The sequence below is a fragment of the Streptomyces sp. 4F14 genome, from assembly GCF_048159485.1.
In the GTDB taxonomy this organism is placed as follows: Bacteria; Actinomycetota; Actinomycetes; order Streptomycetales; family Streptomycetaceae; genus Streptomyces.
This window is the reverse complement of the sequence record NZ_JBLRVY010000007.1, coordinates 54,805-170,147: the sequence shown is the minus strand read 5'-3', so window position 1 is coordinate 170,147 and position 115,343 is coordinate 54,805. Positions and strand designations below refer to the sequence as shown.

Here is a 115,343-nt window from a genome sequence, read left to right as displayed (position 1 = left end):
GCGGGGCGCACGCTGACCGCCCAGGAGAAGGCGTACGCCGCCCTCATGATCGAGAACAGCGACAACGACTCGGCGACCGCCCTGTGGAACACGATCGGCCAGGCGGAGGGGCTGGACGCGGCCAACGAACGGTTCGGGATGACCTCGACCGAGGGCGGCGAGGGCGCGCTGTGGGGGCTCACCCAGACCACCGCCGCCGATCAACTCGCCCTGCTCCAGCAGGTGTTCGGCGAGGACTCGAAGCTGAGCGAGGCGTCCCGGGAGTATGTGCGGAAGCTGATGTCCCAGATCGAGGCCGACCAGCGGTGGGGGGTGTCCGCCGCCGCGCAGGGTACTCAGTGGGCGCTGAAGAACGGCTGGCTGCCGCGCAGCACGACCGGGCTGTGGGACGTCAACAGCATCGGTCGGGTGACGGCCGGGGACGGCTCGTACCTGATCGCCGTCCTGTCCGACGGGAACGCGAGCATGGCGGCGGGGGTGACGCTGGTGGAGGACACGGCGCGGGCGGCGGTGGGGGTGTTCACGGACGGGTCGTAGCGGGGTGGGGTCGTAGCCGGGGGTAGTCTGCGCCGCCGACCGCGCCGGTGGCCCGGCGGAAAGGCCGGTTCCTCACGCCCCGCGTCCGCCCGCGCCTAGAACTCCGTACGGCGGCGGCCCCGCCACAGCACCACCGACGTCACCAGCAGCACTCCCCCGGCGCCGCCCGCCAGGGGGCCCGCCCAGTCCGACGTGTCGTGGTCGTCGTTCTCCTTGTCGGGGCCCGCGCCGAAGTACTCCTTGCCGTACGAGCGTGAGGACAGGCCCTCCGGCTTGAGCTTCGCGGCGGCGTCGAGCGCGGCGGCCGGGTCGATGAAGCCGTAGCCGCGGGAGTCGTCCCGGCCGCCCGTGGGGGCGTCGCGGGCGGTGGACTCCAGGAGCTTCTTGATCTGCGCCGGGGTCAGACCGGGGTGCGCGGCCTTGATGAGGGCGACCGCGCCGGAGACGAAGGCCGCCGCCGCGCTCGTGCCCCAGCCCTCGTAGTACTTGTGGTCCGGGTCGGCGATCACGACGTCCACGCCGGGGGCGCTGACCGTCGCGTACCAGTGGCGGGTGGAGAAGTAGGCGCGTACGCCGTTCTTGTCGACGGCCGTCGCGGCGATGACCCCCGGGTAGGCCGCCGGGTACGAGATGTGGTCGCCCTTGTCGCCGCCGTTGCCCGCGGAGGCGACGACGACGGAGCCCTTCTTCAGCGCGTACTGCACGGCCTCGTCCTCGGCGGGCTCGGGGTGCGCGGACGCCGAGTCGTCGCCGAGGGAGAGGTTGATGACGTCCGCGCCCTGGTCGGCGGCCCAGCGGATGCCCTCCGCGAGGGCGTTGCCGCGGGTGTTGCGGGCGCGGGTGCGGGCCGGGTCGCCGTCCTCCAGGATCACCCGGACGGGCAGGATCTTCGCCTCCGGGGCGATGCCGAGGACGCCGTCGCCGTTGTCGTACCCGTGTCCGTGGCCCGCGATGATGCCGGCCATCGCGGTGCCGTGCCGGGCCCAGGCCCGCTGCCCGCGTACCGCGCCGAAGCCGACGAGGTCCTTCTCGGGCAGGACGTTGCCGGTGAGGTCGGGGTGGTCGGCCTCCACGCCGGTGTCGAGGACGGCGACGGTGACCCCGGCGCCCTTCGTGGTCTCCCACGCCTCCCGTGTGTGCATCGCCTCCAGCGCCCACTGCTGGTCGCGTATGCCGTCGGCGTAGGCGGCGGTGGGGGGGACGAGGGCGACGGCGGCGGCGACGAGGCAGCCGAGGAGGGCGGCGCGGCGGCGGGTGGTGAAGGGGGGTCGTGACGTGTTTCCGGGGTGGCTCATGACGGTTGCTCCGTCGGGCCGGCCGCGGCCTTGCGCAGGCTTCGTTCGATGCGGTCCGCGAGGCCCTTGGCCTCGTTGCCCAGGCCCGCCTGGGCGACGGCCGAGGTGGCGCCGGTCGCGGTCGCCTCGGGGGCGGACTGGGGCGTGTCCACGGTGCGGTTGTCCGCCCAGCCGGAGACGGAGTACACGACCACGGGCGCGTCCGTCAGCACGGACACCGTCCACGAGGCGCGCTGCGCGTTCCCGAAGCGGGCGGCGACGGTGTCCGGGACGGCGTACGGGCGGGGCATGAGGTCCGTACGGCGGGCCAGGCCCTCCTTGTCGAACCGCGCGTCCAGCTCGCGCATGCCGGCCGCGTCGGCGGTCGTGAACAGGAGGCCCACGGTCGTCACGTAGCTCTGGGTCGCGTCCACGTACGTCGCCCGCAGCAGGCGGTCGCAGCCGGCCGGGGCGAGGACCCTCGTCAGCAGGGGGTCGAACGCGTTCTCGCAGCCCGCGTCCGGGGCGACGCCGACCCGTGTCCACGTCCGGTCCGCGCCGCCCGGGCCCGCGCCCTGGCCGTCCACCGTCACCGGGAACAGCTGGTCCACGGGCACGCTGTGCCAGATCGCCGCGGCCGCCGCGTAGCTCCCGCTCGCCGCCGCCGCGTCGTCCCCGATCAGCCAGCTGCCGGTGACCGCGCCGCCGATGAGACCCAGCCCGAGGACCACACAGGCGGCCGCGGCGACGACCCGCCCGCGGGCCCAGGGGTGGTGGGGCTCCGGGGTGCCGAGGGGGGTCACGACCGGCGGGGTGGGAGTGGGGGTGGCGGTCCAGGACAGGGAGGGGTCGGGGGTGAAGTGGGGTGGGGCGGAGTGGTGCTCCGCGGGGGTGCCGAGGGGGGTGGCCGTCGAGGGCCGCGGGGGTGCGGGGCGGGGGGTCCGGCCGGGCACGTCGTGGTCGGGCGCGGGGGCCGGGGGTTCGGTGGTCCGCCCGGGGCGGTGAGAGGCCGGGGCGGTGGTGGAGGGGGGCGACGGCATCGGGGGGTTCTGTCCGGGGGTGACGCGGGTGGTACCGGGGCGTGCGGATCTGGGCGGGGCGGAGGGGCGTGGGGGGAGGGGGGTGTCTTGGGGGGCGGGGGGTTCGGACGCGGGGGGCGGGGTGGTGGGGTGGGGGGTCGATGCGGGTGCGGGGGTCGGGCGGGGTGCGGTGGGGTGGGGGGGCGATGCGGGTGCGGGGGCCGGACGGGGTGCGGTGGGGTGGGGGGGCGATGCGGACGCGGGGGCCGGACGGGGTGCGGTGGGGTGGGGGGGCGATGCGGACGCGGGGGCAGGGCGGGGGGTGGCTCGGGGGCCTTCCGGCGCCGGGGTGGCTGACGGGTGTGGGGGTGTGCGGGGGGCTTCGGGCGCGGGTGCGGTGGCGGGGCGCGGGGTGGCGCGGTGGCCCTCCGACGCCGGGCGCGGGGGCGTGCGAGGGACTTCCGGCGCGGGTGCGGTGGCCGGGCGCGGGGTGGCGCGGTGGCCCTCCGACGCCGGGGTGGTGGGGCGGGGTGGAGCGGGGTGGCTTTCCGACGGGGGCGCCGGGCGCGGCGCAGGTCGGTGGTCCTCCGGGGCCGGGGTGGCCGGCGGGGCGGGTGGCGTGCGGTCGTCCTTCGTTGCCGAGAGGTCGGACCTGTGCTCGGCGCCGGGCGCGGTGGGGCGGCGAGGTGGTGTGCCGGGGGTGCTCTTCCGGGCCGGGCCGGGAGGGGTCGGAGTCGTCGTGGGGTCGGGGCGGGCCGGTGCCCCCGGGGGGCGCCCGGACACAGAGCCGTCCCGCTCCGGCGCATCGGCGTGCGACAGCCTCGGCGGGGCCTGGGGCGGCACCTTGGGGCGGGGCGGGGTGGAGCTGTCCTGCGCGGACGCGTCGTACGGCAGGCGGGCCTGCGTCGAGTCGTCCTCCGCGGCCGTGGCGAACGGGACGTCGAACTCCGGGGGGTGTGCCGAGGACGTGGGAGTCCAGGCCGGGGTGTCCGTCGGGGCCGGGCGGGACGGCGTCTCGCCCACGGGGCGGGCCATGCGGCTGCGGGAGAACGGCGTCCAGGCGCTGCCGGTGGCAGGCGGACGCGGAATGTCGGACCCCGGCGCCCGGCCGACGCCGACCCGGGACACGTACGGCCGGACTCCGTCGGCCCCGGCGTCGGAGGGCGTGCCGCCGGGACGGGGTACGGAGGTGCCGCCGGGACGGGATACGGGGGTGCCGCCGGACTCCGTGCCACCGGCACCGGCAGCCGTCCCTACGCCGGACTGCGAAGCCTTCCCCGCACCGGACTCCGGAGTCATCCCTACGCCAGGCCCCGAGGGCACCCCTGCGCCGGACCCCGAAGTCATCCCCACGCCAGGCCCCGAAGTCATCCCCACGCCGGACCCCGAGGGCACCCCTGCGCCGGACCCCGAAGTCATCCCCACGCCAGGCCCCGAAGTCATCCCCACGCCGGACCTCGAAGTCATCCCCGCGCCGAGCCCTGAAGCCACATCCGTGCCGGACCCCGAAGCCACATCCCCGCCGGCCCTGGGACCCGCGTCCGCGCCGACCACCGGCGTCACGTCCACGCCGGACCCAGACGTCACGCCCGTACCGGGCGCCGGACCCGCGCCGGCCGCAGAAGCCGCGCCTTCGCCCACCGCGAAAGCCCCGTCCGTGCCGGAACCCCCTACACCCCTGCCACCCGCCCCAGTTCTCCGGGCCCCGTTCCCCTGCGCGCCCCCCGCCCGCTCACCGTTCCGCAACGCTCCCCCCGGCCGGGCAGCCGCAGGCGGCGTGTCCGGGAACCGAGCCGAAGCGGGCGGCGGTGGAAAAACGTCTCCGCCGACAGACACCCCACCACTACGCGCATCACGCCACACACGCTCCTCACCAACCTCACGCACCCCACCAGAAGCAGCCCACTCACCGGCACCGGCCCCTGCACCCGCCGCAAGCTCCCCGCTCCCCCACCCCGCACCAAACCGCACCTCACCCGACCGTCCCTGCCCCGAGCGCGTCTCGCCCGCCCGCACCTGTTCCGACCGCCCGTCACCCGGCACCGCCTGACCAGCCCCGCCCCGCCCGGCGCCCTCGTCCCAAGCCTCGCCCCCCACCACACGCCCTTCCCCCCGGAGGGACCCGTTCCCGTCCTCGTTGTCGCTCGCCGACCCCGTGAAGCCCGCCCCCGCGGCAGAGCCCTCCTTCAAGGACGCCCCTTCCGAAACCGTGTGATCCGCCGGAGGGCGCCGTGCTTCCGTGCTCACGATGCAACCCCCCGTTTTCCTCGTGCCGAGCCGCCCCGTCGTGGTGGACGGACGAGCGGCGGCGCCCCGGCGGACGGCCGACCCTGGGGCACGCATACCCGCACAGGCCGACCGGCATCCCGGCACGGACTTGCGGCCGGAGCCGTTCCTCCGTGCGTGCGCGTCACTCTACGGCTTGTCATGGGGGGAGGGAGAACCAGTACCGCCGCCGCGGGGCTTCTGCCCGGATCGTCCCCCTACCCTGCGGTAATCGGGTCTGGCAGGCTGCGTACATGACTGTGCGCGCCGCCGACCGGGCCCGTTACGACCGGGCCACCGCCCACCTGGACGCCCCCCTCGCGATCGTCGATCTGGACGCTTTCGACGCGAACGCCGACGACCTGCGCCGCCGGGCCGCGGGGAAGCCGATCCGGGTGGCGAGCAAGTCCGTCCGCTGCCGGGCGCTGCTGGAGCGGGTGCTCGCGCGGGACGGCTTCGCGGGGCTGATGTCGTTCACGCTGGCGGAGTCCCTGTGGCTGGCCCGCTCGGGCTTCGAGGACGTCCTGCTGGCGTACCCCTCGGCGGACCGCGCCGGGTACGCGGAGCTGGCGTCGGACCCGAAGCTCGCCGCGGCCGTGACGGTGATGGTCGACGACGTCGCCCAGCTCGACCTGATCGACGCGGCGCGCGGCGACGGCCGTGAAGTGGTCCGCGTCTGCCTGGAGTTGGACACGTCCCTCCAGATGCTCGGCGGCCGGATCAGGATCGGCGCGCTCAGGTCCCCCCTCCGCTCCCCCGCCCAACTCGCCGACTTCGCCCGCACGGTGACCCGGCGTCAGGGCTTCAAGCTGGTCGGCATCATGGCGTACGAGGGTCATATCGCCGGCGTCGGCGACTCGGTGGCCGGCCGCCCTCTCCGCTCCCGTGCGATCAGGCTGATGCAGACGACGGCCCGCCGCGAACTCGCGGAGCGCCGCGCCGAGGTGGTCCGCGCGGTCCGGGCGGTCGCCCCCGACCTGGAGTTCGTGAACGGCGGCGGCACGGGCAGCGTGGAGAGCACGGTCGCCGAGCACGCGGTCACCGAGGTCGCGGCGGGTTCGGGCCTGTACGTGCCGCGCCTGTTCGACAACTACACGTCGTTCACGGGCCGTCCGGCGGCCCTGTTCGCCCAGCCGGTCGTCCGCCGCCCCGGCGTCGGCGTGGTGACGGTCCTCGGCGGCGGCTACCCCGCCTCGGGCGCCCCCGGCGTGGACCGGCTGCCGGTGCCGTACCTCCCGGAGGGCCTCAGGTACGACCCTCAGGAAGGTCCCGGCGAGGTCCAGACGCCGCTGATCGGTGCGCCCGCCGACGATCTGCTGATCGGCGACAAGGTGTGGTTCCGGCACGCGAAGGCCGGTGAACTCTGCGAGCGTTTCGACCAGTTGCACCTGATCGAGGGGGACACCGTCACGGAGACGGTGCCCACCTACCGCGGCGAGGGCCACACGTTCCTGTGACGGTCTAGAGCGGGGTCACGTACGCGCCCGAGATACCGCCGTCCACCAGGAAGTCGGTCGCGTTGACGAACGAGGAGTCGTCGCTCGCCAGGAAGGCGACGGCGGCGGCGATCTCCTCGGCCTCGGCGAACCGGCCCACGGGGATGTGCACGAGGCGGCGGGCGGCGCGCTCGGGGTCCTTCGCGAACAGCTCTCGCAGCAGAGGTGTGTTGACCGGCCCCGGGCACAGCGCGTTGACGCGGATGCCCTCGCGCGCGAACTGCACGCCGAGTTCCCGGGACATGGCGAGGACGCCGCCCTTGGACGCGGTGTACGAGATCTGCGAGGTCGCCGCGCCCATCCGGGCCACGAAGGACGCCGTGTTGATGATCGAACCGCGCTGCTGCCGCCGCATGTAGGGGATCGCGGCCTTGCAGCACAGGTACACGGACGTCAGGTTGACCTCCTGGACGCGCTTCCAGGCGTCGAGCCCGGTCTCCAGGATGGAGTCGTCGTCGGGGGGTGAGATCCCGGCGTTGTTGAAGGCGATGTCGACGCTGCCGTACGTGTCGTAGGCGGTCTTGAAGAGCGCCTCGACCTGTTCGGCGTCGGTGACGTCGACCTTCACGAAGAGGCCGCCGACCTCGTCGGCGACGGCCTTTCCGCCGGTCTCGTCGATGTCGGCGCAGACGACGTGGGCGCCCTCGGCGGCGAGGCGGCGGGCGGTGGCGAGGCCGATGCCGCTGCCGGCTCCGGTGATGACGGCGGTACGGCCGACGAGGCGGCGGCAGACAGGAGTCTCGGTCACTGTGCGGGGTCCTCCGTGCTGATGAAGACGTTCTTGGTCTCGGTGAAGGCGGTGAGCGCGTCGGGGCCGAGCTCTCGGCCGACCCCGGACTGCTTGTAGCCCCCGAAGGGGGTCCAGTAGCGCACGCTGGAATGGGAGTTGACGGACAGGTTGCCCGCCTTGACGGCCCGCGAGAGGCGCAGGGCGCGGCCGATGTCCCGGGTCCACAGGGAGCCGGAGAGGCCGTAGGGGGTGTCGTTGGCGAGGCGGATCGCGTCGGCCTCGTCGGTGAAGGGGAGCAGGACGGCAACGGGGCCGAAGATCTCCTCGCGGGCGGCGGGCGAGTCGGGGGCCTCGGCGGTCAGGACGGTCGGCGGGTACCAGAAGCCGCGCCCGTCGGGGGCGTCGCCGCGCAGCGCGCCGGAGGCGTCGTCGGGGACCAACGACCGTACGCGGTCGAGCTGTTGACGGGAGATGAGCGGGCCCATCTGGGTCTTCTCGTCGGCCGGGTCGCCGACGACGACCGCCGCGAGCGCCTCGGTGAGGAACGCGCGTGCCTCGTCGTAGACGCTCTCCTGGACGAGGATCCGGGTGCGGGCGCAGCAGTCCTGGCCGGCGTTGTCGAGGAACGAGAAGGGGTCGAGGGCTTTGGCCAGGTCGGCGTCCGCGAACACCACGTTGGGGCTCTTGCCGCCGAGTTCGAGGGTGACCGGCTTCACCGACCTCGCGCAGCGTTCCATGACCTCGCGGCCGGTGCGGGTGGAGCCGGTGAACACGATCTTCGCGACGTCGGGGTGGTCGACGAGGGCGCGTCCGGCGATGCCGCCGTAGCCGGGGACGACCTGGAGGACGTGCTCGGGGAGCCCCGCGTCCAGGGCGAGTTCGGCCAGGCGCAGAGCGGTGAGCGGGGTGGTCTCGGCGGGCTTGAGGACGACCGCGTTGCCCGCCGCGAGCGCGGGGAAGGAGCCCCAGGCGGCGATGGGCATGGGGAAGTTCCAGGGGGCGATCACGCCGACGACGCCGAGGGGTTCGAGGATCGTGACGTCGAGGCCGCCGGGGACCGGGATCTGACGGCCCGTCAGCCTCTCGATGCCGCCCGCCGCGTAGAGGAGCAGGTCGCGCGCGTTGCCCGCCTCCCAGCGGGCGTTGCCGATCGTGTGCCCGGCCTCGCGGACCTCCAGCGCGGCCAACTCCTCGATATGGGCGTCGACTTGGTCGGCGAACCGGCGCAGGAGGCGGGCGCGGTCGGCGGGGGCGAGGGCGGCCCACACCTCCTGGGCCTTCGTCGCGCGGGCGACGGCCGCGTCCACCTCGGCGGCGTCGGCGGCGGGGACCCTCGCGACGACCTCCTCGGTGGCCGGGTTGAGGACGATCAGCTCGGACAATTCGTGACCCTTCACAGTCGCTCTACAGTCGTTCGAAGGAGCGGCGCAGCTCCCAGTCCGTGACGGCCGCGTCGAACGCTTCGAGTTCCACGCGGGCCATGTTGAGGTAGTGCGCGACGACCTCCTCGCCGAAGGCGGCCTCGGCGATGGGGCTGCGTTCCCAGACCTCGGCGGCTTCGCGCAGGGTGGTGGGGACGTGTTCGTAGTCGCCGGTGTAGGCGTTGCCCGCGCAGGCGGCGGGGAGTTCGAGCTTGTGCTCGACGCCGTACAGACCGGCCGCGACCAGGCCCGCGACCGCGAGGTGCGGGTTGACGTCGCCGCCGGGGAGGCGGTTCTCGAAGCGCAGGGAGCGGCCGTGGCCGACGACGCGCAGGGCGCAGGTGCGGTTGTCGCGGCCCCAGGCGGCGGCGGTCGGGGCGAAGGAGCCCGGCTGGAACCGCTTGTAGCTGTTGATGTTGGGCGCGTACAGCAGCGAGAAGTCCCGCAGGGCGGCGAGCTGTCCGGCGAGGAAGTGCCGCATGGTGTCGGTCATGCCGTCGGGCCCGGCGAAGACGTTCGCGCCGTCGGCGTCCGTCAACGACAGGTGGATGTGGCAGGAGTTGCCCTCGCGCTCGTCGAACTTGGCCATGAACGTGAGGGACACGCCCTCCTGCGCGGCGATCTCCTTCGCGCCGGTCTTGTAGACGGCGTGCTGGTCGCAGGTGGTCAGGGCCTCGTCGTAGCGGAAGGCGATCTCGTGCTGGCCGAGGTTGCACTCGCCCTTGGCGGACTCGACGGTCAGGCCCGCGCCGGCCATCTCGTTGCGGATGCGGCGCAGGAGGGGTTCGATGCGGCCGGTGCCGAGGATCGAGTAGTCGACGTTGTACTGGTTGGCGGGGGTGAGGCCCTTGTAGCCCGCGTCCCACGCCTGTTCGTAGGAGTCGCGGAAGACGATGAACTCCAGTTCCGTGCCGACCTGGGCCGTCCAGCCGCGCTCGGCGAGGCGGTCCAGCTGGCGGCGCAGGATCTGGCGGGGGGCCGCGCCGACCGGGGAGCCGTCCTCCCAGGCGAGGTCCGCGATCAGGAGGGCGGTGCCGGGGTGCCAGGGGATGCGGCGCAGGGTGGAGAGGTCGGGGCGCATCGCGAAGTCGCCGTAGCCGCTCTCCCAGGACGACATGGCGTAGCCGCGGACCGTGTTCATGTCCGTGTCGACGGCGAGGAGGTAGTTGCAGCCCTCCGTGCCGTGCTGGAGTACCTCGTCGAGGAAGAAGCGGGCCGCGAACCGCTTGCCCTGGAGGCGTCCTTGCATGTCGGGGAAGGCCAGGACGACCGTGTCGATGTCGCCGGCCGCGACCAGGGCGTGCAGGTCCTCGACGGGCAGCGGGGCTGTGCGGTCTGGCACGAGGGCCTCCTCAATGGCGTCCAAGAGCCATAAGGTATTGCTGAATACCATTGCTTGGGAAGGGGGCACGGCCGGATGACGGTGGAGAAGGACACGGGCACGGGCGACCGGCTGACGGCGGTCCTGCGGCCGGTGCGGGCGGGCAACGGCTTCGAGGAGGCGCTGGAACAGATCCTCCAGGTGGTCCGCCTGGGCCTGGTCCCCGGCGGCGAACGACTCCCCGCCGAACGGGAGTTGGCCGAGCGGCTCGGCATCAGCCGCGTCACCCTGCGCGAGGTCCTCAAGGTCCTCCAGGACCAGGGTCTCCTGGAGTCGAGACGGGGGCGGTACGGCGGTACGTTCGTGCTGCCCCGGTCCGCCGTGCCCGGCACCGGCGAGGAGGAGCTCCGGCGCCGGATCGCCGAGGTCGACGTCGAGGACGTGCTGCGGTTCCGCGAGGTCCTGGAGGTCGGCGCGGCCGGCCTGTGCGCGGGCCACGGCCTCACCGACGCCCAGGCGTCCCGCCTGCGCGAGGCCCTCGCCGGGACCCAGGACGCGGCCCTCGCCGACTACCGCCGCCGCGACACCCTCCTGCACCTCACCCTCGCCGAACTCTGCGGCTCCCCCTCCCTCACCGCCCAGTACGCCGCCGTCCGCGCCCAGGTCAACGACCTCCTCGACTGCATCCCGCTGCTCGTGCGCAACCTCGAACACTCCCAGCGGCAGCACGAGGCCCTCGTCGAGGCCGTCCTCGACGCGGACGCCGACGCCGCCCGCGAGATCATGCGCGAGCACTGCGGGGGCACGGCGGCCCTCCTGCGGGGCTTCCTCACGTAAGACCTGTTCTGCAAAGGTATCCCTGGAGTCCATTACCTGGAGGGGTCATGTCCGGTACGCCGCTCATCGGGATCAGCACCTACCTGGAGCCCGTCGCACGCTGGCGCGTCTGGGAGATGCCGGCCGCGCTGCTGCCCGCCGGCTACCCCCGCCTCGTCCAGCGGGCCGGGGGCCTCGCCGCGATGCTTCCCCCCGACGCGCCGTCCCGTGCCGCCGCGACCGTCGCCCGCCTCGACGGGCTCGTCGTCTCCGGCGGGCCCGACGTCGATCCCGCGCTGTACGGGGCCGGGCGCGAGCCCCGTACGGATCCCCCAGCGCGTGAACGCGACGCGTGGGAAACGGCGTTGATCGAGGCGGCGCTGTCCTGCGGCGTCCCCCTGCTCGGCATCTGCCGGGGCATGCAGCTCCTCAACGTCACCGTCGGCGGGACCCTCGTCCAGCACATGGAAGGGCACGTGAAGTCCCCGGGCGTCTTCGGGCAGCACACCGTCACCCCGGTCGCGGGGACCCTGTACGCCGGGCTGGTGCCCGAGACCGTCAGCGTCCCGACGTACCACCATCAGGCCGTCGACCGGGTGGGGACGGGGCTCGTCGCGTCCGCCCACGCGGAGGACGGGACGGTCGAGGCGGTCGAGGTCGCCGAGCGGGGTGGGGGGTGGGTGCTGGGGGTTCAGTGGCATCCCGAGATGGGGGAGGATCTGCGGGTCATGCGGGGGTTGGTGGAGGCGGCGGCGGGGTGAGGCCGTCAGCGCAGGCGGGACCGTAGCCACTCCAACGCCGCTTCTCCCTGGGCCTGTTGGAAGGGGCGCAGGGTGGGGAGGCCCGGTGGGGCTGGTTTCGTCGCGTTGTGGAGGAAGTAGCCGGTCAGGGCCGCCAGGGCGGTGGTCACCGCGTCCCGGTCCGCGGTGCGGCCCAGGGGGTGTGCCGTGAACACCTCCTCCGGGTCCGGGCCGCCCTGTGCTCGTACGCTCGGCAGCAACAGCAGGAGGTCGAACCACGGGGTCGCTCTCATCGCGTGCGGCCAGTCGACGAACCACACGCGGTCGTCCGCCAGCAGGATGTTGTCGGCCCGCAGGTCCCCGTGCGCGAGCGTGTCCCCCCGGATCGCGTCCGGCCATCCCTCGGCGACCCCGAGAATCCTGGGCCCCTGATCCGCCAGTTTCCGCCATCCGTCGAACGTGCCGACCAGTTCCTCCGAGGCGGAGGGGGCGTCGAAGGGAGCGGGTGTCAGTACCCGCCCCAGCTCCCCGACCGCGTCCACCACCGTCTTCAACTCGGCTTGCTCCCAAGGAACTTGCGGCTGCCGCCCCTCCACGTCCTCGAACACCAGGGCAACCCAGTCGCCGTCGTCGTGCACGCCCAGCAGGCGGGGTGCCGGTACAGCCGCCGGCAGCGCCGCCGCGTTCCTCGCCTCCTTGCGGTGGAGTCCCGGGCTGGACGAATTGACGGCTCCACTGACCGCCTTCACGAACCCTCGCCGCCCGGCCTCCGTCACCACCCGCGCCGCGACGCCCGGCGAGAAGCCGCCCCGCTGCGTCGTGGCCCGTACGACCGGTGCGCCCAGGGTCCCGGCCGCGGATTCCTTCACGGAGGCGGGGAGCGCGTCCCAGTCGAGGCGGACGCCGGCGGCGGGTGGGGCTAGGGGTTTCATGGGGACATCGTGCGGGGAGGGTGGGGTGCGCGCCCAACGCTTTTCGCTGGGCGCAGGCTCAGACATCACGCGAGGCGGAACACCTCTATGCCTCGCACCTCAACAAGCCCCCGGCACGCCGGTTCCAGAGCATCATGCGGCTACGCCGCAGCGGCACCACTGTCCCCGCCCGCCCCAGACCCCACCCCGCCTGACACCCAGCCGCCCAGGGCAACCGGGCGAGCCGCCAAGCCGCAAAGGGGGGCAAACTCGGTAAGCCAATGTTGCCGAGGCGACGCGAGTCCCGTCCCGGCAGGATCACCACCCCACCCTGGCGCTGCCCACGAACACAAGCCACGCCCTCCAGACGCACGGGGCTGCATCACCATGCGACTCCGTCACACAGGCACAACCACCGCAAGCCCGCACCCAACCCGCAACACAAGCCCCCGTCTTCCAGGGGCGCGGGGCTGCATCGACATACGGCTCCGCCGCGCGGGCACGACCAGCCACAACGCACCCGCAGCCGAATCTCAAGCCCCCCCCACGACCCGCAGCCCCCACCCCACAGAACCCCCCACTTCAGAGCCCGCCCTTCCAAGTAACCGAGTCGGGTGGGTGGGTGGGCGGAGGTTGTTCAGCCTCGCGTCAGCGACAACAGCTCCCGCGCAGGTCCCACCGGCCGGTGCCCTGCCCTCCACACCGCCCTCAACTCCCGCCCCAACGCCACCCCTTCCACCGGCACGGACACCAGCCTCCGCATGGCCAGCTCCTCCCCCACGACCAGCTCACTCAGCACCGCGGGCCCGGCCCCACTGACCGCCGCCGCCTTCACCGCGGTCGTGGACGACAACTCGATCAACGGCCGAGCGGACACCCCGCCCAGCGCAGCGTCCAGCACCTGCCGAGTCCCCGACCCTTTCTCCCGCAGAATCAGGGGAGTAGAGGCCAACTCCTCCCCCCGAAGGGCTCTCCGCCGACGCCCCCACGGATGCCCGGGCGCCACGACGACGATCAACCGGTCATGCCCGATGACGGCGGAATCGAGCCCGGCCGGCACGGTCAGCCCCTCCACGAACCCGAGATCGACCTCGTCCCCGAGCAGCTGTTCGGCCACGGCAGCGGAGTTCCCGGCGAGCAACGACACGGCCGTATCGGGCCGTTGCGCACGCAGCGCGAGCAGCCACCCCGGCAACAAGTACTCCGCGATGGTCATGCTCGCGGCCACCCGCAACCGGGAGTCCCGCCGGTCCCGCAACGCCTGCGCCCCCACATCGAACGCCTCGGCCGCCTCGACGACCCGCCGAGCCCAGTCCGTGACAAGCGCACCCGCATCGGTGAGCCGGGACCCCCGCGGCGACCGGTCGACCAGCGCGACCCCGAGCTGCCGTTCCATGGACCGGATCCGACTGCTGGCGGCGGGCTGGGTGATCCCGAGTTCCCGCGCGGCGGCCCCGAGACTCCCCACCCGGGCAACCGCGAGCAACAGCTCAAGCGCCCCGAGATCAGGCACCCGATGCGAGAGGGGAACCACCACGCCGTCATCGCTCATAAGACAAGCTTATGCCCAGAAAACCCGAGAAGACCTCATCACCCCAGGTCAGCCCCACACCCCCGCCCCACCTACCGCTGCTTCCCACCCCGGACAGCCTCGATATGCTCAGCCACGGCCACCACCAGGATCCGCGTGTCCGGCACGGTAGCCCGCCACCGATGCCGGACCCCTCCGGTCAGGTACAGCGTGTCCCCCCGCCCGAGCCGATACGCCCGCCCCTCCGCCTCGACCTCGACGGCCCCGTCGGCGACGTACATCAACTGGTCGTTGCGGTACTGGAATTCACGCCCGGCGTCGTGATCGCCGGTGAACTCGGTCGCGTGCATCTGGTGATGCCCCCGAACGAGGGACCGCGCCTGCGGCACCCCCGGTTCGTCACCCTCGTCCGCCCGGACGACGTCGACGCTGCACGCGGGATCAGCGGCGGCGAGCAGCTCGACGGCGGTCGTCCGCAGCGCGTCCGCGACCTTCTCCAGGGACGCTGTGCTGGGCCGGGCCCGGTCGTTCTCGATCTGGCTGAGGAAGGGTACGGACAGCCCGCTGCGCTCGGCGACAGCCGCCAGCGTCAGTTCGAGCGCGTGCCGCCGACGCCGTACGGCCGCCCCCACGCGCAGGGGCCGTTCCTTGTGGTCGCCCATAGCCCGGCTCCCTCCTCCAGCTCGTCGGTCCGCGTCGCCGTACCCATGCCGTGCACCCATGCCGTCTGATGAGTTCTCTGCACCCTACGCATGTTCCGCAAACCGTTTCATGTGCCCGTCACATCGACGACACACCCCGTCACGCCCGACGCACGGGTTCGCGCCAGTGGATCACATCCCCTAAGCGCGCGGAAACGGCCCCCGAGCCCCCGGCGGGTCGCGAGCGTACGCCCCGTACGCCACGAAGTCACCCGTCCGGCTCCCGCCAGGGGAGCCGAAGGGTGACCTCGGGGCACGACATCGCTCTGCGTGGTTGGCCGAATCCCTACGGTGCGGAAAGGGCCCCGCTCTCCACCGGCGCCCACTTCTCCACGAGCCCGGGGTTCGCCTTCAGCCAGGTGCGTACGGCGTCCTGCTCCTTGCCCTTCCCGGACTTCTGGAGCTGCGCCTCCAGCGAGGTCAGCTGGGCCTCGCTCATCCTGAACTCCTTGAGCCAGCGCGCCACTTCGGGCTGGTCGGAGGCGAATCCGGACCGGGCGACGGTGTGCACGTGGTCGCCCTCGCCCCAGGCCCCGCGCGGGTCGGCGAGCTTCTTGAGCCCGTACTCGCTGTACGCCCAGTGCGGGGACCACAGGGTGACGACGATGGGCTGCTTGCGCGCGTACGCCCGCTTGAGTTCGGCCAGCATCGCCGGCGTCGACCCGTCGACGACGTCGTACCCGTCGAGCCCGTACTCCTCGACGACCTTGTCCTTCAGCAGGCCCATCATCCCGGCGCTCGGCTCGATCCCCACGATGCGGCCGCCGAACTCCGGGGCCCGGTTCTTGAGGTCCGCAAGGGAGTTGACGTCCTTCATGTACGAGGGGACGGTCAGCTCCAGGGACGTCGGGCCGTACCAGGAGCCGAGGTCGTCGAGATTGTCGCCGTACTTCTTCCAGTACTCGGCGTGGGTGGTCGGCAGCCAGGAGTCCGTCTGGAAGTCGAGCTGGCCGGTGGCGAGGCCGGTGTAGAGGGGGCCCGCCGCGTACTGCGTGGTCGTCACCTTGAAGCCGCGTTCCTGGAGGATCTCCTTCCACAGATAGGTGGAGGCGATCCCCTCGTCCCAGGGGATGTAGCCGATCCGGATCTCCTGGCCGCGTCCGACGTCCGTGCCCGACGCGTGCGCCGGTGACCCGTTCCCGCCGAACACCCCGAGCCCGCCCGCGACGACCGCGAGCACGGTCACGCAGGACATCGCGACGGCCGGGCGCGGCCGGTACGTCCATGCCGTCCCCCGGGACTTCGCCGCCGCCCGGCGGCCGAGCGGCGAGAGCCGGGTGCCGAGCGCGCCGGTCATGCGGTCGAGGTAGATCGCGAGGACGACGATCCCGAGCCCGGCCTCGAAGCCGAGCCCGATGTCGAGCTGGCCGATGGCCTCGTTGACGGCGCCGCCGAGCCCGCCCGTGCCGACCATGCCCGCGATGACGACCATGGACAGACCCAGCATGATCACCTGGTTGACGCCCGCCATGATCGTCGGCAGGGCGAGCGGCAGCTGCACCCGGAAGAGGGTGTCGCGGGGCTTCGTACCGAACGCCTCGGCGGCCTCGACGAGTTCGGCGTCGACCTGCCGGATGCCCAGCTCGGTCATCCGGACGCCCGGCGCGACCGCGAAGACCAGCGTGGCGACCACCCCGGCGGGCACGCCCATGCCGAAGAAGAGGATCGCCGGGATCAGCAGGACCATCGACGGCATCGTCTGGAGCAGGTCGAGGACCGGCCGCACCGCGGCGCTGACCGTCCTGGAGCGCGCCGCCCACACGCCGAGCGGGATCGCGGCCACCAGCGCGATGAAGGTCGCGACCAGCACCAGGGAGAGCGTCGACATCGCCTTCTCCCACAGGTCCAGCGAGTCGATCAGCGCGAACCCCGCGAACGACAGCGCGCCCGCCGCCAGCCCGCGCAGCCACCAGGCGAGGACGGCGAGGATCCCCGCGAGCAGCAGCGGCTCGGGCGCGTTCAGCACGCCGTCGAGGACGTCGTACAGCCCCTCCACCACCGCCTTCACCGCGTCGAACAGCCAGGCGAGATGGTTGACGAGCCAGTCGACACCGGAGTCGACCCAGTCACCGAGGTGCAGCCTAGGCATGGGCCACCGCCTCCTCCGCCATGACCCCGACCAGCAGATCCGACGTGACGACCCCGACGACGTCCCCCGCGTCGTCGAGCACGGCCACCGGATGATCGACGCGCGCGCAGATCGCGCACAGCTCCGTGAACGACGTCTGTGGCGTCACGGTCTCGCAGGCGCAGTCCGTCTCATGCGCGTCCGTGTCCATGACCGCCGACGCCGTCAACACCCGCGAGCGGTCGACGTCCTGGATGAACGAGGCGACGTAGTCGTCGGCCGGGCGCAGCAGGATGTCCTCGGCGGTGCCGTTCTGGACGATGCGGCCGTCGCGCATGACGGCGATCCGGTCGCCCAGGCGCATCGCCTCGTTGAGGTCGTGGGTGATGAACACGATGGTTTTCTTCAGGGTCTTCTGGAGGGTGAGGAGCTGGTCCTGCATGTCGCGGCGGATCAGCGGGTCGAGCGCGCTGAACGACTCGTCCATCAGGAGGAGGTCGGCGTCGGTGGCCAACGCGCGTGCCAGGCCCACGCGTTGCTGCATGCCGCCGGACAACTCGTCGGGCCAGGAGGACTCCCAGCCCTCCAGGCCGCACAACTTCAGCGCCTCGGCGGCGCGTTGCTCGCGCTCGGGGCGGGGGACGCCCTGGACGGCGAGGCCGTACGCCGCGTTGTCGAGGACCGTGCGGTGGGGGAAGAGCGCGAAGTGCTGGAAGACCATGGAGACCTTCCGCGCACGCACCTCCCGCAGCTCGCGGTCGTCGAGCGCGGTCAGGTCCTGGCCGTCGAAGCGGACGTGCCCGGCGGTGGGTTCGAGGAGGCCGTTGAGCATCCGCAGCAGCGTCGACTTGCCGGAGCCGGACAGGCCCATGACGACGAAGATCGAGCCGGGTTCGACGGTGAAGGAGGCGTCGATGACGGCGGGCATGGCGCCGTCCGCGCGCAGGTCGTCTCGGGTCTCGCCTCTTCTGAGCCGCTCGACGGCGTCGTCCGTTTTCCTGCCGAACACTTTGTAGATCCGGTCTGCCTCTAGCCGTGCGGACACGCGCACCTCTCCGGTCGGGGACAAGGAAAAGGAGCCGCCGGCTGAACAGGCAACCGGCGCCGCTCCGAGACCGCGCCTGCCCGGACCTTTTCCGGCCAAACCCACAGGTGTCCCAGGTCACAGGGGTGCACGCGTTTTCCACGCGGCCACCGGGGTGAACGGGGGCGGGTCGCTGTCAGTGCCGTGCGGCATGATGCGGGGGTGACCGGACGACTGATGCTTCTCGACACCGCCTCCCTCTACTTCCGCGCCTATTTCGGGGTCCCGGAGTCCGTGAAGGCACCGGACGGGACGCCCGTGAACGCGGTGCGCGGCCTCCTGGAGTTCATCGACCGGCTGGTCAAGGACCACCACCCCGACGAGCTGGTGGCCTGCATGGACGCCGACTGGCGGCCCCGGTGGCGGGTCGACCTCATCCCGTCGTACAAGGCGCACCGCGTCGCCGAGGAGCGCGCGGCCGGTCCGGACGCGGAGGAGATCCCGGACACGCTGTCCCCGCAGGTGCCGGTCATCGAGGCGGTGCTCGACGCGGTGGGGATCGCCCGGGTGGGGGTCGCGGGGTACGAGGCGGACGACGTGATCGGGACGTTCACCGCGCGCGCGAAGGGGCCGGTGGACATCGTCACCGGGGACCGTGACCTGTACCAACTCGTGGACGACGCACGGGGAGTTCGTGTCCTGTACCCGATCAAGGGCGTCGGCACGCTCCAGATCACCGACGAGGCCGTGCTGCGCGAGAAGTACGGCGTCGACGGGCGGGGGTACGCGGATCTGGCGCTGCTGCGCGGCGACCCGAGCGACGGGCTGCCCGGGGTGCCGGGGATCGGGGAGAAGACGGCGGCGAAACTGCTCGCCGAGTTCGGCGACCTGGCCGGGATCATGGCGGCCGTGGACGATCCGAAGGCCAAGCTGACGCCCTCGCAGCGCAAGCGGCTCGACGAGTCGCGGCCGTACGTCGCCGTCGCGCCGACGGTCGTGCGGGTCGCCGGCGACGTGCCGCTGCCCGAGGTGGAGACGGCGTTGCCGCGTGCGGCGCGGGACGCGGAGCTGGTGGCGGCGCTGGGGGCGCGGTGGGGGCTGGGCGGGTCGCTGGGGAGGTTGCTGGCGACGCTGGAGGGGACCCGGTGAACTTGACGGACATTCCATCCCGGGAGTCACGTTCTCGCAAAAAGGATTGACGTTACCGCAGGTGAGCGGGTCCCGCTGCGGAAACACGCAAACTCACCCCCTGGGGAAGGGGGCGGGAGTGGGGGGAGTGATGCTAACTTAGGTAAACCTAACCATAACAGCATGGGAGGCCGTCATGTCAGAACGTCCGGCACGGAAACCGCGCAAGCCCCATTCCGCGCGGGTCGTCCGCACTGAACGGCTCACCCCCCATATGCAGCGGGTCGTACTGGGCGGCGAGGGGCTGGCCGAGTTCGCGGCGGGCACCTGCACCGACCACTACGTGAAGATGCTGTTCGCTCCCGAGGGGGTCTCCTACCCGGAACCCTTCGACCTGGAACGCATCCGCGAGGAACTGCCCCGCGAGCAGTGGCCGGTGACCCGCACCTACACGGTCCGCCACTGGGACGCGGAACACCGCGAACTGACCCTGGACTTCGTCCTGCACGGCGACGAGGGGCTCGCCGGCCCCTGGGCGATGCGCGTCCAGCCGGGCGAGACCGTCCGCTTCATGGGACCCGGCGGCGCCTACACCCCCTCCCCCGACGCCGACTGGCACCTCCTCGTCGGCGACGAGAGCGCGTTGCCCGCCATCGCCGCCGCGCTGGAGTCGCTGCCCGCCGGGGCCGTCGCTCACGCCTTCGTGGAGATCGCCGGGCCCGAGGAGGAGCAGAAGGTCGACTCCGACATCGAGGTGACGTGGCTGCACCGCGGCGACCGGCCGGTCGGCGAGCTGCTCACCGAGGCGGTACGCGCGCTGGAGTGGCCCGAGGGGCAGGTGCACGCCTTCGTCCACGGCGAGGCGCACTTCGTGAAGGAGCTGCGGCAACTGCTGCGCGTCGAGCGCGGGTTGGCCCGGGAGGACCTGTCCATCTCCGGGTACTGGCGGCTCGGGCACGACGAGGACGGCTGGCAGGCGTCCAAGCGCGAGTGGAACGCACGCATCGAGGCGGAGCAGGAGAAGCCGGCCGCGTAAAGGCCCCGCACCGGCCCCGTGAGGAGTTGGGTCCGCCGCGGACATGCCCGCGTGACGTGCACGCAACAGCACATCCCTAATTTCTGTCACCCGACAGGAATACGTGCTGGAGCACGCGCCGAAGGCAGGTGCCGCCGTGACGACCACGCCCCTCACCGACGTACAGGACCCCACCGACTCCCTGGCGGAGTTCGGCTACCGCCAGGAACTGCACCGCAGCCTCGGCCGGTACGCCTCCTTCGCCGCCGGCTTCTCCTTCATCTCCGTCCTCACCACCGTCTTCCAGTTCTTCGCCTTCGGGTACGCGTTCGGCGGCCCCGTCTTCTTCTGGGCCTGGCCGGTGGTGCTGCTCGGCCAGCTCGCGGTGGCCGCCTGCTTCGCCGAACTCGCCGCCCGCTACCCGATCTCCGGGGCGATCTACCAGTGGTCGTCCCGGCTCTCCACGCCCGCGTTCGGCTGGTTCGCGGGCTGGATCATGGTGATCGGGCAGATCGTGGTCGTCGCCGCGGCGGCCCTCGCCCTCCAGATGGTCCTGCCCGCGCTGTGGACCGGCTTCCAGCTCATCGGCACCGACCCCGCGCCCACCTCGCCCGACGGCGCGGCCAACGCGGCGCTCCTCGGTGTGGTCCTGCTGGTGCTGACGACCCTGGTGAACGTCCTCGACAACCGCGTCCTGTCCGCCGTCAACCGCGTCGGCGTCACCGCCGAGATCATCGGCGCGATCCTCATCGTCGTCCTCCTCCTGACCCACTCGGAGCGCACACCGACGATCACGTTCGAGGGCCCGGCCGAGGGCGGGCTCCTGGGCGCCCTGCTCGTCGGCTCCTTCACGGCCGCGTACGTCATGATCGGTTTCGACAGCGCGGGCGAGATGAGCGAGGAGACCCGCCACCCCCGCCGCACCGCCCCGCGCACGATCCTCACCGCCCTGACCGCGGCCGGCCTCCTCGGCGGCCTGATCGTCCTCGCCGGCCTCCTCGCCGCGCCCAGCCTCACGGACGGCCGGCTCGCCACGGACGGCCTGAGCTACGTCCTGACGAGCAGCCTCGGCGACGGTGTGGGCAAGGCGCTGCTGGCGGACGTGGTCGTGGCGATCACGGTGGCCACCCTCGCGATCCAGACCTCCGCGTCCCGCATGCTCTTCTCGATGGCCCGCGACGGCCGCCTGCCGCTGTCCCGCACGCTCGCCCGGGTGAACCCCCGCACCGGCATGCCGACCGCCCCCGCCCTGACCGTTGGCACTCTCGCCGCCGCCCTGCTCCTGCTCAACTTCGCCTCCCCCGAAGCGTTCCTGGCGATCGGCACGACCTGCATCGTCATGCTGTACCTGGCCTACGCGATGGTCACGGGCCCCCTCCTCGTCCGACGCCTGCGCGGCGGCTGGGGTCACTCACGGGGCACGGACGAGATGGGCGCCCCCCTCTTCTCCCTGGGCCGCTGGGGCCTGCCGGTCAACGCGCTGGCCGTGGTCTACGGCGTCCTGATGACCGTCAACCTCGCCTGGCCCCGAGCGGCCGTGTACGACCCGGAGGGCGGCCACTGGTACTTCCAGTGGTTCACCGTGCTGTTCCTGGGGGCGACGGTGGCACTGGGCGTGGCGTACCGGGCGACGCGACGTACGCCGTAGCGGGTGTCGGGCGTCTGTAGGCGAGATGTCGGTGGCGGCTGCGATCTTGGGTGCACGCCGTTCGAGCGAGCCAGGAGCCTGTCACCGTGTCTGCCGTATCCCCGGGCCGTCCGTGGGACGTCCACCGTCTGCCGTCCGCCCGGAACCGGACCTTCCTGATCACCGGCGGCAACGCCGGGATCGGCTACTTCACCGCGGAGCAGCTCGCCGCCACGGGCGCGGTCGTCGTCCTCGGCTGCCGGGACGCCGGGAAGGCCGGGGCCGCCACGGCCTCGATCCGCTCGCGCGTCCCGGGGGCGCGGGTGCGGCACCTTCCGCTGGACCTCGCCGACCTGTCGTCCCTGGAGGCGGCCGTGGACCGGCTGGACGTCGGCCGGCTCGACGCGGTGGTCCACAACGCGGGCGTCGCGCTCGACGACCCGCCGCGCCGGGAGACCGCGGACGGCCACGAGCTGATGTTCGCCACCAACCACCTCGGCCACTTCGCGCTCACCCGGTGGCTGGCCCCCCTGCTGTGCGCGGCGCCGGCGGGCCGCGTCGTGACGGTGGGAAGCTTCGCGGCCCGCTCCGAGCGGCTGGACCCGGACGACCTCCAGTCGGCCCGCGACTACCGCCCCCAGCGCGCCTACGGCCGCTCCAAGCTGGCGCAGACGTCCTTCGCCCTCGAACTCGACCGGCGTCTGCGGGCCACCGGCAGCCCGGTCCTCAGTGTGGTGGCCCATCCCGGTGGCGCGCTGGACTCCCTCACCCCGTCCCGCCCGCCGCTGCACACGGCCACGGCAGGCTCGCGGCTGCGGGCCCTGCCTGCCGGGCTCCTGCTCCAGGGCAAGGACGCCGGAGCGTGGCCGATCGTGCGTGCCGTCCTCGACGAGGAGGTGCGCGGCGGGGACCTGTGGGGTCCGAGGGCCTTCGGGCTGCGGGGCGCACCGCGCCGCGAGCCCGTCCCGGCCCACATGGCCGACCCGGCGGTCGCCGCCCGGCTCTGGTCCGCCAGTGCGGAACTCACCGGCACCGACCCGCACCTCGGCTTCGCCCGGCCACGGCTACTGTGACCTGCCATGAGACGTCGCCGTACGCCCGCCCCGCCCTCCCCCCTCCCCCAGCGGGACGGGGTGGACCCGGTACGGGTGCGGCTGCCCGGTGAGGGGACGTGGGGGACGGTGCGGGAGTATCTCGCCGGGCGGCTCAGCGGGGCCGGGGAGGGCGTGGTCGACGGGCTGTTCCGCAGGGGGGAGGTCGTCGGCGTCGACGGGCGGGCCCTGGCCGAGGACACGCCCTTCGCGCCGGGGGCGTACGTGTGGTTCCACCGCGAGCTCGCCCCGGAGACCCCCGTACCGTTCGAGGTCGGCGTCGTCCACCGCGACGACCACATCGTCGTCGCCGACAAGCCGCACTTCCTCGCGACCACGCCCCGGGGCAGCCACATCACGCAGACGCTGCTGGCCCGGCTGCGCAGGGACCTCGCGATCCCCGCGCTCGGCGCGGCCCACCGGCTGGACCGGCTGACCGCGGGGCTGGTCCTGTTCACGGTCCGCCCGGAGGAACGCGGCGCGTACCAGAGCCTGTTCAGGGACCGCAGGATCCACAAGGTGTACGAGGCGGTGGCCCCGCACGCGCCGGACCTCGCCTTCCCCGTGACGTTGTCCTCGCGCATGGAGAAGCCCCGGGGTTCCCTGACCGCGCTCGAAGTCCCGGGCCCGCCGAACGCGGTCACCCACGTCACGGAGACCGCGCACCGCTCGGGCCTGGCCCGCTACCGGCTCACTCCGCAGACCGGCCAGACGCACCAACTCCGGGTCCACATGGCCTCGTTGGGCCTCCCGATCCTGGGCGACCCCTTGTACCCGGAGGTCCAACCCCCCATTCCCGCCACGGACTTCCACCGCCCGCTCCAACTCCTGGCCCGGGAGCTGCACTTCACGGACCCGGTGACAGGCCGGGAGCACCACCTGTCGAGCGGCCGGACATTGGAGGCGTGGGAGGCGTACGAGGACTGGGCCGGGGGAAAAACCGCAGGTGCGGGCCGGTATGGGAAGATCGCCTCATGGCAACCCCTGGTGGACGACGCGTAGGCCGCCCCCGCGCGGTCGAGCGCGCGGGGCGCGGCGCCGATCCCCGGGGCGAGCTGCTGGCCGCGGCCGCCGAGCTGTTCACCGTGCAGGGGTACGCGGCGACGAGCACCCGGGCCGTGGCGGAGCGGGCGGGGATGCGCCAGGCGACGATGTACCACTACGTGTCCGGCAAGGAGGAGTTGCTCGCCGAGCTGCTGGAGTCGACGGTGGCCCCCTCGCTGACGTACGCGCGCTCGCTGCTCGCCGAGGAGGGCCGGGAGGCCCGGGAGCGGCTGTGGGAGCTGTGCCGGGCCGACGTGGAGGTGCTGTGCGGCGGCGCGTACAACCTGGGCGGCCTGTATCTGCTGCCCGAGGTGCGGGGGGAGCGGTTCGCGGAGTTCCGGGCCGCTCGGGAGGAACTGAAGGGCGCGTACCGGGAGTTGGTGGCGGGCGCGACGACTCTCGATGGCCGGGAGCTGGCGCTCCGCACCGACCTGGTCTTCGGTCTGATCGAGGGTGTGATCCTGGTGCACCGCTCGGATCCCGACCGCCCGGTCTCGGAGTTCGCGCGGGCGACCGCGGACGCGGCGTTGAGGATCGCGGGCGTCTGAAGTCTCGTACGCCCGTGCGTAGTTACCGGGCGTGTTCGAACTAATCCGTAGCGTGGAAAACGAACGACCATACCTCTGCCGGGGGATCCCTTTCAGGCGGTTGCCGAACATGACGCGGCGTTGATCCGGTCGGACTAAGCTCGCCCGCAGCGCACCCAGTTGAGGTGGATTCGTGCGCTTGTTCCCGAATGTTCCGAAGATGCGGACAATTCCCGACAGAGGGTCCCCATGGTGAGTGCTCAGTCCTCGGCGCAGTCCCCGTCCGGGCGTGAACGCCCTTTCGCGCGGGTGCTGTTGCCCCCGGCGATACTGATGACCGCGGTCAGCTCAGCGGCGCTCGCGCTGGTCCCGCGGTCGGCCCGGGTCGCGGTCGGCGTGTGCGGGGCCGTCGCCACGGTGCTGGTGGTGATGACGGCGGTCGAGGTGGTCCGGCGCGGACGCAGGCTGCGGGAGCTGCGCGCCGACACCGAGCGCCGTACGGCCGCGCTGGAGCAGCGCATCGAGGCGTACGCGGACCTCAACCTGAGAGTCGTCGAGGACCACATCCCGACCGCGGTGAAGGTCCTCAGGGCGGGCAACTCCCCACGTGAAGTGGTCCAGTTGATGCCGGACATCGACCCCACCTTCCGCGACCTGGACCGCGCCCAGGCGGGCGTCGTCACCAGCGTCCTGGACATCGTCGAGCACCAGGAGAACCTGCGGGACTCGGCGCTGCGCTCGTACACCTCGGTCGCCCGCCGCATCCAGGCGATCGTCCACCAGCAGAACGACGAACTGCTGGAGATGGAGTACGACCACGGCAACAACCCGCACGTCTTCGACGACCTGCTGCGCATCGACCACGGCACGGCGATGATCGGCCGCCTCGCGGACTCCGTCGGCGTCATCGGCGGCGGCCGCCCGAGCCGCCAGTGGCCCGCGCCGGTCCCGCTGTACAGCGTGCTGCGCGGCGGCATGTCCAGGATCCTGGAGTACCCGCGGATCAAGCTGGAGTCGATCGCGAAGGTCAACATCCGCGGCATCTCCGTCGAGCCGGTCATCCACGCCTGCGCCGAACTCATGGACAACGCCACCCGCTTCTCGCCCCCGGCGAGCACGGTCCACGTCAACGCCATCGAGGTCCAGACCGGCATCGCCATCGAGATCGAGGACGCCGGAGTCAGCCTCAGCGAGGAGGGCCGCGCCAAGGTCGAACGGATCCTGGAGGAGGCCAAGCGCGGCGAGGACATCCACGACGACGGCGGCGCCCCCCAACTCGGGCTCGCGGTGGTGGGCCGGCTGTGCACGACGTTCAACATGCAGTGCTCGCTGCGCGTCTCGGCGTACGGCGGGGTCCGCGCCGTCCTGATCGTGCCCGCCGAGATGCTCACCGAGGGCCCGGAGACGATCTACGCGCACGGCATCGGCGCGGGCGCCACCCCCACCCTCGACCTCGGCGGCATCAAGGGCCCCCAGCGCAAGCCGAAGAAGCGCCGGCCCACCAGTCCCCGCCTCCCGGAGGGCGTGTCCATGGAGGAGGAGACCCCCGAGGTCACCGAATGGACGGCCGAGGGGCTGCCGCAGCGGCGCAGCAAGGCCGTCGTGTCCATCCTCGACTCCTACCCCGAGGCGTACCGGCGCCAGCTCGCCGAGGAGGCCGCCGAGAAGGCCGCCGCCGAACGCGGCGAGAGCGTGCCGGTCGACCCGGAGGAGGAGATGTGGGCCGAGGCCGCCGCACGCGTCCTGGCCAAGCCCGCCCCGAGCGGGCCCGCGCCGGGACTGGGCTTCGAGGCGTTCTGGGCGGGCCTCAAGGACAACACGCCCGAAGGCGTACACCCCACCGACTTCACCCGCAATCCCACCGCATACCTGCACCTGATCGACGACAAGGCCATGGCCCCCGCCGAGGCCGACGACGAAGGGGACCCCACGTGATCAAGCCGCGCGCCAACTTCGACTGGATGCTCAAGGAGCTGTACAGCGGCGTTCCGGGCATCGAGATGATCGTGGTCCTGTCCGCCGACGGACTGCGCATCGCCCGCTACGGCGGCGACCCGGACGCCGCCGACCGCGTCGCCGCCGCCTGCGCGGGCCTCCAGAGCCTCGCCGGGGCCGTCGCCGAGGAGATCCCCACCGTCCGGGGCGACATGAAGCTCGTCGTCATCGAGATGGACGGCGGCTACTTCTACCTGATGGCCGCGGGCGCCGGCGCCTTCCTCGCCGTCCTGTCCGACGTGCGCTGCGAACCCGGCGCGATGAGCCTGCACATGCGCGACCTCGTCGTACGCATCGGATCGCACCTCACGAGTCCGCCCCGGCGGAAAGGGCAGACCGTATGACTCCTCCGCAACGCCGGCGACGCGCCGCCCTGCGCCCGCTGCCGAAGCCGCCCGGTGAGGCCACGGGCGGCGACGGCGACGGGAAGGAGAAGAAGGCTCCCGAACGGCTCTACACCATCTCCGACGCCGACGGCGAACGGGCGCCCCTCGACCTGGTGACCCTGGTCGTGGCCCGCACCGAACCGAACTCCTCGACCGGCCCCGAGCGGACGGTGGTCCTGCGGATGTGCGCGACACCGCTGTCCCTGGCCGAGGTGTCCGCGTACCTGTCGCTGCCGTTCACCGTCGTGTCCGTACTGATCACCGACATGCTCGCGGCGGGCCTCCTCGACTCGCGCGCGCCCGTCGTCCGGCAGAAGATCCCCGACCGGTCCCTCCTCGAAGCGGTGATGCATGGACTTCAACGCCTCTGACGCGATCCCCGGCCCCCGCGCCGAGGACCGGCTCCCGCACACCACCGCCGCCGCCGCGAAGATCGTCATCGTGGGCGGGTTCGGCGTCGGCAAGACCACCATGGTCGGCTCCGTCAGCGAGATCAGGCCGCTGACCACCGAGGAGACCATGACGCAGGCCGGGATCGGCGTCGACGACGACTGCGGCTCCGACACCAAGACCGCGACCACCGTCGCCATGGACTTCGGGCGCATCCGCATCAGCGACGAGTTCGTCCTCTACCTCTTCGGCACGCCCGGCCAGGAACGGTTCTGGTTCCTGTGGAACGGGCTGTTCGAAGGGGCGCTCGGGGCGGTCGTCCTCGTCGACACCCGGCGCATGGACGTGAGTTACGAGGTGATGGGGCGGCTCGAAGAGCGCGGGGTGCCGTTCATCGTCGGCGTCAACACCTTCCCCGACGGCCCCCGTTACCCGATTCCCGTGCTGCGCGGGGCACTTGACCTGCACCCCCGGATCCCGATCATCGAGTGCGACGTCCGCCGCCGCGCCTCCAGCCGGGACCTCCTCACCACCCTCATGGACTTCCTCAACACCCTCCTGGACAACGGCGCCCTCGTCTGACGCCGCCGTCCACGTCATGAAAGCGACCCCTTCCCGTGACGTCTGACCACACCACCACCCAGCCCCCCGTCGGCTGCCCCGCCCACGGCCGCGGCGCGGGCGGACTGACCCGGCTGTTCGGCCCCGGCTCCGAAGACCTCAACGCGCTGTACGAGCAGTTGCGCGAGGAACACGGCCCCGTCGCGCCCGTCCTCCTCCACGACGACGTCCCCATCTGGATCGTCCTCGGACACGCCGAGAACCTCCACATGGTGCGCTCCCCCACCCACTTCACCCGCGACAGCCGCATCTGGACGCCGCTCGTCGAGGGGCAGGTCAAACCCGACCACCCGCTCATGCCGCACATCGCCTGGCAGCCCATCGCCTCGCACGCCGAGGGCGACGAGCACAAACGCCTGCGCGGCGCGGTCAAAGCCTCCATGGAAGGGCTCGACGACCGCACCCTGCGCCGCTACATCAACCGCTCCTCCCAGCGGCTCGTCAACGAGTTCTGCGAGAGCGGAAAGGCCGAACTGGTCACCCAGTTCGCCGAACACCTCCCCATGGCCGTCATGTGCCACGTCCTCGGCATGCCCGAGGAGTACAACGACCGGCTCGTCCACGCGGCCCGCGACGCCCTCAAGGGCACCGAGACCGCCATCGCCAGCCACGGGTACGTCATGGACGCGCTCAGCCGCCTCACCGCGCGCCGCCGCGCCGAACCCACCGACGACGCGGCGAGCAAGCTCGTCACCCACCCCGCGAAGCTCACCGACGACGAAGTCCGCGAACACCTACGCCTGTTGCTGTTCGCCGCCTACGAGGCCAGCGTCAACCTGCTGTCCAGCGTGCTCCTCCAGGTCATCATCGACCCCCGCTTCTACGCGAAGCTGAACGGCGGCCAGATGACGGTCCCCGAGGCGGTCGAACAATCCCTCTGGGACCACCCCCCGTTCAGCACGATCTTCGCCTACTTCGCGAAGGTGGACACCGAACTGGGCGGCCAGCGCATCCGCAAGGGCGACGGCCTCCTCTTCGCCCCCGCCCCAGCGAACGTCGACCCTTTGATGCGCCCCGACCTCTCCGCCAACATGCGAGGCAACCGCTCCCACCTCGCCTTCGGCAGCGGCGCCCACGAATGCCCCGGCCAGGACGTGGGCCGCGCGATCGCCGACGTAGGCGTCGACGCGCTCCTCTTCCGCCTCCCCGACGTCCAACTCGACTGCCCCGAATCGGAGTTGCGCTACACCCAGTCCATCTCGTCCCGCCACCTGGTGTCCCTCCCGGTCCACTTCGACCCCAAACCCCAACAAGACATCACCCACAAACCAAGCCACGCGAACCTCCCCCAACCCAGGAGCAGCTGGCCCCTACCGACCCGCCGAAAGGTGACGGTCCCGGAGGAAAAAGCCCCGGAACCGGAGAAGACACCCCCACCGGCAGCGACGACGGAGGAACGGAGGCCGAGTGTCTGGCGTCGGGTGCTGAGGTGGTGGAGGGGGTACTGAGGTAGGCACGGGTTCGAGGGGGGCTCTCTATGAGCGATGCCCCCCAAACCCGCACACAACCAAACGCCGCAACCAACTCCCTTCAGGGGCGCGGGGAACTGCGCGACAAGCCACGACGCACCCGCACCCGACGAACTCCCCTGGGGGTCTGGGGGCTACGCCCCCAGGGATGTGGGGGTCCCCCCTGCTCGAAGAGCTTGGGGGAGGGTAGGGGCGGCGGGGGCGAGAAAAGTGAGCGGGCAGCAACCCCCCTGAAACCTCCGGGCAATCCCCCCGAATCCCCCCGCCTCTAATTTCTGTCGAACGACAGAAACCACCCGCCCGGAGGCCCCCATGGCAACAGCCACCCCAGACGGAGCCCGAGCCCACGCCCGAGCCCAGGAGGGCACGAAGGCGGAGGCGATGCCGGTGATCCCGGCAAGAACCTGGCCCAACCCCCCAGCCGAGGCAGCCCACTTGACCTGGGCAGAAACGGTGGCAGGCGGCAACTACACCCACCGCACCCTGTCCAGAGGAACGGCCCTACGCCTCACGGACGTCCAGGGAGACGCCTGCGCGCACATCGCCCTGTACGCCGACACCCGCCCCTGGGAACGTCTGAACGTGGCGGACACGGTAAAGGTCCAGTGGAACGCGTACCTCACACAAGGCACCCTCCTCCTCTCGGACCAGGGCAGAGCCCTGGCAACGATCACCGAGGACACATCGGGCCACCACGACGCCCTGTGCGGCACGTCAACGCTCGCACGGAACAGCACCCGTTACGGCGACGGCACCCCCCAGTCCCCAACCCCCGCAGGCAGAGAACTCCTCAAACTGGCAGCGGCGAAGAACGGCCTGACCCCGAGAGACCTCCCCCCGACCCTCTCGTTCTTCCAGGGCGTACGCGTAACACCCGACGGCACCCTGGAGTTCACCGGCTCAGCGGGCCCCGGCACAAGCGTCACCCTCCGCACGGAACAGGACGTCACGATCCTGATCGCGAACGTCCCCCACCCGTCGGACCCCCGCGAGGACTACACGTGTACCCCCCTGGAGGTACTGGCCTGGCGAGCGACCCCCACGACGGACCAGGACCCCCTGTGGACGTCGACCCCGGAGGCCCACAGGGCGTACCTGAACACCGCGGAACTCCTCACGGCAAGGGGCCGGGCATGACGGTGATACCCCCCCGATCCGCATGGTCGGCGACGCTCCGACAGGGCGAGTCCCTCACGATCACGGACCTCCACGGCAACCAGGCGGTCGACTTCCTCGTGTACGACGCCCACGACACGTCGATCCGCTACAGCGCCCCGGACACGATCCACGCCCAGGGCGGCATCTTCCTGACGACGGGAAGCGTCCTCCTGTCGAACGAACACACCCCGCTGATGACGGTGACGAGGGACGACGTGGGCCGCCACGACACGGTCGGCGGCGCCTGCTCGAAGGAGTCCAACACCCTCCGCTACGGCCACCACACCTGGTCCCAGCACGCGTGCGTGGACAACTTCCTCGCGGAGGGCGCCAAGTACGGCCTCGGCAAACGGGACCTGGTGTCGAACATCAACTGGTACATGAACGTCCCCGTGGACGAGGACGGCACCCTCGGCATCGTCGACGGCATCTCCTCCCCGGGCCTCGCGGTGACCCTGCGGGCGGACCGCGACGTCCTGGTCCTGGTCTCCAACTGCCCCCAGATCAACAACCCGTGCAACGGCTTCGACCCGACGGCGGTGGAGATGACGATCGAAAGGGCGCCCGGCACCGGGGAGTCGACCAAGACGGAGGGGCACCCGGCATGACCTTCGACACCCTCCTCATAGCCAACAGGGGCGAGATAGCCGCCCGCATCATCCGCACGGCACGCCAACTCGGCCTGCGCACGGTCGCCGTGTACTCCGACCCCGACCGCGCCTCCCCCCACGTACGCCTCGCCGACGAGGCGGTCCGCCTGGGCCCGGCCCCGGCGAAGGACTCGTACCTGAACCCCGACCTCGTCCTGAGGGCGGCACGGGACACCGGCGCGGGAGCGATCCACCCCGGCTACGGCTTCCTCTCGGAGAACGCCGGCTTCGCCCGCCGCTGCGAGGACGCGGGCCTCGTCTTCGTCGGCCCCACCCCCGCCCACCTGGACCTCTTCGGCGAGAAACACACGGCAAGGGCGGCAGCGCAGGCGGCGGGCGTCCCCCTGGCCCCGGGCACGGACCTCCTCCCGTCCCTCGAAGAGGCCCTGAACCAGGCCGAGTCGATCGGCTACCCGGTGATGCTGAAGGCGACCGGCGGAGGCGGCGGCATCGGCATGTCCGCCTGCCGCACACCCCAGGACCTCACCGCGGCCTGGGAGTCGGTGCACCGCGTCGCCGCCGCCTCCTTCTCCTCCGCCGGCGTCTTCCTGGAACGCCTGGTGGAACACGCCCGCCACATCGAGGTCCAGGTCTTCGGCGACGGCACCGGCAAGGTCGTCACCTTCGGCGACCGCGACTGCACCCTCCAGCGCCGCAACCAGAAGGTGATCGAGGAGGCCCCGGCCCCGGCACTCCCCGACCACATCAGACACCAACTGGCGGCCAACGCCCACGCCTTGTGCACCTCGGTCGCCTACCGCTCAGCGGGCACCGTCGAGTTCGTGTACGACGCGACCCGCGAGGAGGCGTACTTCCTGGAGGTCAACACCCGCCTCCAGGTCGAACACCCGGTCACCGAGCAGATCTACGGCGTCGACCTGGTCGCCTGGATGCTCCGCCTCGCCCAGGGCGACACCGGAGTCGTCCGCACCCCGCCCACCCCGAACGGCCACGCCGTCGAGGCCCGCCTCTACGCCGAGGACCCCACCCGCGAACACCGCCCCAGCGCGGGCCTGTTGACCCGGGTCGCCTACCCGGACGACGTACGGATCGACGGCTGGGCGGAGACCGGCACCGAGGTCACGACGGCGTACGACCCGATGCTCGCGAAGGTCGTCGCGCACGGCACCGACCGCGCCGACGCCCTGCGCCGCCTGTCCGAGGCGCTGGCCCGCACCCGCGTGGACGGTATCGAGACGAACCTCGGCCTGCTCCGATCGGCCCTGGAACAGGGCGACTTCAGGTCGGCGACCCACTCCACGGCGACCCTGGCGACGGTCACCGACCCCACGCCCCGCATCGAGGTCATGTCCGCCGGGACGCTCACCACGGTCCAGGACTGGCCCGGCCGCACCGGGCACTGGCAGGTCGGCGTCCCCCCGTCCGGCCCGATGGACGACCGGTCGTTCCGGTCCGGCAACCGCGCACTGGGCAACCCGGAGGGCACACCCGGCCTCGAATGCACGCTCCAGGGACCGGAGTTGAGGTTCACGCACCCGGCGCGGGTGTGCGTGACGGGTGCGCCGGCGCCGGTGACGGTGGACGGTTCTCCAGTGCCACAGGGGGAGCCGGTGACCGTCCCGGCCGGAGCCGTACTGAAGGTCGGCCCCCCGACAGAACACGGGCTGCGGACGTACGTCCTGTTCGCGGGCGGCCTCGACGTCCCCGAATTCCTGGGCAGCGCGAGCACGTTCACGCTGGGGCGGTTCGGCGGGCACGGAGGCCGGGCGCTGCGGCCGGGCGACGTCCTGCGCAGGGGAACGGCCAGCGGGACAGCCGTCGGCGAACTCCCGCCCACTCCCCCGCGCTTCACCTCGACCTGGCACATCGGCGTGACCGAAGGCCCGCACGCCGCCCCGGAGTTCTTCACCGAGGCCGACATCCACGACTTCTACGCCGCCGACTGGAAAGTCCACTTCAACTCCGCCCGCACCGGCGTCCGGCTCGTCGGCCCCAAGCCCCGCTGGTCCCGCGCCGACGGCGGCGAAGCCGGCCTGCACCCCTCCAACATCCACGACACCCCGTACTCGGTGGGCGCCGTCGACTACACCGGCGACATGCCGGTCCTCCTCGGCCCCGACGGCCCCTCCCTCGGCGGCTTCGTCTGCCCGGCGACCGTCCACTCCACGGAACGCTGGAAACTGGGCCAGCTCCGCCCCGGCGACACGGTCCGCTTCACGCCGGTCGACACAACCGGCGCGGACCGCGCGGACATCGTGGACGGCGGCATCCTGGCCCGCGACGGCGACATCACCTACCGCCGCAGCGGCGACGACAACCTCCTGGTCGAATTCGGCCCCATGCAGCTCGACCTGGCGCTGCGCATGCGCGTCCACGCCCTCATGGAGGCGGTGACGGAGGAGGCGATCGAGGGCGTCACGGACCTCACCCCGGGCATCCGCTCCCTCCAGATCAAGACGGACCCGGACCGCCTCCCGCTCTCCGAACTCCTCGGGAAGACCCACGAGTTGGTGAAGGCCCTCCCGCCCACGGCCCAGCTCACCGTCCCCTCCCGCACGATCCACCTCCCTCTCTCCTGGGACGACCCCGCCACCCGCGAGGCCATCGCCCGCTACATGGCCGGCGTCCGCGACGACGCCCCCTGGTGCCCCTGGAACATCGAGTTCATCCGCCGCGTCAACGGCCTCGACACCGTCGACGACGTCCACCGCACGGTCTTCGACGCGGAGTACCTCGTACTCGGCCTCGGCGACGTCTACTTGGGCGCCCCCGTCGCCACCCCCCTCGACCCCCGCCACCGCCTCGTCACGACCAAGTACAACCCGGCCCGCACCTGGACCGCCGAGAACTCCGTCGGCATCGGCGGCGCCTACCTGTGCGTCTACGGCATGGAGGGCCCCGGCGGCTACCAGTTCGTCGGCCGCACCACCCAGGTCTGGTCCCCCTGGCAGCAGCGCGGCGCCTTCGAACCCGGCAAGCCGTGGCTGCTGCGCTTCTTCGACCGTGTCAGGTGGTACCCGGTCGGCGCGGACGAACTCCTCGCCCTGCGCGCCGACATCACCTCCGGCCGTTTCGTCCCCCGCATCGAGGAGGGCACGTTCTCCCTCGCGGAGTACGAGACCTTCCTCGCCGAACACGCCGACTCCATCGCGGAGTTCAGACGTACCCAGCAGCACGCCTTCACCGCCGAACGCCAAGCCTGGGAAGAGGCGGGCGAGTTCGCCCGAGCCGAAGCAGCCGACGCGCCCCCGCCCCCGCCGGCCCCCGTCGACATCCCGCCCGGCGGACGCCTGATCGAGGCCGAATTCGCGGCGTCGGTCTGGCAGGTGAACGTCCAGCAGGGCGACGAGGTGACCGCCGGCCAACCGCTCCTGGCGCTGGAGGCGATGAAGATGGAGTCACGCGTCGACGCGCCCGCCTCCGGCGTCGTCCACGAGATCCTGGTCAAGCCCGGCGACCAGGTCGAAGCGGGCACGGCACTCCTGATCCTCGCCCTTCAGGCAGAACCGGGCCCGGCTGCGAACGTCGTCACCCCGACCGCCCTCACCCCCGCCACCGGCTGAAGCGCGAACTCCCTTACCGACAAAGGAGCACCACCCCATGCTCACCCCCCGAGTCCGCGCCGCCTACGCCCGCATCGACGCCGTCGACCGCCCCGAGATCTGGATCACCCTGCGCCCCCAGGCGGAGGTGGAGGCCGAGGCCCAGGCCCTGGAAACCCGCCTCGCGTCCGGCGAGCACCTCCCCCTCGCCGGCCGACTCCTCGCCGTCAAGGGCAACATCGACGTCGCCGGCCTCCCCACGACCGCCGCCTGCCCCTCGTACGCGTACACCCCCGAGGCCGACGCCCCCGTCGTCGCCCGCCTGCGCGCGGCCGGTGCCCTCGTCCTCGGCACCACGAACCTCGACCAGTTCGCCACGGGCCTGGTCGGCACCCGCTCCCCGCACGGCGCCGTACGCAACGCCCACGACCCGTCCCGCATCAGCGGCGGCTCCAGCTCGGGGTCGGCCGTAGCGGTGGCCCTGGGCATCGCGGACCTGGCCCTCGGCACGGACACGGCGGGCTCGGGCCGGGTCCCGGCGGCCTTCAACGGCATCGTCGGCCTCAAACCGACGAAGGGCCTGGTCCCCACGGACGGCGTGGTCCCGGCCTGCGCCTCCCTGGACTGCGTGACGGTCTTCGCCCGCACCCTGCGAGAAGCCGAACAGGCCCTCGCCCACATGACGACCACCCCGAGCCCCACCCCACCCCGCACCCCGGGCCCGTGGCGCATAGCGATCGCCACCCCCGACGACCTGGGCCCCCTGGACGAGGGCTGGCAGCAGGCGTACGACGCGGCGGTCGCCCAACTCCGGTCCGCCGGCGCCGAGATCCGCACCCTCGACCTCACCCCGTTCACGGAGGCGGCGGCGATGCTCTACGAGGGCGCCTTCGTCGCCGAACGCTACACAGCGGTGGGCGAGTTCGTGGAGAAGGCCACCCCCGACCTGGACCCCACAGTGGCCACGATCATCACCAACGCCCGGACCGTCCCGGCCCACCAACTCTTCGCGGACCAGGCCAAACTGGCAGCCCTCCGCACCCGGGCCCTCAAGGAACTCGCCGACGCGGACGCCCTGTTGCTCCCCACAGCCCCAACTCACCCCACCCTGGCGGAAGTAGCCGCATCCCCCTTCACCGTCAACGCCCGCCTGGGCCGCTTCACCAACTCCACCAACCTCTTCGACCTGGCAGCGGCAGCAATCCCCGCGGGCAAGGTGAACGACCTCCCCTTCGGCGTGATGCTGATAGGCCCCGCCCACACGGACGAACGCCTGGCAAGAATCGCGGAGTCGCTGACGAGAAACGTCCAAGTGGCGGTGGTGGGGGCTCACTTGACGGGCCAGCCCCTGAACCCCCAACTCCTGTCACTGGGGGCAACCCTGGCGAACACGACAACCACAGCCCCGGTCTACCGCCTGCACGCCCTGAACACGACCCCACCGAAGCCGGGCCTGGTCCACGTAGGGGAAGGGGGAGCCCAGATAGAAACAGAGATCTGGAGCATCCCCCCGGAGGGCCTGGGCCACCTCCTGGCAGCACTCCCCCGCCCGATGACACTAGGCAAGGTGCACCTGGCAGACGGCACCCAGGTAACGGGCTTCCTCTGCGAACCCAGCGCACTGGGAAACGCAGAGGACATCACGGCGTATGGAGGTTGGCGCTCATTTCTGAACAGGCGCTAGAGCAACGCCCTTTCTTTTAGGGGCGCGGGGAACTGCGCGAGCAACCACCGACCACCCGCAGTCGCCCCACAACCTCACCCCACCGACGAGTAGGCGACAACTCCCCGCAGCACCCCCTCAACAGCCTTCCGCGCAGCCTTGGGCACGGTCGACCCCTCCGACGGCGCAGCCGCAGCAACCTGCCCCAGCACATCAATCACCTGCTTGCACCACCGCACAAAATCCCCCGCCGGCATCTCCGCCTCCCGAAGCACCTCATCCAGCCCGATCCCGGAAGCCCACTGGAAGACAGCCCAGGCGAACCCGAGATCCGGCTCCCGCTGCCCCACCCCCTCCGTCTGACTGATCTTGAACTCTTCCTCCAGCCCGTCGAGCCGCCCCCAGATCCGCACCATCTCCCCGAGCGCGGCCTTGGCCGCCCCGGACGGCACCTTGGGCGCCATCGCGTCATCGCCGACCCGCGCCTCGTACACCAACGCGGAGACGCACGCGGCGAGTTCGGCGGGCGACAGCCCTTCCCACACCCCGGCCCGCAGACACTCACTGGCCAGCAGGTCGAGTTCGCCGTAGAGCCGGGCCAACCGCCGCCCGTGCTCGGTGACTTCGTCCCCCCGCAGATAGTCGAGCTCGGTGAGCAGCGCGACGATCCGGTCGAAGGTCCGGGCGATCGTGTTGGTCCGCCCCTCGATCCGCCGCTCCAGCTGGGACGTGTCGCGCAGGAGCCGGTGATACCGCTCGGCCCACCGCGCATGGTCCTCGCGCTCGGCGCACCCGTGACAGGGATGTGCCCGCAACTCGGCGCGCAGCCGCGCGATCTCCCGGTCGTCGGCGGCCTGGGCCCGCTTCTTGCGGGCCCGCTCGGGCGGAATGTGCCCGGCCTTGGTCCGCAGCGCGGACGCGAGGTCCCGCCGGGACTGGGGGGAGCGGGGGTTGAAGGTCTTCGGGATCCGCATCCGGTCGAGCGCCTCGACCGGCACGGGGAAGTCGATGGACGCGAGCCGTTTGACCTGCCGCTCGGCGGTCAGCACGAGCGGCCGGGGCCCGTCATGGTGCTCGAACCCGCGATGCCCGTTGGCCCGCCCGGCCGGCAGCCCCGGGTCGAGGACGAGCGCGAGCCCGGCGTACTTCCCGGTCGGCACATGGATGACGTCCCCGGGCTTGAGCCGCTCCAGCGCGACCGCGGCCTCGGCCCGCCGCTGCGCGACCCCCTGCTTCGCGAGATCGGTCTCGCGGTCCTTGAGCTGGCGCCGCAGCCGGGCGTACTCCTCGAAGTCGCCGAGGTGGCAGGTCATCGACTCCTTGTACCCGTCGAGCCCCTCCTCGTTGCGCTGGACCTGCCGGGAGATCCCGACGACCGACCGGTCGGCCTGGAACTGCGCGAACGACGTCTCCAGCAGCTCCCGCGAGCGGTGGCGCCCGAACTGCTCGACGAGGTTGACGGCCATGTTGTACGACGGCCGGAAACTCGACCGCAGCGGGTACGTCCGCGTCCCCGCGAGCCCCGCGAGGTGCTCGGGGCTCATCGCGCGCTGCCAGAGCACGACCGCGTGCCCCTCGACGTCGATGCCCCGCCGCCCGGCCCGCCCGGTGAGCTGCGTGTACTCGCCCGGCGTGATGTCCGCGTGCTGCTCGCCGTTCCACTTGACGAGCTTTTCGAGGACGACGGACCTGGCGGGCATGTTGATGCCGAGCGCCAGCGTCTCCGTCGCGAAGACGGCCTTGACGAGCCCGCGCACGAACAGTTCCTCGACGACCTCCTTGAAGGTCGGCAGCATCCCGGCGTGGTGCGCGGCGATGCCCCGCTCCAGGCCCTCCAGCCACTCGAAGTAGCCGAGGACGTGCAGGTCCTCGCGGGGGATGGCGGCCGTACGCTCCTCGACGAGCGCCCGCACCTCGGCCCGCGCCGCGTCGTCGTTGAGCCTCAGCCCGGCGTACAGGCACTGCTGGACGGCGGCCTCGCAGGCGGCGCGGCTGAAGATGAACGTGATCGCCGGGAGCAGTCCCTCGGCGTCCAGCCGCTCGATGACCTCGGGCCGGCCCGGCGTCCACACGCGCGAGCGGGACCGCCGCTCCCGCTCCCGGTCCGCCTCCCGCATCCGGCCGCGCTTGCGGTCCTGGTAGGAGGGTCTCTGCGCCTCCATGCGGGCGAGGCGGGCGAGGTCGGGGTTGACGGCCTTCTTGCTGCCCTCGCCCTCCTCGAACAGGTCGTACATCCGCCGCCCGGCCAGCACGTGCTGGAACAGGGGGACGGGACGGTGCTCGGAGACGATGACCTCGGTGTCCCCCCGGACCGTGTCCAGCCAGTCGCCGAACTCCTCGGCGTTGGAGACGGTCGCGGACAGGGAGACCAGCGTCACCGACTCGGGGAGGTGGATGATCACCTCTTCCCAGACGGCGCCCCGGAAGCGGTCGGAGAGGTAGTGGACCTCGTCCATCACCACGTACCCGAGACCCAGCAGCGTCTGCGAACCGGCGTACAGCATGTTCCGCAGCACCTCGGTCGTCATCACGACCACCGGGGCGTCGGAGTTGACGCTGTTGTCGCCCGTCAGCAGGCCGACCTTGTCGGCGCCGTAACGGCGGGACAGGTCGGCGTACTTCTGGTTGGAGAGCGCCTTGATGGGGGTCGTGTAGAAACACTTCTTCCCCTGCCCGAGGGCCAGGTGGACGGCGAACTCCCCCACGATCGTCTTCCCCGACCCCGTGGGAGCGGCGACCAGCACCCCCTTCCCCGCCTCAAGCGCCCGACAGGCTTCGATCTGGAAAGCATCGAGCCCGAACTCATACATCTCGCGGAACCCGGCCAGCGCGGTCGCCTGCTCGACAGCACGCCTGCGCGCCGCCGCATACCGCTCAGCCGGAGAGAGGTCCTCTGTCATCGTGCTTCGAGCGTACCGGCCCCCACTGACAACGGGACGATCATTATCCGGATCGTGGACGGATCGTGGGCGGATCACGGAGAAACGGAAGCGGCCGGCCGCCCCATGGGCGCCCGGCCGCGTCGTGTCGCGTCGTGTCGCAGAAGGACGGTCAGGTCACGTCGTCGTAGCCGTTGACCCGTTCCGTGCCCGACTGGCCCGGCAGCGCGCGGGTGGATGACGACGACACTGACTCGACCTCGCCGATGTCCTCGGGCGTCAGGTCCAGTTCGGAGGCTTCGTCGTCGCCGGGGCCCATCTCCTCGCGGCGGCGCTTGCGCCGGTCGTTCAGCAGGGAGAACAACGTCGCGCAGAAGTACAGGACCCAGATCGGGCCCGCGAGGGCCAGCATGGTCAGCGGGTCGGTGCTGGGCGTCGCGACGGCCGCGAAGACCGTGATGCCCATGATCATGCCGCGCCACCAGCCGAGCATCTTCTTCCCGGACAGCACCCCGGTCAGGTTGAGCATCACCAGCAGGAGCGGCAGCTCGAAGGAGAGCCCGAAGACGAGCACCATGCGCACGATCAGGTCGAGCAGGTCGTCCAGCGGCAGCTGGTTGTCCAGGTCCGCGGGCGAGAACTCCAGGAGCACCTTCGCCATGGTCGGCAGCGTCTTGTACGCGAAGAACGCGCCGCCCAGGAAGAGCGGGAAGCCGGCGCCGACGAACGCGTAGGCGTACTTCCGCTCGTGCTTGTGCAGACCCGGGGCCACGAACGCCCAGAGCTGGTAGAGCCAGACCGGCGAAGCGAAGATCACACCGGCCATCAGGGAGACCTTGAGGGCGAGTGTGAACGGGGTGAGCAGACCATTGAGGACGATGCGCGCGCAGGTGCCGGTCCGCTGCTGCGACAGCTCGGACAGGGTGGCGTTGCACCCGACCGAGTCCAGAATCGGGTTCGTGAAGAACTCGATGATGTCCTTGTAGAAGAAGGCGGCGAAGATCGTGATGACGACGATCGCCAGAACGGCCTTCGCGAGCCGGTTACGGAGCTCGCGAATGTGCTCCACGAGGGGCATCCGCCCCTCGGGATCCTTCTCCTTCTTGCGGGCAGACTTGAGCAACCCACGTTCCCATCTCGTACGGCGGGCCGGAAGTCACCGGCCCCGCGTCAGCGCTTGGTGGAGTCCGTCGGCTCGGTGACCGGGCGGGAGCTGGTCACGTCGCCGGGGGCCGCCTGGATGGTGCGCTGCGCGGACGCCTGGTCACCCGGGGTGGGCGGGGCGGCCGAGGTGGTGGTGGAGCTGCCACCCTCCTCCTTCATCGCCTTGGCCTCGCTCTTGAGGATCCGCGCGGACTTGCCGAGCGAGCGGGCCATGTCCGGAAGCTTCTTCGCGCCGAACAGCAGGATGATGACGACGAGGATGAGAATGATCTCGGGGGCTCCGAGCCTTCCGAACATAAGTCTTTACCTTCTCACCGAGGCGGCTGGGTGGGGATGCTGTACGACCGGCCGGACAGGTGTCCGAACGATCGTGCTCTCAGCGATCGTAACGCCCGGGGGTGAACGTGAAGCAATCCCTGTGCGTACTCCCTGTTCCGCGAATCGGGCCTCGTTCTCCGGTCCGCGACCAGCAGCGTACCCGCCGCACCCACCGGGGCGGGAGGGCGAAGTCGCCCAAATCGCATCCGCCGCCCGACTCACAGAACCATCACAGTCGCACTCACAGCGAATCGACAGCCCGCGCGGTGCTCACCGCCGCCCGCTCCAGGTCCTCCGCCGCCCGCCCGATCCGCTCCGCCGACGCCGCGACCTGCGCCCCCAGCCGCCGCGCCTCCACGAACACCCGCACCGCGAGCACCCCCAGCACCAGAAGCCCGAGGAAACCCACAGCAACCGCGACCATCGCCCAGAACATGCCCCGAGCGTAGCGCCCCGCCCCTACGCCCCCTGCAACCGCAGGGTCCGCACCCCGCCCGACACCAGCAGCCCCACGATCCGCTCCCCCGCCGGCTTGCGCACCGACTCCCCGCACTCGGGGCACGTGAAGGAGTAGAACGTCGTCCGGCTGCTCCCCCCGATCGCCAGCACGATCGCCTCCGCCCCCAGCTGGAACCGCCCCCGGCACTCCGGACACCCCGCCGTGAACACGACCGGCGTGACCGCCTCGATTCCTACGTCCTTCATACCCGCGAACGCGGTCGCCACCGTCATCTCCGGCCCACCGGACGGCCCACCGGAGAGCTCACTCCCCCCACCGCTCACCCCGCCGCTCCCCTCGCCTCGACCTGCTCGTACGCGGCCAGCGCCGCCCGCGCCGCCTCACGGGCACTGTCCGCGAGGTCCTGCGGCGCGACGATCCGCCCGTCCGCCCCCAGCCGCAGCGCGAGCCGCCGCAGGGACGCCGGGTCGGGGGTGCGCAGCGTGATCCGCAGCCCCCCGTCGGGCAGCTCGTCAGCACTGTCGTGCGGGTAGTACTCGGCAACCCAGCGGCCACCGGGACCCACCTCGACGACGACCTCGGGATCCTCCGCCGCGGGCTGCACGAGCCCCAGCGACAGATCCCGCAGCTCGACCTCCGGCGGCGCCGACGGCTCGTCGAGGATCTTGATCTCGGCGACCCGGTCGAGCCGGAACGTCCGCCGCGCCTCGGAGCGCCGGCACCACGCCTCGACGTACGTGTGCCCCACGCTGACCAGGCGGATCGGGTCGATCTCCCGCTCGGTGACCTCGTCACGCGCGGGCGAGTAGTAGCGGATCCACAGCCGGCGCCGCTCGGCAATCGCCCGGTCCACGTCGGCGAAGACCCCGCCCTCGGACTCGAACGTCACCGACAGCCGCGCACTGGACACGGCCGCCTCACCGGCCGCCGCCTCCACCTTCGCGGTGGCCCGCAGCAGCGCCTGCCGGTCGCCCTCGCGCAGCCCCGGCAGCGTGGCGACCGCGCGCGCGGCGACCAGCAGCGCCGTCGCCTCGTCCGCCGCCAGCCGCAAAGGCTCCGCGACGTCGTCCGGGTTGTGCCACCAGATGTGCTCGCCGTCCGTGTCGATGTCGAGGAGGTCCCCGCCCCGGAAGCTCGTCCCGCACATCGGCAGCACGTCCAGGTCAGCGACGAGTTCCTCCTCGCTGATCCCGAACGCCCGCGCCACGTCCTCGACGCGCGCGCCGGGCCGCTCCCTCAGATACGTCACCAGCGACAGCATCCGCCGCGTCTGGTCGATCGCGTTCACCGGCCGTACCGGCTTGCCCGCCATGCTCTCCCCGTCCCCCTCAGCCCTTGGCCACGGCCCGCAGCCGGTCGACGACGTCCGCCCGCAGCCCGGCCGGCTCGACGACCACCACGTCCGGCCCGAACTCCACCAGCCAGGCGTCCAGACCGTGCCCGTACGGAATCTCCAACTCGTCCCACCCGTCCCCGAGTTCCCGGACCACGGTGGCTTTCGCCCGAAGGGGGTACCCGGACCCGGCCCGCAGCCGGATCAGCGCACTGCGGTCGGCGCCCTCCCCGGCCCAGCCCGCGACGGTCTCCCGTACGGTGACGACGTCCGGCACCGGCGCCGTGAACCCGGCCCCGCGCGAACGCACCCGCCCGGTGATCCGCGACAGCCTGAACACCCGCTCCGCACCCCGGTCCCGGTCGAACCCGGCGAGATACCAGTGCCCGCGCCAGCACTCCAGCGCCCACGGCTCCACATGCCGCGGCTCGGGGCGCGCGGCGGTCACCTTGCGGTAGTCGAAGAGGACCGGACGACGGTCCCGGCACGCCAGCATCAACGGCTCGAACGCCGCCTCGTGCACGGGGATATGAGGCTCCAGGGCGCCATGCGCCTCGTACGGGTCGACGTCCTCGGGCAGCCCGGCCGCGCGCAGCTTCTGCAATGCCCCCGAGGCGGCACCGGCGAGCCTCGCCTGCTGCCACACCTTCGCGGCGACCCCCAGCGCGGCGGCCTCCTCCGCGTCCAGCGTGATCGGCGGGAGACGGTTGCTGTCGCGGCGGGCGAGATAGCCGACCTCGCCGTCCAGGTTCTCCACCGTCTCGATGACCAGGCCGAGTTCGCGCAGATCGTCCTTGTCGCGCTCGAACATCCGGTTGAAGGCGTCGTCCGCACCCGCTTCGAGATACGCCTCGATGGACTCCCGCAACTCCCGCTTGCTCAGCGGCCTGCGCGTCCCCAGCAGACACAGCGCCAGGTTCATGAGCCGCTCTGCCTTGGCAATGGCCATCGACGCCCTTCGCCTTTCCTATGGTGCTTCCGACGGATGACCGTACCGCCCCGCGCCGCCCCGGCAAAAGCCGAGGGCCCACGCCCGTACAGGCATGGGCCCCACTCGGTCGACCTCGGTCGTCCGCTGCTCAGACCGCGATCAGGTCCACCACGAAGATCAGGGTGGAACCGGCCGGGATCGCCGGGGTCGGCGACTGGTCGCCGTACGCCAGGTGCGGCGGGATCGTCAGCTGACGACGGCCGCCCACCTTCATGCCCTGCACACCCTGGTCCCAGCCCTGGATGACGCGGCCGGCGCCCAGCGGGAACTTGAAGGCCGAGCCCCGGTTCCAGCTCGCGTCGAACTCCTCGCCGGTCGCGAAGGTGACGCCCACGTAGTGCACGGTCACGTTCTGACCGGCCTGCGCGACCTCGCCGTCGCCCTCCCAGATGTCCTTGATCTCCAGGTCCGCCGGCGGCTGGCCCTCGGGAAAGTCGATCTCGGGCTTCTCGATGCTCACGTCAAACTCCTGGTCGTTCACAAAAAGGCAACCCGCACAGTCTTACACCCCGCGTGGCGTCACGAAGAAGCCAGGCCGGGTCAGGAGGAGGCCAGGATGTCCACCGTGAACACCATCGTCGACGTCTTCTGGATACCGCTGTCGGCCGGCGGGTTGTCCCCGTAACCCAGCGCCGGAGGCACCACGATGACGACGCGGCTGCCGACCTTCTTCCCGGTCAGCCCCTGCGCCCACCCCTTGACGACCTGCTCCAGCGAGAACGACGTCGGCGCGGACCGCTGGTACGACGAGTCGAACTCCTTGCCCGTCTCCCACACGACGCCCTTGTACTGCACGACGAGCGTGCTGCCCGCCTTCACGACCGGGCCGTCGCCCTCGATGACGTAGTTCGCCACCAGGCCCTTCGGCGCCGCCGACTTCGGGATCTCCACCGACGGCGCCTTGCCGTCCGTGTTCGTCCCCACCTTCGGCAGCGCCGCGTCGTCCTGCGCGACGTCCTTGCCCTTCGCCGAGGACTTCCCGTTGAACGTGTCGATCACGTCCACCACGAACACCAGCGTGTCCGTGCCCTTGATGCCCGCCTGCGCCTGGCCCTGCGAGCCGTACCCCCAGGTCGGCGGCACCGAGAACTCCACCCGGCTGCCCGCCTTCTTGCCCGTCAGCGCGTACCGCCAGCCGTCGATGATGCTGCCCTGCGCGAGCTGGATGAACAACGGGGTCTTGCGGTCGTAGGAGTTGTCGAAGACCTTCCCCGTGTCCCAGATCTGGCCCAGGTAGTTCGCCCAGACGAAGTCCTTCTCCGCGATCGTCTTCCCGCTGCCCGCGATCAGCGTCTTCACCGCGAGCTGGTCCGACGGGGAACCGCTGCCCTTGGCCACCGTCGGCTTCTCGCCGAACTTCTGCCCCGCCGTCACGGCCGGCAGCGGACCGTCCACGATCTTCGGCGCCGGAGCCTCCGAAGCCGACGACGACTCCGAGGCGGACTGCGACGCGCTGTCGCTCGCCTTGCTCGAATCGGACTTGTCGTCGCCACAGCCGGCGAGCGTGACCAGTCCCACGGGGACGGCGGCGAGGATGAGGGAGCGTCGGCGCACGGTGAAAGCCTCGTAATCGATCGATCAGGTGGATGGCGTGCGCGCAACTCTACGGCGTGCAAAGGGCGCCGTACGGAAAACGTACGGCGCCCGTGTTGCGTTCCGGCCTGTCACCGGAACGTGTGTCACATCCCGGCGATCAGCTTCTCCACCCGGTCGTCCACCGACCGGAACGGGTCCTTGCACAGCACCGTCCGCTGCGCCTGGTCGTTCAGCTTCAGGTGCACCCAGTCCACCGTGAAGTCCCGGCGCTGCTCCTGCGCCCGCCGGATGAAGTCACCGCGCAACCGGGCCCGCGTCGTCTGCGGCGGCACCGACTTGCCCTCGAAGATCTTCAGGTCGTTGCAGATCCGCGCCGCCTGCCCCTTGCGCTCCAGCAGGTAGTACAGACCCCGGCGACGGTGGATGTCGTGGTAGGCGAGGTCGATCTGCGCCACCCGCGGATGCGACATCGTCATGTTGTGCTTGGCCCGGTACCGCTCGATCAACTGGTACTTCATCACCCAGTCGATCTCCGTGCCGATCCGGTCCAGGTCCTCCGACTCGATCGAATCCAGCGTCCGGCCCCACAGTTCGAGGACCTGCTCGACCGTCCCCGTACGGATCCCGCGCCGCTCGCAGAAGTCGACGGCCTTCTCGTAGTACTCGCGCTGCACTTCGAGCGCCGACGCCTCGCGCCCGCTCGCCAGGCGCACCTTGCGCCGGCCCGTGATGTCGTGACTGACCTCACGGATCGCCCGGATCGGGTTCTCCAGCGTCAGATCCCGCATCACCGTGCCCGCCTCGATCATCCGCAGCACCAGGTCGGTCGCGCCGACCTTCAGCAGCATCGTCGTCTCCGACATGTTCGAGTCGCCCACGATCACATGCAGCCGGCGATAGCGCTCCGCGTCCGCGTGCGGCTCGTCGCGCGTGTTGATGATCGGCCGGGAACGCGTCGTCGCCGAGGAGACGCCCTCCCAGATGTGCTCCGCCCGCTGGCTCACGCAGTACACCGCGCCACGCGGGGTCTGGAGCACCTTGCCCGCCCCGCACAGCAGCTGACGCGTCACCAGGAACGGGATCAGGATGTCCGCGAGTCGGGAGAACTCCCCGTGCCTCGCGACCAGATAGTTCTCGTGACAGCCGTAGGAGTTGCCGGCCGAGTCCGTGTTGTTCTTGAAGAGGTAGACGTCGCCCGCGATTCCTTCCTCGTGCAGGCGCCGTTCCGCGTCCACCAGAAGCCCTTCGAGAATGCGCTCGCCGGCCTTGTCGTGAGTCACCAGTTCGGTCACGTTGTCACATTCGGGTGTCGCGTATTCGGGGTGCGAACCCACATCCAGATAGAGGCGGGCTCCGTTCCGCAGAAAGACATTGCTGCTGCGGCCCCATGACACGACACGGCGGAAGAGGTACCGCGCCACCTCGTCAGGAGACAGACGCCGCTGTCCCCTGAACGTGCACGTGACGCCGTACTCGTTCTCCAGCCCGAAAATGCGGCGGTCCATGACTGAACATTACGCCCGATCCCCCGAACTGAAACGGGGTTCGACGGCACGGTTCAGATCATTTTCCGACGCCGCCACAGCCACCGCGCGAACATCGGGCACTGCCATTACCCTCCTCGTCGCCACCAAAACCAGCAACGCGGCAAAACCCGCGACACCCGGCACCACGAACCCCCACAACGTGCCCCCGGCCTCCACCACCGGACCCGTCAGACCCGTCCCCAGCGCCTGCCCCACCCCGAACATCGTCACCAGCCACGAGAACGCCTCCGTCACCGTCCCCCGCGGCGCGTACCGGTCCACCAGCACGAACGAACACGCGATCGCCGGCGCCAGGAACACCCCCGCCAACGCCGTCAGCGCCACCATCGCCACCGCACCCGGCCGCAGCATCAACGGCAGATAACACACCGCCAGCAACCCCACGATCACCTCCAGACGGCGCCGCGCCGACCCCGGCCACGACCGCGCCCCGTACACCGTCCCCCCGACCAGCGCCCCCAGCCCCAGCGCCGCCAGCAGCCAGCCGTACACCGCGTCCCCGCCGTGCGCGTCCGCGTACGGCACCGACGCCACCGTGATCGAACCCAGCGCCACCCCGATGAACACACACGCCCCCAGCAGCGCCAGCAGCGCCCTCGAACGCAGCGCGCCCAGCCAGTGCGCCTCGCGCGGAGCCGACCGCCACGCCCGCGAGGGCGGCGCCACCACCACCGACAGCGCCCCCAGCACCCCCACCGCGTTGATCACCAGCAGCGCCGCCCGCTCCGACCACACCGACACGCACAGCGTCACCAGCAACGGCCCCACCGTGAACATCAGCTCCTGCGCCACCGCGTCCATCGCGTACGCCGTGTGCACCTGGTCCTCGCGCTTGAGCACCGACGGCCACAGCGCCCGCAGGCCGCCCTCCAGCGGGGGCGTCAGCAGGCCGGCGGCCACCACCGCCGCACAGGCCGCCCACAGCGGCTCCAGGCCCGTCCAGGCGAACACCGCCATGCCCAGGGCCGCGCCCAGCGCCGCCGGCAGCTGCACGCGCGGCTGCCCGTGCAGGTCCACCAGCCGCCCCAGCACCGGCTGGCCCACCGCGTTCGCCACGCCGTACACCGCCGCCAGCACCCCGGCCAGGCTGTACGTGCCGCCCTCCGCGCGCGTGAACAGCACGATCGTGATCGCCGCCGTCGCGCACGGCAGCCGGCCCACCAGCGTGCCGGCCAGCAGCCGCGCCGCGTACCGCGCCCGCACGACCTCCGCGTACCCCGCAAGGCCCCCGGCCATCCCGCCTCCCACAGCATAGGTGTTACGTATAACTTCCAGGGTCATACGTAGCATGAGGTCTCACGATCGGTCCAGAACACGGCCGGTCCGGACCAGGAGGCAGGCTCACGGTGGCAGCCAGCAGCACCCGACCCACCAGCCGCGACGTCGCCGCCGCCGCCGGAGTCTCCCAGGCCGCCGTCTCCCTCGTCCTCGGCGACAAATGGCGCGGCCGCGTCGCCGAGACCACCGCCGAACGCGTCCGGCAGGCCGCCCGCGACCTCGGCTACCGCCCCAACCTCGCCGCCCGCAACCTCCGCCTCGGCCACACCCGCACCGTCCTGCTCGTCGTCCCCGCCCTCACCACCGAGTTCTTCGCCGGCGTCTACACCGGAGCCGCCCGCGTCGCCGCCGACCACGGCTTCGGCGTCGTCCTCTACCCCTCCCCCGAAGGCATCGGCCCCGCCCGCGACCCCTTCGCCAGCGCACAGACCGCCCTCGACGGCGTCATCGCCTCCTCCATGGCCGCCGACGCCCTCACCGCCCTGCGCGGCGACCAGCTCCCCCTCGTCATGCTCGACAGCGACCCCCACGGCAGCCTCGGCGCCGCCACCGTCAACCTCGACATCGCCGACGGCACCCGCCAGATCGCCGACCACCTCCTCGGCCTCGGCCACCGCCACTACCTCCACCTCGCCGCCGACGTCCCCTCCTGGACCTTCCACGTCCGCGCCCGCACCCTCGCCGAACGCCTCCACACCGTCCCCGGCACCACCCTGCGCACCACCCGCTCCCCCATGGCCATCGAGGACGCCCGGCACGCCGTCACCCAGGCCCTCCGAGACGGCCCCCGCCCCACCGCCGTCGTCTGCGACGACGACAAACTCGCCGCCGGCGCCTACAAAGCCCTGCGCCGCCTCGGACTGCGCATCCCCGACGACATCTCCGTCACCGGCCTCGACGACCTCGCCCTCGCCACCGCCATCGACCCCGAACTCACCACCGTCCACCTCGACGCCGAACTCTTCGGCGAACGCGGCATGCACGCCCTCCTCGCCGTCCTCGACGGCCGCACACCCGACCAGGACGACATCCCCGTACGCCTCGTCGTCCGCGGCTCCACGGCGGCACCAGCGCCTTCGGGCGGCCCGACGACCTGAAAAGCCCCGTGCCCCGGCCGGAAGACCCGGCCGGGGCACGCACAGGGAACTACGCGGCTACTCGTCGTCCTCGCCCGGATCCGCCGGACCCCCGGCGTCCTCCGCGCTCTCCGCCTCCGTCGCCGGACCCTCCGCCTCCAGTAGACGCGACAGCTGCGGACCCACGATCCGCTTGAACTTCCGCTGCTGCGGACGCGTCCGGTCCAGCACCGCCACCTCAAGACGCTCCGCCGGAATCTCCCGCTGCGTCCCGTTCGCCTCCCGCGACAGCGCCTGGACCGCCAGCTTCAGCGCCTCCGCCAGACTCATCCCGTCCCGGTGCCGCTGGTCCAGATAGTTGCTGATCAGCTCCGCGTTCCCGCCCACCGCGACCGAGCCGTGCTCGTCCACGATCGAACCGTCGTGCGGCAGCCGGTAGATCTGGTCACCCTCGACCGTCTCACCGACCTCCGCGACCACGAGCTCCACCTCGTACGGCTTCTCCGCCGACGACGAGAAGATCGTCCCCAGCGTCTGCGCGTACACGTTCGCCAGGCCACGGGCCGTCACATCGTCCCGGTCGTAGGTGTAGCCGCGCAGATCCGCGTAGCGCACACCGCCGATCCTGAGGTTCTCGTACTCGTTGTACTTGCCGGCCGCCGCGAAGCCGATCCGGTCGTAGATCTCGCTGAACTTGTGCAGCGCGCGCGACGGATTCTCGCCGACGAACACGATGCCGTCGGCGTACTGCAACACGACCAGGCTCCGGCCCCGCGCGATGCCCTTACGGGCATACTCCGCGCGATCCGCCATCGCCTGCTGAGGGGAGACATAGAACGGCGTCGACACCGGTTACCCGTCCTTTTCTGTGGAAGTCACTCGATCACCTGACAAGAAACGAGATCCGCCGCTACAGCAGCGCGGCCCGCGGGCCGTCCGGCTGCTCCAGCCGCTTCTCCAGCACCGAACGCGCGATCTCCGCGGACTGCACATCCGTCAGCCTGCGGAAACCCTCGTCGGTGATCACCGTGACGATCGGATAGATCCGGCGCGCGACGTCCGGGCCGCCCGTCGCCGAGTCGTCGTCCGCCGCGTCGTACAGCGCCTGCACCACCAGCGTCGTCGCCTCGGACTCCGACAGGCCGTCGCGGAACAGCTTCTTCATCGCGCCCCGCGCGAAGATCGAACCCGAACCGACCGCGGCGAAGTTCTGCTCCTCGGAACGGCCGCCCGTCACGTCGTAACTGAAGATCCGGCCCTTCGCGCGGTCCACGTCGAAACCCGCGAACAGCGGGACCACGGCCAGGCCCTGCATCGCCATGCCCAGGTTCGACCTGATCATCGTCGACAGGCGGTTCGCCTTGCCCTCCAGCGAGAGCTGCGCGCCCTCCACCTTCTCGAAGTGCTCCAGCTCCAGCTGGAACAGCTTCACCATCTCCACCGCGAGGCCCGCCGTGCCGGCGATCCCGACCGCCGAGTACTCGTCCGCCGGGAACACCTTCTCGATGTCCCGCTGGGCGATCATGTTCCCCATCGTCGCGCGACGGTCACCGGCGAGGATCACCCCGCCCTGGAACGTCACCGCGACGATCGTCGTCCCGTGCGGGGCCTCCAGCACGCCCTGCACCGGCGGCAACTGCCGGTTCCCCGGCAGCAGCCCCGGCTGATGCGCCGACAGGAAGTCCATGAACGACGAGGACCCGGGCGTCAGGAAGGCAGCTGGTAGACGCCCGGTGCTACGAGTGTTGGCTTCCACGAGATTCCTTCCAGGTAGGAGGCCGCCCGACGAACCGCACCGGGGTCGTCCCCCAACTTGCCGATGGCCGAATTGCAGTTGAAGCACAGTACGCCACGGACCCTACCCGTCTCATGGTAGTGATCCACATGAACGGCGGGGGCTTTCAGGCAGATGACACAGAGCCCTTTCTGCTCGGCGATCATCTCGTCGCGCTGGGCTTCGGTGAGGTTGTAGCTGCGCTTGAGGTGCCCTTGCCGCCCATCGACCGCCCGGCACGGCTTGCACCGGCCGGCCAAGCCGTCCGACGCCTTCCGGTGCCGGTGAAAATCGCTGTGCGGCTTGACCTCCCCACAGGTCCGGCAGAATTTGTGACCCGCCGGAACGTCGACCTTCTCCCACACCTTCTTGCCCATGGCCGACCGGCGGCGCCGGTAGTACGCGGCGCCGTACTCGGCCACGCACTCCCGGCACCGGGGCTGAAGGCCGTCCCGCCGGTTCTTGTCCTTCGCGAACGCCTCGGGGGACAGATCCCTGCCACACCCCGAGCAGTGCTTCGCATTTGGTGTATCCATGACCCTCGACCCCCGCCACCTTCGATTCGAAGGTCAATTCAGACTATTGACCACCTTTTTGAACGAAGCCCCGCACGAAGTCCTCTGCATTCTCCTCGAGTACATCGTCAATTTCGTCAAGAACCGAGTCGACGTCGTCGCTCAGCTTCTCGTGCCGTTCCTTCAGGTCCTCCGAGCCCGACGTCTCCGCCGCCTGCTCCTCGGCCTCTTCGTTCGTCCGGGTCGCCTTCTGCTGGCCGCCGCCGGTGTCCTTGGTCGCCATAACCCTCACCCCGCTCAGTTCGCCCGCTATGTCGGTGATGATCAGACCCTATAGGGAGGGTCCGACATCGGCCCCGCAGTTGGTACAACGTGCGGGGGCCACCTCGATGATTCCCGGCGGAGGGGGTTTCCACCCGTGTCCGGGGATCATGTGTTCAGCCGCCGGAGAGGACCCTGACCAGGTCTTCCGCCGTACGGCACCGGTCCAGAAGCTCCTTGACGTGATTTCGCGTTCCGCGTAGCGGTTCCAGGGTTGGGACCCGCTGGAGGCTGTCGCGCCCGGGAAGGTCGAAGATGACGGAGTCCCAGGACGCGGCGGCGACGTCGTCGGCGTACTGGTCGAGGCACCGCCCCCGGAAGTACGCCCGGGTGTCCTCCGGCGGCTCGGACATCGCCCGTTCGACGTCCCGCTCGTCCAGCAGCCGCTTCATCCGCCCCCGCGCCACGAGCCGGTTGTAGAGCCCCTTCTCGGCCCGTACGTCGGCGTACTGGAGGTCGACGAGGTGCAGCCGCGCGGCGTCCCAGTCGAGGTCGTCGCGGCGCCGGTAGCCCTCCATGAGCTCCTTCTTGGCGACCCAGTCGAGTTCCCCGGCGAGGCTCATGGGGTCGTTCTCCAGCCGCGTGAGGGTGTCCTCCCAGCGCGCGAGGACGTCCTTGGTCTGCTCGTCGGCGTCGGCGCCGTAGCGTTCCTCGACGTATTTGCGGGACAGCTCGTAGTACTCCATCTGGAGTTGTACGGCGGTGAGTGTGCGTCCGCTGCGGAGGGTGACGAGGCGCTGGAGGCTGGGGTCGTGGGAGACCTGGTGGAGGGTGCGGACGGGCTGGTCGACGGCGAGGTCGACGGCGATGAAGCCGTCCTCGATCATCGAGAGCACGAGCGCGGTGGTGCCGAGTTTGAGGTAGGTGGAGATCTCGGAGAGGTTGGCGTCGCCGATGATGACGTGCAGGCGGCGGTATTTCTCCGCGTCGGCGTGGGGTTCGTCGCGGGTGTTGATGATGGGCCGTTTGAGGGTGGTCTCCAGGCCGACCTCGACCTCGAAGTAGTCGGCGCGCTGGCTGATCTGGAAGCCGTGTTCGTGGCCGTCCTGGCCGATGCCGACGCGTCCGGCGCCGGTGAAGACCTGGCGGGAGACGAAGAAGGGCGTGAGGTGGCGCACGATGTCGCTGAAGGCGGTCTCGCGCTTCATGAGGTAGTTCTCGTGCGTGCCGTAGGAGGCGCCCTTGTTGTCGGTGTTGTTCTTGTAGAGGTGGATGGGCTGGGCGCCGGGGAGTTGGGCGGCTCGTTCGGCGGCTTCGGCCATGATCCGTTCGCCGGCCTTGTCCCAGAGGACGGCGTCGCGGGGGTTGGTGACTTCGGGCGAGCTGTATTCGGGGTGGGCGTGGTCGACGTAGAGGCGGGCGCCGTTGGTGAGGATGACGTTGGCGAGGCCGATGTCCTCGTCGGTGAGCTGGCTGGCGTCGGCGGCTTCGCGGGCGAGGTCGAACCCGCGGGCGTCGCGCAGGGGGTTCTCCTCCTCGAAGTCCCAGCGGGCCCGGCGGGCCCGGTGCATCGCCGCGGCGTAGGCGTTGACGATCTGGGACGAGGTGAGCATGGCATTGGCGTTGGGGTGGCCGGGGACGGAGATGCCGTACTCCGTCTCGATGCCCATTACTCGCCGTACGGTCATGCGGCCCTCCTTGCCCGGCGGCGCCCTTCGTGGGCGGCGCTCAAGTACCGCTGGTGCTGCGGTGCGTGTGCGGTGCCCGTCCCCGCACTGTGCGACTCGGCGGTACGAAAGAGCCTAGAACGCCTGCGCGCCGGCGGGGAGATCATTTGCGTCATTGCCTCGGTCCGGCTTGTGGCCGGTTTTTCGGTTGTGCCGGTGGGTGCGGTGTTTTTCCGGGGAGTAAAGCAGGGCGGCTGCGAGTGCCCGGGGGCACCCGCAGCCGCCCTGTCTTCTTACAGGTACTGTCCGGTGTTCGCCACCGTGTCGATGGAGCGTCCGGTGTCCGCGCCTTGTTTTCCGGTGATGAGGGTGCGGATGTAGACGATCCGTTCGCCCTTCTTTCCGGAGATGCGGGCCCAGTCGTCCGGGTTGGTGGTGTTGGGGAGGTCCTCGTTCTCCTTGAACTCGTCCACGCATGCCTGGAGGAGGTGGGAGACGCGCAGGCCCTTCTGTTCTTTCTCCAGGAAGTCCTTGATCGCCATTTTCTTGGCGCGGCCGACGATGTTCTCGATCATGGCGCCGGAGTTGAAGTCCTTGAAGTAGAGGACTTCTTTGTCTCCGTTGGCGTAGGTGACTTCGAGGAAGCGGTTTTCCTCGGATTCGGCGTACATGTGCTCGACGGCGGTCTGGATCATGCTGTCGACGGTGACCGTCTTGCTTCCGCCGTGTTCGCCGAGGTCGTCGGCGTGCAGGGGGAGGCGTTCGGTGAGGTACTTGCCGAAGATGTCCTTGGCGGCTTCCGCGTCGGGACGTTCGATCTTGATCTTCACGTCGAGGCGGCCGGGGCGCAGGATGGCGGGGTCGATCATGTCCTCGCGGTTGGAGGCGCCGATGACGACGACGTTCTGCAGGCCCTCGACGCCGTCGATCTCGGCGAGGAGCTGGGGGACGATGGTGTTCTCGACGTCGGAGCTGACGCCGGAGCCGCGGGTGCGGAAGAGGGATTCCATCTCGTCGAAGAAGACGATGACGGGGGTGCCTTCGCTGGCCTTCTCGCGGGCGCGCTGGAAGACGAGGCGGATCTGCCGCTCGGTCTCGCCGACGTACTTGTTGAGGAGTTCGGGGCCCTTGATGTTGAGGAAGAAGCTCTTGCCCTGGGCCTGGCCGGTGACTTCGGCGACCTTTTTGGCCAGCGAGTTGGCGACGGCTTTGGCGATGAGTGTCTTGCCGCATCCGGGGGGCCCGTAGAGCAGGACGCCCTTGGGGGGGCGCAGTTCGTGCTCCTTGAACAGGTCCGGGTACAGGTACGGGAGTTCGACGGCGTCGCGGATGGCCTCGATCTGTCCGCCGAGGCCGCCGATCTGTTCGTAGCCGATGTCGGGGACTTCTTCGAGGACGAGTTCCTCGACCTCGCTCTTGGGCACGATCTCGTAGACGTAGCCGGAGCGGGGTTCGAGGAGGAGGGCGTCGCCGGGCCGGATGGTGACGTCGAGCAGGGGCTCGGCGAGCCGTACGACCCTTTCCTCGTCGGTGTGGCCCTGGACGAGGGCGCGTTCGCCGTCCTCCAGGATCTCCTTGAGGGTGACGATGTCGCCGACGCTCTCGAACTCCATGGCCTCGACCACGTTGAGTGCTTCGTTGAGCATCACTTCCTGGCCGCGCCTGAGGTCGTCGAGGTCGACGCTCGGGCTGACGTTCACGCGGAGTTTGCGGCCTCCGGTGAAGATGTCGGCGGTGCCGTCCTCGTTGGCCGTCAGGAAGACTCCGAAGCCGGCCGGGGGCTGGGCGAGCCGGTCGACCTCCTCTTTGAGGGCGACGATCTGGTCGCGGGCCTCGCGGAGTGTGTTGGCGAGTCGTTCGTTCTGGGCGGACACGCCGGCCAAATTGGTCTGTAGCTCGACGATCCGCTCTTCGAGAATCCTCGTGTGCCGCGGAGAGTCGGCGAGCTTGCGGCGCAGGACGGCGATCTCCTGCTCAAGGTAGGCAATCTGCCCGGACGGGTCGTCGGACCCTCGTCCCGGGCGGATGCCGCGGTTCATGTCGTCGTCGTGGGCTGCCACGGTCCTCACCTCCTCCATGGGGAGCTGGACGCTTCCAGACCCTACCTGGGTGGGTGTCGGTTGAAACCCCTAGATCACAAAGACGGTCGGGGTGTGTCCGATCTTCACCCTTGCGCTCTCCCTCACGCCAGGGGAATACCCACCGAACATGATTGGGAAGCCGGTCCGGGTAGGGTCGAAGTGTTCAACGGCGGTCAGAGCCTGCATGGTTCCCGTGGGGCTCGGTGTTAAACGGCGGGAGTCTCGGGAGTGGTGGACGTGGTCGCGGAGGCGGGTGCGCTGGAGGTCTGGATCGACCAGGATCTCTGTACGGGGGACGGGATCTGTGCGCAGTACGCGCCGGAGGTGTTCGAGCTCGACATCGACGGTCTCGCGTATGTGCGGGGTCCGGGTGACGAGCTGTTGCAGGATCCGGGTGCGGTGGTTCCGGTTCCGCTGCCGTTGCTGGCGGATGTGGTGGATTCGGCGCGGGAGTGTCCGGGTGAGTGCATCCATGTACGGCGCGTTTCGGACAGCGTGGAGGTGTACGGCCCGGACGCGGAGTGACGGTCCGGTCACTCCGGGTCCGCGGGTGTGGCTGGTTTCAGACGCTGTGGGAGCCGGCCGGTGTCGTCCGGACGAACCTGTCGTCCTTCCACCGCCACTGGGCGTCGCTCTTGACGTCGGGGCAGCAGCGGGGCACGTCCCGCGTGGAGTAGCCGAGGAGGCTCGCGCGGACGGCGCCGTCGGTGACGGCGACGGTGGTGACCGTGTTGCCGTCCTTGGCGGTGACGAGGGTGGCGACCACGCGCGGGGCGCTGTCGCGCGCGCCCTGGGTGAGGACGTACACGCTGTCGGGCGGGGTGCCCATGGGGGCGTCGCAGTGGACGACGGCGACGGTTTCCGGCCGTCCGTCTCCGTCGAGGTCGCCGGCTGCCTGTTTCACGACGAGTGCCTTCACGGGACCGCAGTCCAGGGGGAACTTCACGCCCAGTACGGAGGGGGCGACGGCGGCCGGTCTGTCGTCCGCCTTCGTCGTGGGCTGCGCGGCGGTCGCGGGGCCTGGCTGGATCACCGAGGAGAGGGCGACGACTCCGGCGAGGGCGGTGGCGGTCGCGAGCCAGTGGATGGGGCGCGTGTGCGTGTGGGCCAGTTCCGGGACGACGGGGTGCTGCACGAGGGCGCGTCTCCTGTGGGGCTGTGCCGAAAGGGGGCGGGGGCCGGAAGGGGGCGGGTGCGAGGGGGGTGGAGTGCCCAGCATGGTGCCACACGGCGCGGGGAGGGGGAACGCCGGGGTGATGGTCGTACGGACTGCCGATACGACGATGCCGCGGCGGAGTTCCGTACGGGTGTACGGGAACTCGGCCGCGGCATGCGGGCGTTGGACGGGTGTCAGCGCTCCCCGACGCCGCCGTCGGCGTTGGGGCCGGAGTAGTCCTCGCCGTAGGCGCCCTTGGCGGGGCGGCGGCGGCGCATGGGGGGTTCGACTCCGTCGGCGAGGCGGCGGGCGGTGAGGAGGAAGCCGGTGTGGCCGATCATGCGGTGGTCGGGGCGGACGGCGAGGCCCTCGATGTGCCAGTTGCGGATCATCGACTCCCAGGCGGTGGGCTCGTTGAAGGAGCCGATCTCGCGGATGGACTCGACGGTCCGGGCGAGCTGGGTGGTGGTCGCGACGTAGCAGCAGAGGATGCCGCCGGGGACGAGGGCCTTGGAGACGGCCTCCAGGCACTCCCAGGGGGCGAGCATGTCGAGGATGACGCGGTCGACGTCCGTGTCGGACAGGTTGTCCTGGAGGTCGCCGACGGTCAGCTGCCAGGCGGGGTGGGGGCCGCCGAAGTAGCGCTCCACGTTCTGCCGGGCGATGTCCGCGAAGTCCTCGCGGCGCTCGTAGCTGTGCAGCATGCCCTGGTCGCCGACGGCGCGCAGCAGGAAGCTGCTGAGCGAGCCGGAGCCGACGCCGGCCTCGACGACGCGGGCGCCGGGGAAGATGTCGGCGAAGGCGAGGATCTGTCCCGCGTCCTTCGGGTAGACGACGGCTGCCCCGCGGGGCATGGACAGGACGTAGTCGGGGAGCAGGGGGCGCAGCGCGAGGTAGGCGACGTTCCCGGTGGTGCGGACAACGCTGCCCTCGGGTGCGCCGATCAGTTCGTCGTGCGGGAAGGAACCCTTGTGGGTGTGGAAGTTCTTCCCGGCTTCGAGCGTGAACGTGTAGTGGCGGCCCTTGGGGTCGGTCAGCTGAACCTGGTCCCCGACCTTGAAGGGCCCGCGCCTGCGGGCGGCACCGGTCGGTTCGGACATGTGAACAGCCTACCGGCGTTTGCGGGGGCCGCCGACCACGCTCAGCTGGGGCGGGCCATGGCCTTGACGAAGGCGCGCTCGACGTCGGCGGCGGACAGGACGCCGTAGATCTCGCCGGTGTCCTCGACGACGAGGTACTCGGTGGCGGGGGTGGCGCGCAGGACGTCGAGGAGGTCCTCGCCGGCGAGTTCCGCGGAGACGCGCATACCGTCGGTGAGGTCCTGGGCGAGGCCGCTGACGGCGACCCAGGGGCGGCGGTGTTCGGGTACGCCGACGATGGCGGCCTCGCGGACCAGGGAGAGGGGTTCGCCGCCCGCGTCGACGACGACCAGGGCGCGGGCGCCGGCCGCGTTCGCCCTGCGCAGGGCCTCCGAGAGGGGGGTGTCGGTCTCGACGGGGACGGCGCGGCGGGTGAGGTTGCGGGCGCGCAGTTCGGGGAGGTGTTCGCGCAGCCGGGCCATGCGCAGGCTGTTGCCGGCGCCGGTCCAGATGATCGCGGCGAGGATCGCGGCGAGCAGGGCGTCGGTGACGGTGTCCATGCCGACGCTGTCCTCGGCGGTGGTGCCGAGGGCGCCGGACTGGGTGAGCAGGGGAAGGCCGATGAGGACGGAGACGGCGAGCGCCCTGCCGACCCAGGCGGCGGCGATGGTGCCGCTCATGGGCTTGCCGGTGACCTTCCAGACGATGGCGCGCAGCATGCGGCCGCCGTCGAGGGGGAGGCCGGGGAGGAGGTTGAAGATCGCCACGATCAGGTTGGAGATCATCAGGCCGGCGAGCAGGACGCCGGGGACCGTGCCGGGTTCCACCGGGAGCATCGCGAGGTAGAACAGGCCGGACAGGACGAGGGACAGCAGTGGGCCGACGAACGCGAGCCAGAACTCGCGGCCCGGTGTCTCGGCCTCCTTCTCGATCTCCGAGACGCCGCCGAAGAACTGCAGCTGGATGCGGCGGACGGGGAGTTTGAAGCGGAGGGCGGCGACCGTGTGGGCGAGTTCGTGGACGAGCACGGAGGCGTAGAAGGCGACGGCGAAGAAGAGGGCGACGAGGTAGCGGCCCGCGCCGAGCTCCGGCAGCACCCGGTCCAGCTGTCCGCCGAACACCCAGGTGATCAGCGCGGCGACGAGGAACCAGCTGGGCGCGACGTAGACGGGCACCCCGAAGGGCCGCCCCATCAGGATCCCGCCCCGCGGCTCCCGCGCCTTCTCGGCCTCCTTCTTCCCGGCCCCGGCATGCCCGTGCGCGTGCGCGCGGTCGGGGTGGGTGTCGGGGGTGGTGTAGGGGCTGGTGGGCGCCGGGGTGTGCGCGGGGGCGTCCGGCTCGTCGGCCGGGGGGTGCGGGCGGGCGGGGGGCTCGGCGGGGTGATCCGGCTCCTCGGCCGGGGGCTGCTGCGGTCGGGCGGAGGGCTCGGTGGGGGCGTCGGGTGCCGAGGGCCCGGTACCGGCCGAGGGGGTGTCGGTGGATCGGGGCGCGGGCCCACGAGCCCCGGCGGGCTCGGCAGGCAGACGGATCTGCCGGGTCGCTTCGTCGGCGGGGGGCTGCTGCGATGCGTCGTCGGCCGGCGGTTCGGCCGAGGGCTGAGGGCTGGGGGCGGCCGGGGCGTCCGGAGTCGTGGGTTCGGTGCGGCGGCCGGTCGGGGGCGTCGCGTCGTCGGGCAGCGGTTCGTCGGCGGGCCCGGGGGCCGCTGTGTCGTCGCGTGCCGGGTGCTGCGGCTCGGCGGGGAACCTGATCTGCCGGGTCGCTTCGTCGGTGACGGGCTCAGGGCCTGGGGTCTCGGGCTCGTCGTCGGGCAGCGGTTCGTCCGGCGGCGGCTCGGTGGCGGGCCCGGGTTCCGGGTGGCGGGGATCCGCGGGGATGCGGATCTGGCGGGTTGCTTCGTCGGGGGCCTGGTCCGAGGGGGGATCGGGCGTGGGCGCCTGGGGTGCAGGGTCGGCGGGGTGCTCGGCCGGCTGTTCGTTGTCCGGCCGCGGCTGCCCGCTCCCGCCGCTTTCCACCACGGTGTCCCCTCGATCGAACGGTCTCCCGCGCCTGCCGGGCGGAAGGGTCTGTGACCGATGGTATGCGGCCGTCGCGGCGCGTTCCGCCCCGGCACCCCCTGTGTTCGCCTGCCCGTCGGGGGGTGCGGGTGCGGGGAGTGGGTGACTGTCAGTGGCGGGTCGTAAGGTCTGGGGCATGGAGAGCAGCAGCGAGGGTGTGGCGGAGACGCGGGGCGGGGCGGACGTGCCGGGCGAGGGTGCGGGTGCGGCGGGCCCCGAGGCCGGTGCGTCTCCTTCTGCCGGTGGCCCGGCGCCGGTTCGGGAGACGGCCGGTGCCGTGCGTCCGGCGACGGCCGGTGTACCGGTGGCGGCTTCGCCGTACGACGTCGGCGACGCGGCTGCCTCCGGCGGCGACGCCCTTGCCCTCGCGGCGTCCTCGGGGAGGGCCGCTGATCGTGCCGCCGATGCGGTGGCGGCGTTGCTGGCGCGTACGGGCGGGGGGCATGCCGAGGTGTCGGACGGCGAGGTTCCCGCGGGCGAGGCCCTGGCTGCCGTGGGCCGGGGTGCTTCCGACGCCGGAAGCCCTGCCGGTGACGCGGCTTCCGCTGCCGGCCTGTCCCCCTCCGGTACGCCTCCGGTCCTCGCCCCCGCTTCTCTCGACCCCGCTTCCCACGACCCCGTCTCCAGCGCCCCCGGTGCCCAGGCTCCCCCTGGCCCCGACGCCCCCGATACCGCTTCCCTCGTCTCCCGCGCCCCTGCCGCTCCCAGCTCCAGCTCCCCCAGCTCCACCCTGCCCACCACCCCCCGCCCCCGTTCCCTCCCCCTCGCCCCCTCCTCCCTCTCTCCCTCCCGGGCCAGTGACTTCATGCAGTGTCCGTTGCTGTACCGGTTCCGGGTGATCGACCGGCTGCCGGAGAAGCCCAGTGAGGCGGCGACCCGGGGGACGCTGGTGCACTCGGTGCTGGAGCGGTTGTTCGACGCGCCGGCCGGGGAGCGGACCGTGCCGAGGGCGAAGGGGTTGGTGCCGGGGCAGTGGGAGCGGTTGCGGGAGCATCGGCCGGAGGTCGCCGAGTTGTTCTCGGACGATCCGGAGGGGGAGCGGCTCGCCCGGTGGCTGGGGGAGGCCGAGCGGCTGGTGGAGCGGTGGTTCACACTGGAGGATCCGACGCGGCTGGAGCCCGCGGAGCGGGAGTTGTTCGTCGAGGCCGAGCTGGAGTCGGGGCTGACGCTGCGCGGGATCATCGACCGGGTGGACGTCGCGCCGACCGGCGAGGTGCGGATCGTCGACTACAAGACGGGCAAGGCGCCGCGCCCGGAGTACGCGGAGGGTGCCCTGTTCCAGATGAAGTTCTACGCGCTGGTGGTGTGGCGGCTGAAGAAGGTGGTCCCCCGCCGTCTCCAGCTCGTCTACCTCGGCAGCGGTGACGTCATCACGTACGACCCGGTCCCCACGGACCTCGAACGTGTCGAGCGCAAGCTGCTCGCGCTCTGGGAGGCGATCAGCGAGGCCACCCGCACCGGCGAGTGGCGTCCCCGGCCCACGAAGCTCTGCGGCTGGTGCGACCACCAGTCCCACTGCCCGGAGTTCGGCGGCACTCCCCCGCCGTATCCCCTTCCCGTGCGGGAGCCGCAGCCCCAGGGGTGACCGCCGCGACCGCTCCCCCGCTCCGCAGGGCAGAATGGGCCCGGACTATCGAAGGAGACTTTCGTGGCCATCCGTGTCCTACTGGTCGATGACCAGCCGCTGCTGCGTACCGGCTTCCGGATGATTCTGGAGGCGGAGCAGGACATCGCGGTCGTGGGGGAGGCCGGCGACGGTCTGCAGGCACTGGATCAGGTGCGGGCGTTGCAGCCCGACGTGGTGCTGATGGACATCCGGATGCCGCGGATGGACGGCGTGGAGGCGACGCGGCAGATCACGGGCCCGGAGCGGAACGGTCCGGCGAAGGTGCTGGTGCTGACGACGTTCGATCTGGACGAGTACGTGGTGGAGGCGCTCCGGGCGGGGGCGAGCGGGTTCCTGCTGAAGGACGCGCCGGCGAACGAGCTGGTGCAGGCGATCCGGGTGGTCGCGGCGGGCGAGGCGATGCTCGCGCCGAGTATCACGCGCCGGCTGCTGGACAAGTACGCGACGCATCTGCCGTCCGGCGACGACCCGGTCCCGGACACGCTGCACACGTTGACCGACCGTGAGGTCGAGGTGCTGAAGCTGGTGGCGCGGGGCCTGTCGAACGCGGAGATCGCGGCGGATCTGTTCGTGAGCGAGACGACCGTCAAGACGCACGTGGGGCATGTGCTGACGAAGCTGGGTCTGCGGGACCGGGTGCAGGCGGCGGTGTACGCGTACGAGAGCGGTCTGGTGCGCCCGGGCGCGCAGTGACGCACTCAAGCATCAACTCACCGACGCGGGGCGCCTCTTCGGGAAGGGGCGCCCCGTCGTCGTACCGAGAACGTCTCAGCCCTTGCTGAGTTCCCAGAAGCGGAAGACCGTCGATGCGTCGAGGCAGTATTCGAGGCCGTAGACGGCGTCGCGGGTGACGGCGTACTGCTTGGCCTGCCAGACGGGGAGGACGGGGAGTTGTTCGGCGACTATGTCCTGGAGGCGGGCGTAGTCCTTGTCGGTGTTGGCGCGGTTGGCCTGGGCGGCGGTGCGGGGGATGAGGGTGCCGGTGATGGTCTCGTTGGTGTAGTGGTTGTTCAGGACGTTGCCGTCGCCGAAGAAGGGGGCGGTGAAGTTGTCGGCGTCGGGGTAGTCGGGGACCCAGCCCTTGACGTAGACGCCGTACTTGCCGGCTTCGATGTCCTTCTCGTACTGGTCGAAGGCGACGGATTTGACGTTGGCGTCGAAGAGGCCGCTGGCGTTGAGCTGGGCGGCGATGGTCTTGAGTTCCTGGTCGGTGGCGGGGCCGTAGCGCGAGGGGGTGGACCAGAGGGTGAGTTGGACCTTGTCGGTGATGCCGCCGGCGCGCAGGGCCTCTTCGGCCTTCTCGATGGAGGGGCGGGCGCCGTAGCGGTCGAAGAAGGCGGTGTTGTGGCCGGTGATGCCCGCGGGGATGATCGAGTAGAGGGGGTCGGCGGTGCCCTCGTAGACGTCCTTGATGAGGGCGTCGCGGTCGATGAGGTGGGCGATGGCCTGGCGGACGGGGAGTTTCCCGGCGACGGGGTCCTTCATGTTGAAGACGAGGTGCTGGACCTCGGCGCTGGAGCCTTCGACGACGTCGATGTCCTGGGTGTGTTCGCTCTGCTGGACGTCGGTGATGTCGGCGGCGGTGAGGCCGCGGTAGGCGATGTCGACCTTGCCGTCGAGGAGGGCTTTCTTGAGGGCGGACTGATCGCCCTTGAAGAACTTGAGGGTGATGCCGGAGTTCTTGACCTGGGCGTTTCCCTTGTAGTTCTCGTTGACGGAGAACACGGCCTGGTTCTCGTCGAAGGATTCGAGTTTGTAGGGGCCCGATCCGACGGCTTTGTCGTCCTTGCGCAGGCCGTTCGCGTCGTACTGCTCGTGGTCGACGATGGAGCCGGCGCCGGAGGCGAGTTTGCTGGGGAAGGTGGCGTCGGCGACTTTGAGGCGGAAGACGACGGTGTGTTCGTCGGGGGCCTCGACCTTGTCGAGCATGGGGAACATGATCGCGGGGCCGGCGTCGTCGTTGATCTTCAGCATGCGGTCGAAGGAGTACTTGACGTCCTCGGAGGTGAGGCGGTCACCGTTGCTGAACTTCAGTCCCGATTTGAGGGTGCACTCGTAGACCTTGGTCTCGGTGTCGGTGAAGGTGCACTCCTTGGCGGCGTCCGGTTCGGGTTCGGTACCGCCCTTGGGGAAGGCCAGCAGGGACTGGAAGACGTTGTTGAACAGCAGCCAGGAGCCGGGGTCGTAGCCGGAGGCGGGGTCCGTGGCGAGGACGTCGTCGGACATCCCCATGACCACGGAGGAGCCACTGCCGGCGGAGGAGCCGTTCTCGGAGCCGCAGCCGGTCAACAGACCGGAGGCGAGTCCTGCCACGATCGGGAGGACCGGCCACTGGGTGCGCTTGTTCACGTGTACGTGCCTTGTCGTCGGAATCTCGGTGTGTCGTCGGTCGGTTCGCGGCGACGATCGCGGGGTTCTCGGGGTTGTTCTGTATGAGATTAGTGGGCGTCCGCGCGCCGCCTTGCGGGGACCGGAGTTGACGATTCCTCACGCTGTGGAACCGGCTGTCGACGGTCCGGAGAATCGGGCCCGGAATGTTTCGTGCAGCGGTTCATCAATCGGGACACTTGGGCGGGCGGGGGTACGCCGGAATCACCGCCCGCGAGTGGGAAAGGTCACATCGGGGGTAGGTGGAATTCCGGTCGTTCCCCGGGAATGCGGGAGATCCGCCGTCGTCCGTGAATTACCGGGCCGGGGGCCTTTCCGTCAGCCGGTGACGAGTCCGCGCAGGAAGCTCACGTCGACGTGTTCCAGGGACGGGACGACGGTCCGGCGGGCCGCGGGGGCGATGGGGGCGACCGACGGCACGGCCACGACCTGGCAGCCCGCGGCCTCGGCGGCGGCGACGCCGGTCGCGGTGTCCTCGATGACGGCACATCTGGCCGGATCCACACCGAGGCGGGCGGCGGCGAGGAGGTACGGCTCGGGGTGCGGCTTGGTGCGGACGACCTCGTCGCCGGCGACGGAGAGCCGGAAGTGCTGGGGGCCGAGCGCGGTGAGGACGCGGTCGATGATGCGCCGGTGGGAGGCGGAGACGAGGGCGGTGGGCACGTCGTGCGCGGCGAGTTCGGCCAGCAGGCGGGCGGCGCCGGGCATGAGGGGCAGGGCGCGGCCGATGCGGTCCTCGAAGCCGTCGTTGAGGAGGACGGAGAGTTCGTCGAGGGTGATGGCGGCGCCGGTGGCCTCGATGAGGAAGCCGGCGCTGCGGGTCATGGGGCCGCCGACCACGATGTGCCGCCAGGAGTCGTCGAGGGTGTGGCCGAGGCGGGCGAAGATCTCGACCTCGACGTCCCACCAGAAGCCTTCGGTGTCCACCAGGGTGCCGTCCATGTCGAGCAGGACGGCCTGGAGGGCGGAGCCCTCGGCGGTGAGCGCTGCGGGTGCGGGGACCGTACTGGTCATCCACGACCTCCTTGTGGGACGAGAGGGACACGCAGGCCGGTCACTTCCCGGGTGGGGAGGCGACCGGCCTGCGGTGGACCGACCAGTGTACGACCGGATCGGTCAGGCTGCTCTTCGGTTTTGCGTGGCCCGGGTCCTGGTAGACGCGGGGGCGGGCCGGAGGGTTCAGCGCGCGTTGAAGTACTTGGCCTCCGGGTGGTGGAGGACGATCGCGTCGGTGGACTGCTCGGGGTGGAGCTGGAACTCCTCGGAGAGGTGGACGCCGATGCGTTCGGGCTGGAGGAGTTCGGCGATCTTGGCGCGGTCCTCCAGGTTGGGGCAGGCGCCGTAGCCGAGGGAGAAGCGGGCGCCGCGGTACTTGAGGTCGAACATGTCGGTGATCTCGGCGGGGTCCTCGCCGCCGAAGCCGAGTTCGGCGCGGACGCGGGCGTGCCAGTACTCGGCGAGGGCTTCGGCCAACTGGACGGACAGGCCGTGCAGTTCGAGGTAGTCGCGGTAGGCGTTGGCCTCGAAGAGCTTGGCGGTCTCCTCGCCGATGCGGTTGCCGACGGTGACGACCTGGAGGCCGACGACGTCGGTCTCGCCGGACTCCTCCGGGCGGAAGAAGTCGGCGAGGCACAGGCGCCGTCCCCGGCGCTGGCGGGGGAAGGTGAAGCGGGTGCGTTCGTTGCCCTGTTCGTCGAGGATGATCAGGTCGTCGTCCTTGGAGACGCACGGGAAGTAGCCGTAGACGACGGCGGCTTCGAGGAGGTTGTCGGTCTGGAGGCGGTCGAGGAGGCCGCGCAGGCGGGGCCGTCCCTCGTGCTCGACGAGTTCCTCGTACGTCGGCCCGTCGCCCGCGCGGGCCTGCTTGAGGCCCCACTGCCCCTTGAAGAGGGCGCCTTCGTCGAGCCAGCTCGCGTAGTCCTTGAGGGGGATGCCCTTGATGATGCGGGTGCCGTCGAAGGGGGTCTTCGGTACGGGGTTGTCGGTGGCGACGTCGGAGCGGACGTGCCCTTCCTCCTCGGGGCGTTCCTCGGTCTGTACGGCGGCCGTGGCGCGGACCCGGCGCTGTTTCAGCTCGGGCAGGGCGGCGCCGGGGACGCCGCGCTTGACGCCGATGAGGGCGTCCATGAGGCGCAGGCCCTCGAAGGCGTCGCGGGCGTAGCGGACCTCGCCCTCGTACAGCTCGTGGAGGTCTTGTTCGACGTAGGCGCGGGTGAGGGCGGCGCCGCCGAGGATGACGGGATAGTCGGCGGCGAGGCCGCGTTGGTTCAGCTCCTGGAGGTTCTCCTTCATGATCACGGTGGATTTCACGAGGAGGCCGGACATGCCGATGACGTCGGCGCGGTGTTCCTCGGCGGCGTCGAGGATCGCGGAGACGGGCTGTTTGATGCCGAGGTTGACGACGTTGTAGCCGTTGTTGGAGAGGATGATGTCGACGAGGTTCTTGCCGATGTCGTGGACGTCGCCGCGGACGGTGGCCAGGACGATGGTGCCCTTGCCCTCGGCGTCGGACTTCTCCATGTGGGGTTCGAGGTGGGCGACGGCGGTCTTCATGACCTCGGCGGACTGCAGGACGAAGGGCAGCTGCATCTGGCCGGAGCCGAAGAGTTCGCCGACGACCTTCATGCCCTCCAGGAGGGTGTCGTTGACGATGTCGAGGGCGGGGCGGCTGGTGAGGGCTTCGTCGAGGTCGGCTTCGAGGCCGTTCTTCTCGCCGTCGATGATGCGGCGCTGGAGGCGTTCCTCCAGCGGCAGGGCGGCGAGTTCCTCGGCCTTGCCGGCCTTGAGGGACTTGGCGGTGGCGCCCTCGAACAGGGCCATGAGCTTCTGGAGGGGGTCGTAGCCTTCGGCGCGGCGGTCGTACACCAGGTCCAGGGCGGTGGTGACCTCCTCCTCGCTGAAGCGGGCGATGGGGAGGATCTTCGACGCGTGGACGATCGCGGAGTCGAGGCCCGCCTTCACGCACTCGTCGAGGAAGACCGAGTTGAGGAGGATGCGGGCGGCGGGGTTGAGGCCGAAGGAGATGTTGGACAGGCCGAGGGTGGTCTGTACGTCGGGGTGGCGGCGCTTGAGTTCGCGGATGGCCTCGATGGTGGCGATGCCGTCGCCGCGGGACTCCTCCTGGCCGGTGCAGATGGTGAAGGTCAGGGTGTCGATGAGGATGTCGGACTCGTGGATGCCCCAGTTGCCGGTGAGGTCGTCGATGAGGCGTTCGGCGATCTCGACCTTCTTCTCGGGGGTGCGGGCCTGGCCCTCCTCGTCGATGGTGAGGGCGATGAGGGCGGCGCCGTGTTCCTGGGCGAGTTTGGTGACCTTGGCGAAGCGGGAGTCGGGGCCGTCGCCGTCCTCGTAGTTGACGGAGTTGATGACCGCGCGGCCGCCGATCCGCTCCAGGCCGGCCTGGATGACGTCGACCTCGGTGGAGTCGAGGACGATGGGGAGGGTGGAGGCGGTGGCGAGGCGGCCGGCGAGTTCGTCCATGTCGGCGACGCCGTCGCGGCCCACGTAGTCCACGCAGAGGTCCAGCATGTGGGCGCCTTCGCGGATCTGTTCGCGGGCGATCTCCACGCAGTCGTCCCAGCGGGCCTCCAGCATGGCTTCGCGGAACTTCTTCGAGCCGTTGGCGTTGGTGCGTTCGCCGATCGCCATGTAGGAGGTGTCCTGGCGGAACGGGACGGTCTGGTAGAGGGAGGCGGCGCCGGGTTCGGGGCGGGGGTCGCGGGGGGTGGGGGTGATGTCCCGGACGCGCTGGACGAGCTGGCGCAGGTGCTCGGGGGTGGTGCCGCAGCAGCCGCCGATCAGGCTCAGGCCGTAGTCGCGTACGAACGTCTCGTGGGCGTCGGCGAGTTCGGGGGCGGTGAGCGGGTAGCTGGCGCCGTCCTTGCCGAGGACGGGGAGGCCCGCGTTCGGCATGCAGGACAGGGGGATGCGGGCGTTGCGGGCGAGGTAGCGCAGGTGCTCGCTCATCTCGGCCGGGCCGGTCGCGCAGTTCATGCCGATCATGTCGATGCCGAGGGGTTCCAGGGCGGTGAGCGCGGCGCCGATCTCGGAGCCGAGGAGCATGGTGCCGGTGGTCTCGACGGTGACGGAGACGATGATCGGTACGTCGAGGCCGGCCAGGTCCCGGGCGCGCTGGGCGCCGATGACGGCGGCCTTGGTCTGCAGGAGGTCCTGGGTGGTCTCGACGATGAGGGCGTCGGCGCCGCCCTGGATGAGGCCCTCGGCGTTCTGCTGGAAGGCGTCGCGGATCGTGGTGTAGGCGACGTGGCCGAGGGTGGGGAGTTTCGTGCCGGGGCCGATGGAGCCGAGGACCCAGCGCTGGCGGCCGTCCCGTGCGGTGTACGCGTCGGCGGTCTCGCGGGCGATGCGCGCGCCGGCCTCGGAGAGTTCGTGGACGCGTTCGGGGATGTCGTACTCGGCGAGGGCCGCGAAGTTCGCGCCGAAGGTGTTCGTCTCGACGCAGTCGACCTCGGCGTCGAAGTACGCCTCGTGGACGGAGCGGACGATGTCCGGGCGGGTCAGGTTGAGGATCTCGTTGCAGCCCTCCAGGTCCTGGAAGTCCTCCAGGGTGGGTTCCTGGGCCTGGAGCATCGTGCCCATCGCTCCGTCGGCCACCACCACCCGGGTGGCGAGGGCCTCTCGGAGCGCGGACACACGGGTCCGGCTGTCGGCGGAAGGGGTCAGCGGCACAGAGGCCATGGAAGGGCTCCCTCGGGTGCGACGGCTGTCGGCTTCTGGGCCAGGGTAGCGGGGAGCAGGGGGGTGCCGTCAGGTTGTTCCATGGGGCGGACTGTGGGGGTCGAGTGTTTCTCGGGCGGTCGCGGGCGGGTGGGCGTGGTCGCGGGTGGGGGTACTCGGGGGGTGCTGGGGGTGTATCGGAGGGCAACACGCGGCTACCGGGCATTGGCAGGAGGTCGGCATGGGCCGGTAGTGTTCGGCATTGTCGAACTCTGGCTGTCATGGCGGCCGGGGGAGCGCGGCCGGTACGGACGTACGGCGGTCGAGGTCGGCGTGGGCCGGTCGAAGGGGACGGAGGCAGGACGGCGATGGCACGGAACATCCAGTCGCTCGAACGGGCGGCCGCGATGCTGCGGCTCCTCGCGGGCGGCGAGCGGCGGCTCGGCCTGTCGGACATCGCCTCGGCCCTGGGGCTGGCGAAGGGCACGGCGCACGGGATCCTGCGGACCCTCCAGCAGGAGGGGTTCGTGGAGCAGGACGACGCGTCGGGGCGCTACCAGCTGGGCGCGGAGCTGCTGCGGCTGGGGACGACGTACCTGGATGTGCACGAGCTGCGCGCGCGGGCGCTGGTGTGGACGGACGATCTGGCGCGCGCGAGCGGCGAGAGCGTGCACCTGGGGGTGCTGCATCAGCAGGGTGTGCTGATCGTGCATCACGTGTTCCGGCCGGACGACAGCCGGCAGGTGCTGGAGATCGGGGCGATGCAGCCCTTGCACTCGACGGCGCTGGGGAAGGTGCTGTCGGCGTACGACCCGGTGGCGCACAGTGAGGCGCTGGAGTCGGAGCGCCGGTCGTTCACGGACCGTACGGTGTGCGATCCGAAGGTGTTCGAGCAGGTTCTGGACATCACGCGCGCGCGGGGTTACGCGGCGGACGTGGAGGAGACCTGGGAGGGTGTCGCGTCGGTCGCGGCGCCGATCCACGACCGGCGGCGGATGCCGGTGGGCGCGGTGGGGATCACCGGGGCGGTGGAGCGGCTGTGTCCGGAGGGGGAGCTGCGGCCGGAGCTGATCGCGGCGGTGCGGGACTGCGCGCGTGCGGTGTCGCGGGATCTGGGTGCGGGCAGGTTCTGAGAAGGCCGTTCCTGAGAACAACGTGAGAGGCCACCGGGACGTCGGGCGACGTTCCGGTTCTCGACTTACCCTGAATCGGACATAAACGGTCAGACATGGGCCGACCTCGCGAAGATCGATAACCCATGACTATCAATAACGATCGCGTTTCCGATAACAGAACTCTTGACGCACACGTAACGCCGGAGCAAGACTCCCGTCCATCGGTCGGCATTGTCGAACACCTACCGGCAATACGCGCTAGAGTGTGACAGTGCCAAGGGCCGGCATCGCTCTCATCCCCGAGGGCGCGGAACCCCCGGAGGGACCCGGGGTTCGGCTTCCCCTGGACGAAGGACAAAGGAGTCGCGGGTGTCCAGCTCCGACATCTTCATCGGCGAGACCATCGGTACCGCCATACTCATCCTGCTCGGCGGCGGCGTGTGCGCCGCCGTCACGCTGAAGGCCAGCAAGGCCCGTAACGCCGGTTGGCTCGCCATCACCTTCGGGTGGGGTTTCGCCGTTCTGACGGCCGTCTACACCTCCGCGCCGCTGTCCGGCGCGCATCTCAACCCGGCCGTGACCCTCGCGCTCGCCCTCAAGAAGGACGGCATCGACTGGAGCGACGTCCCGGTCTACTGGGGCGGGCAGCTGCTCGGCGCGATGATCGGCGCGACCCTGGTGTGGATCGCCTACTACGGCCAGTTCCTCGCGCACCTCACCGACCGGGAGATCGTCGGCGAGCCGACGACCAAGTCGGTCGAGGCGCAGGAGAAGGGCGCGGGCCCCGTGCTCGGCATCTTCTCCACGGGCCCGGAGATCCGGGTGGCCTGGCAGAACGTCGCCACGGAGGTCATCGGCACGATCGTGCTGGTGCTCGCGGTCCTCACGCAGGGTCTCAACGACGGCGGCAAGGGCCTCGGCACGCTGGGCGCCCTGATCACCGCCCTCGTGGTGGTCTCGATCGGTCTCTCCCTCGGTGGCCCCACCGGCTACGCGATCAACCCGGCCCGTGACCTCGGTCCGCGCATCGTGCACGCCCTCCTGCCCCTGCCCAACAAGGGTGGCTCCGACTGGAGCTACGCCTGGGTTCCCGTGGTCGGCCCGCTCATCGGCGGCGCCATCGCGGCGGGCATCTACAACATCGCGTTCGCTTAAGCAGCCGCGGGTTTCACCCGTACGAGGTACGGGTTTTCGAAACTCTCGGCGAACGCCGATCGTCAAGCCCCATAACCACGGAACCCCAGGAGCAGACAGTGACCGACGCCCACACCACCGGCCCGTTCATCGCGGCCATCGACCAGGGCACCACCTCCAGCCGCTGCATCGTCTTCGACAAGGACGGCCGGATCGTCTCCGTCGACCAGAAGGAGCACGAGCAGATCTTCCCGAAGCCGGGCTGGGTCGAGCACGACGCGAACGAGATCTGGACGAACGTCCAGGAGGTCGTCGCCGGCGCCATCGCCAAGGCGGGCATCACGCGCGACGACATCAAGGCCATCGGCATCACCAACCAGCGTGAGACGACGCTGCTGTGGGACAAGAACACGGGCGAGCCCGTCCACAACGCGATCGTCTGGCAGGACACCCGCACCGACGCCCTCTGCAAGGAGTTGGGGCGCAACGTCGGCCAGGACCGCTTCCGCCGCGAGACCGGCCTCCCGCTGGCCTCCTACTTCGCCGGCCCCAAGGCCCGCTGGCTGCTCGACAACGTCGAGGGCCTGCGCGAGCGCGCCGAGGCGGGCGACATCCTCTTCGGCACGATGGACACCTGGGTCATCTGGAACCTGACCGGTGGCGTGAACGGCGGCAAGCACTACACCGACGTCACCAACGCCTCCCGCACGATGCTGATGAACCTGCACACCCTCGCGTGGGACGAGAAGATCGCCGAGTCCATCGGCGTGCCGATGCAGATGCTCCCCGAGATCCGCTCCTCCGCCGAGGTGTACGGCGAGGTCACCGGCGGCCCCCTCGGCGAGCTCCTCGGCGGCATCCCGGTCGCCTCCGCGCTCGGCGACCAGCAGGCGGCCCTGTTCGGCCAGACCTGTTTCTCCGAGGGCGAGGCCAAGTCCACGTACGGCACCGGCACGTTCATGCTGATGAACACCGGCGAGAAGATCATCAACTCGTACTCCGGACTGCTCACCACGGTCGGCTACCGCATCGGCGACGAGGCCCCGGTCTACGCCCTCGAAGGCTCGATCGCGGTCACCGGCTCGCTCGTGCAGTGGATGCGCGACCAGATGGGCCTCATCTCCACCGCCGCCGAGATCGAGACGCTCGCCCTGTCCGTCGAGGACAACGGCGGCGCCTACTTCGTCCCGGCGTTCTCCGGCCTGTTCGCCCCGCACTGGCGCTCCGACGCCCGCGGCGTCATCGCCGGCCTGACCCGGTACGTCACCAAGGCGCACCTCGCGCGCGCCGTCCTGGAGGCCACGGCCTGGCAGACCCGTGAGATCACCGACGCCATGACGAAGGACTCCGGCGTCGAGCTCGCGGCCCTCAAGGTCGACGGCGGCATGACCTCCAACAACCTGCTGATGCAGACCCTCTCGGACTTCGTGGACGCGCCGGTGGTGCGCCCGATGGTCGCCGAGACGACCTGCCTCGGCGCCGCCTACGCCGCCGGTCTCGCCGTCGGCTTCTGGACCAGCACCGACGACCTGCGCGCCAACTGGCGCCGGGCCGCCGAGTGGACCCCCCGCATGGACGCGGAGACCCGCGACCGTGAGTACAAGACCTGGCTCAAGGCCGTCGAGCGGACCATGGGCTGGATCGAGGACGAGAGCTGAGCGAGACCACCCCCTCAGCAGCTCTGATGAGGAGTAAGAACCCGACATGACCAGTCAGCCCACCCTCCAGACCGTGCCTGCCCTGGGTACGCGCCCGGCCTCCGGCTCCAACCCGAGCCGCGCCGAGACCCGGGAGCAGCTCTCCAAGGCGTCGTACGACCTTCTCGTGATCGGCGGCGGCATCCTGGGCATCTCCACCGCCTGGCACGCCGCGCAGTCCGGTCTGCGGGTGGCGCTGGTCGACGCCGGCGACTTCGCCGGCGCCACCTCCTCCGCCTCCTCCAAGCTGCTCCACGGCGGTCTGCGCTACCTGCAGACCGGCGCGGTGAAGCTGGTGGCGGAGAACCACTTCGAGCGGCGCGCGGTGTCCCGTCAGGTGGCCCCCCACCTGGCGAACCCGCTCACGTTCTACCTGCCCGTCTACAAGGGCGGCCCGCACGGCGCGGCGAAGCTCGGGGCGGGCGTCTTCGCCTACTCCGCGCTCTCCGCGTTCGGCGACGGCGTCGGCCATCTCCTGTCCCCGGCGAAGGCCGCGCAGGACGTGCCGGAGCTGCGCACCGAGAACCTGAAGGCCGTCGCGGTCTACGGCGACGACCAGATGAACGACGCCCGCATGGCGCTGATGACGGTGCGCGGCGCCGTCGAGGCGGGCGCGGCCGTCCTCAACCACGCCGAGGTCACCGGCCTGCGCTTCACCAACGGGCGGGTCACCGGCGCGGACCTCAAGGACCGCACGACGGGCGACGAGTTCGGGGTCAACGCGCGTCTCGTCCTCAACGCGACCGGCCCCTGGGTCGACCACCTGCGCAAGATGGAGGACCCGAACGCGGCGCCCTCCATCCGCCTCTCCAAGGGCGCGCACCTCGTCCTGAAGCGCACCTCCCCGTGGAAGGCCGCGCTCGCGACGCCGATCGACAAGTACCGCATCACGTTCGCGCTGCCCTGGGAGGACATGCTGCTCCTCGGGACGACGGACGAGGAGTACGAGGGCGACCCGGCGGACGTCACCGTGACCGAGAAGGACACGGCACAGATCCTCGACGAGGCCGCGTTCTCCGTCCGGGACCAGCAGCTCGCCCGCGAGAACATCACGTACGCGTTCGCGGGCCTGCGCGTCCTGCCGGGCGGCCCCGGGGACACGGCCAAGGCGAAGCGGGAGACCGTCGTCACCGAGGGCCGGGGCGGGATGCTGTCCGTCGCGGGCGGCAAGTGGACGACGTTCCGGCACATCGGCCGTACGGTCATGCAGAAGCTGGAGTCCCTGCCGGGGCACCCGCTCGGCGACGACTTCGAGCCGATCTCCTCGCTGCCGAAGAAGCTGCCCCTGCCGGGTGTCGCGAACCCGCGCGCGGTCGCCCACCGCCTCCTGGTCGACAACCCGGCCCCCGGCCCCCGCATGGCCGCGGACACGGCGAAGCACCTCGCGACCCACTACGGCTCGCTGGCCTTCGACATCGCCCGTCTGGCGAACGAGAACCCGGAGCTGGCGCAGCGCGTCCACCCCGACGCCCCCGAGATCTGGGCGCAGGTCGTCTACGCCCGGGACAACGAGTGGGCGGAGACCCAGGACGACGTCCTGCGCCGCCGCACCACCCTCACGATCCGTGGGCTGGCCACGGACGAGGTGCGGGCGAAGGTGCAGGACCTGCTCGACAAGAAGTAGTCGGTACGACCTGAAAGGGGCGGCACCTCCGGCCGGGGCTCAAGGCTCCGGGCTCCGAGAGGCGCCGCCCCTTTCGGGTGCCCGGTTGTCAGTGCCGGGTGTTATCCCTGAGGTATGGAGATGGGGACAGAGAAGGCGGACCCGGAGGAACTCGCGGCGCTGCGGGAGGCGTTCGGGGAGAGGGAGGGCGCGTCGCCGCTGGGGTGGGCGGGGGTGCGGGAGTTCGAGGAGGCGCACGGCGTGGTGCTGCCGGAGCCGTACCGCACGCTCGTCGCGGAGATCGCGGACGGCTCCTTCCAGGGGCCGCCGGAGTACGGATGGGCGGGGCTGGCCGAGAGCGCCGAGGGGCAGCGGCTCGCCGAGCCCTTCCCGCTCACCGGGATGTGGGTGTGGGAGGAGGACCCCGACGCTGTCATCGAGGGGGTCGCCCGCGACGGTTCGCTGAACCTGGGGACGGACGGGTGCGGGATGGACTGGCACCTCGTCGTCACCGGGCCCGAGCGCGGGCGCGTCTGGCTCGTCACCGGCGAGGGCGCGATGCCGCACAGCGGACCGGGGTTCGCCGACTGGGTGCGGCAGTGGGCCGCCGGTGAGGAGTGGTTCTCAGGCCAGTGAGGAGACGAGCCGACGGACCGACTCCACGTCGGTCAGCTCCGCGCGGCGCACGATCAGTTCGCGGCCCAGCAGGAGCGCCCTGCGGGAGGCCGGGACCGGGTCCGGGAGGGTCGTCAGGTCCGTCAGGTGGGCGAAGCCGATGATGCGGCGGACGATCTCCGTGCCGGCGTAGCCGACCGACTCCGTCCAGACCTTGCGCAGGAAGCGGTCCAGGTAGGCGTCGTCGAAGAACGTGTCCACCCGCGTCGGCCACAGACGGCGGAACTCCGTCTCGAACGCCTCCCAGGAGAGCCGCACTTGGTCCGCATGGTCGGTCAACCGGCCGAGGGCCCGGGCCCGTTCCTCCGAGACGAGGGCGTTGGCCCAGTACAGGCCCAGGTCGTAGCCGATCGGGCCGACGAAGGAGAACTCCGGGTCGAAGACGCGGACGACGTGGGCGCCGTCCCGCTCCCCCACCATGACGCTGCCCGTGTGGAGGTCGCCGTGCAGGAGTGCCTGCGCGCTGGTCATGAAGGTGTGGCGGAGGTCGGCGACCTCGGTACGCAGCACCCCGTCCGCGCGGAACTCGGCGGCCAGGTCGGTCAGTTCGGGCAGCCAGTGGTTGTGCTCGTGCTCGATGTACGGCTCGGAGAGGACGACGTCCTCGGTGATCTTGCACAGCTCGGGGCTGACCGACGCGGCGACCAGCGCCTTGCGTTCGGCGGACGGCATCCCGAAGTCGCTGGTGGTGAAGGTGAGTTGGGCGACGAACTCGCCGATGCGCGCCGAGGTCTCCGTACCGTAGGAGGCACCCTCGTTGAGGAGTGTACGCAGGACCTCCAGGTCGGACATGTCCTCCATGACGAGGGCGTAGTTCTCGGGGTCGTAGCCGAGGATCGCGGGGATCTTGTCGGGGGCGACCTTCGCGACCTGCTCGTAGGCGCGGGCCTCGGCGTCCGCGCGGTCGGGGTTCATCGGCCAGGAGGGGCCGGCGACCCGCACCCAGGGCAACGCCTGCTTCACCGCGAGGCTGCGATGGGCGGACGACGCGAGGAAGACCCGGTTCATGTTGCCGTCGGACACCTCGCGGACCTCGGGGTCGGCGGCCTCGCCCCAGTGGCCGCGCTCGCGCAGGTACGCCGGGATGTCCTCGGTCTCCAGGATGCGGTAACCCATCAGAACTCCCTTATGCGGTACGGCGCTTGGACAGGGTGAAGCTGAAGACGAGCGCGAGGATCAGCACGGCGCCCTCGACCACGTCCTGCGTGTAGTACGGCAGGCCCTTGATCGTAAGACCGGTGGTGATGATGCCGATCAGGACCGCGCCGAGCGCGGTGCCCCACACGTTGGGACGCCCCCGGCCCAGCACCGACGTACCGACCAGCGCGACGGCGACGGCCTCCAGGAGCTGGGAGGTGCCGGCGCTGACGTCGCCCTGTCCGATGCGGGAGGCGAGGATGAGGCCGCCGATGGAGGCGAGGACGCCGGAGATGACGTAGGCGAGGGCGCGGTAGGCGCCGACGCGGATGCCGGCCAGCCGGGACGCCTCCGGGTTCGCGCCGATGGCGTACAGCACGCGCCCCCAGCGGGTGCGGGCGAGGAACACCCAGGCGGCGACGGTCAGTCCGCCGAAGATGAGGACGGAGATCGGGATGCCGAAGACGGTCCCCCGGTCGATCTTCAAGAACCCGGCGGTGAACTTGCCGGGCGCGGTCGAGCCGTCGGACATGGTCATGCCCGGCGTGATCGACTGCCCGTCGACGAGGATCAGCTTGCTGCCCTGGATGACGAACATGGTGCCGAGCGTGGCCAGCATGTCGGGGATCTTGAGGACGACGATCAGCAGCGCGTTCAGCAGTCCGGCGAGGGCGCCCGCGATGACGACGGCGACGATCGCGACGGCGCCGACCTGGTTGTGGACGACCATGGTCTGCGCGGCGACGGACACGCCGAGCCCGGCGACCGCGCCGACGGACATGTCCATGCCGCCGACGGCCATGGTGAGGGTGACGCCGAGGCCGAGGATCGCGGCGACGGACACGTACCGCAGGGTGTCGAGGAGGGTCGCCGACTCTCGGAAGGAGCCCTCGCTGAGGGCGAAGTAGAGGAACAGCGCGACCGTCACGAAGATGAACCCGTACTTGATGACGGCGTTCTGGACGCGCAGGGCCGTGGAGGCCGCGGGCGGGGTCGCCGCCTTGACGATGGCCTCGGTGCTCTGGGTGGTGGTCATGGCTGCTTCCTTCAGCGAGCGTCAGACGGACGCCGAGATGGTCTGGATCACGCGGTCGCGCTCGGCGTCCTGGCCGTACGCGTCGAGGTGGATCTCCCCGGCCGCGAGGACGACGACGCGGTCGGCGGTCTCCAGGATCTCGTCGACGTCGGCGGACAGGACGAGGACGGCGGCACCCTCGGCGGCGAGCTGCCGGGCGCGGCGGCCGATGTCGCGGCGCGCACCGATGTCCACACCTCGGAACGGCTCGTCCAGGATGAGGACACGGGGGGTCTCGGCGAGCCAGCGGCCGACGACGACCTTCTGCTGATTGCCGCCGGACAGCTCCTCGACGGCGCTGTGCTCGTCGCGGGTGACGACGCCGAGCGCGGCGACGGTGTCCCGGCCGAGGGCGTCCTCCTTGGACGTCTGGAGGACGCCCATGCGGGACAGGGACCTGAGGAACGGCAGCGACACGTTCTGGGCGACCGACCAGCCGGGGACGAGGGCGTCGGCGTGCCGGTCCTCGGGGACGAGGTGGACGCCGGCGCGGATCGCGTCGGCCGGGCGGCGGGGCGCGTACGGCTTGCCGTCCAGGTCGACCCGGCCTGCGAGGAAGGGTTCGGCGCCGAACAGGCCGCGGGCCAGCTCGGTCTTGCCGGCGCCCAACAGGCCGACGACGCCGGTGACTTCGCCGGCGCGCAGGTCGAGGTCGAGGGGCTGGTGCTGGGCGGGGAGGAGGCGGACGCCCTTCAGGGAGAGGGCGACCTCGCCCTGGGCGCCCTCGCGGACCGGGCGGGCCGTCGTCGCCTCCTGCTCCTGGGCGAGCATCGCGCGCAGGGCGGCGTCCCAGTCGAAGGGTTTCGCCTGGTCCTCGGTGAGACGGCCGTCCCGCAGGACGACCAGGCGGTCGGCGAGGGCGTCGATCTCGCCGAGGCGGTGGGAGACGTAGAGCACGGCGATGCCGTCCCCGCGCATCCTCTCGACCAGGGTGAAGAGGCGTTCGGCCTCGGCGGCGGAGAGCGCGGAGGTCGGCTCGTCGAGGATGAGGAGGCGCGGGCGGGTCGCCAGCGCGCGGGCCAGGATGAGCAACTGGCGGTCGGAGATGCCGAGTTCGGTGACGTCGCGCTTGAGGACGGCGTCGCTCCAGCCGAGGCCGAGGGCCGCCTGGATCTCGCGGGCGCGGGTCAGCGTACGGCGGCCGCTGAGGAAGGGGTTGCCGCGTTGCTGGGCGAGTTCCTCGAAGACGAGGTTCTCGGCGACGGACAGGCCGGGGACTATGCCCTCGCCGATCCGCTGGTGCACGGTCTGGATGCCCAGCTTGCGGGCGGCGGAGGGGGTTTGGAGGGCCACGGGGGCGCCCGCGACCCGGACCTCGCCGCCGTGTCCGGCGTGCACGCCGGACAGGATCTTGATCAGCGTGGACTTTCCGGCGCCGTTCGCGCCCAGCAGGGCGACGACGGTGCCGGGGGCGATGTCCAGGGAGACGGAGGCGAGGACGGTCTTGCCGCCGAACGCCATGCTGACGTCGGTGAGGCTGACGGCGGGCGCCGGGGTCGCTTCGGGCGCCGGTGCCCCCTCGGAGGCCGGCGCCCCCTCGGGAGCCGGCGTTCCCTCGGAGGCCGGCGTCCCGTCAGCGGCCGGTGTCTCAGTGGGCGACATTCGCGATCCAGTCCGCGGTCGACACCTGGGACAGGTTCAGCGCCGGCAGCGCCGCCCGCAGCTGGTCCATGTTCGCGATCTTCTTCTCACGCAGGAAGTCCTGGGTGATGGCGACGGCCGGGAACTCCACGGTCGTCTTCCCGAGCTGGCCGGCCAGCTCCAGGGCCGTCGTACGGACGACCGCCGCGCCGACGGCGGACGGGTCGGTGCCGGCGGTGGCGACCCACGGGCTGTCGGCGGCGGTCATCTGCTGGATGTCCGCGTTGGAGACGTCCGCGCCGAAGACCTTGACCTTGTCCTGGAGCTTCTTGTTCTGGACCGCGAGGACGGTGCCCTTGGCGAGCTCGTCGTAGGGCGCGAAGACGCCGGCGATGTCGGAGTTCTGGGTGAGCGCGGCGGAGACCAGCGGGACGTTGTCCGTGGCGGTGGAGTCGGTGACCTTGCCGACCTTGAACGCCTGCTTCCAGCCCTGCGTGGTGACCTCGGTCTTCCAGACGGAGTCCCGCTTGTCGAGGGCGGCGTACCCGGCGACGTTGACGTACCCGACCTCGGCGTTCTTGCCGAGGGTCTTCGCCATGACGTCCAGGACGGCCTGGGCCATGCTCGCGTCGTTCTGGCGGGTGGTGACGACGCCCTTGGTGGCGGTCTCCACGTCGTAGACGACGACCTTGATGCCCTTCTTGACGGCTTCGTCGATCTCCGGCTGGATCGTCGCCGGGAAGCCGTGGTCGACGATGATCGCCTTGGCGCCGGAGTTGATCGCGGAGGAGAGGTCGGTGGCCTGCTTGGCGTTGTCGGCCTGGGCGTCGTACACCGTCAGGTCGATGCCGAGGGCCTTGGCCTGGGCCTTCGCGCCGTTGCCCCACTGCTCGAAGTAGTCGCCGGCGCCGCTCTGGCGGACCAGGGCCACCTTGACCGCGCCCGAGGCGAAGGGGGCGGGCTTCGTGCCGGTGGCGGCCTGCGCGGAGGCGGCCGTGTCGCCGCCCGCCTTCGACGCCGTGTCGGAGGCGTCCGAGGACTGGGAGCAGGCGCTCAGCGCGAGGGCGGAGACGGAGGCCAGCGAGAGTGCGGCGAGGGGCAGGCGGGTACGGGACATGAGGGGCTCCAGGTACAGGTGGTGCGAAAGAAATGCGCCATCTTTGGCGCGCGCCGAGGGGAGGCGTGAGGGCGGAGTCGATGGCTCCGGGAACGGTCAGCGACAGCTGGCTGTGGTCGACCGGAGCAAGTCCACGTACAGCCGCCGCACGAGCAGCAGCGTCTTCATAGACAGATGATGTGAACGGTTTCAGCCATACGTCAAAGGCGTAAAAGGGGATTCTCAAAGAATGAGACAACTACTACGTCACACGGGGTGATCGTCCGCCCTGGAGTTACCATCGCGGGACCGGCACCTGCCCCTTTCCTCCCCGGCCGTCCACCACCTGTCTCAGCATCCGGACGGACTGGCCTTTCCCTGTCCCCTTCCAGACAGATCCTGGAGCTGCTGTCATGACCCTCCTGACCACGTGGTCCGAGTCCGGCCCCGAGACCCAGATCCGCCGGACCTCGGACCCGGCCGAGATCGCCGAGGCGCTCAAGCCGCTGGGCGTGCGCTACGAGCAGTGGCCGATCCGCGAGGACGTGCCGTTCGACGCGGACAGCGAGACGGTGTTCGCGGCGTACGGCCCGGAGATCGAGAAGCTGAACGCGGAGGAGGGCTTCACCACGGTCGACGTCCTCGGTCTGCACCCCAGCGACGACCCGGAGTTCCCGGCGAAGGCGAAGGCCGCGCGCGCGAAGTTCCTCCAGGAGCACACGCACGACGACGATGACGAGGTCCGCTTCTTCGTCTCCGGCTCCGGCATCTTCTACCTGCACGTGGACGGCGAGGTCCACGCGGTGTTCTGCGAGAAGGGCGACCTGCTGGGCGTGCCGCGCGGGACGACGCACTGGTTCGACATGGGCACGAGCCCGTCGTTCACGGCGATCCGCTTCTTCCACGAGGAGGACGGCTGGATCGGCAACTTCACCGGCTCCACGATCGCCGGGCGCTTCCCGGACTACGACACGATCGCCGCCGGGTACGTCGCGTGACGCTCCGGTACGCCGTCGACGCCGTGGTGCTCGACATCGAGGGCACCACGAGCGCGACGGGGTTCGTGGTGGACGTGCTGTACCCGTACTCGCGTGACCGGTTCGCGGACCTGCTGTCCCAGCGGGCGGACGAACCGGCGGTGGCGCGGGCGATCACGCAGGTCCGCGAGGTGTCGGGCGAGCCGGACGCCGACGCGACCGCGATCGAGAAGACGCTGAACGCGTGGCTGGACGAGGACCGCAAGGCGACGCCGCTGAAGACCCTCCAGGGCATCATCTGGTCGGAGGGCTTCGCGCGGGGTGACCTGGTCTCGCACTTCTACGACGACGTCGTCCCCGCGCTGCGCGCCTGGCACGCGGACGGGGTGCGGCTGTACGTCTACTCCTCGGGGTCGGTCGCCGCGCAGCAGGCGTGGTTCACCAACAGCCCCGAGGGCGACCTCACTTCGCTGGTCTCCGGGCTGTACGACACGGAGAACGCGGGGCCCAAGCAGGACGCGGCGTCGTACCGCCGTATCGCCTCGGCGGCCGGCGTCGGGGCGTCCCGGCTCCTCTTCCTCTCCGACCGGCCCGGCGAGCTGGACGCGGCCCGTGAGGCCGGGTGGCACGCCGTCGGGATCCGGCGGCCCGGGGAGCCGTACTTCGAGCAAGGCGTCGGGGACCACGCGCAGGCCGGGTCCTTCGGCGAGATCACCGTTTCCAGGAGCACGTCATGACCGCCGACATCACCGCGCAGGACCTCCACGAGGCGGGTGCCGTGCTCGCCGCCGAGTCCGCCCGGTTCGCCTCCTTCGGCTGGATGCGCGGCACGTCCGGCAACCTGTCGGTGGTGCTGTCCCGGGAGCCGCTGCGGCTCGCGGTGACGGCGAGCGGACACGACAAGGGTGAACTGACGCCCGCCGACGTGGTGTTGGTGGACGGGCAGGGGGCGGCAGTGCAGGGCGGGAAGCCGTCCGCCGAGGCCGAACTGCACGCGCGGGTCGCCGCGTTGACCGGTGCCGGGGCGGTCGTCCACGTCCACACCGTCGCGTCGGTGACGATGGGGCACCGGCAGCCCGGCGGGATCCCGTTCCGGGACGTCGAGATGCTGAAGGGCGTCGGGCAGCCCGCGCACGACGTCGAGGTCGTGCTGCCGGTCATCGCGAACAGCCAGGACATGAAGGAGCTGGGCGACCGTCTCGAAGAGGCGCGAAACCCCTTGATGCCGGCGGTCGTCGTGGCGGGACACGGGCTGTATGTGTGGGGCGCGGATCCTCGTCAGGCGCGGCACCACACCGAAGTCGTGGAGTGGCTCCTGGAGTTGGAGCTGGCTCGGCGCTGAGCGCTCACGCAAAGAAAAGGGGGACCCGGTGAGTCGGGTCCCCCTTTTCTTTTATGACGTCCCGTCTACTTGAGGCGCTCGCCCGGCAGTTCGCCCGCCGAGACCTCCAGCACCCCGCGTTCCGTGACCAGTCCGGTGACCAGGCGGCCCGGCGTGACGTCGAAGGCCGGGTTGTGGCCGCGCGACTCGGCCGGGGCCGTGCGGATGCCGGCCCACTCCAGCACCTCGTCCTCGCCCCGGAGTTCGATGTGGATGTCGTCGCCGGTGGCCGTGGCGAGGTCGACCGTGGTCGTGGGAGCCGCGACCAGGAACGGGATCCCGGCGTCCGCGCAGGCCAGGGCGACACCGACCGTGCCGACCTTGTTCGCGGTGTCGCCGTTGGCGGCGATGCGGTCGGCGCCGACGATGGCCGCGTCGACCTCGCCGCGCAGGATCGTGCCGGCGGCGGCGCCGTCCACCTGGACGTAGTGCGGGATGCCCTCCTGGGCCAACTCCCAGGCGGTGAGCCGGGATCCCTGGAGCAGCGGGCGCGTCTCGTCGGCGTACACGACCTCGACCCGGCCCCGGGCGTGGAGTTCGCGGACGACGCCGAGGGCGGTACCCCAGCCGGCCGTGGCGAGGGCGCCGGTGTTGCAGTGGGTGAGGATGCGCAGAGGACGGTCGACGCCGGTCCTCTTGATGAGCCAGTCCGCGCCGTGGACGCCCATCGCGCGGTTCGCCTCGACGTCCTCGCGCTGGATGGCGGCGGCTTCTTCGAGGACCGCGTCGAGACCCTCGGCGTACCGGGTCATGGCGCGGTCGACGCCGACCATGAGGTTGACGGCGGTGGGGCGGGCGTCGCGGATGCGGGTGACGGCTTCCAGCATCTGGAGGTCGGTCCAGTCCTCGCGCTCGCCCTGGATCAGGACGATGGCGACGCCGTAGGCGCCGGCGACGCCGATCGCGGGGGCGCCACGGACGACGAGCCGCTGGATCGCGTCGACCAGGGCGTCCACATCGTGGATGTCCACGGTCTCGGTGCGGTGCGGCAGCAGGGTCTGGTCGATCAGGGCGAGACCGGATCCGGTCCAGTCGACGGCTCGCAGTTCCTGGGACATAAGGGATCGCTCCTGGGGGTCCTGTGGTGTCCGACACCGTACATGACCTCGGAGAACCACAGTTCGAGACGGCCTGTCGGTGGCCGAAACCGGGTGGTACAGTCCACCACCGATCCCACTGGCCGAGACGAAGGAGGAGACGTGCCGCTGCTCACGAAACGCCGTTTCCTGGACTTCGGCCGGTGCTGCGGCGACCGCTGTCGCGGTTGAGCCTTTCCCCCACACCCAGGTCAAGTCCCCTCCCCCAGCGCTCTCGTGGCCGGCACCGTCGCCCCCGCGGAGTGCCGCTCGCCATACCCGGAAGGCCGCCCTCCATGCACCGCAGACCCCGCCGCACCCTCCAGTTCACGGCGCTCGCCGCCGGTACGGTCCTGCTCGCGACCGCCTGCAACGCCGCCGCGAAGAAGGACACCGACTCCGCCGCGTCCGGCGCCTCCGGGAAGTCGTTCACGCTGGTCACCCCGGACGCCGTGGGCCAGAACGAGTTCCTGAAGCTCGCGGTCACCGGGGTGGAGGCGGCGGCGAAGGAGCACGCCGGCTCGCAGAAGGTGTACCAGTCCACGGACACCGCGTCTCAGCAGCAGAACGTCCAGGCGGCCGTGGACGCGAAGCCCGACGTCATCGTCCTGGTCGGCTTCGAGTTCGCGGACATCGTCGCCCAGCAGGCGCAGAAGAACCCGGCCCAGCAGTTCCTGATCATCGACGCGTGCACGCCGAAGACGTACAAGAACGTGAGCTGCGCGGTCTTCCGCGAGCACGAGGGCGTCTACCTCGCGGGCGCCGAGGCGGGCCTGCTGTCCAGGTCCGGGAAGGTCGGCGCGGTCGACGTCCTCGACACCCCGCAGTTCCGCCGCTACAGCGACCCGTTCGCGGCCGGCGCGAAGAAGGTCGCCCCGAAGACGTCCACGGGGACGCGGTTCGTGGGCGGCCAGTCCCCCTTCGACGACTCGGCGCGCGCGAAGGAGCAGGCGAACACGCTGCTCTCGCAGGGCTACGACCAGCTGATGGCGGCGGCTGCGGCCGGCAACTACGGCGTGTTCGAGGCGGCGAAGGCGAAGGGCGCGTTCGCGTACGGCGTCGACGTCAACCAGTGCCCGTCCTCGCCCGGCACGGTCGTCGACAACGTCATCAAGCGCACCGACATCGCCGTCCGGAAGGGCATCGACGCGGTGCTCGGCGGCAGGGCGGGCACGACCGTGTCGTACGGCCTGAAGGAGGGCGGCATCAGCCTGACCGGCCTGGAGGCGGGCGTCGCGAGCTCGCAGTGCGTGATCGCCCAACATGCGGACGTGCTGACCAAGGTGAAGGCGCTGCGCGACCAGATCGTCGCGGGAACGCTGACCGTCGATGACCCCGCCGCGAGCTGAGGCCGGGGCCGCCGGAGCCGCCGTCGAGCTGCTGGGGATCACGAAGCGTTTCCCCGGCACGCTCGCCAACGACTCCGTCGACCTCACCGTCTCACGGGGTGAGATCCACGCGCTGATGGGTGAGAACGGCGCGGGCAAGTCGACGCTCATGTCGGTCCTGTACGGCATGCTGCGCCCCGACGCCGGGACGATCCGCGTCGACGGCCGCGAGGTCGCCTTCGCGAGCCCGTCCGACGCGATGGCCGCCGGGCTCGGCATGGTCCACCAGAGCTTCAAGCTGTTCGACTCGCTGACGGTCGCCGAGAACGTCGTGTACGCCGCCGAGCCGCGCCGCTTCGGCCTGGTGGACCGGAACGCGGCCCGGCGCCGGGTGCGGGAGCTGGCCGAGGAGCACGGTCTCACGGTCGAACCGGACGCGCGGGTCGGGGAGTTGCCGGTCGGGCTGCGGCAACGCGTGGAGATCCTCAAGCTGTTGCACCGGGGTGCGCGCACGCTGATCCTCGACGAGCCGACGGCCGTGCTGACCCCGGCGGAGGCGGACGCCCTGTTCGCCGTCCTCAAGTCCCTCGCCGGACAGGGGCGTTCGGTCGTCCTCGTCACCCACAAGCTCCGTGAGGTGCTGGAGGGGTCGGACCGGGTGACGGTCCTGCGGGACGGGCGGGTCGTGTCGCGGCTGGTGACGTCCGAGACGTCGGCGGAGGAGATCGCCGCCGCGATGACGGGGCGCGCGGTCGAGCTGGACCGGGTGCATGCGGCGGGCACGCCGGGTGACGCGGTCCTCGACGTCCGGGGCCTCTCCTCGCCCGGCGTCCACGATGTGGACCTCGCTGTCCGTGCCGGGGAGATCGTCGGGATCGCGGGCGTCGCCGGGAACGGGCAGAGCGAGCTGGTCGAGGCGCTGGCGGGGCTGCGGCCGGTCACGGGTGGACGCGTCCGCGTCCAGGGCCGCGACCTCACGCACGCCTCCGCCGCCGAACGCCGGGCGCACGGGCTGGCGTACGTCCCCGAGGACCGGCACGCGGTCGGTACGGCGCCGGCGGCGAGCGTCGCCGAGAACCTCGCGATGGGACACCACCGGACCTCGCTGTCCCGGCGGGGGCTGCTGCCGCCGGGGGCCGTCCGCGAGCACGCGCGCACGCTGGTCGGACGGTTCGGGGTGAAGACTCCGTCCGTCTCGGCGCCGGCGTCCGCGCTGTCCGGCGGCAACCTCCAGAAACTCCTCATCGGGCGTGAACTCGCCCACGACGCGCCCCTGTTGCTGGTCGAGCAGCCGACCCGGGGCGTCGACATCGGGGCCGTGCAGAACATCCACGACCAGCTGATCGCGTACCGGGACGCCGGTCACGCCGTGCTCCTCGTCTCCGCCGAACTGAGCGAGATCCGGGGGCTCGCGGACCGGGTGCTGGTGATGTACGAGGGGCGGGTGACGGCGGCGTACGGGAAGGACGAGGCGGACGAGCGGACGGTGGGGCTGGCGATGGCGGGCGGGGTTGTGAGCGCGGGCGAAGGTGCGGGCGAGGGCACGAGCGAGGGCGAAGGTGCGGACGACGGCACGAGCAAGGGTGCGGGCAGCTGATATGACCATCACGCGATCACCTGACACCCCTCCGGCCCGAGCCACGACCGCAGCCGCCCGTGCCCGTCTGGCCACCACCCTCCGCTCCCCCGTCACCTCCTCCGTCCTCGCCGGTCTCCTCATCGGCGCCCTCTTCCTCCTCGGCACCGGCGCCGACCCCCTCACCGCGTACGACGCCGTCCTGACCGGCGCGCTCGGCGCGGACGGCATCGGGGCGACGCTCACCACGACGACCAGCGTCCTGGGCCTCGCCCTCGCGCTGGCCGTCCCGCTGCGGGCCGGGCTGATCAACCTCGGCGGCGACGGCCAGATGGTGCTGGGCGGCATCACGGCGGCGACGACCGCCCTGTACTCCCCCCTCCCGGCACCCCTGACCGTCGTCCTGGCCCTCCTCGCGGGGATGGCCGTCGGCGCCGGGTACGCCGTCCTCGCCGCCCTGTGCGAGAACCGGTTCGGTGTCCCACTGCTGGTCAGCAGCCTGCTGCTGAGCTATCCGGCGGTGTCGCTGGCCTCGTACCTGGCCCGGTACCCGCTGAAGGAGCCGGGCTCCAGCCTCCCCCAGACGCGGGCCTTCCCGGACGGCGTGGCCCTGCCGACGTTCGGGGACTCGACGGTCACCGTCGGCCTGCTGCTGGTCGTCCTCGCGGCGGCGGCCTACTGGTTCACGGACCGGCGGACGGCGTTCGGGTACGAGATCCGCATGACGGGCCTCAACTCCCGTTTCTCCGCGTACGCCGGTGTCGAACGGGCGGGCCTGACCGTGAAGTTGATGTCCGTGTCGGGCGCGCTCGCCGGACTCGTGGGCGCCATCGGGGTGTTGAGCTTCCCGTACCGCTTCGTGGACGGCTCGCTGACCGCGCCCGGCTACACCTGGACCGGCCTCACGGCGGCCCTGCTGGCGACGGCGGCCCCGGTCGGCACGCTGATCGCGTCGTTCTTCTTCGCGGTCCTCCAGGTCGGGGGGCTCGCGATGGAGCGGACGACGGAGGTGCCGCGCGAGCTGACACAGGTGCTCCAGGCGATCGTGATCGTGTTCCTGGCGGCCCGACTCCGGTTCCCGCAACGGCTGTTCAGGAAACCGAGACCGGCCGGGAAGCCGGAGCCGTCCGAGAAGTCCTCGAAAGCGGAGGCCGTCTGATGTTCTTCGACTCCGACCTCCTGATGTCGGCCCTGCGCGCCCTCACCCCGATCCTCCTCGCCGCCCTCGGCGGGGCGATCTGCGAGCGCGCGGGCGTCTTCAACATCGGCCTGGAAGGCATGATGCTGCTGGGCTGCTTCACGGCGGTCGCCACGAGCTGGTTCACCGGCAGCCCCTGGCTCGGCGTCCTCGCGGCGGCCCTCGCGGCGGCGGCGTACTCGATGGTCCTCGCGGTGGGCGCGGTCACGCTGAAGGGCGACGCGGTGGTGCTCGGCATCGCCATGAACCTCCTCGCGGTCGGCCTGACGAGCTTCCTGCTGCGCACGGTCTTCGGCGTGCAGGGCACGTTCAGCGATCCCAGCCTGGGCGGCCTTCCCCTGATAGGGGGGTTGAGCCCGCTCGCCTACCTCTCCTGGCTCACGGTCGCCGTCGCCGCCCTCCTGCTGTCCCGGCACGTGTGGGGCCTCAGGCTGCGCGGCGTCGGCGAATCCCCGGACGCCGCCGCGACGTTGGGGGTCAGTCCGGCGAAGTACCAGTACGGGGCCGTACTGCTGTCCGGCGTACTGTGTGGACTGGCCGGTGCCCAACTCGCCCTGGGGAACGTCACGTTGTTCACCGAGAACATGACGGCGGGCCGGGGCTGGATCGCGGTCGTCGCGGTGATGCTGGGCCGCGCGCTGCCGGTCGGCGTCCTGCTGGCGGCGCTGCTGTTCGGCCTCGCGGAGGCGGTCGGTTTCCGTCTCCAGGGCGTCGGTCTGCCCCAACAGGCCACCGACGCCGCGCCGTACGTCGTCACGCTCGGCGCCCTGTTCCTGTCGACGGCCCGCCGCCGTCGCCGTATCCCTTCTCCTGGAGCCGTCTCATGACGCAGGACCTCCTGCCGATCACCCGAATTCCCCGTACCGGCCTGCCGGTTCACGCGGTCGTCGTCGGCGACCCGGCGCGCGCCGCCGCCGTGGCCGAGCTGCTCGACGGGGCGGTGGAGGTGTCGTACCACCGCGAGTACCGCGTGTTCAGCGGGAGTTGGAAGGGCCTGCCGGTCGTCGTCGCCTCGCACGGGGTGGGGGCGCCGGGCGCGAACCTGCTGTTCCAGGAGCTGGCGGACGCGGGCGTAGGCACGATCCTGCGGTTCGGTACGGCGGGTGCGATGAAGCCGGGGATCGCGGACGGCGACCTGGTGATCGCCGAGGCGGCGGTCCGGGACGACGGGGTCACCCAGCAGCTTCTGCCGCCGGAGTACCCGGCGTTCGCGACCCCCGAGGCGGTCCTCGCGCTCCAGCGGGCGGCCCGTGAGACCGGCACCCCGCACCACCGGGGCGTCGTGTGGACCCGCGCCGCCTTCCAGCCGGGCCACCTCCCCCTCTTCCCCTACACGGGCGTCGGCCTCACCGCGATCGAGATGGAGCTGTCCGCCCTGCTGGTCACGGCGTCGCTGCGGGGCCTGACGGCGGGCGGCGTCCTGGTCGTGGACGGCGCGAACGCCGACGAACTCGTCGACGAGGAGGGCTCCAGCGTGTACGACCCGCACCGGGACGTCGTCGCGGAGGGCGTCGAGCGGGGTGCCGTGGTCTCGCTGGAGGCGCTGCGGCTGCTGGCGGAGGAGAACGCGCGGTGAGTGTCGACCTGTTGGTGCACGGGGGCGACGTCCTGACGGTGGACGACGCGGGAAGTGTCTTCGAGAAGGGGGCCGTTGCGATCCATGACGGCGAGATCGTCGCCGTGGGCCCCGCCGAGGAACTCCAACAGCGTTACGAGGCCCGGGAGTTGATCGACGCCTCGGGGTGCCTGGTCCTGCCGGGGTTCGTCAACACGCACACCCACCTCGCGATGACGCTCCTGCGCGGCCGCGCCGACGACGTCACCCTCCAGGGCTTCCTGGAGCGGGTGTTGGCGTGGGAGGCCGAGCTTCTCACGCCGGAGAACGTGGCGGCGGCCGTGCGGCTGGCGGCGGCCGAGTCCATCCGGGCCGGGGTCACGACCGCGCTGGACATGTACTGGTTCCACGAGGCGGCCGAGCGGGTCGCGCGGGAGGCGGGCTGGCGGCTGCTGACCGGGCCGACGTTCATGGACGTGCCCGAGCCGCCGGACGGGATGGCGTTCGAGGAACGAACCGCCTGGGCACGCAAGGACCTTGAAGCGCGCAAGGGCATTCGCCCCGTCCTCTTCGCCCACTCCGCCTACACCCTCTCCCCCGCCCAGCTCACCGAAGTCTTCGCCCTGGCGAGGGAGTTCGACGCGCTCGTCCACATCCACGCGGCGGAGAACGCCACCGAGGTGGCGACGGTCGAGGTCAAGTACGGGAAACGGCCCGTGGAGTTGCTGGACTCCCTCGGCCTTCTCGGCCCGGACGTCCTGCTCGCGCACGCCGTCGACCTGACCGGCCCGGAGATCGCGGCGCTGGCCCGCACCGGCACCTCGGTCGCCCACTGTCCCGTGTCGAACCTGAAGCTGGGCTGCGGCATCGCCCCCGTACCGAGGCTGCTGAGCGCCGGCGTCACCGTCGGTCTCGGCACGGACGGCGCGGTCAGTTCGAACACGCTGGACGTGCTGGGCGCCGTACGGCAGGCCGCGCTGGTGCACAAGGCGGGCGGGGACCCGACGGCGGTCGGTGCCGAGCAGGCCGTACGGATGGCTACGGCGTGGGGTGCGCGGGCGCTCGGGCTCGGGGAGCGGCTGGGGTCGCTGGAGGCGGGCAAGCGGGCGGATCTCGTGGTCGTGGATCTGTCCGGTCCGCATCTGCGCCCGGCGCACGACCCGTGGTCGACGCTGGCGTACGCGGCGACGGCGGCGGACGTGCGGGACACGGTCGTCGACGGGAAGGTCCTGATGCGGGGGCGGGTGCTCACCACACTGGACGAGCGTGCGGTGGTCGCGGACCTGGAGTCACTGATCGTCTGAGCCCATAATGGCCGCGAGACCTCCGATGTCTGGGTTGTCCACCGCCTGGGTTGTCCACTGTCTGGGGTGTCCGGAAACACGCACGAGCTGGGAGGCCGGCATGGCAGTCACCGACGAGGCGATCGAGAAGATCAAGGGAATGATCGTCTCGGGTGCGCTGCGCCCCGGCGACCGGCTGCCGAAGGAGAGCGAACTCGCCGCCGAACTGGGCCTGTCGAGGAACTCCCTGCGGGAGGCGGTGCGCGCGCTGTCGCTGATCCGGATCCTGGACGTGCGCCAGGGCGACGGCACGTACGTCACGAGTCTGGACCCCCAACTCCTGCTGGAGGCGCTGAGTTTCGTCGTCGACTTCCATCGCGACGACACCGTCCTGGAGTTCCTCGCGGTGCGCCGCATCCTGGAGCCGGCCGCGACGGCGATGGCGGCGCTGCGGATCAGCGAGCAGCAACTCGACGCGCTGGCGGCGCAGTTGGACCGGCTGGGCGAGGGTCCTTCGGTGGAGGAGCTGGTCGCGTGCGATCTGGAGTTCCACCGGGGGATCGTGCAGAGTGCCGGGAACTCGGTGCTGTGCTCGCTGCTCGACGGCCTGTCGGGGCCGACGACGCGGGCGCGGATCTGGCGGGGTCTGACGCAGGAGGACGCGGTGGCGCGGACGCTGCACGAGCACCGGGCGATCCTGGCGGCGCTGCGGGACCGGGACGCGGAGGCGGCGCGGTCGTGGGCGACGGTGCACATCGCGAGCGTGGAGCAGTGGCTGCGGGCGAGTCTGTGAAACCGGTTTCCGCGCGTCGTGCGCCGGGGGTGTTCGAGGGCTCCGGACGGGGCAGTGATCCGTTCACTCCCCCGTGGAAGGGGGCTGCGGGCGCCCTTGCCGCACGCCGTAAGGTTGGGTGGTCAGGCGAGGGCACGTCGGAAGGAGGCGCTGGGTGATCGAGCTGGAGGGAGTTCCCGAGCTGATCGACCCAGTCATGGTGGCCGCGTTCGAGGGCTGGAACGATGCCGGCGACGCCGCCTCCACCGCCGTCATGCATCTGGAGCGGGAGTGGAAGGGCGAGGTGTTCGCGGCGCTGGACGCCGAGGACTACTACGACTTCCAGGTGAACCGCCCCACGGTGTTCATGGACGGCGGCGTGCGGAAGATCACGTGGCCGACGACGCGGTTGTCGGTCGTGCGGGTCGGCGGCGACAAGCCGCGGGACCTGGTGCTGGTGCGCGGCATCGAGCCGTCGATGCGCTGGCGGTCCTTCTGCAACGAGCTGCTGGGTTTCGCGCACGAACTGGGTGTGGAGCTGGTGGTGATCCTGGGCGCGCTGCTCGGTGACACTCCGCACACGCGTCCGGTGCCGATCAGCGGGACGACGTCCGATCCGGATCTCGCGCGCCGGATGGACCTGGAGGAGACCAAGTACGAGGGCCCGACGGGCATCGTCGGCGTTCTTCAGGAGGCGTGCACGCACGCGGGCGTCCCGGCGGTGTCGCTGTGGGCGGCCGTCCCGCACTACGTGTCGCAGCCCCCGAACCCGAAGGCGACGCTGGCGCTCCTGAACCGTCTCGAAGACCTCATCGACGTCCGTATCCCGCTCGGCGAGCTGGCCGAGGACGCGCGCGCCTGGCAGGTCGGCGTGGACCAGCTCGCGGCCGAGGACAGCGAGGTCGCGGAGTACGTCCAGACGCTCGAAGAGGCCCGCGACACGGCCGAGTTGCCGGAGGCGTCGGGCGAGGCCATCGCCCGCGAGTTCGAACGCTATCTGCGCCGCCGCGACCCGAACGACCCGAACGAGAAGACGCGCCCCCCGAGGCCGCCGAAGGCGGGCGGCGGGGACGACGACGATTCGTCGGAGGACTGAGAACGGGCAGGGGCACCGACCGGTGCCCCTGCCGTCTTCTACGCCGGTACAGCCACTACCGCGTACGCCGTCTCGGGCGTCGGCGCCGTCGTGAACCGCGCGTTCGGCAGGTACAGCCGCCCCTGGTACGCGGCGGCCGTCGTCGGCACGTCGAAGTCCGCGTCGGTGATCCGCCGCAGGAACACCCCGCTACGGCCGTCGGCGGCCAGCCGGAACACGTCGATCGCGTTCTGCCGGTTCTGTACGACGTACAGGAGCCGTCCGTCGCGCAGCAGCCCGTCGCCGTTGGTGAGCGGTGCCGCGTCGCCGAGGTCGACGAGCGTGGTCACGCCGGTGCGCGGGTCGACCCGGTGCAGCGCGCCCACCCCGGACTGCACGACGAGCAGCGCCGACCCGTCGGGCGTCCGCGTGATCCCGTTGGCGTTGACGACCTCACCGGGTACCTGCGCCCAGGCGCCGCCGAGGGGGACGCGTACGACGTCGTCGGCGGCCGGGAGTGCGCCGGCGCGGCCGAGGGGGAGGGCGTAGAGGGCGGGTTGGAAGGAGTCGGTGAACCAGGCGGCGCGTGGGGTGAGGAAGACGTCGTTGGCGAAGGTGGGGGTGGCTGTGGTGAGCCGGTAGGTGGCGAGGATCTCGCCGCTGCGGGCGTCGACGACGCGGGCGCCCTCGCCGCGGGCGGCGACGAACAGGCGCCCTCTGTCGTCGAGTTTGAGGCCGACGGAGGGGGTGCCGGGGCCGGCGGAGATGATCTTTCCCTCGCCGGTGCGCAGGTCGGCGCGGTAGATCGAGCCGTCGCCGAGGGAGCCGAGGTAGGCGTAGGGGGCGCGGCCGATGGCGATGCCTTCGGGGCGGAAGCCGTCCGGGAGGGGGATGAGGTCGGGCCGGGCGGCTCGGGGGCCGGCGTGGGCGGGTGTGCCGATGGCGGCGGCGCCGAGTGCCGCCGCGCCGGCGGTGAGCATCCTGCGGCGGGAGAAGGGGTGTGCGAAGGAACCGTGTGTGGGTGCCACGGGGCGTCCTTCCGCGTACGGGGACCGGCAGTTGGCCGATCCGGCGGTCAACTGGCACCCCACCCCATCACAACTGCCGCGCGGGACACAGGGGTTGACAGGGCATCGACAGCTTGGGGGCAAAGGTGAGGGGCGGTTCACCCGTACCGGTGACACGTGCCGGTACGGGGAACCGCCCCTGTTCGCCTCGGCGTTGCCCCTACAGGGCGACGCCCAGAAGCGCGTCCACCGCGCGGGAGACGACCCCGGGGGCGCCGATGTCGGTGCCGCCCTGTTCCTGCTGGCGCGATGCCCAGCGGTCGACGGCGTCGAGGGCGGCCGGTGCGTCGAGGTCGTGCGCGAGGGCGTCGCGGATCTCCTGGACGAGGGGCTCGGCCTCGGGGCCGTCGGGGCGGGAGACGGCGGCACGCCAGCGCGCGAGGCGGGCCTCGGCGTCGGTGAGGACCTGGTCGGTCCACTCCCAGTCGGCGCGGTAGTGGTGGGCGAGGAGCGCGAGGCGGATCGCGGCCGGGTCGACGCCGTCGCGGCGGAGCTGCGAGACGAAGACGAGGTTGCCCCGGGACTTGGACATCTTCTCGCCGTCCAGGGCGACCATGCCGGCGTGGACGTACGCCTTGGCCATGGGGAACTCGCCGGTCAGCGCGTGCGCGTGCGAGGCGCCCATCTCGTGGTGCGGGAAGGCGAGGTCGGAGCCGCCGCCCTGGACGTCGAAGCCCATGCCGAGATGTTCCAGGGCGATGGCGACGCACTCGATGTGCCAGCCGGGCCGGCCGCGCCCCAGGGAGGCGCCGTCCCAGCTCGGCTCGCCCTCGCGGGCGGCCATCCACAGCATCGGGTCGAGGGGGTTCTTCTTGCCGGTCCGGTCGGGGTCGCCGCCGCGCTCGGCGGACAGCAGGCGCATCGCGGCGGCGTCCAGGTTGGACACCTTGCCGAAGTGCGGGTCGGCCTCGACGGAGAAGTAGATGTCGCCTTCGAGTTCGTACGCCGCGCCGGAGTCCCGGAGGCGTTCGACGAGCGGCACGATGCCGGGTATCGCCTCGACGGCGCCGATGTAGTGCTGCGGGGGCAGCATCCGCAGGGCGGTCATGTCCTCGCGGAAGAGGGCGGTCTCCTTCTCGGCGAGCGCGACCCAGTCCACGCCGTCGCGCTCGGCGCGCTCCAGCAGCGGGTCGTCCACGTCGGTGACGTTCTGGACGTACTGAACCTGCCGCTTGGTGTCGAGCCACACGCGCTGGACGAGGTCGAACGCGTTGTAGGTCGCCGCGTGTCCCATGTGCGTGGCGTCGTACGGCGTGATGCCACACACGTAGATACGGGCGACGGGACCGGGGTCGAGGGTGACGAGGTCACCGGTCGCGGTGTCGTGGATCCTCAGGTCGCGGCCCTGACCAGGCAGGGCGGGGACCTCGGAAGCGGGCCAGGCATGCATGTCATGAGCGTAACCGGACCGTAGTTCGGTATACGAACCGGAGCGCACCGGATGACGGAAAAGGCGGTCTTGCGGGGATCGGGGGGATGTGCAGGGTGGGTGGGGAGGCGTGCGTGAGGTTCTCAGACCGGTGGCCAGGGGATGGCGGGCCACTCTCCGCTGGGCTCGGGGTGCTTCCCGGTCGTCAGCAGGTCGTCGACCCGCGCGCGGGTGGCGTCCAGCTCCGCCGGGGTGATGAGGGGCGTGAGGGTCGCGGTGAGGGCGCCGGAGGGCTCCAGGGCCCCTCTGAGGGCCTTGAGCGTGTCCAGGGCCTCGTCGGTCAGGGGCTCGCCCGCCCAGCCCCACAGGAGCGTACGGAGCTTGTTCTCGGTGTTGAAGGTGACGCCGTGGTCGATGCCGAAGAGCAGGCCGTCGGCGGTGGGCAGGAGGTGGCCGCCCTTGCGGTCGGCGTTGTTGATGACGGCGTCGAGGACGGCGAGGCGGCGCAGACGGTCGTCGTCGGCGTGGACCAGGAGGGCGGTCTGCCCCTCCCCCACCTCGGCGAAGCCGATCGCCTTCCAGCCCGGCGCGGGTTCCTCGGTGTCGACGAGCGCGAGGAGTCCGGCCTCGGGGGACGCCTCGATCCACAGCTGGCACATGCCCTCGCCGTAGGGGCCGTCGCGCAGGACGGTCGGCGGGATCAGCCCCCAGCCGGTCGCGGCGGACACCTCGTACGCGGCGACCTCGCGCTGCGCGAGCGTGCCGTCGGGGAAGTCCCACAGGGGCCGTTCCCCGGCGACGGGCTTGTACACGCAGGCCGCCTCCCGGCCGTCGTGGGCGACGGTGCAGTACAGGGCGGCGTTGGAGGCGTCACCGATACGCCCGCGCACGGTCAGCTCGCCGCGGGTCAGGAGCAGCGTGTCCGCGGGTTCGACGGTGGTCACGCCCCTCGCCGGTATCCGTTCTGGCGCGGACATACGTGTCCTTCCGGGTCGAGCGGCAGGCTGCACAGCGGGCAGGGCGGGCGGCCCGCGTTGACGACGTCCAGGGCGCGCTTGGCGAACGCGCGCGCCTGTGCGCCGGTGAGGCGGACCCGCAGCATCGGGGGGCCGTTCTCATCGTCCTGGAGGAGGCGTTCCTCCGCCTCCGCGAGGTCCTCCTCGGAGTCCGCGTCGAGCTCCACGAGGGCCTGCGCCTCGACGATCATGCGCTGTTCCTCGCCGTCCCAGGCGAGGGCCATCGTGCCGACGCGGAACTCCTCCTCGACGGGGGAGTCGAGGGGGCGGGTGTCGGAGTTCTCGGCGGGGGCGACGGCGGGTACGGCGGCGTTTCCGCCGCTGCGGCGCACGACCTCGTCCAGCAGTTCGTCCATGCGCTCGGCGAGCGCGGCGACCTGGGTCTTCTCCAGTGCGACGCTGGTCACGCGGGAGCCGGCGACGGCCTGGAGGAAGAAGGTGCGGCGTCCGGGCAGTCCGACCGTGCCGGCCACGAAGCGGTCCGGCGGGTCGTAGAGGAACACCTGACGGGACACGTCCTGTCTCCAGTGAGAGTCGTGGGTTCGGATGACGTCCTGCGCGTGTGCGCGCGCTGTGCGGACCGCTTCACCCTACTGCGGGCGACGATCACGGTGCGCCCGCACCGCCCCCGACGGTCGCTTGCCCGGTGGGAGGCTCCTCGCGTGGGGCGAGGGAGGAGAGATCGCCGGTGTCGCCGAGGCGGACGAGGAAGGGGCGCAGGCGCGTGTAGCGGATCGCGGTGACGGAGCACGGTTCGACGGAGATCCGCTGGAACAGGTCGAGGTGCAGGCCGAGGGCGTCCGCGACGAGCGCCTTGATGATGTCGCCGTGGGAGCACATCAGGTAGACGGCGCTCTCGCCGTGATCGCGCTCCACGCGCGCGTTCCACTCGCGTACGGCTTCGGCGGCGCGGGTCTGCATGGAGCGCATGGACTCGCCGCCGGGGAAGGCGGCGGCGGAGGGGTGGGCCTGGACGACCTCCATGAGGGGGTCGCCGCTCAGTTCGGCGAGTTTGCGTCCGCTCCAGTCGCCGTAGTGGGCCTCGCCGATGCGTTCGTCGGTGTGCGCGGTGATCCCGCGCGCGTCCAGGAGGGGGCGCAGGGTCTCCTGGCAGCGCTGGAGGGGGCTGGTGACGACTTCCGCTATCGGCAGTCCGTCGAGCCGTCCGGGGAGGGCGGCGGCCTGGGCGGTGCCGCGTTCGTCCAGGGCGACGCCGGGGGTCCAGCCGGCGAGCACGCCGGAGGTGTTGGCGGTGGACCGGCCGTGCCGGACGAGGATGAGGGTGGGCATGCGGCCAGGGTAGGTGTCCGCGCGCGTGCGCCGTCGGGGCGGCGGGAGAATACGCTCCGTGATCGTCGGCTGTGCCGTCCTCCGGGACGGGCTTCGGGTGGCGGGCGGGTTCGTGTGGATCGGCCTGTACGAGCCGACGGAGGACGAGTTCGCCCTCGTCACCGGGGAGTTCGGGCTGCATCCGTCACCGCCGGACACGGCCAGGACACCCCTCTGGCAGCCGTACGGCGCCGTCTGGAGGAGGAGAGGCCCGAACTCCTCTCCGAAGGGCCCCACGGCCGTCCTGTACGCGATCTCGGCGGGCGGCGATGGCGGCGGGGCCGACGATGACCACCGGGATCTAGCGGTGGGGGTGGCTGCCGGGGGCAGGGTCTGTCGGAGGCTCAGGCGAAGCCGGGGGTCGCCGGGCCGCCCAGGGCGTTCCTGCGGGCCGGTGCCTCCAGGGAGACCATGCGGTGCCAGCCCGCGAGGCGTTCGTACGCGTACACGGCGTGGATGCCCGCCGTGAGAGCCGCCGACTTCGCCGCGGGCCAGCCGAGAATGCGGCCCATGTGCGCCATCACCGCGAGGCTGACGTCCCGGTAGACCCTGATCTCCGCCAGCGCGCACGCGCGCAGGGTCCGCTGGATCACCCGCCCGTGCCCCGCGCGCGCGAAGCGCAGCAGTTCCTCGTGGCAGTAGGCGAGGTGGTTGTCCTCGTCGTCGGAGATCATCCGTACGGCGCGGCCCAGGTCCGGGTGGTCCGCGAAGTGCCTGCGCAGCAGGGCCATCTGCTCCGAGGCGCGCTGCTCGGTGACCCTGCTGTGGGCGAGGTAGGTGACGATGTCCTGGACGGTGAGCGACCGGTCCCCCTTCAGCTTCTCGTGGGCCAGGCCGATGCCGTCGCGCTCCAGGAGCATCGTGTAGTCGGTGTCCGGGGGGACCGGGACGGGGTCCAGTCCGCGCTTCTTCATCAGGGCGCCGAAGATCCGGCCGTGCTTGTCCTCGTCGGCGCCGTGCCGGGTGATCTTCGGGGCGAGGTCGCGTTCGGTGTCGGGGACCAGGGCGGCGATCCGCGCGTTCTCCCAGCCGCCCTGTGACTCGCCGCTCGCCGCGATCGAGCAGAACAGCCGGAACGACTCGTCGTCCTCAAGGATCTCCTCGTACAAGCTCTTCGCAGACAGCATCCCGATCACCTCTCCAGATCGCAGGCTTTCGCAAAGAAAGAGTCAAATCCGATCCGGAACACCTCGCAACAGTTCCGTCGGACAACTCACCCGTCCGAAGTACCCCCGCCCCGTAACCGCGCACACGCGAGGACCGTTGTCCCCCACAGTCGGCCGTGGCGGGGAGACCCCCGAGCCCCCGCCACGGCCGTGGAACAGGCACGGGCGCCGGCCGGTGGCGGTTCGCCGGCTACGCGCGCAGGCGCTACGCCACTCCCGCCAGCTCCAGGGCCTGCGCGCCCGCGCGGAGGGACGCGAGGCGTTCGTCGAGGGTGAAGCCCGCGGGGGCGAGGGTGAGGGTGGTGACGCCCACCTCGGCGTAGGACTTCATGCGGTCGGCGATGCGGTCGACCGAGCCGAGGAGGGCTGTTTTGTCGATGAGGTCGTGGGGAACGGCCGCTGCGGCGCCGGTCTTGTCGCCGGCGAGGAACTTGTCCTGGATCTCGGCGGCTTCCGCCTCGTAGCCCATGCGCTGGGCGAGCTGGTTGTAGAAGTTCTGCTTGCGGCTGCCCATGCCGCCGACGTACAGGGCGGTGTACGGGCGGAAGGTGTCCGCGAGCTTCTCGACGTCCTTGTCGTCGCCGAGGGCGAGCGGCAGGGTGGGGCAGACGTCGAAGCCGTCGAGGGTGAGGCCGGCCTTCTCGCGGCCCGCGCGGATGTGGTTCAGCGCGGTGTCCTCCAGGTGCTCGGCGGAGGGGAAGATCAGGAGGGCTCCGTCGGCGATCTCACCGGTCTGTTCGAGGTTCTTGGGGCCGATCGCGGCGATGTAGAGCGGGATGTGCTCGCGCTCGGGGTGCACGGTCAGCTTGATCGGCTTGCCGGGGCCGCCGGGCAGCGGCAGCGTCCAGTGCTCGCCCTCGTACGACAGGCGCTCGCGGGTCATCGCCTTGCGGACGATCTCGACGTACTCGCGCGTGCGCGCCAGCGGCTTGTCGAACTTGACGCCGTACCAGCCCTCGGAGACCTGCGGCCCGGAGACGCCGAGGCCGAGGCGGAAGCGCCCGCCGGACAGGGAGTCCAGCGTCGCGGCGGTCATCGCGGTCATCGCGGGCTGCCGGGCCGGGATCTGGAAGATGGCCGACCCGACGTCGATCCGCTCGGTCTGGGCGGCGACCCACGTCAGCACGGTCGCCGCGTCCGAGCCGTACGCCTCGGCCGCCCAGCACACGGAGTAGCCGAGCCGGTCCGCCTCCTGCGCCACGGCGAGGTTGTCCCCGTCCATCCCGGCACCCCAGTACCCGAGGTTGATCCCGAGCTGCATTGGCCGCATCCCCTTACCGATCAGTAACGTCCCTTGTGGACAGACCATAGCGCGCACCCGCGTACGGGCGTCAGGGGCGGCCCCGCGATCCGCAGCCTGCGGATTCGGTTATCCACAGGCCACCCACCGCCCGGTTCTGGCCAGTAATCTCGGCGTTCATGGAGCAGAGGCATCTCGGCCGCACCGGCCTTCGCGTGTCCCGTATCGGGCTCGGCACCCTGACCTGGGGCCGCGACACGGACGAGCACGACGCGGCGGACCTCTTGAAGACGTTCTGGGAAGCGGGCGGCACCCTCGTCGACACGGCGGACGTGTACGGCGACGGCGATGCCGAATACCTGCTGGGCCGGCTCATAGAGGGCCTGGTCCCGCGCCGGGACCTGATCATCGCGACGAAGGCCGGCAGCGTCCCCGACCCCGACCGCCGCTACGACGGCTCGCGAGGGCATCTGCTGGCCGCGCTGGACGCGTCGCTGGCCCGCCTCGGCACGGACTACGTGGACGTCTGGCACATCCACGCCTACGACCCCCACACGCCGATGGAGGAGACCCTCCAGGCCCTCGACATCGCTGTCTCCAGCGGGCGCGCGCGGTACGCGGGCGTCTCCAACTTCTGCGGCTGGCAGATCGCCAAGGCGGCCACCTGGCAGCTCGCCGCGCCCGGCACGCGTACGCGGCTGTCCAGCACGCAGATGGAGTACTCGCTCCTCCAGCGCGGCGTCGAACGCGAGGTGCTGCCCGCCGCGGTCGACCTCGGCATCGGGCTGCTGCCCTCCTCGCCGCTCGGGCGCGGCGTCCTCACCGGCAAGTACCGCGCCGACACGCTCCCGCCCGACTCCCGCGCCGCCTCCGACCACTTCGCGCCGTTCGTCGAGCCCTACCTCGACGACACGGCCAGCCGCATCGTCGACGCGGTCACCACCGCCGCCGACGGCCTCGCCGTCACCCCGCTGCACGTCGCCCTCGCCTGGGTCCGCGACCGGCCCGGCGTCGCCGCGCCCATCATCGGCCCGCGCAACGCGCAGCAGCTCAGCGCCGCGTTGTCAGTGGAGGCCCTTACGCTTCCAGACGAGATCTGCCGGGCCCTCGACGACGTGTCGGCGCCCGTGCACCGCTATCCCGATCACGACTGGAGCACGCTGTGAGCACGGACCCGGAGACCACGCAGACCGAAGCGCCGGGGGCACCGGAGGGGGGCGCCGAGGACCGGGAGGGCGAGGCTGCGGGCAGCGGGGAGTCGGGGGCCGGGGAAGCCGGTTCCGCCGGGGGCGGCGGAAGCGGAGCCGGAGTGGAGGGGGGCACAGCGCCGGTCGCCGAGGGTGAGGGGGCCGGGGGCGAGGGCGAGAAGGGTGAGGCGGCTCCCCAGCTCACCGAGGCGCAGGCCGAACTCGCCGCGCAGAAGGTCGAACGGGAGCGGATCGCGCGGCGCAAGGCGGAGAAGGGCGGGCCGATCTCCGCGGGGGGCAAGCTGAGCGGGACGGCCGCGGATCTGCTGGCCGCCGTACGGGCCGTGGAGAGCGGCGAGAAGCCCGCGAGCGCGTACGCCGCACCCGCCTCACGGAGCGTTCCGGGCCCTGGACGGCGTCCTGGGCAGGGGGCGCCGAACGGGTCCGCCTCGCCCGCTGCCGGGGACGCCACGAGCGCCGGGGAGTCCGGCTCTGCCGGAAGCGACCGCTTCGCAGGAACCGCCGACATCACAAGGGCCGCCGGGAGCACCGGTGCCGACAGCGGATCCAGCTCCACCGGAAGCACGGCCGGCGCGGGCGGCGCGGAGAGCACAGGCGGTACGGACGGCGCAGGCAACACGGACGGTGCCGCGCGCCCCGGGACCACCGGGACCACCGGGGACTCCGGGGACGCGGGGAGCCCCTTCGCCCCGTCGACCGCCGAAAGTTCCCTGGCCCCGTCCCCAGGAGCTGCCGGAAACTCCTTCGCCCAGCCCTTCGGGGCCGCCGGCACCCCCTCCCCCGCCCTCGTGGAAGCCGTCCGTCATGTCCTCGCCGGCGGCTCCGCGCCCGAGGCCCTGGCCCCGCAGGTCGCCGTGGTCCTCGGAGAGGGCGCGGCGGAGCTGCTGCGGGAGGACCCCTGGCAGTTGCTGCGCGTCGCGGGGGTGCGGCCCGAGCAGGCCGACGGGTTCGCGCGGGCGCTGCTCGGGGCCGAGTGCGGGCCGGCGGACGAGCGGCGTGGGCGCGCGGTGACGCTGTGGCTGCTGGAGCAGGCCGCGCTGGCCGGGCACACGGCGCTGGAGCTGCCGGCGCTGACCGCCGCGCTGGCCCAGCGGGGCGTGCCGGACGCCGACAGTGCCGTACAGGACACCGTCGCCGAGGGTGAGGCGCTGATCTTCCAGGACGCCCTGGAGGAGCCCGGGGCCGCGCCCGCGCAGGACGACGACGAGGAGCGTCCCGTCCGTGTCCTGGTCGGCCTTGAGCGGTACGCCCTCGCGGAGGAGAGCCTCGCCGACGGGCTCGCCCGGATCGTCAACGCGCTGCCCAAGGACGACTCCCCCGCCTGGGAGACGGCCGCCGCCACGGCCCCCCGCAGCGCCGCCGACCTGATCCGCGCCGTCGCGGCGAACGGCCTCGTCCTGCACACCGGCGGCGAGGCGTCCCGCGCGGAACCGGCCGCGCTCATCACCGCCGCCCGCGCCCTGGGCCTGCGCGCGGTCGCCGCCTGCCACACGGCGGACGGCCGCGACAGGTTCGCTGCACTGCTCGCCGACGCCTCCGAGGGCCGCATCCCCCACCCCGGCCACCCGGCGGACACCGGCACGTACGACGCCCCTGCCCCCGCCGCCGTCACCCTCCCCGGTCTCCTCGCCGGTCTCGAAGGCCCCGGGCGGGACTCCGAAGGAGCCTTCGCGCTCGACCTCCTCGTGGTGCTCGACGCGCCTCAGCTGGACGTCGAGGCGGCCGCGATGGTCGTGGAGTCGCTGCCGGACGGGGCGCGGCTCGTGCTGAGCGGGGATCCCGGGGTGTTGTGGTCGGCCGGGGCGGGGCGGGTGTTCGGGGATGTGCTGGGCGCGCGCGTGTGCCCGCAGGTCGCCTCGCGGACGCCGGATCCGGGACCGATCGGGGAGCTGGTCTCCGGGATCGGCGTCGGGGAGCTGAACCAGGTGGAGGCGCCCGGCAAGGAGATCGTGATCGTGCCGGTGCGGGACGCCGGGGAGGCCGTGCACCGGACCGTGCAGCTCGTCGCCGACTCCGTACCGAGGGCGTTCGGGGTGTCCCCCGAGGAGACCGTCGTGATCACGCCGGGCCACGGCGGCGCGGCCGGCACGCGCGCGCTGAACGCGGCCCTCAAGGAGCGCCTCAACCCCGGCCCCGGCCGCTTCGCCGGGTACGACCCGGGTGACCTGGTCGCCTACGCCCCCGCGGCGGGCCGTACGGTCCCGGGCCGGGTCGTGGGCGCCGACGCGGACGGCCTGCGCGTCTCCTGCGCGGGCGCCGACATCCTCGTACCGAAGGACCGTGTCGAGCAGAGTCTGCGGCACGGCTGGGCGCTGACCGCGCACCAGGCGGCGGGCGGGCGCTGGCCCGCGGCGGTCGTGGTGCTGCCGGGGGACGCGGCGCAGGCGCTGTCGCGGGCGTGGGTGTACACCGCGTTCAGCCGCCCGCAGCGGCACCTGTCGGTCGTCCACGGCGTGGAACAGGCCCTCCCGCACGCGGTCGCCGAGACCCTCCCGAAGCCCCGCACGACCCGGCTGCCGGTGCTGCTGCGCGGGCAGGTGCCGGTGGCGGCGGGCTGACGGGCGGGAGCCCGGAGCACACGAAGGGCGCGGAGGAGATCCCCCGCGCCCTTCACGAAGCCCGTCGGCGCTCCCGGCTACCGCCGGTCCGCCTCCAGGGGTTCCAGGTCCTCCTCGGCCTCCAGATCGACCTCGTCCGCGTCGTCGACCTCATCGGCCTCGTCCAGCTCGAAGTCCTCGTCCTCCGACTCCTCGTCGAAGACCGCGCTCACGTCGAAGCGGCAGACGACCCGCTGGGGGTCGGCCTGGTCGAAGGGGGACTCCAGCCATTCGCCGGGGTCGGCGGGGTCGTCGGCGGCGACCACCCAGAGCGTCGAGTCGCCCTCCTCCAGGCCGAATTCCTTGTGCCGGGAGGCGATCTCGTCGGGTTCGTACTCGCCGAAGAGGATGCCGAGCGCGCCGTGGACGGTGCTCGCGGTGTCCTCCCCGCCGTCGTACTCCGCCGCCTCGACCCGCTGGGCCTGCGCGAGGAGCCGCTGCGGTTCGGCGACCGCGTAGTCGCGGCGGATCAGCACGCTCAGGGCGTTCGGCTCCTCCGGTCCCGCGTACGGCGGGAGGGAGTCGTCGGTCCCGGGGATCTCGAAGGGGGTGACCTCGTCGTAGCGGTCGTAGAGCAGTTCGTCGTACGTCTCCGCCGCAGCGGCCAGTTCGTTGAACGCCTCGTAGACGGCCGGGTCGTCCTCACCCGACCGGCGTTCGACCGCGGCCAGGTGGCGGTCGAGCGCGGTCTTGACCGCCTCGGCGGCGGCGCGTACCTCGGCAGCGGTGGGCTGCGCAGCATCAGACATAGTGCAGACGCTATCCGTACGAGGCCCCAGCCCGCACAATAGATGCGATGCCGGAATACGAATTTGTCGACGTGTACGTACCACGCGGGGTCTCCCGCAAGGAGGCGGCACGTCTGCTGACGGACCATGCCGAGTACGGTCACTGGGAGTTGCACCGTCTGAGCCTCATGCGGGACGGCAGCCGCAGGGTGCGGTTGCGGAGGCGGATCATCCGCCAGGTACGGGCCACGTGGTGAGCTGAGACGCGGACGAAGCGGGCTGGCGAGACGACGGAGCGGGCCCCGCCGGGGCGGGGTCCGCTCGGTCGCGCGTCACGCGCGGAGGGTGGTCCGTGTGGTCGGGATCACCCTTGTTCTTTCACGGCAGTTGTCGCACTTCGTGGTGGTTTGCCGTGATTCTCAGAGGCGTTGCCGCGCGGGCCTCCGGCGGTAGAGCAGGGCACCCGCGGCCAGCATGCCGGCGCCGGCCGGGAGGGCCAGTCCGAGGGGGAGTTCGGCTCCTGTGCTCGCCAGTTCCCCCGAGGGGGTGGGGAGTTGGGTGGAGGGGTGGGTGGTGTGGGGGACGTGGTTCGGGGGGTTGTGGTGGGTGGGGCCGGAGGGGTTGGGGGTGCCGGGAGTGCCAGGGGTGCCGGGGTGTCCCGGAGTACCGGGCCCACCCGGACCGCCGGGACCGCTCGGGCTCCCCGGACCACCGGGACCACTCGGGCCGCCAGGCCCACCGGGATTGCCGGGCCCGCCAGGACCACCCGGACCCCCGGGACCCCCGGGATTCCCCGGGTTCCCCGGCCCACCGGGATTCCCAGGCCCGCCCGGTCCCCCCGGATGCCCCGAAACCCCGTCCCCGCACTCGTTCCCGAACGCCGGGTTCCCGATCCCGACGACGTCGATGCTGTTGCCGCACAGGTCCACCGGTGCGTCGACGGGGACCTGGAGGTGGTTCCCTGAGCCGACCCCGGGCGACCCCCCGGCGTGCCCACCCGCGTGCGCGCCCCCGGAAGCGCCGTGTCCGCCCCCTCCGCCGTATCCTCCGGAGTCGCCGTACCCACCTCCGCCGGACGCCCCGGAGCCGTACCCACCGGACCCGTGCCCGCCCTTACCCCCGCCCCCGTCCCGGCACGCGTTCCCCATAGCCGGATTGAGCAGCCCCACCACGTTCGCAGTGTTCCCGCACGCGTTCACCGGCGCGTGCACCGGCACGGACACCGTGTTCCCGGAGAGCACCCCCGGTGACCCCTCGGTGGCGCCGCCCGCCGCGGAGTCCGCGTGGGCGGCTCCGCCCGCCGCGGCGATCGCCCCCGTCGCCGCCGCCACAGTGATGAACCCCTTGCGGGTGACCTGTCGCATCGCTGATTACCTGCCCTTGCCGATCCGTGTCCGCTGTGTCGTAAACCGGCGGCCCCGGAGCGCATGGCGCGCGCTCCGGGGCCGGTACGGCGTTGGACGCCCCCTCAGCGGGGTGACGTCACTTGTTGATGCAGGTGTTGCCGAAGGCGGGGTTCAGCAGGCCGATCACGGAGATCGTGTTGCCGCACACGTTCACCGGGACGTGCACGGGGACCTGGATGACGTTGCCGGACAGGACACCGGGGGAACCCACGGCGGCACCCTGCGCACCGGCGTCCGCGACGGCCAGGCCCGCACCCGCGAGAACGAGACCGCCCGTGGCGGCAGCGGCGGCGACGACCTTCTTGATCATGTGTATTCCTCCTGGTCGGTAAGCGGCCCAAGGGTCGGGCCGCATGACCTGTAACGAGGAGGGTCCATTGGGGCTACGAGCGTATGGTCGGATTCACCCGTCCGGGGGCAGGTCGAACGGGCGCGCGGGACGGTTCAGGACGCGTCGATGAACCGGTCCAGGACCCGGACGCCGAACTGGAGCCCGTCGACCGGGACCCGCTCGTCGACGCCGTGGAACATGCCCGCGAAGTCCAGCTCCGGCGGCAGCTTCAGCGGCGCGAAGCCGAAGCCGCGGATGCCGAGGTCGTCGAAGGACTTGGCGTCGGTGCCGCCGGAGAGCATGTAGGGGACGGCCTTGGCGGTGGGGTCCTCGGCGAGCAGCGCGGCGGACATCGCGTCGACGAGGGCGCCGTCGAAGGAGGTCTCCAGGGCCTTGTCGGAGTGGACGTCCTCGCGGCGTACGCGCGGGCCGAGAAGCCGGTCGAGGTCGGTGAGGAACTCCTCCTCGTGGCCGGGCAGGAAGCGGCCGTCGAGGTGGGCGGTGGCCTCGCCGGGGATGACGTTGACCTTGTAGCCGGCGCCGAGCTGGGTGGGGTTCGCGGTGTTGCTGAGGGTCGCGCCGATCAGCTTGGCGATGCCGCCGAGGCGGGCGAGGGTGGCCTGCATGTCCTCGGGGTCGAGGGGGGTGCCCAGCGCGTCGCCGAGTTCGTCGAGGAAGGCGCGGGTGGTCTTGGTGACGCGGACGGGCCACTGGTGGCGTCCGACGCGGGCGACGGCCTCGGAGAGTTCGGTGATCGCGTTGTCGCGGTGGATCATCGAGCCGTGTCCGGCCGTACCGGCGACGGTCAGCTTCATCCAGTGCATGCCCTTCTCGGCCGTCTGGATGAGGTAGAGCCGCCGCTGCTCGCTGACGGTGAACGAGAACCCGCCGACCTCGCTGATCGCCTCGGTGACGCCCTCGAAGAGGTCGGGGTGGTTGTCGACGAGGTGGCGCGCGCCGTACGTGCCGCCCGCCTCCTCGTCGGCGAGGAAGGCGAGCACGATGTCCCGGGGCGGCTTACGGCCGGACCTGAGCCGGTCCCTCACCACCGCGAGGGTCATCGCGTCCATGTCCTTCATGTCGACGGCGCCCCGCCCCCACACGCAGCCGTCGGTGACCTCGCCGGAGAACGGGTGGTGCGTCCAGTCGTCCGCGTTGGCGGGGACGACGTCGAGGTGGCCGTGGATGAGGAGCGCCGGCCGGGAGGGGTCCTCGCCCTCGATGCGGGCCACGGTGGAGGCGCGGCCGGGGTGCGACTCGAAGATCTTCGCTTCGAGGCCGACCTCGGCGAGCTTCTCCGCGACCCACTCGGCGGCCTGCCGCTCCCCCGGCCCCGAGTGGTCGCCGTAGTTGCTGGTGTCGAACCGGATCAGCTCGGAACAGAGGTCGACGACCTCGTCCTCGCCCCTGACGTACCCGCCCGTGCCCGTCTCGCTCACGCCTGTGCCTCCCACTACCGGTTCTGTCTCTCCTCTCATCCTCTCTCCCCGGCCGTCGACACCCAAGACCGCTCCCGCCTCGTCACACACCGTTCACGCCGGACCACCCGTGATCGAGCACCCCGGAAACCCTGGTAATGTTTACGACGTCGCCGCGAGGGAAACCGCGCGAGACACACCCGGTCCGGGTGGCGGAATGGCAGACGCGCTAGCTTGAGGTGCTAGTGCCCTTTATCGGGCGTGGGGGTTCAAGTCCCCCCTCGGACACAGTGAGCGAAGGCTCCGACCAAGCGGTCGGGGCCTTCGCCCGTTGTGTGGTGGATCTCTCCCCCGTACCAAGATCACGCAGGTCAGAGCCCTGCTCAGGGCGTCGGCCGATGGCCCGAACGGGCCTCTCCGGTGGCCGTCGAAGTGGTTGATCCATAGCGTCGTACTAAAATTTCCGGCTTGTTACGGGCTGGAGCCGGACAACCCCAGGCATACCTGCGGGCCCGCCAGCGCCCCGGAGGTTTCCGGGCACGAGACGCGAGGGACCTGATGGCGGCCATACACGAGGTCAGCACGGCCTTGTTCGAGGGGGAGGAGACGGCGTTCGCGCGGTTCTCGGGGGGCTCTGCCGCCCCGGCGCGTACGCTCGTCGACGTCTTCGACAGCGCGGTGCGGTTCTACGGCGACGAGCCGGCGCTCGACGACGGAAACACCCAGCTGACCTACCGCGAACTCGCCGGTGAGGTCGCCCGGCTGCGGGGCCGCCTCGCACAGGCGGGTGTGGGGCTCGGGGACCGTGTCGGGGTGCGGGTCCCGTCGGGGACGAACGATCTGTACGTGGCGATCCTGGCCGTCCTCGCGGTGGGTGCCGCGTACGTCCCGGTGGACGCCGAGGACCCGGACGAGCGCGCGGAGCTGGTGTTCGGTGAGGCGGGCGTCCGGGCCGTGCTCACCGGCGGGAACGCGATCACCGTCCAGCCCGGCGAGGGCGGTTCGGCCGGGCGTCCGGGTGTCGAGCACGATGCGTGGATCATCTTCACCTCCGGGTCGACCGGCAAGCCCAAGGGTGTCGCGGTCACGCACCGCAGCGCGGCGGCCTTCGTGGACGCCGAGGCGCGGCTCTTCCTCGCCGAGGAGCCGATCGGGCCGGGTGACCGGGTCATGGCGGGCCTGTCGGTGGCGTTCGACGCGTCCTGCGAGGAGATGTGGCTCGCCTGGCGGTACGGCGCCTGCCTGGTGCCGGTGCCGCGCTCGCAGGTCCGCAGCGGCGCCGATCTCGGGCCGTGGCTGGTGGAGCAGGAGATCACCGTCGTGTCGACGGTGCCGACGCTCGCCGCGCTGTGGGAGCCCGAGACCCTCAACGACGTACGGCTGCTGATCTTCGGCGGCGAGGCGTGCCCGCCCGAGCTGGCGCAGCGGCTGGTGACCGAGGGCCGGGAGGTGTGGAACACGTACGGGCCGACCGAGGCGACGGTCGTGGCGTGTGCGGCGCTGATGACCGGCGAGGAGCCGATCCGGATCGGACTGCCGCTGGACGGCTGGGAGTTGGCGGTCGTGGACGACGCCGGTGATCCCGTCCTGATGGGCGGCACCGGGCAGTTGGTGATCGGCGGGGTCGGGCTCGCGCGGTACCTGGACGCGGAGAAGGACGCCGAGAAGTACGCGCCGCTGAAGTCGCTGGGCTGGGAACGGGCCTACCGCAGCGGTGACTTGGTGCGGGCCGACGCCGAGGGGCTGGTCTTCCTCGGGCGGGCCGACGAGCAGATCAAGCTGGGCGGGCGGCGCATCGAACTCGGCGAGGTGGACGCCGCGTTGCAGGCGCTGCCGGGTGTGGCGGGCGCGGCGGCGGCCGTACGGACCGCGCGCAGCGGTAATCAGCTGCTGGTCGGGTACGTGGTGACGCAGGAGGGCTGGGACCAGGCGGCGGCCGTGGAGCGGCTGCGGACCGAACTCCCGGCCGCGCTGGTGCCGTTGCTGGCGCCGGTCGACGAACTCCCCACGCGTACCTCGGGGAAGGTGGACCGCAACGCGCTGCCGTGGCCGCTGCCGGATCTGCAAACCTCGCTGGTGAAGGAGGAGTTGTACGGGACGGAGGCGTGGCTGGCCGAGCAGTGGACGGACGTTCTCGGTACGCCGGTCACGAGCGCCTCGGACGACTTCTTCGCGATAGGCGGTGGCAGCCTGTCCGCCGCGCAGCTCACGACGCGGCTGCGGGAGCGGTATCCGACGGCGGCCGTCCTGGACATCTATCAGCAGCCGGTGCTGCGCAAACTCGCCCGGCATCTGGAGGAGTCGGCGCAGGACGACGGGGCGGCGCGGGTCATCGCGCCGGTTCCGGTGCGCGCGCAGATCGTCCAGCTCCTGGCGCTGCTGCCGCTGTTCACGCTGACGGGGCTGCGGTGGGCGGTCGCGCTGGCCGCCGCCGGGAACCTGCTGCCGGGGTACACCTGGCTGCCGACCGCGTCGTGGTGGGTGATCGGGCTCGTCGCGCTGGTGCTGTTCACCCCGGCCGGGCGGCTGGGGATCGCGGCCGGCGGTGCGCGGCTGCTGCTGCGCGGGGTGAGGCCGGGCCGGTATCCGCGCGGTGGGAGTGTGCATCTGCGGCTGTGGGCGGCCGAGCGGCTGGCCGAGTTCAGCGGGGCGACCTCGCTGACCGGGGCCTGGCTGGAGCGGTACGCGCGGGCACTGGGCGCGAAGGTCGGGCCCGAGGTGGACCTGCACTCGCTGCCGCCGGTCACCGGCATGCTGAAGCTGGGGCGCGGGGCGGCCGTCGAGTCCGAGGTCGACCTGTCGGGCTGGTGGCTGGACGGGGACCGGCTGGAGATCGGCGCGGTCAAGGTCGGCGCGCACGCCGTCGTGGGCACCCGCAGCGTCCTCTTCCCGGGTGCCCGGGTCGGCAAGCGGGCCGAGGTGGCGCCGGGTTCGGCCGTCACCGGCCAGGTCCCCACCGGGCAGCGCTGGGCGGGCGCCCCGGCGGTCAAGCTGGGCAAGGCGAAGCGGAGTTGGCCCAAGGAGCGGCCGGCGCGCGGCACGGCCTGGCGGTTCATGTACGGCCTGACGGGCGGCGCGCTCAGCCTGCTGCCGGTGGCCGCCGCGGCCGTGGCCCTGCTGGTGGCGTCCCTGTTCGTGCGGCCCGGCGGGGCGGTGTGGCCGGGGGTGCTGTACGCGCTCGTCCCGGCGACCCTCGCGTACGGGCTGGTGTACGCGTCCCTGATCCTGCTCGGCGTACGGGTGCTGAGCCTGCGGCTCGGGGAGGGGACGTATCCGACGCACAGCCGGGTCGGGTGGCAGGCGTGGACCGTGACGCAGCTGATGGACCAGGCGCGCGAGACGCTGTTCCCGCTGTACGCCGGGCTGGTGACGCCCGTGTGGCTGCGGGCGCTCGGCATGCGGATCGGGCGGGGCGCCGAGGTGTCGACCGTGCTGGCGCTGCCGAGTCTGACGACGGTCGGTGAGGGCGCGTTCCTCGCCGACGACACGCTGACCGCGCCGTACGAACTCGGCGGTGGCTGGGTGCACATCGGGCGGGCCGAGATCGGGCGCCGGGCGTTCCTCGGGAACTCCGGGATGACCGCGCCGGGCCGGTCCGTGCCCGAGGGCGGGCTCGTCGGGGTGCTGTCGGCGACGCCGAAGAAGGCGAAGAAGGGCAGCTCCTACCTGGGCCTGCCGCCGGTGAAGCTGCCGCGCAGCGCCTCGGGCGGCGACCAGAGCCGTACGTACGACCCGCCGGCGCGGCTGCTGTGGGCGCGCGGGCTCGTCGAACTGTGCCGGATCGTGCCGGTGTTCTGCTCGACGGGGATCGCGGTGCTGGTGCTGGCCGCGCTGTGCGCGCTCGGGCCGTGGGGGTTCCTGCTGGGCGGGGTCGTGATGCTGGGCGCGGGGCTCGCGGGGGCGCTGCTGGCCGTCGTCGCCAAGTGGGCGCTCGTCGGGCGGCACCGGGCCGGGGAACACCCCCTGTGGAGCTCCTTCGTGTGGCGCAACGAGCTGGCGGACACGTTCGTCGAGGTCGTCGCCGTACCGTGGCTGGCCGGCTCGGTGCCCGGCACCGTCGTCATGACCGCCTTCCAGCGCGGGCTCGGCGCGCGCATCGGGAAGGGGGTCTGGCTGGAGTCGCACTGGCTGCCCGAGGCCGACTTGGTGACGCTTTCGGCCGGTTCCACCGTGAATCGTGGCTGTGTCCTGCAGACTCACCTCTTCCACGACCGGATCTTGCGGACGGATACTGTGGTACTCCGTGAGGGCGCCACACTGGGCCCTGGCGGAATCGTGCTGCCCGGCAGCACGATCGGGGCCCGTACGACACTGGGTCCCGCGTCGCTCGTCATGGCCGCCGAGTCCGTCCCCGACGACACCCGGTGGCTCGGCAACCCCATCGAGGCATGGCGCCCGTGAACGCGGGCCACTCGGTGTCCATGAACTCCATGAGTTCCATGAGTTCCATGAGCGACGGTTCGAGTGGCACGGCGCAGGGAGCGGACGCGGTAGTGGCAGTTCAGCAGGCAGCGGGGCCGGACCCGTACTTCCCCGAAAACGGCGACCCTCGCTACCGCGTGCATCGCTACGAGATCACGCTGGACTACCGTCCCGGGCCGAACCGGTTGTCCGGGACGGCCCGGATCAACGCGATCGCCGGGCGGGGGGCGTTGAGCGAGTTCTTCCTGAATCTCGCCGACTTCCGCATAGGGCGCGTGCGGGTCGACGGGCGGCAGGCCCAGTACACCCACCGCGGGGGGCGGTTGCGGGTGCGGCCCGCCAAGTCCGTGCGCGGGGGTGCCGCGTTCACCGTCGAGGTGCACTGGTCCGGGAATCCCAAGCCGGTCAACAGTCCCTGGGGCGGGCTCGGTTGGGAGGAGCTGGGGGACGGCGCGCTTGTCGCCAGTCAGCCGGTGGGGGCGCCGTCCTGGTTCCCCTGCAACGACCGGCCCGCCGACAAGGCGTCCTATCTGCTGTCGGTGACCGTGCCCTCCGCGTACTCCGTGGTGACCGGGGGGCGGTTGCTGACTCGTACCACCCGGGCGTCGACCACTACTTGGGTGTACGAGCAGTCCGCCCCCACCTCCAGCTACCTCGTCGGGCTCGCCATCGGGAAGTACCAGACGGTTCTGCTCGGGGATCTCGGGCCCGGGGGCGTGCCTCAACACGGGCACATTCCCGCCGAGTTGCTGCCCCTCTTCTCCCGTGACTTCGCTCGGCAGCCGGCCATGATGGAGCTTTTCCAGGAGGTCTTCGGGCCTTATCCCTTCGACGAGTACGCCGTCGTCGTCACCGAGGAAGAGCTTGATGTGCCGGTCGAGGCACAGGGGTTGTCGCTCTTCGGGATCAACCATGTCGACGGGGCTCGGGGTTCTGAGCGGCTTGTCGCCCATGAGCTTGCCCATCAGTGGTTCGGGAACAGTGTGTCCGTCGCCGACTGGCGGCATATCTGGTTGAACGAGGGGCTGGCCAAGTACGCGGAGTGGTTGTGGTCCGAGCGGTCCGGGGGGCGGAGCGCGCATCAGCTTGCCGCCGCCGCGCATCGGTTGCTCTCCGGGATGCCTCAGGATCTGCGGCTTGCTGATCCTGGGCGGAAGTCGATGTTCGACGATCGGTTGTATGAACGGGGTGGGGTGGTTGTTCACGCTGTGCGGTGTCTGTTGGGGGACGCCGCGTTCTTTCCCATGTTGCGGGGGTGGGCCGGGTTGCATCGGGGGGGTGCTGTGAGTACGTCCACGTTCGTGGCTCATGTGGGGCGGTTTGCCGCTGAGCCGGTGGATGAGTTCTTCGATGCTTGGGTTTATGAGGGGGCGTTGCCTGCGTTTCCTTCCATGCCGCCGGTTCCGCCGTTGCCGTAGGGGGTTCGGCGGGGTTCGGGGGTTGGGGGGCGCTGAGCTGGGGGTTCGGCGTTCGGTTCGGAGGGGTTCGGGGGTTGGGGGGTGAGTTTCCGGGGTTCGGGAAGGTGGGGGGACCTACTCGATTCGGGCGGTCCGGGAGGACGTCGTGCGGAAACTCATCAGCCTTCGTAGTGCGGTGATCTTGGGGGTTTCGGTGGTGGTGGGGGTGCAGGTCAGTGGGGCTCTGGGGGGATGGGTGGCCGGGGTGGTGGGGTTGTGGGTGGCGGAGAGGCTGGATCGGATGGTCGGGGAGTGAGGTGGAGGTATTCGGCTTCGTAGGGGGTCAGGAGGTGCTGGGAGTCCTTGCCGAGGACGTGGGCGGCGTGGCGGGTGCACCAGGTGCGCAGGTCCAGGTGGATGGCTGTTCTGAGGAGCCAGGTGCGGGGGCGGGGGGCTTGGAAGGTGTCGTAGAGCGCCGAGAGGGCCGACTCGGTGGTCGGGGTGGTCAGGAAGCCGATCTGGAAGCCGAGTTGTACTGATGAGGCGCCCAGGAGTCGTGCGATCACCTTCGCCAGGGGCTCGTCGGCACCTGAGCGGGTGAGTTGGCGGCAGGCGCAGGCCAGGAGGGCGATGCGGGTTTCGTCCTCCTGGCTCGGCAGTTCCGCCAACGTCTTCAGCGCGTTGTTCACGAAGGCGGCGGGAAGACGCTCGCTCTCTGTGGTGAGCCGGCGGCTGATCACGCCCTGCATTCGCTGCCAGCTTGACTCCGTGCCCGATTTCTTCAGGTTCTCCAGACACCGCCAGTACCGATCCAGTAGATCTTCATGAGGTGCCGACGGGGCCAACAGGAGATCGACCAGGTCACGGCCTGCGGAGGTGTCGTCTCCCAGTGCCTCCCACACCGGGAGGGCCGGGCTCACCAACTCGTCGATGTCCGGGTCGCGGAGGATCAGTGTGCGGCGACCTGCCGCGAATCCTGGGCCGTCGTACTTGCCCGGCACCACCACGATGTCCTGTTCGAAAACCTCTGTCCCCACCAGTTGAGCGAACGCGTCCCACGCGCCTGGCGCGAACTGGGACTTCCAGAGTGTCGCGTGAGTACGCCAGTTCTCGGCCTGATCTGGAGCGGTGCCCGCGATCTCGGAGAAGCGGAAGGTGTTCCACCAGGCGAACGCCAGCAGCAGAAGGTTGGCGCTGTAGCAGGCGTGGCGGTAGGTCACCGGGGTCGGTCCTGTGCTGTAGCCGGTGTCGTGTTCGACGGGGTACAGGGCCCGGGGGAACAGAGTCCTGAGCACATCCGCCGTCGTCGCGGGGAGAAGCTTCCCCACGTCGTCGATGATCCGCGCGCGGTCGGTCAGGGGTGCGCAGGACAGAAGCGCGAACAGGAGGGCGTCGTATCGGCCTCCGTCCGCGCAACGGGCCAGTGTGCGGGCGATCTTGCGGGCGGCCAGGTACTCACCGAACGTGGCGTGCAGGAACTCGTACCAGAGGTGCTCGCCGCCCTCCTCGTACGTTGCTCTGGCCTCGTGGATGAAGAAGAAGCGGCCGAAGAGCAGCCAAGGTGCCGAGTCCGTCGCGGAGTTGGCGGGGTCGCGGAGGTGGGCGAGGTCGTGTTCGGCGTCCGTCGCGCTCACGCCCTGGCTGCCCCGGTTGAACATCGCCATGGCGATCACGGAGAGGAGGTCGAGTTCGTTCTCGACCTTTTCCTCCAGGGCGGTCGGGCGGAGGCCGGGTTCCAGTTTGGTGATCTGGCGGCGTACGAAGAGTTTGAGGAGGCGTTCGTAGAGGGTGACCCGGGTCATCGGCGCTGCGGCTTCGGCGTCGGGCTCGATGGAGTGGTAGAGCGCGAGCATGAGCAACAGGAGGGGTTGCGGGGCGAGTTCGGGGTGCCGGGCGGCGAGGTCGGTGCGGCAGGGGTGGGCTTTGTTGACCGTGTTCCACAGGGTCGTCCACCGGGCGATCCGGTCCTCGTCGAAGGGTTCGAGGCGGATGATGGTGCTGCCCGGAGGGATCGCGGCCTGGTCGGCGACGACTGTGCGGCTGGTGACGATCGCGGCGACCGGGAGGCCGTTGGCCGCCGAGCGGCGCTGGAAGTCGGCGATGTCCTGGAGGTAGCGGTAGTGGTCGGCGCCGCCTGCCTGGAGGAGTTCGTCGAAGCCGTCGAAGATCAGGACCGGGAGGACTCCGGGGGATGCCTCGACCAACTCCGGCCAGGTGATGGTGCGTTGGGTGAGCCGGCGCAGGGTGTGGTTGATCTGTTCGAGGACGTCGGCGTCGGCAGGGACCGTGCGGAGTTCGACGCGGATCGGGAGGTAATCGGTGGGCGGGAGACGGGCCGCGAGGAGCTTGGTGAGGAGGGATTTTCCGGTGCCGGGGTCACCCAGGACGATCAGCGGCTGGTCGCTCGCGCCGCACGCGGTGAGGTTGTCGGCCAGGAGGCTCTGGATGTCCTGGCGCAGCGGGCGGGTGCGCCACCAGGCGTCCACGTGCGGCCTGTCGTCGAGGTCGTGGGGAGCCGCGCGGTAGGCGGGGTTGACGTATCCCTGGGCGAGTCTCGGGATACGCGGGCCCGGCTGGTCCTCGCCCGCCTCGCCGGCCGAGGAGAGGGGGCGGGTCAGTTCGTGGCGGTGGATCTCGGCGAGGCGTGCGGGCCACGCGGCAGGGGGCGCGTCGCGGGCGAGGGCGCGCAGGAGGGTCTCCAGACCGGCAAGTCCCGTTCTCCGGGAGAGGAGTTCGCCGTAGAACTGTTCAAGTTCCGTCCGTGGTCGGCCGACCGGGCAGTGAGCCAGGGTGTCCATCGCGTAGACGGGGTCGCACACGGTGATCCAGGTGAACAACTCAGGGCATAGTGTGGCGAGTTCAGCGAGGCGTGATTTGTACAGAGCGACGGCCGGACCGGTGTCCTCGGGCTGGGAGAAGGCGCTCAGCTCCCCGGCGACCCGTTCGAAATGCTGGACTACACGGGCGTGATGGTCCGCATCGGACAGGGACACGAGGACGAGATCACCGTCCAGGCTCGCGTCGATCAGCCCGGCACCTCCGATGTTCAGGTCCGGACACTCGTACAGCAACGGCCCTTTGACGCACACCTCGGCGATCAGCAGATCCCGTGCGGCTTGGAGCAGACGGGTCTTGTGGACGTGGCAGGCATGACGCACCTTCCTGCGCAGGTCGACCAGCAGCCGCCGCGCGACCTTGTCGAACCGGTCGCGGAAATCGAGCAGTTGGGGTTCCTGCTCCAGCCTCGCCCGGTCGAGAGCCGCCATCTCGTCGCGCAGGCGTACGTCCCGTCCGGCAAGGACGCCGGCAGCCGCGCGGAGACCGTTCGGCTCG

Annotated in this window: 93 protein-coding genes, 1 tRNA gene and 2 pseudogenes (2 of these 96 only partly in view); 46 read left to right on the top strand and 50 right to left on the bottom strand. The window is 71.3% G+C overall.

What is annotated here, in order from left to right; genetic code table 11:
- Positions 1-537: the 3' portion of a serine hydrolase gene (locus ACLZOT_RS14110; RefSeq protein ID WP_416969211.1), read on the top strand. Its footprint begins 402 nt before the window's first position; only the last 537 of its 939 coding nucleotides appear in the window; its start codon lies beyond the left edge, outside the window; its stop codon occupies positions 535-537.
- Positions 538-632: 95 nt separating this feature from the next.
- On the opposite strand, the gene mycP is transcribed toward ACLZOT_RS14110, so the two are convergent.
- Positions 633-1,832, bottom strand: coding sequence for a type VII secretion-associated serine protease mycosin (gene mycP / locus ACLZOT_RS14105; protein ID WP_416969210.1), 1,200 nt, complete (start codon positions 1,830-1,832; stop codon positions 633-635).
- Complete coding sequence (locus ACLZOT_RS14100) at positions 1,829-2,851, bottom strand: hypothetical protein (protein WP_416969209.1); 1,023 nt, start codon at positions 2,849-2,851, stop codon at positions 1,829-1,831. Before ACLZOT_RS14100 ends, mycP begins: the two co-directional genes overlap by 4 nt.
- Positions 2,852-5,349: 2,498 nt before the next feature.
- Between ACLZOT_RS14100 and ACLZOT_RS14095 the strand changes: the two genes are divergently transcribed.
- Positions 5,350-6,552, top strand: a complete 1,203-nt coding sequence (locus tag ACLZOT_RS14095; protein ID WP_416969208.1) for an amino acid deaminase/aldolase — start codon at positions 5,350-5,352, stop codon at positions 6,550-6,552.
- Between the two features lie 4 nt (positions 6,553-6,556).
- Here ACLZOT_RS14095 and ACLZOT_RS14090 read toward each other — a convergent pair whose 3' ends face one another.
- From ACLZOT_RS14090 to ACLZOT_RS14080, 3 genes are read right to left on the bottom strand one after another with little or no spacing between them, the layout of a single operon-like run.
- Complete coding sequence (locus ACLZOT_RS14090; protein WP_416969207.1) at positions 6,557-7,339, bottom strand: 3-oxoacyl-ACP reductase; 783 nt, start codon at positions 7,337-7,339, stop codon at positions 6,557-6,559.
- Positions 7,336-8,703: an aldehyde dehydrogenase family protein gene (locus ACLZOT_RS14085; protein WP_416969206.1), complete on the bottom strand. Its 1,368-nt coding sequence runs from the start codon at positions 8,701-8,703 to the stop codon at positions 7,336-7,338. Before ACLZOT_RS14085 ends, ACLZOT_RS14090 begins: the two co-directional genes overlap by 4 nt.
- A 22-nt stretch (positions 8,704-8,725) precedes the next feature.
- Entirely contained in the window at positions 8,726-10,084 is a 1,359-nt protein-coding gene (locus tag ACLZOT_RS14080) for a glutamine synthetase family protein (protein ID WP_416969205.1), read from the bottom strand.
- A 75-nt stretch (positions 10,085-10,159) separates the two neighbouring features.
- Between ACLZOT_RS14080 and ACLZOT_RS14075 the strand changes: the two genes are divergently transcribed.
- Complete coding sequence (locus ACLZOT_RS14075) at positions 10,160-10,900, top strand: FadR/GntR family transcriptional regulator (RefSeq protein ID WP_416969204.1); 741 nt, start codon at positions 10,160-10,162, stop codon at positions 10,898-10,900.
- Positions 10,901-10,947: 47 nt separating this feature from the next.
- A complete protein-coding gene (locus ACLZOT_RS14070) occupies positions 10,948-11,640 on the top strand; it encodes a gamma-glutamyl-gamma-aminobutyrate hydrolase family protein (protein WP_416969203.1) in 693 nt (230 codons plus the stop codon).
- A 5-nt stretch (positions 11,641-11,645) separates the two neighbouring features.
- On the opposite strand, the gene ACLZOT_RS14065 is transcribed toward ACLZOT_RS14070, so the two are convergent.
- From ACLZOT_RS14065 to ACLZOT_RS14045, 5 genes are all read right to left on the bottom strand, one after another.
- On the bottom strand, positions 11,646-12,551 hold the full coding sequence (locus ACLZOT_RS14065) for a phosphotransferase (protein ID WP_416969202.1): 906 nt from the start codon (positions 12,549-12,551) through the stop codon (positions 11,646-11,648).
- Positions 12,552-13,167: 616 nt separating this feature from the next.
- On the bottom strand, positions 13,168-14,082 hold the full coding sequence (locus ACLZOT_RS14060) for a LysR family transcriptional regulator (protein WP_416969201.1): 915 nt from the start codon (positions 14,080-14,082) through the stop codon (positions 13,168-13,170).
- A 71-nt stretch (positions 14,083-14,153) separates the two neighbouring features.
- The gene (locus tag ACLZOT_RS14055) at positions 14,154-14,723 is read right to left on the bottom strand and encodes a helix-turn-helix domain-containing protein (RefSeq protein ID WP_416969200.1); all 570 of its coding nucleotides are present in this window, start codon (positions 14,721-14,723) and stop codon (positions 14,154-14,156) included.
- A gap of 325 nt (positions 14,724-15,048) precedes the next feature.
- Positions 15,049-16,851: an ABC transporter permease/substrate binding protein gene (locus tag ACLZOT_RS14050; RefSeq protein WP_416969199.1), complete on the bottom strand. Its 1,803-nt coding sequence runs from the start codon at positions 16,849-16,851 to the stop codon at positions 15,049-15,051.
- Positions 16,844-17,875, bottom strand: a complete 1,032-nt coding sequence (locus ACLZOT_RS14045) for a quaternary amine ABC transporter ATP-binding protein (protein WP_416969198.1) — start codon at positions 17,873-17,875, stop codon at positions 16,844-16,846. Before ACLZOT_RS14045 ends, ACLZOT_RS14050 begins: the two co-directional genes overlap by 8 nt.
- 216 nt (positions 17,876-18,091) lie before the next feature.
- Here ACLZOT_RS14045 and ACLZOT_RS14040 point away from each other — a divergent pair, with 216 nt between their 5' ends.
- From ACLZOT_RS14040 to atzF, 15 genes are all read left to right on the top strand, one after another.
- A complete protein-coding gene (locus ACLZOT_RS14040; protein WP_416969428.1) occupies positions 18,092-19,003 on the top strand; it encodes a 5'-3' exonuclease in 912 nt (303 codons plus the stop codon).
- 175 nt (positions 19,004-19,178) lie between these two features.
- Entirely contained in the window at positions 19,179-20,018 is an 840-nt protein-coding gene (locus ACLZOT_RS14035; protein WP_416969197.1) for a siderophore-interacting protein, read from the top strand.
- Positions 20,019-20,154: 136 nt separating this feature from the next.
- Positions 20,155-21,645 carry an amino acid permease gene (locus ACLZOT_RS14030; RefSeq protein ID WP_416969196.1) on the top strand — a complete coding sequence of 497 codons (1,491 nt, stop codon included), beginning with the start codon at positions 20,155-20,157 and terminating at the stop codon, positions 21,643-21,645.
- A gap of 86 nt (positions 21,646-21,731) precedes the next feature.
- A complete protein-coding gene (locus ACLZOT_RS14025; protein ID WP_416969195.1) occupies positions 21,732-22,697 on the top strand; it encodes an SDR family NAD(P)-dependent oxidoreductase in 966 nt (321 codons plus the stop codon).
- Positions 22,698-22,703: 6 nt separating this feature from the next.
- Positions 22,704-23,717 carry an RluA family pseudouridine synthase gene (locus ACLZOT_RS14020; protein WP_416969194.1) on the top strand — a complete coding sequence of 338 codons (1,014 nt, stop codon included), beginning with the start codon at positions 22,704-22,706 and terminating at the stop codon, positions 23,715-23,717.
- A complete protein-coding gene (locus tag ACLZOT_RS14015) occupies positions 23,690-24,307 on the top strand; it encodes a TetR/AcrR family transcriptional regulator (RefSeq protein WP_416969193.1) in 618 nt (205 codons plus the stop codon). The genes ACLZOT_RS14020 and ACLZOT_RS14015 overlap by 28 nt, the downstream gene beginning before the upstream one ends.
- 228 nt (positions 24,308-24,535) lie before the next feature.
- Positions 24,536-26,221, top strand: a complete 1,686-nt coding sequence (locus ACLZOT_RS14010) for an ATP-binding protein (RefSeq protein ID WP_416969192.1) — start codon at positions 24,536-24,538, stop codon at positions 26,219-26,221.
- Complete coding sequence (locus ACLZOT_RS14005; protein ID WP_416969191.1) at positions 26,218-26,625, top strand: roadblock/LC7 domain-containing protein; 408 nt, start codon at positions 26,218-26,220, stop codon at positions 26,623-26,625. The genes ACLZOT_RS14010 and ACLZOT_RS14005 overlap by 4 nt, the downstream gene beginning before the upstream one ends.
- Positions 26,622-27,038: a DUF742 domain-containing protein gene (locus ACLZOT_RS14000; RefSeq protein WP_416969190.1), complete on the top strand. Its 417-nt coding sequence runs from the start codon at positions 26,622-26,624 to the stop codon at positions 27,036-27,038. Before ACLZOT_RS14005 ends, ACLZOT_RS14000 begins: the two co-directional genes overlap by 4 nt.
- On the top strand, positions 27,019-27,639 hold the full coding sequence (locus ACLZOT_RS13995) for a GTP-binding protein (protein ID WP_416969189.1): 621 nt from the start codon (positions 27,019-27,021) through the stop codon (positions 27,637-27,639). The genes ACLZOT_RS14000 and ACLZOT_RS13995 overlap by 20 nt, the downstream gene beginning before the upstream one ends.
- 35 nt (positions 27,640-27,674) lie before the next feature.
- Positions 27,675-29,126, top strand: coding sequence for a cytochrome P450 (locus ACLZOT_RS13990; protein ID WP_416969188.1), 1,452 nt, complete (start codon positions 27,675-27,677; stop codon positions 29,124-29,126).
- Between the two features lie 333 nt (positions 29,127-29,459).
- Positions 29,460-30,284, top strand: a complete 825-nt coding sequence (locus ACLZOT_RS13985) for an urea amidolyase associated protein UAAP1 (protein WP_416969187.1) — start codon at positions 29,460-29,462, stop codon at positions 30,282-30,284.
- Positions 30,281-30,913: an urea amidolyase associated protein UAAP2 gene (locus ACLZOT_RS13980; protein ID WP_416969186.1), complete on the top strand. Its 633-nt coding sequence runs from the start codon at positions 30,281-30,283 to the stop codon at positions 30,911-30,913. Before ACLZOT_RS13985 ends, ACLZOT_RS13980 begins: the two co-directional genes overlap by 4 nt.
- Positions 30,910-34,479 (top strand): 5-oxoprolinase/urea amidolyase family protein, encoded by a 3,570-nt coding sequence (locus ACLZOT_RS13975; RefSeq protein ID WP_416969185.1) that lies wholly within the window; start codon positions 30,910-30,912, stop codon positions 34,477-34,479. Before ACLZOT_RS13980 ends, ACLZOT_RS13975 begins: the two co-directional genes overlap by 4 nt.
- Before the next feature lie 37 nt (positions 34,480-34,516).
- Positions 34,517-36,142, top strand: coding sequence for an allophanate hydrolase (gene atzF / locus ACLZOT_RS13970; protein ID WP_416969184.1), 1,626 nt, complete (start codon positions 34,517-34,519; stop codon positions 36,140-36,142).
- A 74-nt stretch (positions 36,143-36,216) separates the two neighbouring features.
- Here atzF and ACLZOT_RS13965 read toward each other — a convergent pair whose 3' ends face one another.
- From ACLZOT_RS13965 to ACLZOT_RS13915, 11 genes are all read right to left on the bottom strand, one after another.
- Positions 36,217-39,021: a DEAD/DEAH box helicase gene (locus ACLZOT_RS13965; protein ID WP_416969183.1), complete on the bottom strand. Its 2,805-nt coding sequence runs from the start codon at positions 39,019-39,021 to the stop codon at positions 36,217-36,219.
- A gap of 151 nt (positions 39,022-39,172) precedes the next feature.
- Positions 39,173-40,123: a twin-arginine translocase subunit TatC gene (tatC, locus tag ACLZOT_RS13960; protein ID WP_416969182.1), complete on the bottom strand. Its 951-nt coding sequence runs from the start codon at positions 40,121-40,123 to the stop codon at positions 39,173-39,175.
- A gap of 47 nt (positions 40,124-40,170) precedes the next feature.
- Positions 40,171-40,461 (bottom strand): Sec-independent protein translocase subunit TatA, encoded by a 291-nt coding sequence (gene tatA / locus ACLZOT_RS13955; protein WP_416969181.1) that lies wholly within the window; start codon positions 40,459-40,461, stop codon positions 40,171-40,173.
- 262 nt (positions 40,462-40,723) lie between these two features.
- Positions 40,724-40,918 (bottom strand): hypothetical protein, encoded by a 195-nt coding sequence (locus tag ACLZOT_RS13950; protein WP_355871972.1) that lies wholly within the window; start codon positions 40,916-40,918, stop codon positions 40,724-40,726.
- A 23-nt stretch (positions 40,919-40,941) separates the two neighbouring features.
- Complete coding sequence (locus ACLZOT_RS13945) at positions 40,942-41,214, bottom strand: hypothetical protein (RefSeq protein ID WP_416969180.1); 273 nt, start codon at positions 41,212-41,214, stop codon at positions 40,942-40,944.
- Between the two features lie 47 nt (positions 41,215-41,261).
- The gene (locus ACLZOT_RS13940; protein ID WP_416969179.1) at positions 41,262-42,254 is read right to left on the bottom strand and encodes a helix-turn-helix transcriptional regulator; all 993 of its coding nucleotides are present in this window, start codon (positions 42,252-42,254) and stop codon (positions 41,262-41,264) included.
- Positions 42,255-42,270: 16 nt separating this feature from the next.
- Positions 42,271-43,224, bottom strand: a complete 954-nt coding sequence (locus tag ACLZOT_RS13935; RefSeq protein ID WP_416969178.1) for a helix-turn-helix transcriptional regulator — start codon at positions 43,222-43,224, stop codon at positions 42,271-42,273.
- 130 nt (positions 43,225-43,354) lie between these two features.
- On the bottom strand, positions 43,355-43,726 hold the full coding sequence (locus ACLZOT_RS13930) for an FKBP-type peptidyl-prolyl cis-trans isomerase (protein WP_416969177.1): 372 nt from the start codon (positions 43,724-43,726) through the stop codon (positions 43,355-43,357).
- An 80-nt stretch (positions 43,727-43,806) separates the two neighbouring features.
- Positions 43,807-44,820 (bottom strand): FKBP-type peptidyl-prolyl cis-trans isomerase, encoded by a 1,014-nt coding sequence (locus tag ACLZOT_RS13925; RefSeq protein ID WP_416969176.1) that lies wholly within the window; start codon positions 44,818-44,820, stop codon positions 43,807-43,809.
- 125 nt (positions 44,821-44,945) lie between these two features.
- A complete protein-coding gene (pafA, locus tag ACLZOT_RS13920; RefSeq protein WP_416969175.1) occupies positions 44,946-46,307 on the bottom strand; it encodes a Pup--protein ligase in 1,362 nt (453 codons plus the stop codon).
- A 9-nt stretch (positions 46,308-46,316) separates the two neighbouring features.
- Positions 46,317-47,585 (bottom strand): MFS transporter, encoded by a 1,269-nt coding sequence (locus ACLZOT_RS13915; protein ID WP_416969174.1) that lies wholly within the window; start codon positions 47,583-47,585, stop codon positions 46,317-46,319.
- 110 nt (positions 47,586-47,695) lie between these two features.
- Here ACLZOT_RS13915 and ACLZOT_RS13910 point away from each other — a divergent pair, with 110 nt between their 5' ends.
- Positions 47,696-48,724, top strand: a complete 1,029-nt coding sequence (locus ACLZOT_RS13910) for a LacI family DNA-binding transcriptional regulator (RefSeq protein ID WP_416969173.1) — start codon at positions 47,696-47,698, stop codon at positions 48,722-48,724.
- A gap of 57 nt (positions 48,725-48,781) precedes the next feature.
- Here ACLZOT_RS13910 and prcA read toward each other — a convergent pair whose 3' ends face one another.
- The 6 genes from prcA to arc all read right to left on the bottom strand — a co-directional run bounded on the left by prcA (position 48,782) and on the right by arc (position 54,980).
- Positions 48,782-49,552, bottom strand: a complete 771-nt coding sequence (gene prcA, locus ACLZOT_RS13905) for a proteasome subunit alpha (protein ID WP_416969172.1) — start codon at positions 49,550-49,552, stop codon at positions 48,782-48,784.
- Between the two features lie 61 nt (positions 49,553-49,613).
- On the bottom strand, positions 49,614-50,459 hold the full coding sequence (prcB, locus tag ACLZOT_RS13900) for a proteasome subunit beta (protein ID WP_416969171.1): 846 nt from the start codon (positions 50,457-50,459) through the stop codon (positions 49,614-49,616).
- Positions 50,411-51,013, bottom strand: coding sequence for an endonuclease domain-containing protein (locus tag ACLZOT_RS13895; RefSeq protein ID WP_416969170.1), 603 nt, complete (start codon positions 51,011-51,013; stop codon positions 50,411-50,413). The genes prcB and ACLZOT_RS13895 overlap by 49 nt, the downstream gene beginning before the upstream one ends.
- A gap of 43 nt (positions 51,014-51,056) precedes the next feature.
- Positions 51,057-51,275 carry a ubiquitin-like protein Pup gene (locus ACLZOT_RS13890; protein WP_416969169.1) on the bottom strand — a complete coding sequence of 73 codons (219 nt, stop codon included), beginning with the start codon at positions 51,273-51,275 and terminating at the stop codon, positions 51,057-51,059.
- 154 nt (positions 51,276-51,429) lie between these two features.
- Entirely contained in the window at positions 51,430-52,941 is a 1,512-nt protein-coding gene (gene dop / locus ACLZOT_RS13885; RefSeq protein ID WP_416969168.1) for a depupylase/deamidase Dop, read from the bottom strand.
- A 272-nt stretch (positions 52,942-53,213) separates the two neighbouring features.
- Positions 53,214-54,980: a proteasome ATPase gene (gene arc, locus ACLZOT_RS13880; RefSeq protein WP_416969167.1), complete on the bottom strand. Its 1,767-nt coding sequence runs from the start codon at positions 54,978-54,980 to the stop codon at positions 53,214-53,216.
- A gap of 252 nt (positions 54,981-55,232) precedes the next feature.
- Here arc and ACLZOT_RS13875 point away from each other — a divergent pair, with 252 nt between their 5' ends.
- Positions 55,233-55,526 (top strand): ferredoxin, encoded by a 294-nt coding sequence (locus tag ACLZOT_RS13875; protein ID WP_416969427.1) that lies wholly within the window; start codon positions 55,233-55,235, stop codon positions 55,524-55,526.
- A 37-nt stretch (positions 55,527-55,563) separates the two neighbouring features.
- On the opposite strand, the gene ACLZOT_RS13870 is transcribed toward ACLZOT_RS13875, so the two are convergent.
- The 3 genes from ACLZOT_RS13870 to ACLZOT_RS13860 all read right to left on the bottom strand — a co-directional run bounded on the left by ACLZOT_RS13870 (position 55,564) and on the right by ACLZOT_RS13860 (position 58,912).
- Positions 55,564-56,136 (bottom strand): hypothetical protein, encoded by a 573-nt coding sequence (locus ACLZOT_RS13870; protein WP_416969166.1) that lies wholly within the window; start codon positions 56,134-56,136, stop codon positions 55,564-55,566.
- A gap of 215 nt (positions 56,137-56,351) precedes the next feature.
- Positions 56,352-57,257 (bottom strand): tRNA (adenine-N1)-methyltransferase, encoded by a 906-nt coding sequence (locus ACLZOT_RS13865; RefSeq protein ID WP_416969165.1) that lies wholly within the window; start codon positions 57,255-57,257, stop codon positions 56,352-56,354.
- Positions 57,258-57,298: 41 nt separating this feature from the next.
- The gene (locus tag ACLZOT_RS13860) at positions 57,299-58,912 is read right to left on the bottom strand and encodes a site-2 protease family protein (RefSeq protein WP_416969426.1); all 1,614 of its coding nucleotides are present in this window, start codon (positions 58,910-58,912) and stop codon (positions 57,299-57,301) included.
- 931 nt (positions 58,913-59,843) lie between these two features.
- Here ACLZOT_RS13860 and ACLZOT_RS13855 point away from each other — a divergent pair.
- Both ACLZOT_RS13855 and ACLZOT_RS13850 read left to right on the top strand, forming a co-directional pair.
- Positions 59,844-60,866, top strand: a pseudogene (locus ACLZOT_RS13855) (PD-(D/E)XK nuclease family protein); the annotation flags it as partial.
- A 72-nt stretch (positions 60,867-60,938) separates the two neighbouring features.
- The gene (locus tag ACLZOT_RS13850) at positions 60,939-61,610 is read left to right on the top strand and encodes a response regulator (RefSeq protein WP_416969164.1); all 672 of its coding nucleotides are present in this window, start codon (positions 60,939-60,941) and stop codon (positions 61,608-61,610) included.
- A gap of 75 nt (positions 61,611-61,685) precedes the next feature.
- On the opposite strand, the gene ACLZOT_RS13845 is transcribed toward ACLZOT_RS13850, so the two are convergent.
- From ACLZOT_RS13845 to metH, 3 genes are all read right to left on the bottom strand, one after another.
- The gene (locus ACLZOT_RS13845) at positions 61,686-63,266 is read right to left on the bottom strand and encodes an ABC transporter substrate-binding protein (RefSeq protein WP_416969163.1); all 1,581 of its coding nucleotides are present in this window, start codon (positions 63,264-63,266) and stop codon (positions 61,686-61,688) included.
- A 357-nt stretch (positions 63,267-63,623) separates the two neighbouring features.
- A complete protein-coding gene (locus ACLZOT_RS13840; protein ID WP_416969162.1) occupies positions 63,624-64,319 on the bottom strand; it encodes an HAD family hydrolase in 696 nt (231 codons plus the stop codon).
- Positions 64,320-64,484: 165 nt separating this feature from the next.
- Positions 64,485-68,003, bottom strand: coding sequence for a methionine synthase (gene metH, locus ACLZOT_RS13835; protein ID WP_416969161.1), 3,519 nt, complete (start codon positions 68,001-68,003; stop codon positions 64,485-64,487).
- A gap of 347 nt (positions 68,004-68,350) precedes the next feature.
- On the opposite strand from metH, the gene ACLZOT_RS13830 reads away from it, so the two are divergent.
- The 5 genes from ACLZOT_RS13830 to ACLZOT_RS13810 all read left to right on the top strand — a co-directional run bounded on the left by ACLZOT_RS13830 (position 68,351) and on the right by ACLZOT_RS13810 (position 74,167).
- Positions 68,351-69,115 (top strand): IclR family transcriptional regulator, encoded by a 765-nt coding sequence (locus ACLZOT_RS13830; RefSeq protein WP_416969160.1) that lies wholly within the window; start codon positions 68,351-68,353, stop codon positions 69,113-69,115.
- Between the two features lie 351 nt (positions 69,116-69,466).
- Positions 69,467-70,252 (top strand): MIP/aquaporin family protein, encoded by a 786-nt coding sequence (locus tag ACLZOT_RS13825; protein WP_416969159.1) that lies wholly within the window; start codon positions 69,467-69,469, stop codon positions 70,250-70,252.
- A gap of 98 nt (positions 70,253-70,350) precedes the next feature.
- Positions 70,351-71,889, top strand: a complete 1,539-nt coding sequence (gene glpK / locus ACLZOT_RS13820) for a glycerol kinase GlpK (protein WP_416969158.1) — start codon at positions 70,351-70,353, stop codon at positions 71,887-71,889.
- A gap of 46 nt (positions 71,890-71,935) precedes the next feature.
- The gene (locus tag ACLZOT_RS13815; protein ID WP_416969157.1) at positions 71,936-73,552 is read left to right on the top strand and encodes an FAD-dependent oxidoreductase; all 1,617 of its coding nucleotides are present in this window, start codon (positions 71,936-71,938) and stop codon (positions 73,550-73,552) included.
- Between the two features lie 120 nt (positions 73,553-73,672).
- Positions 73,673-74,167: an SMI1/KNR4 family protein gene (locus ACLZOT_RS13810; RefSeq protein ID WP_416969156.1), complete on the top strand. Its 495-nt coding sequence runs from the start codon at positions 73,673-73,675 to the stop codon at positions 74,165-74,167.
- Here the strand turns inward: ACLZOT_RS13810 and mtnK are convergent.
- The 4 genes from mtnK to ACLZOT_RS13790 all read right to left on the bottom strand — a co-directional run bounded on the left by mtnK (position 74,156) and on the right by ACLZOT_RS13790 (position 79,116).
- On the bottom strand, positions 74,156-75,322 hold the full coding sequence (gene mtnK, locus ACLZOT_RS13805; protein ID WP_416969155.1) for an S-methyl-5-thioribose kinase: 1,167 nt from the start codon (positions 75,320-75,322) through the stop codon (positions 74,156-74,158). The genes ACLZOT_RS13810 and mtnK overlap by 12 nt on opposite strands.
- Positions 75,323-75,332: 10 nt before the next feature.
- Entirely contained in the window at positions 75,333-76,379 is a 1,047-nt protein-coding gene (locus ACLZOT_RS13800; protein ID WP_416969154.1) for an ABC transporter permease, read from the bottom strand.
- 21 nt (positions 76,380-76,400) lie between these two features.
- The gene (locus tag ACLZOT_RS13795) at positions 76,401-77,879 is read right to left on the bottom strand and encodes a sugar ABC transporter ATP-binding protein (RefSeq protein ID WP_416969425.1); all 1,479 of its coding nucleotides are present in this window, start codon (positions 77,877-77,879) and stop codon (positions 76,401-76,403) included.
- A gap of 127 nt (positions 77,880-78,006) precedes the next feature.
- Positions 78,007-79,116: a substrate-binding domain-containing protein gene (locus ACLZOT_RS13790; RefSeq protein ID WP_416969153.1), complete on the bottom strand. Its 1,110-nt coding sequence runs from the start codon at positions 79,114-79,116 to the stop codon at positions 78,007-78,009.
- A 392-nt stretch (positions 79,117-79,508) separates the two neighbouring features.
- Between ACLZOT_RS13790 and ACLZOT_RS13785 the strand changes: the two genes are divergently transcribed.
- From ACLZOT_RS13785 to mtnB, 3 genes are read left to right on the top strand one after another with little or no spacing between them, the layout of a single operon-like run.
- Complete coding sequence (locus ACLZOT_RS13785) at positions 79,509-80,093, top strand: 1,2-dihydroxy-3-keto-5-methylthiopentene dioxygenase (protein ID WP_416969152.1); 585 nt, start codon at positions 79,509-79,511, stop codon at positions 80,091-80,093.
- Entirely contained in the window at positions 80,090-80,809 is a 720-nt protein-coding gene (gene mtnC / locus ACLZOT_RS13780; RefSeq protein WP_416969151.1) for an acireductone synthase, read from the top strand. Before ACLZOT_RS13785 ends, mtnC begins: the two co-directional genes overlap by 4 nt.
- Positions 80,806-81,414: a methylthioribulose 1-phosphate dehydratase gene (mtnB, locus tag ACLZOT_RS13775; protein WP_416969150.1), complete on the top strand. Its 609-nt coding sequence runs from the start codon at positions 80,806-80,808 to the stop codon at positions 81,412-81,414. Before mtnC ends, mtnB begins: the two co-directional genes overlap by 4 nt.
- A gap of 65 nt (positions 81,415-81,479) precedes the next feature.
- Here the strand turns inward: mtnB and mtnA are convergent, their stop codons facing one another.
- Positions 81,480-82,511, bottom strand: coding sequence for an S-methyl-5-thioribose-1-phosphate isomerase (gene mtnA, locus ACLZOT_RS13770; protein WP_416969149.1), 1,032 nt, complete (start codon positions 82,509-82,511; stop codon positions 81,480-81,482).
- A 314-nt stretch (positions 82,512-82,825) separates the two neighbouring features.
- Between mtnA and ACLZOT_RS13765 the strand changes: the two genes are divergently transcribed.
- From ACLZOT_RS13765 to ACLZOT_RS13730, 8 genes are all read left to right on the top strand, one after another.
- Positions 82,826-83,878: a BMP family ABC transporter substrate-binding protein gene (locus ACLZOT_RS13765; protein WP_416969148.1), complete on the top strand. Its 1,053-nt coding sequence runs from the start codon at positions 82,826-82,828 to the stop codon at positions 83,876-83,878.
- Entirely contained in the window at positions 83,859-85,454 is a 1,596-nt protein-coding gene (locus ACLZOT_RS13760; RefSeq protein WP_416969147.1) for an ABC transporter ATP-binding protein, read from the top strand. The genes ACLZOT_RS13765 and ACLZOT_RS13760 overlap by 20 nt, the downstream gene beginning before the upstream one ends.
- Before the next feature lies 1 nt (position 85,455).
- Positions 85,456-86,592 carry an ABC transporter permease gene (locus ACLZOT_RS13755; protein WP_416969146.1) on the top strand — a complete coding sequence of 379 codons (1,137 nt, stop codon included), beginning with the start codon at positions 85,456-85,458 and terminating at the stop codon, positions 86,590-86,592.
- The gene (locus ACLZOT_RS13750; RefSeq protein ID WP_416969145.1) at positions 86,592-87,458 is read left to right on the top strand and encodes an ABC transporter permease; all 867 of its coding nucleotides are present in this window, start codon (positions 86,592-86,594) and stop codon (positions 87,456-87,458) included. Before ACLZOT_RS13755 ends, ACLZOT_RS13750 begins: the two co-directional genes overlap by 1 nt.
- A complete protein-coding gene (locus tag ACLZOT_RS13745; RefSeq protein ID WP_416969144.1) occupies positions 87,455-88,207 on the top strand; it encodes a nucleoside phosphorylase in 753 nt (250 codons plus the stop codon). Before ACLZOT_RS13750 ends, ACLZOT_RS13745 begins: the two co-directional genes overlap by 4 nt.
- Complete coding sequence (locus tag ACLZOT_RS13740) at positions 88,204-89,490, top strand: amidohydrolase (RefSeq protein ID WP_416969143.1); 1,287 nt, start codon at positions 88,204-88,206, stop codon at positions 89,488-89,490. The genes ACLZOT_RS13745 and ACLZOT_RS13740 overlap by 4 nt, the downstream gene beginning before the upstream one ends.
- A gap of 100 nt (positions 89,491-89,590) precedes the next feature.
- Positions 89,591-90,262, top strand: a complete 672-nt coding sequence (locus ACLZOT_RS13735) for a FadR/GntR family transcriptional regulator (protein WP_416969142.1) — start codon at positions 89,591-89,593, stop codon at positions 90,260-90,262.
- 154 nt (positions 90,263-90,416) lie between these two features.
- On the top strand, positions 90,417-91,337 hold the full coding sequence (locus ACLZOT_RS13730; RefSeq protein WP_416969141.1) for a PAC2 family protein: 921 nt from the start codon (positions 90,417-90,419) through the stop codon (positions 91,335-91,337).
- A 38-nt stretch (positions 91,338-91,375) separates the two neighbouring features.
- On the opposite strand, the gene ACLZOT_RS13725 is transcribed toward ACLZOT_RS13730, so the two are convergent.
- The 5 genes from ACLZOT_RS13725 to ACLZOT_RS13705 form a co-directional block, all read right to left on the bottom strand.
- Entirely contained in the window at positions 91,376-92,344 is a 969-nt protein-coding gene (locus tag ACLZOT_RS13725; RefSeq protein ID WP_416969140.1) for an SMP-30/gluconolactonase/LRE family protein, read from the bottom strand.
- Positions 92,345-92,543: 199 nt separating this feature from the next.
- The gene (gene mshC, locus ACLZOT_RS13720; RefSeq protein ID WP_416969139.1) at positions 92,544-93,773 is read right to left on the bottom strand and encodes a cysteine--1-D-myo-inosityl 2-amino-2-deoxy-alpha-D-glucopyranoside ligase; all 1,230 of its coding nucleotides are present in this window, start codon (positions 93,771-93,773) and stop codon (positions 92,544-92,546) included.
- A 122-nt stretch (positions 93,774-93,895) separates the two neighbouring features.
- Positions 93,896-94,729 (bottom strand): SCO1664 family protein, encoded by an 834-nt coding sequence (locus tag ACLZOT_RS13715; protein ID WP_416969138.1) that lies wholly within the window; start codon positions 94,727-94,729, stop codon positions 93,896-93,898.
- On the bottom strand, positions 94,693-95,283 hold the full coding sequence (locus ACLZOT_RS13710; RefSeq protein ID WP_416969137.1) for a DUF3090 domain-containing protein: 591 nt from the start codon (positions 95,281-95,283) through the stop codon (positions 94,693-94,695). Before ACLZOT_RS13710 ends, ACLZOT_RS13715 begins: the two co-directional genes overlap by 37 nt.
- Positions 95,284-95,374: 91 nt before the next feature.
- Positions 95,375-96,058 carry a histidine phosphatase family protein gene (locus ACLZOT_RS13705; protein WP_416969136.1) on the bottom strand — a complete coding sequence of 228 codons (684 nt, stop codon included), beginning with the start codon at positions 96,056-96,058 and terminating at the stop codon, positions 95,375-95,377.
- A gap of 58 nt (positions 96,059-96,116) precedes the next feature.
- Here ACLZOT_RS13705 and ACLZOT_RS13700 point away from each other — a divergent pair.
- A pseudogene (locus ACLZOT_RS13700) lies at positions 96,117-96,356 on the top strand (magnesium transporter CorA); the annotation flags it as partial.
- Positions 96,357-96,441: 85 nt separating this feature from the next.
- On the opposite strand, the gene ACLZOT_RS13695 reads toward ACLZOT_RS13700, so the two are convergent.
- Complete coding sequence (locus ACLZOT_RS13695) at positions 96,442-97,224, bottom strand: ferritin-like domain-containing protein (protein ID WP_416969135.1); 783 nt, start codon at positions 97,222-97,224, stop codon at positions 96,442-96,444.
- A gap of 244 nt (positions 97,225-97,468) precedes the next feature.
- A complete protein-coding gene (locus ACLZOT_RS13690; protein ID WP_416969134.1) occupies positions 97,469-98,524 on the bottom strand; it encodes an LLM class F420-dependent oxidoreductase in 1,056 nt (351 codons plus the stop codon).
- Between the two features lie 158 nt (positions 98,525-98,682).
- On the opposite strand from ACLZOT_RS13690, the gene ACLZOT_RS13685 reads away from it, so the two are divergent.
- Both ACLZOT_RS13685 and ACLZOT_RS13680 read left to right on the top strand, forming a co-directional pair.
- Positions 98,683-99,669: an aldo/keto reductase gene (locus ACLZOT_RS13685; RefSeq protein WP_416969133.1), complete on the top strand. Its 987-nt coding sequence runs from the start codon at positions 98,683-98,685 to the stop codon at positions 99,667-99,669.
- Complete coding sequence (locus ACLZOT_RS13680; protein ID WP_416969132.1) at positions 99,666-102,269, top strand: helix-hairpin-helix domain-containing protein; 2,604 nt, start codon at positions 99,666-99,668, stop codon at positions 102,267-102,269. The genes ACLZOT_RS13685 and ACLZOT_RS13680 overlap by 4 nt, the downstream gene beginning before the upstream one ends.
- 77 nt (positions 102,270-102,346) lie before the next feature.
- Here ACLZOT_RS13680 and ACLZOT_RS13675 read toward each other — a convergent pair whose 3' ends face one another.
- Entirely contained in the window at positions 102,347-103,057 is a 711-nt protein-coding gene (locus ACLZOT_RS13675; protein WP_416969131.1) for a hypothetical protein, read from the bottom strand.
- A 47-nt stretch (positions 103,058-103,104) separates the two neighbouring features.
- On the opposite strand from ACLZOT_RS13675, the gene ACLZOT_RS13670 reads away from it, so the two are divergent.
- A complete protein-coding gene (locus tag ACLZOT_RS13670; protein ID WP_010350366.1) occupies positions 103,105-103,293 on the top strand; it encodes a DUF5703 family protein in 189 nt (62 codons plus the stop codon).
- A 162-nt stretch (positions 103,294-103,455) separates the two neighbouring features.
- Here ACLZOT_RS13670 and ACLZOT_RS13665 read toward each other — a convergent pair whose 3' ends face one another.
- From ACLZOT_RS13665 to ACLZOT_RS13655, 3 genes are all read right to left on the bottom strand, one after another.
- Entirely contained in the window at positions 103,456-104,400 is a 945-nt protein-coding gene (locus ACLZOT_RS13665; RefSeq protein WP_416969130.1) for a chaplin, read from the bottom strand.
- 118 nt (positions 104,401-104,518) lie between these two features.
- The gene (chpH, locus tag ACLZOT_RS13660; RefSeq protein WP_010350369.1) at positions 104,519-104,752 is read right to left on the bottom strand and encodes a chaplin ChpH; all 234 of its coding nucleotides are present in this window, start codon (positions 104,750-104,752) and stop codon (positions 104,519-104,521) included.
- A gap of 134 nt (positions 104,753-104,886) precedes the next feature.
- Positions 104,887-106,212, bottom strand: a complete 1,326-nt coding sequence (locus ACLZOT_RS13655) for a M20/M25/M40 family metallo-hydrolase (RefSeq protein ID WP_416969129.1) — start codon at positions 106,210-106,212, stop codon at positions 104,887-104,889.
- Between the two features lie 182 nt (positions 106,213-106,394).
- Between ACLZOT_RS13655 and ACLZOT_RS13650 the strand changes: the two genes are divergently transcribed.
- The 3 genes from ACLZOT_RS13650 to ACLZOT_RS13640 all read left to right on the top strand — a co-directional run bounded on the left by ACLZOT_RS13650 (position 106,395) and on the right by ACLZOT_RS13640 (position 112,031).
- A tRNA-Leu gene (locus tag ACLZOT_RS13650) sits at positions 106,395-106,479 on the top strand.
- A gap of 270 nt (positions 106,480-106,749) precedes the next feature.
- Positions 106,750-110,592, top strand: coding sequence for a Pls/PosA family non-ribosomal peptide synthetase (locus ACLZOT_RS13645; protein ID WP_416969128.1), 3,843 nt, complete (start codon positions 106,750-106,752; stop codon positions 110,590-110,592).
- A 92-nt stretch (positions 110,593-110,684) separates the two neighbouring features.
- Complete coding sequence (locus tag ACLZOT_RS13640; protein WP_416969424.1) at positions 110,685-112,031, top strand: M1 family metallopeptidase; 1,347 nt, start codon at positions 110,685-110,687, stop codon at positions 112,029-112,031.
- Between the two features lie 212 nt (positions 112,032-112,243).
- On the opposite strand, the gene ACLZOT_RS13635 is transcribed toward ACLZOT_RS13640, so the two are convergent.
- A protein-coding gene (locus ACLZOT_RS13635; protein WP_416969127.1) for a hypothetical protein crosses the window boundary here: on the bottom strand, positions 112,244-115,343 show its 3' portion. 317 nt of this gene lie beyond the right edge of the window; only the last 3,100 of its 3,417 coding nucleotides appear in the window; its start codon lies off the right edge, out of view; it ends in the stop codon at positions 112,244-112,246.

Excerpts from the sequence above, each read along its gene's own strand:
- mycP (WP_416969210.1), bottom strand. The coding sequence starts at position 1,832 with ATGAGCCACCCCGGAAACACGTCACGACCCCCCTTCACCACCCGCCGC.
- ACLZOT_RS14100 (WP_416969209.1), bottom strand. The coding sequence starts at position 2,851 with ATGCCGTCGCCCCCCTCCACCACCGCCCCGGCCTCTCACCGCCCCGGG.
- ACLZOT_RS14095 (WP_416969208.1), top strand. The coding sequence starts at position 5,350 with ATGACTGTGCGCGCCGCCGACCGGGCCCGTTACGACCGGGCCACCGCC.
- ACLZOT_RS14075 (WP_416969204.1), top strand. The coding sequence starts at position 10,160 with ATGACGGTGGAGAAGGACACGGGCACGGGCGACCGGCTGACGGCGGTC.
- ACLZOT_RS14070 (WP_416969203.1), top strand. The coding sequence starts at position 10,948 with ATGTCCGGTACGCCGCTCATCGGGATCAGCACCTACCTGGAGCCCGTC.
- ACLZOT_RS14065 (WP_416969202.1), bottom strand. The coding sequence starts at position 12,551 with ATGAAACCCCTAGCCCCACCCGCCGCCGGCGTCCGCCTCGACTGGGAC.
- ACLZOT_RS14060 (WP_416969201.1), bottom strand. The coding sequence starts at position 14,082 with ATGAGCGATGACGGCGTGGTGGTTCCCCTCTCGCATCGGGTGCCTGAT.
- ACLZOT_RS14055 (WP_416969200.1), bottom strand. The coding sequence starts at position 14,723 with ATGGGCGACCACAAGGAACGGCCCCTGCGCGTGGGGGCGGCCGTACGG.
- ACLZOT_RS14050 (WP_416969199.1), bottom strand. The coding sequence starts at position 16,851 with ATGCCTAGGCTGCACCTCGGTGACTGGGTCGACTCCGGTGTCGACTGG.
- ACLZOT_RS14040 (WP_416969428.1), top strand. The coding sequence starts at position 18,092 with ATGCTTCTCGACACCGCCTCCCTCTACTTCCGCGCCTATTTCGGGGTC.
- ACLZOT_RS14035 (WP_416969197.1), top strand. The coding sequence starts at position 19,179 with ATGTCAGAACGTCCGGCACGGAAACCGCGCAAGCCCCATTCCGCGCGG.
- ACLZOT_RS14020 (WP_416969194.1), top strand. The coding sequence starts at position 22,704 with ATGAGACGTCGCCGTACGCCCGCCCCGCCCTCCCCCCTCCCCCAGCGG.
- ACLZOT_RS14015 (WP_416969193.1), top strand. The coding sequence starts at position 23,690 with ATGGCAACCCCTGGTGGACGACGCGTAGGCCGCCCCCGCGCGGTCGAG.
- ACLZOT_RS14010 (WP_416969192.1), top strand. The coding sequence starts at position 24,536 with ATGGTGAGTGCTCAGTCCTCGGCGCAGTCCCCGTCCGGGCGTGAACGC.
- ACLZOT_RS14000 (WP_416969190.1), top strand. The coding sequence starts at position 26,622 with ATGACTCCTCCGCAACGCCGGCGACGCGCCGCCCTGCGCCCGCTGCCG.
- ACLZOT_RS13995 (WP_416969189.1), top strand. The coding sequence starts at position 27,019 with ATGGACTTCAACGCCTCTGACGCGATCCCCGGCCCCCGCGCCGAGGAC.
- ACLZOT_RS13985 (WP_416969187.1), top strand. The coding sequence starts at position 29,460 with ATGGCAACAGCCACCCCAGACGGAGCCCGAGCCCACGCCCGAGCCCAG.
- ACLZOT_RS13980 (WP_416969186.1), top strand. The coding sequence starts at position 30,281 with ATGACGGTGATACCCCCCCGATCCGCATGGTCGGCGACGCTCCGACAG.
- ACLZOT_RS13975 (WP_416969185.1), top strand. The coding sequence starts at position 30,910 with ATGACCTTCGACACCCTCCTCATAGCCAACAGGGGCGAGATAGCCGCC.
- atzF (WP_416969184.1), top strand. The coding sequence starts at position 34,517 with ATGCTCACCCCCCGAGTCCGCGCCGCCTACGCCCGCATCGACGCCGTC.
- ACLZOT_RS13965 (WP_416969183.1), bottom strand. The coding sequence starts at position 39,021 with ATGACAGAGGACCTCTCTCCGGCTGAGCGGTATGCGGCGGCGCGCAGG.
- tatA (WP_416969181.1), bottom strand. The coding sequence starts at position 40,461 with ATGTTCGGAAGGCTCGGAGCCCCCGAGATCATTCTCATCCTCGTCGTC.
- ACLZOT_RS13950 (WP_355871972.1), bottom strand. The coding sequence starts at position 40,918 with ATGTTCTGGGCGATGGTCGCGGTTGCTGTGGGTTTCCTCGGGCTTCTG.
- ACLZOT_RS13945 (WP_416969180.1), bottom strand. The coding sequence starts at position 41,214 with ATGACGGTGGCGACCGCGTTCGCGGGTATGAAGGACGTAGGAATCGAG.
- ACLZOT_RS13940 (WP_416969179.1), bottom strand. The coding sequence starts at position 42,254 with ATGGCGGGCAAGCCGGTACGGCCGGTGAACGCGATCGACCAGACGCGG.
- ACLZOT_RS13935 (WP_416969178.1), bottom strand. The coding sequence starts at position 43,224 with ATGGCCATTGCCAAGGCAGAGCGGCTCATGAACCTGGCGCTGTGTCTG.
- pafA (WP_416969175.1), bottom strand. The coding sequence starts at position 46,307 with ATGGACCGCCGCATTTTCGGGCTGGAGAACGAGTACGGCGTCACGTGC.
- ACLZOT_RS13915 (WP_416969174.1), bottom strand. The coding sequence starts at position 47,585 with ATGGCCGGGGGCCTTGCGGGGTACGCGGAGGTCGTGCGGGCGCGGTAC.
- ACLZOT_RS13895 (WP_416969170.1), bottom strand. The coding sequence starts at position 51,013 with ATGGATACACCAAATGCGAAGCACTGCTCGGGGTGTGGCAGGGATCTG.
- ACLZOT_RS13890 (WP_416969169.1), bottom strand. The coding sequence starts at position 51,275 with ATGGCGACCAAGGACACCGGCGGCGGCCAGCAGAAGGCGACCCGGACG.
- dop (WP_416969168.1), bottom strand. The coding sequence starts at position 52,941 with ATGACCGTACGGCGAGTAATGGGCATCGAGACGGAGTACGGCATCTCC.
- ACLZOT_RS13865 (WP_416969165.1), bottom strand. The coding sequence starts at position 57,257 with ATGTCCGAACCGACCGGTGCCGCCCGCAGGCGCGGGCCCTTCAAGGTC.
- ACLZOT_RS13840 (WP_416969162.1), bottom strand. The coding sequence starts at position 64,319 with ATGACCAGTACGGTCCCCGCACCCGCAGCGCTCACCGCCGAGGGCTCC.
- metH (WP_416969161.1), bottom strand. The coding sequence starts at position 68,003 with ATGGCCTCTGTGCCGCTGACCCCTTCCGCCGACAGCCGGACCCGTGTG.
- ACLZOT_RS13830 (WP_416969160.1), top strand. The coding sequence starts at position 68,351 with ATGGCACGGAACATCCAGTCGCTCGAACGGGCGGCCGCGATGCTGCGG.
- ACLZOT_RS13815 (WP_416969157.1), top strand. The coding sequence starts at position 71,936 with ATGACCAGTCAGCCCACCCTCCAGACCGTGCCTGCCCTGGGTACGCGC.
- ACLZOT_RS13810 (WP_416969156.1), top strand. The coding sequence starts at position 73,673 with ATGGGGACAGAGAAGGCGGACCCGGAGGAACTCGCGGCGCTGCGGGAG.
- mtnK (WP_416969155.1), bottom strand. The coding sequence starts at position 75,322 with ATGGGTTACCGCATCCTGGAGACCGAGGACATCCCGGCGTACCTGCGC.
- ACLZOT_RS13800 (WP_416969154.1), bottom strand. The coding sequence starts at position 76,379 with ATGACCACCACCCAGAGCACCGAGGCCATCGTCAAGGCGGCGACCCCG.
- ACLZOT_RS13795 (WP_416969425.1), bottom strand. The coding sequence starts at position 77,879 with ATGGCGTTCGGCGGCAAGACCGTCCTCGCCTCCGTCTCCCTGGACATC.
- ACLZOT_RS13790 (WP_416969153.1), bottom strand. The coding sequence starts at position 79,116 with ATGTCCCGTACCCGCCTGCCCCTCGCCGCACTCTCGCTGGCCTCCGTC.
- ACLZOT_RS13785 (WP_416969152.1), top strand. The coding sequence starts at position 79,509 with ATGACCCTCCTGACCACGTGGTCCGAGTCCGGCCCCGAGACCCAGATC.
- mtnB (WP_416969150.1), top strand. The coding sequence starts at position 80,806 with ATGACCGCCGACATCACCGCGCAGGACCTCCACGAGGCGGGTGCCGTG.
- mtnA (WP_416969149.1), bottom strand. The coding sequence starts at position 82,511 with ATGTCCCAGGAACTGCGAGCCGTCGACTGGACCGGATCCGGTCTCGCC.
- ACLZOT_RS13765 (WP_416969148.1), top strand. The coding sequence starts at position 82,826 with ATGCACCGCAGACCCCGCCGCACCCTCCAGTTCACGGCGCTCGCCGCC.
- ACLZOT_RS13760 (WP_416969147.1), top strand. The coding sequence starts at position 83,859 with ATGACCCCGCCGCGAGCTGAGGCCGGGGCCGCCGGAGCCGCCGTCGAG.
- ACLZOT_RS13755 (WP_416969146.1), top strand. The coding sequence starts at position 85,456 with ATGACCATCACGCGATCACCTGACACCCCTCCGGCCCGAGCCACGACC.
- ACLZOT_RS13750 (WP_416969145.1), top strand. The coding sequence starts at position 86,592 with ATGTTCTTCGACTCCGACCTCCTGATGTCGGCCCTGCGCGCCCTCACC.
- ACLZOT_RS13745 (WP_416969144.1), top strand. The coding sequence starts at position 87,455 with ATGACGCAGGACCTCCTGCCGATCACCCGAATTCCCCGTACCGGCCTG.
- ACLZOT_RS13735 (WP_416969142.1), top strand. The coding sequence starts at position 89,591 with ATGGCAGTCACCGACGAGGCGATCGAGAAGATCAAGGGAATGATCGTC.
- mshC (WP_416969139.1), bottom strand. The coding sequence starts at position 93,773 with ATGCATGCCTGGCCCGCTTCCGAGGTCCCCGCCCTGCCTGGTCAGGGC.
- ACLZOT_RS13715 (WP_416969138.1), bottom strand. The coding sequence starts at position 94,729 with ATGTCCGCGCCAGAACGGATACCGGCGAGGGGCGTGACCACCGTCGAA.
- ACLZOT_RS13705 (WP_416969136.1), bottom strand. The coding sequence starts at position 96,058 with ATGCCCACCCTCATCCTCGTCCGGCACGGCCGGTCCACCGCCAACACC.
- ACLZOT_RS13695 (WP_416969135.1), bottom strand. The coding sequence starts at position 97,224 with ATGCTGTCTGCGAAGAGCTTGTACGAGGAGATCCTTGAGGACGACGAG.
- ACLZOT_RS13690 (WP_416969134.1), bottom strand. The coding sequence starts at position 98,524 with ATGCAGCTCGGGATCAACCTCGGGTACTGGGGTGCCGGGATGGACGGG.
- ACLZOT_RS13685 (WP_416969133.1), top strand. The coding sequence starts at position 98,683 with ATGGAGCAGAGGCATCTCGGCCGCACCGGCCTTCGCGTGTCCCGTATC.
- ACLZOT_RS13675 (WP_416969131.1), bottom strand. The coding sequence starts at position 103,057 with ATGTCTGATGCTGCGCAGCCCACCGCTGCCGAGGTACGCGCCGCCGCC.
- ACLZOT_RS13670 (WP_010350366.1), top strand. The coding sequence starts at position 103,105 with ATGCCGGAATACGAATTTGTCGACGTGTACGTACCACGCGGGGTCTCC.
- ACLZOT_RS13665 (WP_416969130.1), bottom strand. The coding sequence starts at position 104,400 with ATGCGACAGGTCACCCGCAAGGGGTTCATCACTGTGGCGGCGGCGACG.
- chpH (WP_010350369.1), bottom strand. The coding sequence starts at position 104,752 with ATGATCAAGAAGGTCGTCGCCGCCGCTGCCGCCACGGGCGGTCTCGTT.
- ACLZOT_RS13645 (WP_416969128.1), top strand. The coding sequence starts at position 106,750 with ATGGCGGCCATACACGAGGTCAGCACGGCCTTGTTCGAGGGGGAGGAG.